The 115343-nt window shown below is 51.9% G+C and carries 96 protein-coding genes, 4 tRNA genes, 7 pseudogenes and 1 riboswitch (1 of these 108 running past the window's edge); of the genes and pseudogenes, 56 read left to right on the top strand and 51 right to left on the bottom strand.

Annotated features, from left to right (window positions below; genetic code table 11):
* Both HAV38_RS20405 and HAV38_RS20400 read left to right on the top strand, forming a co-directional pair.
* Nucleotides 1-1200 carry the 3' portion of a sensor histidine kinase gene (locus tag HAV38_RS20405; protein ID WP_168057234.1) on the top strand. It extends 888 nt beyond the left edge of the window, so 1200 of the gene's 2088 nt are visible here — the last part of the coding sequence; its start codon lies off the left edge, out of view; the stop codon is at nt 1198-1200.
* A gap of 243 nt (nt 1201-1443) precedes the next feature.
* Entirely contained in the window at nt 1444-1629 is a 186-nt protein-coding gene (locus HAV38_RS20400; RefSeq protein ID WP_168057233.1) for a CsbD family protein, read from the top strand.
* Between the two features lie 232 nt (nt 1630-1861).
* Here the strand turns inward: HAV38_RS20400 and HAV38_RS20395 are convergent, their stop codons facing one another.
* On the bottom strand, nt 1862-2293 hold the full coding sequence (locus HAV38_RS20395) for a universal stress protein (protein ID WP_168057232.1): 432 nt from the start codon (nt 2291-2293) through the stop codon (nt 1862-1864).
* A 505-nt stretch (nt 2294-2798) separates the two neighbouring features.
* On the opposite strand from HAV38_RS20395, the gene HAV38_RS20390 reads away from it, so the two are divergent.
* Entirely contained in the window at nt 2799-4154 is a 1356-nt protein-coding gene (locus HAV38_RS20390; protein ID WP_375791692.1) for an NAD(P)/FAD-dependent oxidoreductase, read from the top strand.
* Between the two features lie 251 nt (nt 4155-4405).
* Here the strand turns inward: HAV38_RS20390 and HAV38_RS20385 are convergent, their stop codons facing one another.
* Nucleotides 4406-4621: a glycine zipper 2TM domain-containing protein gene (locus tag HAV38_RS20385; protein WP_168057231.1), complete on the bottom strand. Its 216-nt coding sequence runs from the start codon at nt 4619-4621 to the stop codon at nt 4406-4408.
* 425 nt (nt 4622-5046) lie between these two features.
* Between HAV38_RS20385 and HAV38_RS20380 the strand changes: the two genes are divergently transcribed.
* The 4 genes from HAV38_RS20380 (at nt 5047) to HAV38_RS20365 (ending at nt 8680) form a co-directional block, all read left to right on the top strand.
* On the top strand, nt 5047-5478 hold the full coding sequence (locus HAV38_RS20380; protein WP_168057230.1) for a hypothetical protein: 432 nt from the start codon (nt 5047-5049) through the stop codon (nt 5476-5478).
* A 366-nt stretch (nt 5479-5844) separates the two neighbouring features.
* Nucleotides 5845-6129, top strand: a complete 285-nt coding sequence (locus tag HAV38_RS20375) for a hypothetical protein (protein WP_168057229.1) — start codon at nt 5845-5847, stop codon at nt 6127-6129.
* A 556-nt stretch (nt 6130-6685) separates the two neighbouring features.
* The gene (locus HAV38_RS20370) at nt 6686-7351 is read left to right on the top strand and encodes a c-type cytochrome (RefSeq protein ID WP_168057322.1); all 666 of its coding nucleotides are present in this window, start codon (nt 6686-6688) and stop codon (nt 7349-7351) included.
* A gap of 12 nt (nt 7352-7363) precedes the next feature.
* Entirely contained in the window at nt 7364-8680 is a 1317-nt protein-coding gene (locus tag HAV38_RS20365; RefSeq protein WP_168057228.1) for a c-type cytochrome, read from the top strand.
* Nucleotides 8681-8775: 95 nt separating this feature from the next.
* Here HAV38_RS20365 and HAV38_RS20360 read toward each other — a convergent pair whose 3' ends face one another.
* Both HAV38_RS20360 and HAV38_RS20355 read right to left on the bottom strand, forming a co-directional pair.
* Nucleotides 8776-9330: a YbhB/YbcL family Raf kinase inhibitor-like protein gene (locus tag HAV38_RS20360; protein WP_168057227.1), complete on the bottom strand. Its 555-nt coding sequence runs from the start codon at nt 9328-9330 to the stop codon at nt 8776-8778.
* Nucleotides 9331-9378: 48 nt separating this feature from the next.
* Entirely contained in the window at nt 9379-10359 is a 981-nt protein-coding gene (locus HAV38_RS20355) for an NAD(P)H-quinone oxidoreductase (protein ID WP_168057226.1), read from the bottom strand.
* Nucleotides 10360-10708: 349 nt separating this feature from the next.
* On the opposite strand from HAV38_RS20355, the gene HAV38_RS20350 reads away from it, so the two are divergent.
* The 5 genes from HAV38_RS20350 to HAV38_RS20330 all read left to right on the top strand — a co-directional run bounded on the left by HAV38_RS20350 (nt 10709) and on the right by HAV38_RS20330 (nt 14163).
* Nucleotides 10709-11260 carry a cytochrome b gene (locus HAV38_RS20350; RefSeq protein ID WP_168057225.1) on the top strand — a complete coding sequence of 184 codons (552 nt, stop codon included), beginning with the start codon at nt 10709-10711 and terminating at the stop codon, nt 11258-11260.
* 79 nt (nt 11261-11339) lie between these two features.
* A complete protein-coding gene (locus HAV38_RS20345; RefSeq protein ID WP_168057224.1) occupies nt 11340-11906 on the top strand; it encodes a YceI family protein in 567 nt (188 codons plus the stop codon).
* 131 nt (nt 11907-12037) lie between these two features.
* Nucleotides 12038-12616: a YceI family protein gene (locus HAV38_RS20340; protein ID WP_168057223.1), complete on the top strand. Its 579-nt coding sequence runs from the start codon at nt 12038-12040 to the stop codon at nt 12614-12616.
* Nucleotides 12617-12997: 381 nt separating this feature from the next.
* On the top strand, nt 12998-13639 hold the full coding sequence (locus tag HAV38_RS20335; RefSeq protein ID WP_168057222.1) for a chromate transporter: 642 nt from the start codon (nt 12998-13000) through the stop codon (nt 13637-13639).
* Nucleotides 13636-14163, top strand: a complete 528-nt coding sequence (locus HAV38_RS20330) for a chromate transporter (protein ID WP_168057221.1) — start codon at nt 13636-13638, stop codon at nt 14161-14163. Before HAV38_RS20335 ends, HAV38_RS20330 begins: the two co-directional genes overlap by 4 nt.
* A gap of 233 nt (nt 14164-14396) precedes the next feature.
* Here HAV38_RS20330 and HAV38_RS20325 read toward each other — a convergent pair.
* The 9 genes from HAV38_RS20325 to ybgC form a co-directional block, all read right to left on the bottom strand.
* Nucleotides 14397-14472: transfer RNA gene (locus tag HAV38_RS20325), tRNA-Lys, on the bottom strand.
* Nucleotides 14473-14580: 108 nt separating this feature from the next.
* Nucleotides 14581-14656: transfer RNA gene (locus HAV38_RS20320), tRNA-Lys, on the bottom strand.
* Between the two features lie 95 nt (nt 14657-14751).
* Nucleotides 14752-15498, bottom strand: a complete 747-nt coding sequence (ybgF, locus tag HAV38_RS20315; RefSeq protein WP_168057220.1) for a tol-pal system protein YbgF — start codon at nt 15496-15498, stop codon at nt 14752-14754.
* 14 nt (nt 15499-15512) lie between these two features.
* Nucleotides 15513-16034: a peptidoglycan-associated lipoprotein Pal gene (gene pal / locus HAV38_RS20310; RefSeq protein ID WP_168057219.1), complete on the bottom strand. Its 522-nt coding sequence runs from the start codon at nt 16032-16034 to the stop codon at nt 15513-15515.
* A 98-nt stretch (nt 16035-16132) separates the two neighbouring features.
* Entirely contained in the window at nt 16133-17455 is a 1323-nt protein-coding gene (gene tolB, locus HAV38_RS20305) for a Tol-Pal system beta propeller repeat protein TolB (RefSeq protein ID WP_168057218.1), read from the bottom strand.
* 3 nt (nt 17456-17458) lie between these two features.
* Nucleotides 17459-18508 carry a cell envelope integrity protein TolA gene (gene tolA, locus HAV38_RS20300; RefSeq protein ID WP_168057217.1) on the bottom strand — a complete coding sequence of 350 codons (1050 nt, stop codon included), beginning with the start codon at nt 18506-18508 and terminating at the stop codon, nt 17459-17461.
* 28 nt (nt 18509-18536) lie between these two features.
* A complete protein-coding gene (locus HAV38_RS20295; RefSeq protein WP_168057216.1) occupies nt 18537-18971 on the bottom strand; it encodes a biopolymer transporter ExbD in 435 nt (144 codons plus the stop codon).
* Nucleotides 18971-19672, bottom strand: coding sequence for a protein TolQ (gene tolQ / locus HAV38_RS20290; protein WP_168057215.1), 702 nt, complete (start codon nt 19670-19672; stop codon nt 18971-18973). The genes HAV38_RS20295 and tolQ overlap by 1 nt, the downstream gene beginning before the upstream one ends.
* A gap of 252 nt (nt 19673-19924) precedes the next feature.
* Entirely contained in the window at nt 19925-20398 is a 474-nt protein-coding gene (gene ybgC / locus HAV38_RS20285; RefSeq protein WP_168057214.1) for a tol-pal system-associated acyl-CoA thioesterase, read from the bottom strand.
* Between the two features lie 454 nt (nt 20399-20852).
* Nucleotides 20853-20966, top strand: a riboswitch (ZMP/ZTP riboswitch).
* Nucleotides 20967-21062: 96 nt separating this feature from the next.
* Here ybgC and glyA point away from each other — a divergent pair.
* The 6 genes from glyA to HAV38_RS20255 all read left to right on the top strand — a co-directional run bounded on the left by glyA (nt 21063) and on the right by HAV38_RS20255 (nt 26623).
* Nucleotides 21063-22307, top strand: a complete 1245-nt coding sequence (gene glyA / locus HAV38_RS20280; protein WP_168057213.1) for a serine hydroxymethyltransferase — start codon at nt 21063-21065, stop codon at nt 22305-22307.
* 260 nt (nt 22308-22567) lie between these two features.
* On the top strand, nt 22568-23032 hold the full coding sequence (gene nrdR, locus HAV38_RS20275) for a transcriptional regulator NrdR (protein WP_168057212.1): 465 nt from the start codon (nt 22568-22570) through the stop codon (nt 23030-23032).
* A 238-nt stretch (nt 23033-23270) separates the two neighbouring features.
* Nucleotides 23271-23813, top strand: coding sequence for a GspH/FimT family pseudopilin (locus HAV38_RS20270; RefSeq protein ID WP_168057211.1), 543 nt, complete (start codon nt 23271-23273; stop codon nt 23811-23813).
* Nucleotides 23810-24778, top strand: a complete 969-nt coding sequence (locus tag HAV38_RS20265; protein WP_168057210.1) for a PilW family protein — start codon at nt 23810-23812, stop codon at nt 24776-24778. The genes HAV38_RS20270 and HAV38_RS20265 overlap by 4 nt, the downstream gene beginning before the upstream one ends.
* Nucleotides 24779-24901: 123 nt before the next feature.
* On the top strand, nt 24902-25987 hold the full coding sequence (ribD, locus tag HAV38_RS20260; protein ID WP_168057209.1) for a bifunctional diaminohydroxyphosphoribosylaminopyrimidine deaminase/5-amino-6-(5-phosphoribosylamino)uracil reductase RibD: 1086 nt from the start codon (nt 24902-24904) through the stop codon (nt 25985-25987).
* Nucleotides 25988-26005: 18 nt separating this feature from the next.
* Complete coding sequence (locus HAV38_RS20255) at nt 26006-26623, top strand: riboflavin synthase (protein ID WP_168057208.1); 618 nt, start codon at nt 26006-26008, stop codon at nt 26621-26623.
* A gap of 44 nt (nt 26624-26667) precedes the next feature.
* On the opposite strand, the gene ltaE is transcribed toward HAV38_RS20255, so the two are convergent.
* Nucleotides 26668-27699: a low-specificity L-threonine aldolase gene (ltaE, locus tag HAV38_RS20250; RefSeq protein ID WP_168057207.1), complete on the bottom strand. Its 1032-nt coding sequence runs from the start codon at nt 27697-27699 to the stop codon at nt 26668-26670.
* Nucleotides 27700-28086: 387 nt separating this feature from the next.
* On the opposite strand from ltaE, the gene HAV38_RS20245 reads away from it, so the two are divergent.
* Both HAV38_RS20245 and HAV38_RS20240 read left to right on the top strand, forming a co-directional pair.
* Entirely contained in the window at nt 28087-28431 is a 345-nt protein-coding gene (locus HAV38_RS20245; RefSeq protein WP_168057206.1) for a hypothetical protein, read from the top strand.
* Between the two features lie 137 nt (nt 28432-28568).
* A complete protein-coding gene (locus tag HAV38_RS20240) occupies nt 28569-28784 on the top strand; it encodes a hypothetical protein (RefSeq protein ID WP_168057205.1) in 216 nt (71 codons plus the stop codon).
* Between the two features lie 453 nt (nt 28785-29237).
* Here the strand turns inward: HAV38_RS20240 and HAV38_RS20235 are convergent, their stop codons facing one another.
* Both HAV38_RS20235 and HAV38_RS20230 read right to left on the bottom strand, forming a co-directional pair.
* The gene (locus HAV38_RS20235) at nt 29238-29921 is read right to left on the bottom strand and encodes a Pr6Pr family membrane protein (protein WP_168057204.1); all 684 of its coding nucleotides are present in this window, start codon (nt 29919-29921) and stop codon (nt 29238-29240) included.
* A gap of 362 nt (nt 29922-30283) precedes the next feature.
* Nucleotides 30284-31474 carry an acetyl-CoA C-acyltransferase family protein gene (locus HAV38_RS20230; protein ID WP_168057203.1) on the bottom strand — a complete coding sequence of 397 codons (1191 nt, stop codon included), beginning with the start codon at nt 31472-31474 and terminating at the stop codon, nt 30284-30286.
* A 376-nt stretch (nt 31475-31850) separates the two neighbouring features.
* On the opposite strand from HAV38_RS20230, the gene HAV38_RS20225 reads away from it, so the two are divergent.
* Both HAV38_RS20225 and HAV38_RS20220 read left to right on the top strand, forming a co-directional pair.
* Nucleotides 31851-32294: a nucleoside deaminase gene (locus HAV38_RS20225; protein WP_245182488.1), complete on the top strand. Its 444-nt coding sequence runs from the start codon at nt 31851-31853 to the stop codon at nt 32292-32294.
* Between the two features lie 592 nt (nt 32295-32886).
* Nucleotides 32887-33975 carry an NAD(P)H-dependent flavin oxidoreductase gene (locus tag HAV38_RS20220; protein WP_168057202.1) on the top strand — a complete coding sequence of 363 codons (1089 nt, stop codon included), beginning with the start codon at nt 32887-32889 and terminating at the stop codon, nt 33973-33975.
* 166 nt (nt 33976-34141) lie between these two features.
* Here the strand turns inward: HAV38_RS20220 and galE are convergent, their stop codons facing one another.
* The 5 genes from galE to acs form a co-directional block, all read right to left on the bottom strand.
* Nucleotides 34142-35173: a UDP-glucose 4-epimerase GalE gene (gene galE / locus HAV38_RS20215; RefSeq protein WP_168057201.1), complete on the bottom strand. Its 1032-nt coding sequence runs from the start codon at nt 35171-35173 to the stop codon at nt 34142-34144.
* 726 nt (nt 35174-35899) lie between these two features.
* Entirely contained in the window at nt 35900-36490 is a 591-nt protein-coding gene (locus HAV38_RS20210) for a phasin family protein (protein WP_245182486.1), read from the bottom strand.
* A 551-nt stretch (nt 36491-37041) separates the two neighbouring features.
* The gene (locus HAV38_RS20205; protein WP_168057200.1) at nt 37042-37257 is read right to left on the bottom strand and encodes a phage integrase central domain-containing protein; all 216 of its coding nucleotides are present in this window, start codon (nt 37255-37257) and stop codon (nt 37042-37044) included.
* Nucleotides 37258-37608: 351 nt separating this feature from the next.
* Nucleotides 37609-37699, bottom strand: a tRNA-Ser gene (locus tag HAV38_RS20200).
* Nucleotides 37700-38032: 333 nt separating this feature from the next.
* A complete protein-coding gene (gene acs / locus HAV38_RS20195) occupies nt 38033-40015 on the bottom strand; it encodes an acetate--CoA ligase (protein WP_168057199.1) in 1983 nt (660 codons plus the stop codon).
* 484 nt (nt 40016-40499) lie between these two features.
* On the opposite strand from acs, the gene HAV38_RS20190 reads away from it, so the two are divergent.
* The 11 genes from HAV38_RS20190 to HAV38_RS20135 all read left to right on the top strand — a co-directional run bounded on the left by HAV38_RS20190 (nt 40500) and on the right by HAV38_RS20135 (nt 51728).
* On the top strand, nt 40500-41123 hold the full coding sequence (locus HAV38_RS20190; RefSeq protein WP_168057198.1) for a YqhA family protein: 624 nt from the start codon (nt 40500-40502) through the stop codon (nt 41121-41123).
* Nucleotides 41124-41334: 211 nt separating this feature from the next.
* A complete protein-coding gene (locus HAV38_RS20185) occupies nt 41335-42900 on the top strand; it encodes a fumarate hydratase (protein WP_168057197.1) in 1566 nt (521 codons plus the stop codon).
* 274 nt (nt 42901-43174) lie between these two features.
* The gene (murI, locus tag HAV38_RS20180; RefSeq protein ID WP_245182485.1) at nt 43175-44017 is read left to right on the top strand and encodes a glutamate racemase; all 843 of its coding nucleotides are present in this window, start codon (nt 43175-43177) and stop codon (nt 44015-44017) included.
* Between the two features lie 126 nt (nt 44018-44143).
* Nucleotides 44144-44219 (top strand) — tRNA-His (locus tag HAV38_RS20175).
* 1267 nt (nt 44220-45486) lie between these two features.
* On the top strand, nt 45487-45891 hold the full coding sequence (locus HAV38_RS20165) for a hypothetical protein (protein ID WP_168057196.1): 405 nt from the start codon (nt 45487-45489) through the stop codon (nt 45889-45891).
* 581 nt (nt 45892-46472) lie between these two features.
* A complete protein-coding gene (locus HAV38_RS20160; RefSeq protein ID WP_168057195.1) occupies nt 46473-46670 on the top strand; it encodes a hypothetical protein in 198 nt (65 codons plus the stop codon).
* A gap of 17 nt (nt 46671-46687) precedes the next feature.
* Nucleotides 46688-47089, top strand: a complete 402-nt coding sequence (locus HAV38_RS20155; RefSeq protein WP_168057194.1) for a hypothetical protein — start codon at nt 46688-46690, stop codon at nt 47087-47089.
* Nucleotides 47090-47203: 114 nt separating this feature from the next.
* Nucleotides 47204-47308 carry a type II toxin-antitoxin system HicB family antitoxin gene (locus HAV38_RS22370; protein ID WP_168057193.1) on the top strand — a complete coding sequence of 35 codons (105 nt, stop codon included), beginning with the start codon at nt 47204-47206 and terminating at the stop codon, nt 47306-47308.
* Between the two features lie 527 nt (nt 47309-47835).
* Entirely contained in the window at nt 47836-49053 is a 1218-nt protein-coding gene (locus HAV38_RS20145; RefSeq protein ID WP_245182484.1) for a polysaccharide biosynthesis/export family protein, read from the top strand.
* Complete coding sequence (locus HAV38_RS20140) at nt 49050-49487, top strand: low molecular weight protein-tyrosine-phosphatase (RefSeq protein ID WP_168057192.1); 438 nt, start codon at nt 49050-49052, stop codon at nt 49485-49487. The genes HAV38_RS20145 and HAV38_RS20140 overlap by 4 nt, the downstream gene beginning before the upstream one ends.
* A gap of 21 nt (nt 49488-49508) precedes the next feature.
* Complete coding sequence (locus HAV38_RS20135; protein ID WP_168057191.1) at nt 49509-51728, top strand: polysaccharide biosynthesis tyrosine autokinase; 2220 nt, start codon at nt 49509-49511, stop codon at nt 51726-51728.
* Nucleotides 51729-52150: 422 nt separating this feature from the next.
* On the opposite strand, the pseudogene HAV38_RS22365 reads toward HAV38_RS20135, so the two are convergent.
* Nucleotides 52151-52768 (bottom strand): annotated as a pseudogene (locus tag HAV38_RS22365) (transposase); the annotation flags it as partial.
* A gap of 175 nt (nt 52769-52943) precedes the next feature.
* On the opposite strand from HAV38_RS22365, the gene HAV38_RS20125 reads away from it, so the two are divergent.
* From HAV38_RS20125 to HAV38_RS20095, 3 genes and pseudogenes are all read left to right on the top strand, one after another.
* Nucleotides 52944-53336, top strand: a complete 393-nt coding sequence (locus HAV38_RS20125; protein WP_168057190.1) for an IS66 family insertion sequence element accessory protein TnpB — start codon at nt 52944-52946, stop codon at nt 53334-53336.
* 143 nt (nt 53337-53479) lie between these two features.
* Nucleotides 53480-54420: pseudogene (tnpC, locus tag HAV38_RS22395) on the top strand (IS66 family transposase); the annotation flags it as partial.
* 622 nt (nt 54421-55042) lie between these two features.
* Nucleotides 55043-55378 (top strand): hypothetical protein, encoded by a 336-nt coding sequence (locus HAV38_RS20095; RefSeq protein WP_168057185.1) that lies wholly within the window; start codon nt 55043-55045, stop codon nt 55376-55378.
* Nucleotides 55379-55644: 266 nt separating this feature from the next.
* Here HAV38_RS20095 and HAV38_RS20090 read toward each other — a convergent pair whose 3' ends face one another.
* From HAV38_RS20090 to HAV38_RS20055, 8 genes are all read right to left on the bottom strand, one after another.
* A complete protein-coding gene (locus tag HAV38_RS20090; RefSeq protein ID WP_168057184.1) occupies nt 55645-56619 on the bottom strand; it encodes a quinone oxidoreductase family protein in 975 nt (324 codons plus the stop codon).
* Between the two features lie 127 nt (nt 56620-56746).
* Complete coding sequence (locus tag HAV38_RS20085; RefSeq protein WP_168057183.1) at nt 56747-57784, bottom strand: phosphotransferase; 1038 nt, start codon at nt 57782-57784, stop codon at nt 56747-56749.
* A complete protein-coding gene (locus HAV38_RS20080; RefSeq protein WP_168057316.1) occupies nt 57781-58554 on the bottom strand; it encodes an SDR family NAD(P)-dependent oxidoreductase in 774 nt (257 codons plus the stop codon). The genes HAV38_RS20085 and HAV38_RS20080 overlap by 4 nt, the downstream gene beginning before the upstream one ends.
* An 8-nt stretch (nt 58555-58562) precedes the next feature.
* Entirely contained in the window at nt 58563-59753 is a 1191-nt protein-coding gene (locus HAV38_RS20075) for an acyl-CoA dehydrogenase family protein (protein WP_168057182.1), read from the bottom strand.
* 276 nt (nt 59754-60029) lie between these two features.
* Nucleotides 60030-61115 carry an enolase C-terminal domain-like protein gene (locus tag HAV38_RS20070; RefSeq protein WP_168057181.1) on the bottom strand — a complete coding sequence of 362 codons (1086 nt, stop codon included), beginning with the start codon at nt 61113-61115 and terminating at the stop codon, nt 60030-60032.
* A gap of 185 nt (nt 61116-61300) precedes the next feature.
* Nucleotides 61301-62746 carry an aldehyde dehydrogenase gene (gene aldA / locus HAV38_RS20065; RefSeq protein WP_168057180.1) on the bottom strand — a complete coding sequence of 482 codons (1446 nt, stop codon included), beginning with the start codon at nt 62744-62746 and terminating at the stop codon, nt 61301-61303.
* 95 nt (nt 62747-62841) lie between these two features.
* Nucleotides 62842-64590: a PQQ-dependent dehydrogenase, methanol/ethanol family gene (locus tag HAV38_RS20060; protein ID WP_245182483.1), complete on the bottom strand. Its 1749-nt coding sequence runs from the start codon at nt 64588-64590 to the stop codon at nt 62842-62844.
* A gap of 96 nt (nt 64591-64686) precedes the next feature.
* On the bottom strand, nt 64687-65295 hold the full coding sequence (locus HAV38_RS20055; protein ID WP_209216834.1) for a QcrA and Rieske domain-containing protein: 609 nt from the start codon (nt 65293-65295) through the stop codon (nt 64687-64689).
* 475 nt (nt 65296-65770) lie between these two features.
* On the opposite strand from HAV38_RS20055, the gene HAV38_RS20050 reads away from it, so the two are divergent.
* The gene (locus HAV38_RS20050; RefSeq protein WP_168057179.1) at nt 65771-66640 is read left to right on the top strand and encodes a transporter; all 870 of its coding nucleotides are present in this window, start codon (nt 65771-65773) and stop codon (nt 66638-66640) included.
* 92 nt (nt 66641-66732) lie between these two features.
* Here the strand turns inward: HAV38_RS20050 and HAV38_RS20045 are convergent, their stop codons facing one another.
* A complete protein-coding gene (locus HAV38_RS20045; RefSeq protein ID WP_168057178.1) occupies nt 66733-68682 on the bottom strand; it encodes a sigma 54-interacting transcriptional regulator in 1950 nt (649 codons plus the stop codon).
* A gap of 17 nt (nt 68683-68699) precedes the next feature.
* Nucleotides 68700-70310 carry a class I adenylate-forming enzyme family protein gene (locus HAV38_RS20040; RefSeq protein WP_168057177.1) on the bottom strand — a complete coding sequence of 537 codons (1611 nt, stop codon included), beginning with the start codon at nt 70308-70310 and terminating at the stop codon, nt 68700-68702.
* Nucleotides 70311-70881: 571 nt separating this feature from the next.
* Between HAV38_RS20040 and HAV38_RS20035 the strand changes: the two genes are divergently transcribed.
* Nucleotides 70882-72624 carry a thiamine pyrophosphate-binding protein gene (locus HAV38_RS20035; RefSeq protein WP_168057176.1) on the top strand — a complete coding sequence of 581 codons (1743 nt, stop codon included), beginning with the start codon at nt 70882-70884 and terminating at the stop codon, nt 72622-72624.
* A gap of 573 nt (nt 72625-73197) precedes the next feature.
* Entirely contained in the window at nt 73198-73905 is a 708-nt protein-coding gene (locus HAV38_RS20030) for a GntR family transcriptional regulator (RefSeq protein WP_168057175.1), read from the top strand.
* A 59-nt stretch (nt 73906-73964) separates the two neighbouring features.
* On the opposite strand, the gene HAV38_RS20025 is transcribed toward HAV38_RS20030, so the two are convergent.
* The 16 genes and pseudogenes from HAV38_RS20025 to gspG form a co-directional block, all read right to left on the bottom strand.
* A complete protein-coding gene (locus tag HAV38_RS20025) occupies nt 73965-74741 on the bottom strand; it encodes a hypothetical protein (protein WP_168057174.1) in 777 nt (258 codons plus the stop codon).
* A 112-nt stretch (nt 74742-74853) separates the two neighbouring features.
* Nucleotides 74854-76200 carry a DUF3422 family protein gene (locus HAV38_RS20020; protein WP_168057173.1) on the bottom strand — a complete coding sequence of 449 codons (1347 nt, stop codon included), beginning with the start codon at nt 76198-76200 and terminating at the stop codon, nt 74854-74856.
* A 667-nt stretch (nt 76201-76867) separates the two neighbouring features.
* Nucleotides 76868-77014, bottom strand: a pseudogene (locus HAV38_RS21720) (IS6 family transposase); the annotation flags it as partial.
* A gap of 57 nt (nt 77015-77071) precedes the next feature.
* On the bottom strand, nt 77072-77728 hold the full coding sequence (locus HAV38_RS20015; RefSeq protein ID WP_168057172.1) for a response regulator: 657 nt from the start codon (nt 77726-77728) through the stop codon (nt 77072-77074).
* Nucleotides 77729-77732: 4 nt separating this feature from the next.
* A complete protein-coding gene (locus HAV38_RS20010) occupies nt 77733-78266 on the bottom strand; it encodes a type II secretion system GspH family protein (RefSeq protein ID WP_209216833.1) in 534 nt (177 codons plus the stop codon).
* Nucleotides 78256-78690: a type II secretion system protein gene (locus HAV38_RS20005; protein ID WP_168057170.1), complete on the bottom strand. Its 435-nt coding sequence runs from the start codon at nt 78688-78690 to the stop codon at nt 78256-78258. Before HAV38_RS20005 ends, HAV38_RS20010 begins: the two co-directional genes overlap by 11 nt.
* Nucleotides 78691-78692: 2 nt before the next feature.
* On the bottom strand, nt 78693-79043 hold the full coding sequence (locus tag HAV38_RS20000; protein ID WP_311734906.1) for a hypothetical protein: 351 nt from the start codon (nt 79041-79043) through the stop codon (nt 78693-78695).
* Between the two features lie 51 nt (nt 79044-79094).
* Nucleotides 79095-79343 (bottom strand): annotated as a pseudogene (locus tag HAV38_RS22190) (type II secretion system protein); the annotation flags it as partial.
* Between the two features lie 110 nt (nt 79344-79453).
* Nucleotides 79454-82045, bottom strand: a complete 2592-nt coding sequence (locus tag HAV38_RS19995) for a cohesin domain-containing protein (protein WP_168057168.1) — start codon at nt 82043-82045, stop codon at nt 79454-79456.
* The gene (locus HAV38_RS19990; protein WP_168057167.1) at nt 82045-82572 is read right to left on the bottom strand and encodes an immunoglobulin domain-containing protein; all 528 of its coding nucleotides are present in this window, start codon (nt 82570-82572) and stop codon (nt 82045-82047) included. Before HAV38_RS19990 ends, HAV38_RS19995 begins: the two co-directional genes overlap by 1 nt.
* Before the next feature lies 1 nt (nt 82573).
* Complete coding sequence (locus tag HAV38_RS19985) at nt 82574-83128, bottom strand: hypothetical protein (RefSeq protein ID WP_168057166.1); 555 nt, start codon at nt 83126-83128, stop codon at nt 82574-82576.
* A complete protein-coding gene (locus HAV38_RS19980; protein ID WP_168057165.1) occupies nt 83125-83664 on the bottom strand; it encodes a hypothetical protein in 540 nt (179 codons plus the stop codon). Before HAV38_RS19980 ends, HAV38_RS19985 begins: the two co-directional genes overlap by 4 nt.
* A gap of 11 nt (nt 83665-83675) precedes the next feature.
* Nucleotides 83676-84458, bottom strand: coding sequence for a hypothetical protein (locus HAV38_RS19975; protein ID WP_168057164.1), 783 nt, complete (start codon nt 84456-84458; stop codon nt 83676-83678).
* On the bottom strand, nt 84439-86139 hold the full coding sequence (locus HAV38_RS19970; RefSeq protein ID WP_168057163.1) for a GspE/PulE family protein: 1701 nt from the start codon (nt 86137-86139) through the stop codon (nt 84439-84441). Before HAV38_RS19970 ends, HAV38_RS19975 begins: the two co-directional genes overlap by 20 nt.
* 16 nt (nt 86140-86155) lie before the next feature.
* Nucleotides 86156-87376 carry a type II secretion system F family protein gene (locus HAV38_RS19965; protein ID WP_168057162.1) on the bottom strand — a complete coding sequence of 407 codons (1221 nt, stop codon included), beginning with the start codon at nt 87374-87376 and terminating at the stop codon, nt 86156-86158.
* A gap of 44 nt (nt 87377-87420) precedes the next feature.
* Nucleotides 87421-87885, bottom strand: coding sequence for a type II secretion system major pseudopilin GspG (gspG, locus tag HAV38_RS19960; RefSeq protein WP_168057161.1), 465 nt, complete (start codon nt 87883-87885; stop codon nt 87421-87423).
* A 358-nt stretch (nt 87886-88243) separates the two neighbouring features.
* Here gspG and HAV38_RS19955 point away from each other — a divergent pair, with 358 nt between their 5' ends.
* From HAV38_RS19955 to HAV38_RS19895, 13 genes and pseudogenes are all read left to right on the top strand, one after another.
* Nucleotides 88244-88858 (top strand): lytic transglycosylase domain-containing protein, encoded by a 615-nt coding sequence (locus HAV38_RS19955; RefSeq protein ID WP_245182482.1) that lies wholly within the window; start codon nt 88244-88246, stop codon nt 88856-88858.
* Nucleotides 88859-88956: 98 nt separating this feature from the next.
* Complete coding sequence (locus HAV38_RS19950) at nt 88957-89571, top strand: SCO family protein (protein WP_168057160.1); 615 nt, start codon at nt 88957-88959, stop codon at nt 89569-89571.
* Nucleotides 89572-89582: 11 nt separating this feature from the next.
* Nucleotides 89583-91259 (top strand): c-type cytochrome, encoded by a 1677-nt coding sequence (locus HAV38_RS19945; protein ID WP_245182481.1) that lies wholly within the window; start codon nt 89583-89585, stop codon nt 91257-91259.
* Between the two features lie 485 nt (nt 91260-91744).
* Complete coding sequence (locus HAV38_RS19940) at nt 91745-93307, top strand: multicopper oxidase domain-containing protein (RefSeq protein ID WP_168057159.1); 1563 nt, start codon at nt 91745-91747, stop codon at nt 93305-93307.
* 56 nt (nt 93308-93363) lie between these two features.
* On the top strand, nt 93364-94959 hold the full coding sequence (locus HAV38_RS19935) for a multicopper oxidase domain-containing protein (protein ID WP_168057311.1): 1596 nt from the start codon (nt 93364-93366) through the stop codon (nt 94957-94959).
* 77 nt (nt 94960-95036) lie between these two features.
* A complete protein-coding gene (locus HAV38_RS19930) occupies nt 95037-103517 on the top strand; it encodes a hypothetical protein (RefSeq protein WP_168057158.1) in 8481 nt (2826 codons plus the stop codon).
* A gap of 28 nt (nt 103518-103545) precedes the next feature.
* Nucleotides 103546-104118, top strand: a complete 573-nt coding sequence (locus HAV38_RS19925) for a hypothetical protein (RefSeq protein WP_168057157.1) — start codon at nt 103546-103548, stop codon at nt 104116-104118.
* Nucleotides 104119-104170: 52 nt separating this feature from the next.
* The gene (locus HAV38_RS19920) at nt 104171-105040 is read left to right on the top strand and encodes a LolA-like protein (protein ID WP_168057156.1); all 870 of its coding nucleotides are present in this window, start codon (nt 104171-104173) and stop codon (nt 105038-105040) included.
* A 105-nt stretch (nt 105041-105145) separates the two neighbouring features.
* On the top strand, nt 105146-106108 hold the full coding sequence (locus tag HAV38_RS19915) for a LolA-like protein (protein WP_168057155.1): 963 nt from the start codon (nt 105146-105148) through the stop codon (nt 106106-106108).
* Nucleotides 106109-106160: 52 nt separating this feature from the next.
* The gene (locus tag HAV38_RS19910; RefSeq protein WP_168057154.1) at nt 106161-106373 is read left to right on the top strand and encodes a hypothetical protein; all 213 of its coding nucleotides are present in this window, start codon (nt 106161-106163) and stop codon (nt 106371-106373) included.
* A gap of 13 nt (nt 106374-106386) precedes the next feature.
* Entirely contained in the window at nt 106387-106644 is a 258-nt protein-coding gene (locus HAV38_RS19905) for a hypothetical protein (protein WP_168057153.1), read from the top strand.
* Nucleotides 106598-107728: a sensor histidine kinase gene (locus HAV38_RS19900; protein ID WP_168057152.1), complete on the top strand. Its 1131-nt coding sequence runs from the start codon at nt 106598-106600 to the stop codon at nt 107726-107728. The genes HAV38_RS19905 and HAV38_RS19900 overlap by 47 nt, the downstream gene beginning before the upstream one ends.
* Nucleotides 107729-107833: 105 nt before the next feature.
* Nucleotides 107834-108818 (top strand): annotated as a pseudogene (locus HAV38_RS19895) (IS110 family RNA-guided transposase); the annotation flags it as partial.
* A 655-nt stretch (nt 108819-109473) separates the two neighbouring features.
* On the opposite strand, the gene senA reads toward HAV38_RS19895, so the two are convergent.
* Nucleotides 109474-110667, bottom strand: coding sequence for a selenoneine synthase SenA (senA, locus tag HAV38_RS19885; RefSeq protein ID WP_245182480.1), 1194 nt, complete (start codon nt 110665-110667; stop codon nt 109474-109476).
* A gap of 1 nt (nt 110668) precedes the next feature.
* Between senA and senB the strand changes: the two genes are divergently transcribed.
* Together senB and HAV38_RS22390 are read left to right on the top strand one after the other, a co-directional pair.
* A complete protein-coding gene (senB, locus tag HAV38_RS19880; RefSeq protein WP_168057151.1) occupies nt 110669-111676 on the top strand; it encodes a selenoneine biosynthesis selenosugar synthase SenB in 1008 nt (335 codons plus the stop codon).
* An 824-nt stretch (nt 111677-112500) separates the two neighbouring features.
* On the top strand, nt 112501-112830 hold the full coding sequence (locus HAV38_RS22390) for a four-helix bundle copper-binding protein (protein WP_483413864.1): 330 nt from the start codon (nt 112501-112503) through the stop codon (nt 112828-112830).
* On the opposite strand, the pseudogene HAV38_RS21715 reads toward HAV38_RS22390, so the two are convergent.
* A pseudogene (locus HAV38_RS21715) lies at nt 112823-112975 on the bottom strand (IS6 family transposase); the annotation flags it as partial. The gene HAV38_RS22390 and the pseudogene HAV38_RS21715 overlap by 8 nt on opposite strands.
* On the opposite strand from HAV38_RS21715, the gene HAV38_RS21705 reads away from it, so the two are divergent.
* Entirely contained in the window at nt 112910-114061 is a 1152-nt protein-coding gene (locus HAV38_RS21705; protein WP_342448189.1) for an FAD-dependent oxidoreductase, read from the top strand. The pseudogene HAV38_RS21715 and the gene HAV38_RS21705 sit on opposite strands and share 66 nt — an antisense overlap.
* 870 nt (nt 114062-114931) lie before the next feature.
* Nucleotides 114932-115105 (top strand): annotated as a pseudogene (locus HAV38_RS21990) (transposase domain-containing protein); the annotation flags it as partial.
* A 57-nt stretch (nt 115106-115162) separates the two neighbouring features.
* Here HAV38_RS21990 and HAV38_RS19870 read toward each other — a convergent pair.
* Nucleotides 115163-115343, bottom strand: a 181-nt coding sequence (locus tag HAV38_RS19870) for a hypothetical protein (RefSeq protein WP_168055520.1), incomplete at its 5' end; no start/stop codon positions are given.

Below are 115343 nucleotides of genomic sequence, written 5' to 3'. Positions count from 1 at the left end.
TTGATAGGTGGCGGTTTGTTTTTGTTTATATTCTGGCGTACTGCCGGTAACGTTGATCGTGAATATAGCGCACGTCTCAACAGTGCAGCTGAACTAGCGGAAGCAAGCGCCTTACTGATCGCTGTGAGCGACAATACCAACGACCCAATTTTTGTTAAAAACAGGACCGGCAATTTGATATTTGCCAATCCGGCCTGCTTAAGGCAATTCGGCTTGAGCTGGAGCGAAGCAAAGCTGCGCCGCAGCCGCGATCTGTTCTTGCGGCGTGAGGATGCAGATCGAATCGACCACGATGACGTTGAGATCATGCAAGCTGGCGTCTCTCACACCAAAGAACAAACGATATTATTCAAGACCGGCGTGGTGACTTTTCAGGTTACAAAAGCACCATGGTCGGACTCACAGGGCAAGATAATGGGCGTCGTCGGAATCGCCACCGATATTACCGAACGTAAGCAGGCTGAGGACTCGCTTAGACGTCGGGAGTCGGAATTAGAGCGCACCATTTTTCAACGGACCGCGATGCTACGCGATCTGACGAACCACATTGAAGATGTTCGCGAAGAAGAAAAGCGCGCGATCGCGCGCGAACTGCACGATAACATGGGTGCCGCACTTACTGCATTAAGCATGCATTTGGAGGGTGTTTATAAAGTTCTGCCGGATAGTGCCATGTGGGAAGAGCGCCAGCGTCGCATTCAAGATTTAATGCAATCTCTGGTAGCGACAACGCGCAGAATCCAAACCGAATTACGCCCAAATATGCTGGATCTGTTCGGACTGAAGGCGGCTATTACGGAGCAAGTCGAGGATTTTGGGCAACGTACAGACATAGTTTGCCGTGTGAGTTTGCCGGATGAAACCGTATCGATCAATCATAAAATCGAGATTGCCGTGTATCGCATGCTGCAAGAAATTCTCAATAACGTGGCCAAGCATGCACAGGCAAGCAAGGTTACCGTGGTGCTGGATGTTGATGAAGATCGCCTCGCGCTCACAGTGTCGGACGACGGAATAGGGATGTCACAAGAGCGTGTAGAAAATATGCATACCTACGGACTGCGGGGTCTGAAGGAACGCGCCAGCTTTCTGGGCGGACAGGTGATCTTCCAATCCGGTCACGTCAACGGAATCGGAAAGGGTACGATAGTCGAAATCCAGGTGCCGCTTAACGCGCGCGTTAATTCGTCAACCTTATGAAATGGCAGAAACGATTAAGAGACGTATCTACCGGTCCTCATAATTTCCTACATGATTTTAAGCGTATGTCTGATGGCATACAGCGCGCCCATTTACTATCCTTTGCGTACATTCAGGGGTTTGGATTTCGCGGCGGAAATTCTGCCGAGATCCTTTGTTTGTATCGGGCCAGGTTATATTCAGCTAAATGCATATTAGCGGCGCTGAATTCCCCTAGTGTAATTCATCACTTAGGAGTTGAAAATGAACAAAGATCAAGTTAAGGGCACTATCAAAGGAGCCGCAGGCAAAGTCCAGGAGACGGCCGGCAAAGTTACCGGAAGCTCTACTCAGGAAGCTAAGGGCGTGGAGAAGCAAATCTCCGGCAAAGTACAGAAAGGCGTCGGCGACGTAAAAGAATCTGTGAAAAGTACGCAAAAAGGGCGTTAATTGCCTATGCTTGCTTTGGTAGGTAAGACATAGTAACCGCTCGCATCAAGTCCTTACATTAATTGTGAGTGACCGATGCGAGCGATTTTTTTTACATTTTATTTGCAAAAAATGGCGAACACCCAAGTGAGAACAATTAACAATACTCAAACCGCAACGATTAGTCTGCCGTGAGGAAGTATGTCAAAAAAATTTCCGTCCCGTCTTGCGCGGTAGGACGTTAGCATCAGGTTTAACCGTCGGACGCTACTAATATACTGCACGGCACTTTCTCCACCAGCAGGCTGTCAGTCGAACCGCGCCACCATCGCAGCGCCAATGGCTTCTTGCGAGAATGGGCAATAATAACAAGATCAATACCCAGTTGTGTTACCAGATCGCTAATGACGTTTATCGGTTCACCACTCTCGAAATGTGTAATGACCTTCAGGCCGACATCGCTCAGCATTTTATGCCCGTTGGTCAATTCTTTTTCTAATAGCGCTTTTTCTGACGTAATAGCAGATTCTGCGACAAATTCTCCCGCCATCAAATAGGTGGCGAGGTTGATCACACCCAGTAGATGTACCTCGACCTCCGCGCCCGGGGCCAGGCGAATACAAGCGTTTAACGCGCAGCGACTTTCTGGTGTGCCGTTGTAGGCGACAAGAATTTTTCGGTACATTTTGCCCTCCGGTGGTGGTCGTTCCTTTATCATAGCCCAGACTGATAGCAGTAACCAGCCATCTATCCATAAGAGAACTATAGAGTCTGGGGGTCCTTCTGTGACCCGCCTCCGAAAGTTAAAGTAAAACTATGTGCACCGTGGAGTCATTTAAATGCGGACCATTGTCTGGGTTTTCTACAAAAATGTGGGATTTGAGATTCAGTTTATACCGATTCTGTTGCTTCTTTTCATTAATGACGTTAATAATAGGTTATGAACTGGTATCAGACCATGCGCGCCCTTTAGTCTTGCCCGTTTTAGCACGTTCCAGCACCATTACCATGTAACGCTAGGCCTTACGCAAAATTGTCCCAACAACGGGTTTCCACTGCTTCCCAAGCAAACAGCAGGTAAGTGTCGAGCTGGATTGGCGATAAGGAAAGTACGCCACTCGGGGGCGGTTTTGCGTAAGTCCTAAATTCGATGAACTGAAGAAGTAACGTATTAACTGAAGGAATATTTGATGTCGAATGAAATTGATAGTTTGGCGCTAGCGCAGGTTGCTAAAATGGCGGTAGCAAGTTCTCAGGAAGTCGTCATCGTCGGCGGTGGCGCGGGGGGGCTTGAGTTGGCCTGTAAATTAGGGCGCAAATTGGGGCACGGTCATGTCACATTGATCGACCGCACGTTATTTCATATCTGGAAGCCATCGCTGCATGAGGTCGCCGCAGGAACCCGCGACATTCATCAGGAAGGTTTGTCTTATCAGATGCTGGCCCATGATAATAACTTTCGCTTTATTTACGGTGCGATGACCGCTCTGGATGCGCCAAGCAGCACGATTACGGTGGATGCAATTAATGACGAGGCTGGATCAGAGATTGTCCCACCGCGTCAAATTGCGTTTGGCAGACTAGTGATTGCGGTCGGCAGCGTTTCGAATTACTTTGGTTTGACTGGCGCAGAAGAAAATACGATTTCGCTTAATTCAACGGCGGATGCGGAGTACTTCCGCAGACGTCTGCTTAAATTATTAGCGTTGGCTGATCTGAAAAAAGAACATACGCCTGACGCCGGGATTGACATCGTGATTGTGGGCGGCGGCGCTACCGGCGTCGAACTAGCGGCAGAGTTGCGCGAAGCTAGCGCCGTGTATACCGACTACGATTTTCCACGCTTGCATCCGGATAAGGACGTGCGCATTACTATTCTCGAAGGCGCCCCCCGGTTGTTGGCGCCGCTGCCAGAGCGGGTTGCCAACGCCGCCACCAAATTACTCCGGGAGCGCGACGTGCGCGTGGTCACCAATTGCCGCGTCGCCAGTATTGCCGACAAATTTGTCACGGACTCAAACGGTAATAATTATCCGTCAGATTTATGCGTCTGGTCAGCGGGAATCAAGGCACCGGATTTACTAAAAACTTTGGGATTGCCCGTAACTAATTCCGGTCAGTTGAAGGTTGACGGCGCATTGCGCGTCGAGGGGTGCCAACATATTTTTGCTTTGGGGGATTGCGCCGCGTCGGTCAGTGCCGACGGCCGCTTAGTGCCACCGCGCGCGCAGGCCGCCCACCAGCAAGCGGATTATTTGGTCGCATTGTTTATGCGTGAATCAAAGGGTCAGGTCGCCAGCAGCGCAACGTACGTTTATACCGATCATGGGTCGCTGGTCTCGTTCGGGAGAAGCACTTCAGTCGGAACATTGATGGGATCGCTGTCCAAATTGGGCTGGTTTGTTGATGGCTTTTTTGCGCGCATGATGTACACCAGCCTGCATCTGATGCATCTAAATGCGTTGCTTGGTCCTATTCGTACCGGGGTGACCGCTGCAGCGAGTAGCTTGATGAAACATGCTAAACCGTCTGTGAAGTTACACTAATCCAGATTGTATTAAAAATGAGGGATCTCTCGTAACAACTCCGTAGCGCCAGAGGGCGGTACGGAGTTGTTGATAATTTAATGAAGGCAATCGCCACTAGATAACTTATAGGGGCCAGGCAGGTTCACCGGCCCACCTATTTGCAGGACTTTTGCGTAAATTATAGGGCGCTTTATGTTCCTAGTATGTTGCTTTTATATCGCGCGTATGTTTCCTGTATGTTGCCTGTATGTCGCATTCATGTCGCCCCTTTACTTTCCGACCTGATTTCCGATAACGCCTCCCACCGCCGCACCGCCAACAGTGCCAAGCGCACTGCCGCCCGTAAGAGCAGCACCGGCAACGCCGCCCACACCCGCGCCCACGGCTGTATCCACACCCCGGTGTGTCATGCTGCCGCAACCACCTAGGGAAGTTACTAATGCTAAAGTAAGGGCACCGACTAAAATATTGTGTACGTTTCTCATAATGCATCCTTTAAGGGGTGAAATCTTACCGGAAACCGTCTCCCGATCGCGGTAGAGCCGAGCCGGTAAGAAGGATTACCAGCCATCCTATATTTGGCTTTTAAAGATGCCGCTGGAATAGGCCGACCGCTTATTTCTTTGTAGGACTTTTCCGGCAAGGCCTATCACTAGAAATTCTGTTGCCCTGTCCCACGTTAGGGGGTCACGCGTCAGCGATGTGAGTAAATGTACTCAATCGTAACTCTCGTGGTGTGAGTGTAATAGTCTGTGTCGGGTCAATAGATGTATCAATAACGCTGTTATAGTCATTTCATCGGATCGCTGTTTGGTTATTTCAATCTCTTCGGCGAGTGTTTTTGAAGCGTCAGCAATGCAGGCTTGTAAGCCAGTAGTGCGCTTAACTTCGATACTGAAAGGACTACCTCATGTTAACCAAAAAAGTGATTTTTTCTGCGCTGTTTATCGCTGCCGCAACTACAACCTCTGTTTCGGCGCTGGCGTACGATCAGGGTGTAAATCTAGTTGTAGGTGGTGTGGCCGGGGCCGCTATTGGTGGCGCATTGGGTGGCCGAAATGGCGCAATTATAGGTAGCGTGTTGGGTGCGGCAGTGGGCGCTTCGGCACGCGGCGGGGACGATCGCGGGTATGACCGCGGTTACGATGATCGGGGCGAATATTATCGTCAGCAAAGCGGATATTACGACAGACCGGTTCCTGTGTATGTGCGCCCTGAGCCGGTCTATTATCAACCAGCGCCTCAGGTATATTACCCACAGGCAAGGGGCTATTCACGGCCTGTTTATTATCAAAACGGCGGTTACGGGCCTCGGTATGAGGACGAGGATGATGACCGCTGATTCTTTGATGTCATCTGATGCAATATTGTATTAAGTACCGCCTCAATTACCGTTTAGAGCAACTACCGCATGTAGTGTTGCTTTAAGGACGTAAAGACAATGCCGAAAAGGGATCGCCCTCTTCGGCGTTGTTGCGTTCAGAAGAGTGTTTTTCCGTCGTGCGCCATTAATCTTGTACGTTCCTTTACTGTTTTGTATTTACCTTTAACGGCCAATCCTTGCCATTATTTATATTCAGAGGATACTTAAAGTCATGCACGGCTCATGTTTTAGGAGATGTGGCGCGCGTAGCAAGGGCGTTGTATATATCGATATTTACAACGCACATGGCGGTCAGCCAAAGCCGCTTAAATCTCATTGGAGGAAATGATGCCCGATATCAAGCCAGCTTCTCATCCAGTCGCTACGCCGGCGAAGAAGGAAACTTCCCACACTTCCCAAACTTCCCTTGCCTCGCCATCTTCCCGCCGATCGGTATTCGGCCACGCACTGGATGGCAGTCAACAACTCGATATTCTTGAGGAGCAGGTGTTTGCAAATGCGACAATGCCCGCTAAAGATCAGCCTTTGGTAACGGCTACCGAGCACGACAAAAAGCCACCGGAAGGATCGCCGGGAGCGCAGGGAGCTTCAGCTATCGGTGAAGATTAAATTGGTGCGGTTTAATCTCGCAACGGGCCAGCTGTGCATTTTCCAGTGAGGGATGAACAGCTACGCGCGTTCGTTTTGCCAGGATCTGCAATTGCGGCAGTGCCGCAATTGCGCGGCCAGCAGGTTATTTTGTCTGTTTTACGCCCCCAACGCGCTGCGCATTTGGGAATAACCGCCGTAGCATGCCCAATACATCGCACCGCTTTTTTAACGAATATTGATATACTTCCGCATTAGTTATGTTTGCGACGTTATTTTTTTATTGCCATTTGTTGGCATGCGGTAATGCCGCCATCCGGCAAAAGTGGGCGCTAACCCGCCCACGAGTTAACCTTGATGTCGGTAACAAGGCAGGCATTGGCAACGACGCAGATGACAACAGTTCGGGATACGTTGCGCAGCCACGTCTGCAGCGCCGCTCCATTTATAGTATGCAATCGTTGGAGAGGGGCAAACTATGTCATTTTTTTTGGTCCCACGATTACTTCGTGTCGGGCATGTAGTCCCATGTATCAACAAAAACGTGGTTTTACTTGGCATTGGCATCAGCATCGCAATGAGCGCGCACGTGGCTGCCGCAAATGTCGATAATTTGCCGGTACCGGACACTATCGGACAGCGCCTAATCGCCTGTACCGCTTGCCACGGCAAGCAAGGACGGGCAGCCAGCGATGGATACTATCCGCGTATCGCAGGCAAACCCGCAGGTTATTTATATAACCAGCTTATTAATTTCCGAAGCGGACGGCGTCAGTATCCAATGATGACTTATATGGTCGATCATATGACGGATGCTTATCTGCACGAAATTGCAGAGTATTTCTCCGATCAACATCCACCATATCCCGCCGCTCAGCGATTTACCTTGTCGACCATAGATTTTAAGCGCGGGCAAACGCTGGTTCAAAACGGTGACGTGTCCAAAAAAATCCCTGCCTGTATCGCTTGCCACGGCAACGCCATGACCGGTGTGTTGCCAGCGGTCCCAGGACTATTGGGTCTGCCGAGTGATTATCTGGTGGCGCAGATTGGCGCCTGGCAGACTGGCGTGCGTCATGCTGCGGCACCGGATTGTATGTCGCAGATTGCTAAGCGACTGAGCGCCGAAGATATTGGCGCGGTAGCCGGATGGCTGGCAGCGCAGCCCGTACCGGCAGGTGCAGCCGCCGTCCCGCCTTTGCTCACCAAACTTCCGCTTGCCTGTGGCAGCGTCCCGAATTAAGCGGAGAACAGAATGACACGGTTTAAACGGCGTTTGTTATGGGCATTTGCTTGTCTGGTCGCGCTGGGCGCGCTGGTCCTCGGAGGGTTATTTATCCTGAATCTGGACGATGCCGACCCACGTGCTAACCAGACAGCGCCGCCGCTAGTGGGGCACCAATTGACCGATCAGATAGCGCGCGGGGCTTACCTGACGCGCGCGGGTGACTGCATGGCATGCCATACGGTACGCGGCGGGCCGGAATATGCCGGTGGTCGTGCCATCGTGACCCCGTTTGGTACCATCTATGCGCCCAATTTAACGCCCGATCATGCAACCGGTATCGGCAGTTGGAGCGCGAATGATTTTTGGCGAGCGCTCCACAACGGCAAGTCTAAGGATGGGAGTTTGCTGTATCCTGCTTTTCCTTATACCAACTACACAAAAGTGTCTCGTGCAGACGCGGATGCAATGTTTGCTTACCTGCAAAGTATCCCCGCGGTAAAGCAATCCAACTCCGCACCGCAGTTACGTTTTCCGTATAACAATCGCGTCCTGTTATACGGTTGGCGTGCCCTGTATTTCCGACCCGGTGTGTATCAACCTGAGAGTACTCAATCAGTAGAATGGAATCGCGGTGCCTATCTGGTACAGGGTCTCGGGCATTGTAGCGCTTGCCATTCGGCACGTAATGCATTGGGCGGACTGGACCTTAAAGGTGAATTGGGCGGGGGCTTTATCCCGGTAGTGAACTGGTACGCGCCATCCCTGACCTCGGACGTTGAAGTCGGTCTGGGCGATTGGGAGATATCGCATATCGTTGCACTGTTAAAAACCGGCGTCTCGCCACGGAGTGCGGTGTTCGGCCCGATGGCAGAAGTGGTCGCTGCCAGTTTGCAGTACTTGCATGACGACGATGTCACCGCAATGGCGGTTTATCTCAAAACTTTACCCCGTCCGGATGCGCGACCGGCGGCGGAGAAAGAGTATGCAAGACCGAACGAGATTGATCAGGTCCTGACACTCGGGGCCAAAGTCTACAAAGACAATTGCGTCGCGTGCCACATGACCTCTGGCAAAGGCGCACTACCGGCCTATCCACCCTTAAGCGGCAATCGTGCAATCACGATGCCGTCCGCAGTGAACGCGATACGGGTAGTGATGTACGGCGGCTTCGCGCCGACCACGGCGGGCAATCCGCGCCCCTATGGCATGCCGCCATTTGCGCAAGATCTCACAGATAGTGAAGTCGCTGCGGTGGTGTCGTACATTCGGAATTCATGGGGCAACAGTGCCACGCTGGTCTCCCCCTCCGACGTAAACCGTTATCGCAGCGTACCGATGGAGTAACGCAATAAGCGCATGGTAATAAACAAAAAGCTACTTAAAGCCGCTTTTTGTTTACTGCGGGAAGAGGTTAATCAGTGCAAATTATTGCGTAAGCATTAGTGCCCATATCGGCCCACGACACTTTGCCCATTAAACGTGTGGCCTTTTAACGCCGCCAGCAGTTCGTCACGGCTCAGCCCTTTAGGCAGACTCATCGGTGCGAGGTCGGAAGCGATGACTGTCATCACGTAATGATGTGGAATATCTCCGACTGGAGGGCAAGCTCCACGGTAGGCAGCTTGACCACCGATATTTTTTCCAACGGTGATCTCGGCACTGTCGACTTGTCCTGCACCTTCTTTCAATTGACCGCTGTCGCTCGCAATATTGTAGGCAACCCAATGCGATACCCCGAGTCCTTTATTGCCATCTGGATCGAATAACAATATAGCGACAGATTTGGTGCCAGCCGGTATATTTGACCAGGAAACTTGAGGCGACATACCTTTTCCCCCGCAACCCGGGCCCTCGCCAGCGTACAAGGCGGGCATAACGCCGCCGTCAGAAAAAGAAGTGGAAGTCACGCGCATGGCCTCTGCATGGGCCAGGCCCACTGCCAACGACAGAATTGCACCCAAACCTGCCGCAGTAAAAATTGCTGAAGATTTCATGTGAGCCCTTAGTGGTTGTTTATATGGTTCTGCAAGATCATTATCAACCTAATCCATCGTCAACATAATCTTCCCAATATGACTACTCCCCTCCATCAACACATGCGCGTCAGCAGCCTGTTCAAAAGGAAAAGTCTGAAAAATAACCGGCTTGATTTTGCCCGCTTCCAGCAACGGCCAAATCCGCGCCTGAAGGGCCGCAGCGATTGCGCCCTTAAACGCAATCGGCCGCGGGCGTAATGTCGAACCGGTTAGCGTCAGCCGACGCATCATGATTTTACGGAAATCCAGCTTAGCGCTATGCCCACCCAAGGTCGCAATAAAAACCAGTCGGCCATCATCCGCCAGACAATCGATCTCCCGCGGCACATAATCCCCCGCCACCATATCCAGAATGACATCCACGCCCTTGCCGTCGGTTAGTGACTTGATGACCGCGACAAAATCTTCAGTGCGGTAGTTAATCGCGCGGACCGCTCCCAATACCTCACAAGCACGACATTTTTCGTCCGAACCGGCGGTGGCAAAGACCTTATGCCCTAGCGCAGTTGCTATCTGTATTGCCGCGGCCCCGATGCCTGAACTGCCACCCTGAACCAGTAAGGTTTCGTTTCCTGTCAGTTTTGCTCGTTCAAAAACATTGCTCCATACCGTAAAAAAAGTCTCAGGCAGAGAGGCGGCCTCTAACGTTGTCCAGCCTTTAGGGATCGGCAAACACTGAACGCTCGGCGTGGTGCAATATTCTGCATAGCCACCGCCGGGCACTAGTGCACAAACCAGATCCCCTCTTTTGAACGGCGTATCACTGAAGTCTCCATCGACAACTTCGCCCGCAATCTCCAGGCCAGGCAGGTCGGACGCACCGGGCGGCGGGGCATAATTGCCAGCACGCTGAAACACGTCGGGGCGGTTAATACCTGCAGCGTGCACCTTGATCAGTAACTCGCCCGCTTTAAACACCGGCATTGGACGTTCGCGGACCTGTAATACTTCTGGTGCTCCGGGCGTTGTGATTTCAATTACGCGCATGGAAACTACTCCCTTGTAAGTTGGGTGGGATTGGTAGGGGCGGGTGTAACGGGATATGGCTATTAATGATGATGTTGATAGTCCAATACCGCTATTGTATGACGTGCGGTGCTTTGGTGCATCTGCAGCAAAGCTTTGACGGGCAGTCACCCCGCGCTTATTACAGTCACGTGGTACGATAATTTGTGTGTAACTTCCTCCGTAAGCCCTCGGAGAGCGCCTGTTCTGCTACCTTCCAGTTATTTCATTCAAGAAATTTGAATAAATCGTTTTCCGGCGATGCGGAACTCTGCGACTTACGGTACAGTCAAGGCCTTGCCCCGTCAGCAACCTGCATATTAATGAATACATGAAAAATATAAATAGCCCGACTAGCTACACCACTACTGCTATTAGCATGCACTGGCTGGTGGGATTATTAATTTTTGCAGCATTTGGAATTGGCTGGTATATGACCGGTATTCATGGTCTTACGCCGCAAAAGCTCAAGCTGTTTTCCTGGCATAAATGGTTAGGCGTCACAATCTTTGGTCTAGCGGTAATTCGCGTTGCCTGGCGACTCCTGCATCCCGCTCCCGCTTTGCCACCCGGGATGCCACGCTGGCAGCAGCAGGCCGCGCATGTAGTGCATCAGGTGCTTTATGTTCTGATTATCGTGATACCGGTAACAGGTTATCTTTATAGCGCTGCGGCGGGTGTTCCGGTGGTGTATCTTGGGTTGTTCAAGATGCCGATGCTCATTGAAAAAAATGATCAGTTAAAAACAATTCTTGCACCGACCCACGTGTGGCTGAATTACCTCATGGCGACTATCGTTGTAGCGCACATTCTCGCGGCACTGAAGCATCAGCTCATTGACCGCGACGGCACCTTGGGCCGCATGCTGCCATTCCTGAAATAATGCCAGTGCGCGTTAAATTTATATGCGGTATATGAGCAGGCATTGGTATTTCCGGCGAGAAAATTAAGGAGTAGTATAAGTGAAAAATTTGCGTACAAAATCGGTGATCGTATTAGCTTTGATTTGCAGTGGGGGCTGGATCGCGAACACAGCATGGGCGCAACTGGACGTGGCAAAAAGCGCGGTGAGCATCGTTGCCAAACAGCTGGGCGTGCCGATGAATGCCAAGTTTAAAAAATTTGATGCAACGGTCAATTTTAACCCCGCACAGTTAGCGCAATCATCTGCCAAAGTTGATATCGACATGGCTAGTTTTGATATCGGCGACGAAGAGTACAACAAGGAAGTGCGCGGCAAGGATTGGTTTAATACGGCTAAGTATCCAAAAGCGACCTTCGTCTCAAGCAGTATCAAAGGTACCGCGGGCAAATACGACGTCGCGGGCAAGCTCACCATCAAAGGCCATACGCAGGACGTGGTGGTCGCTGCGACTTATAAGCAGGACGGCAGCGTTAACGTATTTGACGGCGTGCTGCCGATCAAACGCAACGCGTTCAGCATAGGGGAGGGCGACTGGAAAGACACGTCGGTCGTTGCCGATGAAGTACAGATTAAATTTCGTATCGTCACAGCTGTAAAAAAATAAATCGTCAACGATAAAACGTCAAATCCGCAAGGAGCTTCCATGCGCAGTTTGATGGGTGAAGTATTTTTTGCGTTACCCGGCCGAGTGATAGCAAAGCCATTTAAGTCATTAAATAAATGAAAAGGAAAACGATGAAATTACGCACTTTGGTTGCTGCCTTGTTGGTGTTGTCTGCGGGTGCTGCACTGGCCGTTCCGGTAACTTATACCTTGGATCCATCGCACACTTTTCCAAGTTTTGAAGCGGATCACATGGGTGGCATGTCAACATGGCGCGGCAAGTTTACCAAGAATAGTGGATCTGTCGTGATTGATCGTTCGGCTAAATCAGGGACAATTGAAGTTAAAATTGATCCTGCTTCCATCGATTTCGGTCTCAACAAACTGAATGAGCATGCCAAAGGTCCGGACATGTTTGATGTTGCTAAATTTCCGGAGGCTACCTATACAGGAAAGTTTTCCAAGTTTAAGGGCGATGTGCCGACAGAAGTGGCCGGAGATTTGACGCTGCACGGCGTGACCAAAAAAGTCAATCTTAAGATCGATAAATTTCTTTGCAAAATCAACCCGATGTTGAAGCGCGAAATCTGCGGAGCGGACGTCGAAGGTGAATTTAACCGCGACGATTTCGGTATCGATTTTGGCAAAACAATGGGTTTTAAGCAGCAAGTGAAGCTGCAAATTCAGGTTGAAGGCGTGAGACAGGATTAATTCTGTCAACGAAGAGTACCATTGGAAAACCGCTGCCGGTTACCGCAGCGGTTTTTTTATGTCCGCTCCCAGGAGCCCCACGTGCTATCCGACCTTGCTCCACGGCTAAATTGAAGATGAGTCTAACGCCAAAGTAGCGATAACGGCGCGGACGTTGTTCGATCAGTCTCGACCTATTTGTCGGCGCATGTGTATCTGTTGACATAAAATATCGTTAAGCAGTGATACAAAGGTAAATTTCAGACGCTATCATTTGTGCGAACCTGCGTCAGATTGCAGGAGGGATGCAGCTGCAACAGATTCCTCGCCGGCTTGACTCGCTCCGCGAACGTGTCACGCCCCCACTGACCGATTCAATAGTTTTTGAGTAAGGAGAAATATATGTTCAGCAGTAAAGGCGACATAGTCGGCCGCAACCCGCCACCGACCTCGAAACAAACCTTGCAGCAAGCGCCGCCTTTAAGTCGACAACAGCATCAGCCCGTCACCCAAGAGCCACCAACGGTGCCAGCACTGTTCCGTGGATTTCTCGGATTAGGATTGATTGGGTTTGGTGGCGTTCTGCCGTTAGCGCGGCGTATGCTGGTCGATCAGCGGGGCTGGCTGACCGGCGCAGAATTCACCGATTTGCTCGGTCTTTGTCAGTTTCTGCCGGGCGGTAACATTATTAACCTCTCGGTCGCGGTTGGACTCCAGTTTCGCGGTATTCGCGGCGCTATTGCGTCGCTTCTGGGATTGATCGCTGCGCCCACTGCCATCGTGATCGGGCTAGGGATTATTTATGCGCGGTTTCAGAATGATGCACATATCGCGCACATGTTTGCTGGCCTCGCAGCTGCTGCTGCGGGACTGCTTGTTTCGACGGCGCTCAAGATGGCCGCACCACTGCGGCGCAAGCCGCTTGCAATAATGCTCGCCAGTGCGTTTTTCTTGGGGATTGCAGTGTTGCGCCTGCCGTTATTACCGACGATGCTGGTGTTAGTTCCTGTCAGTGTTTTGGTAACGTGGCGGTGGGCAGCATGAGCGCTATTCTTCTCTCTCTTGCAGCTATTTTTTCACAGCTGTCGTTGCTCGCGTTTGGCGGTGGCAATACCATCCTGCCAGAAATGCAGCGCCAGGTAGTCGATCTGCATCATTGGATGACCGCCCGCGAATTCAGTGCCATGTTTGCGTTAGCGCAGGCCGCCCCCGGACCAAACATGATGGTTGTCACACTAGTTGGCTGGCATGTCGCAGGATGGCAAGGCGTGCTGGTTACCTCCATCGCCAAATTTGGACCGTCGTCGATATTGACCGGTATCGCCTTGCATTACTGGACGCGATTTAAAGATGCGCGCTGGCGTTCCGTGGTGCAGGCGGGCCTGGTGCCCGTGACCGTAGGTTTGGTGGCAGCCAGCGCTGCGCTGATCACGCAGGCATCTGTTCATACCTGGATACTGGGAGCGATAACATTTTTGTGCGCGCTTGGAACGATGAGGAGCCGCGTACATCCGTTGTGGTTTCTGGCCGCTGGTGCGTTGATTGGACTCAGTGGGGTTGGCCAGTAGTGGTAAAACGTAGCGCGATGCGATGCGATGCCATGCTGTGTTCCCTATATCTTTCGGACGAAAGATCGGAAAAGTAAACTTTGAAATAAGATAAATGGTTTTGTATTTTGGGGATGGTGTCGGCATCATGCAAAGACCAGAGCATGGGCGTTGATGCGGAATACTTCGTCAAAAAAATAGCCCTACAAAACACAAAAGGGTTCTGGATAAATTATCCAGAACCCTTCATATATTGGTAGGCCGTGCGGGATTCGAACCTGCGACCAACGGATTAAAAGTCCGCTGCTCTACCAGCTGAGCTAACGACCCAAAATAGTGCTACTGCTAAAAACGGTACTGCATCATTTTCAATATTTCTTTCAAAATTCTGAAAATAACAAAGGGTTTTAGATTTTGTCTAAAACCCTTTTTTATTCGTGGTAGGCCGTGCGGGATTCGAACCTGCGACCAACGGATTAAAAGTCCGCTGCTCTACCAGCTGAGCTAACGACCCGAAAGATCGCTATTATAGAGAAGGTGTAGCCACTATGTCAAACGACTCTTGGCTTTTATTTCTCATATGCGAAAAATTACTGCAAATAGCCTCATTTACTTCTGGTTTCCCAGCCGTTCTTTAGCCGTGACCGCGGCAGGCGTATTAGGATACTGTGCAATGACTTGCTCCAGCGCTTTGCGGGCTGCGACCTTATCCTTGGACTCGGTGTAGCTACTCGACATATTTAACAGCGCGTCAGCGGCTTTTGGATTGTCAGGATATTTTCTGACCACCACTTGCTGTGCTGCGATAGCGTTTTTGTAGTCGCGTTGCGCAAAGTACGAGTTACCCAACCAGTATTGTGCTGAAGGTGCAAAGCCCGATGTCGGATAGCGTCTGAGATAGTCGGTGAACGCAACAGTAGCGCCTTTGTAGTCGCCGCCCTTGAAGCTGGCCAGCGCTGCGTCATACGATTTCTGCTCGTTCGGATCTATGCTGACTTCCTGTCCGTCAACGTTAACCTTTTGCGGTTCCAGCTTACGCAAACGATTGTCCAGATCGACGTAAAAATCTTTCTGACGTTGTTGCGTATTGGCGACCTCATTGGTCAGCACTTCGATCTGGCCCCGCAGCTTAGCGATCTCTTGATTCAATTGCTCGCTCTGATCGGCCAGACTGAGTGAACTGCTTTTATCCGCCTTGCTATCAAGACGGGCATTGACCGCATCGACCTTGTTGCGTATATCAAGGATTGCGCGCCGGGCTTCATCGTCGTCAAACATGCCGGCATGCGCCAGGGGTGCAAAGGAACCTGCGACCAGCAAGGCCGCAGTCAGCGTTGATTTAGAAAAAATCCGCATGATCTTCAATAGATTTATTGATAAATGATATCTGCGCGACGATTTTCAGCAAATGACGCTTCATCGTTGCCCAGTGCTTTAGGTTTTTCTTTGCCCAATGAAACGGCTTCTACCTGTGCATCGGAAACACCTAGCAATGCCAGCGCTTTACGGACTGCTTCAGCACGCTTTTGGCCTAGTGCCAGATTGTATTCACGACCACCGCGATCATCGGTATTGCCCTGGATGATGATCTTGCGGCCTTTGTGAGCGATCAGGTATTTAGCATGCGCTTCTACTACTGAGCGGAACTCTTCCTTGACTGAATAGCTGTCATAGTCAAAATACACACTACGCTTAGACAGGATACCTTGTGGATCGTTCAATGGATCGCTGGAGCCGGTATCAACCGGGTTGACCGAGCGTGAATCGGCGTCGCCTTTCATGCTGCCACGATCTTCAATCTTAGCTTTGTCGTCCAGCTTGACAGGAGATGAGCAGGCAGCCAGCAAAACTGCGCTGGAAATGAGAAGGGCAAAAGTACTGAGTTGGCGCATTGTGATTCTCCAGAGAGGTGAGTTGTCTTAACTTAATGTAAATATTTTATAGCGATGAATCTATTACTTGCGTGTTTTTCACTTCACTTCACTTCACTTCACTTCATAAAAGGGCCCCAGGTTGGCTCCCGAATATCGCCCGCCTTTACCGTCAACCGTTGTTTTACCCTGCCGTCAACCGAAACCACCGCGAGGGACCCGTGGCGACCACCTGCCTCTGTCGCGTACATGATGTACTGTCCATTTGGCGAGAAGCTTGGAGATTCGTCCTTGGCGGTGTCCGACAGACGTTGCTCTTGATTGTTAGTCAGGTCCATCGCGTACAACTGGAATCCACCGTTCCGTCGAGCAATATACGCCAATGTTTTACCATCTGGCGAAATTCGAGGGCTGATATTGTAAGTGCCGCTAAAGGTCACGCGTTGCGCTTCGCCGCCGTTAGCACTCATTTTATAAATTTGCGGGCCGCCGCTGCGGTCGCTGGTGAAGTAAATGCTTTGTCCATCGGGCGAGAACTGCGGTTCGGTGTCGATACCGTTGGTGTTCGTCAGGCGGCGCAAGCCACTACCATCGGCGTTGACAACATAGACCTGAGTGAGCGAGTCGCGCGCCAGAGCAATGGCGATCTTGCTGCCGTCTGGCGACCATGACGGTGCCGAGTTACTGCCCTTGTAATTGGCCACAACAGTACGTTGTTTAGTGACCAGATTTTGGACATAGACCACTGGTTTTTTTTGTTCAAACGAAACGTAGGCTACCTTGGTGCCGTCCGGTGACCAAGACGGTGAAATAATTGGCTCGTTGGAACGCAGGGCAACCTGTGTTCCCTCACCATCGGCGTCGGCAATCTCCAGGCGATATTCGTTACCTGACTTAGTGACATACGCAATACGCGTCGCAAATGCACCGCGGTAACCGATCAGTTTTTGATAAATATCATCGGCGATTTTATGTGCAGAAACGCGGGTATATTGCGGTGCCGAAGCAAGCGCCAGGCCAGACAGTTGCGCTGATTTAGCGGTGTCATACAATTTGTAGCGCACATCGTAACGGCCATCTGCCAGCTTAGCAACGCTGCCCACGACTAGCGCGTCGGCACCCCGGGACTTCCAGTCGCTGTAATTGATTTGCGATGCTTCCGAAAGAACGTCACCGGTATCAATGATTTTGAACATGCCGCTACGCGCCAGGTCCGCTTTAATGATTGCCGTAATTTGTTGCGGCGCCAGATTCTCATTACTGAAACCAGCAATCGCGATCGGTATCTGACTCGCACCGACGCCGGCCGTTTCAATGCGTAACTGGGCGTGTACCAGCGGTGCCGATACCAGCGTACCGAGCGTAATACTGATCACGGCAACTGATCGTATCAATGATCGCGTCAACTTTTGTGGCAGCGCGTTTAACAGGTTCTTTTTCATAAGTTATTGATCTTTCGGTTTATGGATTCCGATGAAGCTGGATGGTACAGAACCCGAGTTATCTTTTGGATAAGGTGCTGATCTTTCAATGGCTAGCTTGACTGCGTCATCAAAACCAGGGATGCCAGATGGCTTTCTAAGGCGAATACTGGCTACCGAGCCATCCGGTAATAATTGCACTTCGTATTCTACCGATGGATTTCCCGTCATGCCATCGGGCACGGGGAAGCGGATATTATTTTTGATCTTGGCACCCACCTTTTGGGCATAGCCAGGATCGCCACCGCGTGGTCCCTGTGATTTTGCAGCAGTGCCGGTGCTGGTGGACGCACCCGTGCCAGCGGCCTGTCCCAGCAAGCGTTTCATATCATCATCATGGCGTTTGTTTTCCGCAGCATCGTCCGCTTTGCGTTGCTTATCGCTTTCCGCTTTCTTCGCAGCGTCTTGCTTCTGCTTGAGTTTTGCAAGGGCATCCGCTGCTTGTTTCTTGTCTGCTTCGTCTTTTTTCCTGGCGTCTGCGGCCTTTTGTTTATCTAATTTCTCCGCCTGCTTTTCTGCTAACTTATCGGCTAATTTCTCCGCCTGCTTTTCCGCTAACTTCTTGGCATCTTTTTTCTCTTGCTCAACTTGCTTGCGCTCTTTATCTTCACGGGCTTGCTCGGCCTGCGCGGCCTGATCGCGCGCCTTTTGTTCCTGCGCTTTACGTTTGCGCTCTTTTTCCAGAGCGATTTCTGGATCCGGCAACACCGGCTGCACCACTTTCGGCGGTGGCGGTGGCGGCGGTTCCTGTATCACCGGTTTTGGGACCGGTTGCGGTATTGGCTTCTCTACGGGTGCGGGTGGTTCGGGCGGCGCTACCGGCGGCGGTCGTGGTGCGGCCTCACGCGCCTCCGGACTCCAGACCTCTGCTTCCACTGCAACCGGTACCTGGCTTTGCCAATGCACACCGATCCATAAAAAAGCGATCAGTGCGGCATGGACGGCCGCGGCCAGACCGATGGCGCGCCATCGACCCGGTTCTTTTGGTATGACGTAAGAGGTTCTATCTGTCATGAGCAGATTGTCAGTGTGCGGCACTTGGTCACTTGGTCGCCAATCCTACACGGTTAATACCCATTAACTTCGCTTGAGATATCACCTGAATGACTTCATCGTACTTGATGTCTTTTTCGGCTGAAATCATCATTGGCATGTCAGGATTATCATCGTGTAGCGCTTGCAATGTGGCTTTCAGTCGACTTTTACCCACTGTTTCAGCTGTGCTGCCGCCAGTTTTTTTGCCATTAATGCGCAAACTGGAGTCGCCATTTGCCTTCAGTGCGACCTCGATATATTCAGTGGGCGGCGCCACGGACTTGGCCGCAGTAGGCAAATTGATCACGTTAGGATTGACCATAGGCGCAGAGACCATAAAGATGACGAGTAAAACCATCATCACGTCGATATAGGGGACGACGTTGATTTCTGCTTTAAATTTGCGTGGTCGGCCTCCACGCATTGACGAGAAGCCGGTCATTAGCGTGCCTGCCGTTGCAAGATGTTGGAAAATTCTTCGATGAAGCTTTCAAAGCGAATCGCCAGACGGTCAACGTCATGCGCAAAGCGGTTGTATGCCACCACCGCCGGTATCGCCGCAAACAGACCAATCGCGGTGGCAATCAGTGCCTCTGCAATACCGGGCGCGACTGCGGCCAGCGTGGCCTGTTGTACGTTTGCCAGGCCACGGAACGCGTTCATGATGCCCCATACGGTGCCGAACAAGCCCACATAAGGGGAGACAGAGCCGACCGACGCCAGGAACGCCAGGTGCGACTCCAGTGCATCCATTTCGCGCTGATAGGCTGCCCGCATCGCGCGCCGTGAGCCGTCTAGTAACGCCGCCGAATCGGTGTTGGCTTTATGACCCGCGGAGGCCTTTATTTTGCTGAATTCGTCCATGCCAGCTGCAAAAATACGTTCCATCGCACCCGTTGCGCCAGCGCCGCGGCGGCGGTTGGAGGTGGTTCCCTGATATAACTCGGTCAAATTGCCACCAGACCAGAACGCCCGTTCGAACTCTTCCGTTTGCGCACGCGCGCTTCTGATGGCGAACATTTTACGAAAAATATACGTCCAGCTCATCACAGACACCGCCAGCAATAGCAGCATGACGAGTTGTACGAGTATGGAGGCGTTGGTGATAAGGGTAAGAAACGATAAATCTTGAGTGACAGTCATGGAGGCAGTCTGGCTAAGGGGTCTGGGACAGCAATTTTAACTAACGCAATTAATTAACGTAAAAAAACCGCGTCGTAAAACGGATCTGAATGTTTAGGGGCGTTAGCAGCGGATTGCGGCGTAACGTGTTGATCTGTATTTATTTTGGGCACCAGAGTGCGAAAGCGGTAATTGTAATCGTATCGCACGTTTTTCAGTTTTGCATCGATATTCTGTGGTGGTGATAGCGGCATTGTAATTTTTAGATTGCGATCAAAGGGCAGCATTTGCCGTATTAACAATAGAAATGTGTTCAGGCTGAATGCGGTCCATCACCTTTTGCGGAATCGCTTGCGGGCGAAACGACTGCGCGTTGACACAAACCACTTTAATTCGGCCGGTTGCCAGAAGCTTAGGCACGCCGCCGTCAAGTCGCCACGCCTGTTGAATAAATTCAACGGCAACGCGGCCAACGTTTTCGACCCTGACGGTTAAATTAAGTTCATCGTCGAGTCGTGATGGTGCGTGATAATCAAGCGCGGTGCTTTTGACCACGAACATGACCTGGTTGGTTTTTACCAGCAAACTCTGCTCAATCCCCGCCGCACGCAACCATTCAGTACGCGCACGCTCAAAAAATTTCAGATAGTTTGCATAAAACACAACGCCACCGGCGTCAGTGTCCTCGTAATATACTCGGATGGACCAGATGAAATCGTTTTCTGCTGCGGGTATTACTGGGCTCATGGGTCTTGGAATGCTTGAATTAGTGCAGTTATTAAATCGTAATATAAGATCACAATAATCGCTGGCAGATTAACCTTAATGGTAGCGCAATGTGTTGGCTCGGTGTTTCTTCACGCCATTTCGATATTTACCTGGGTAATAATTGTACCGATACACGAACTACATTGTTATTAAATGTCTTCCTCTTTGGGGCATATCGGGGGTTAATTTAATATCGCTACACAGCCTGGGAATAATGTCCGCTAAGGCGTTAATTTACATTAATAATTTGCAATATTTTTGTTGCAGTGCAAAAGGCTAAGAAATTGTAGCCGAAACCAATGGTTTTAAAAACTAGAATCGACCATTAACTATTGATGTCCGAGGGATATGATGTCCAAGGTATATTTAGCCCGTGTTGGCTACTTGGCAATCTTGATCTATCTAAGACCTTCACTTACAATACGGCTACCATTTCGTCTCACGTAACTGGCGAAAAACCGGACCGATGCAATCAGATCGTCGTTCGGGAAGGTGGGCAACCACTGGGAAGCGTGAGATTTTACCGCCGTGCGCCTGGGCAGCCCGAATGGAACGTACGTCTGAGGCTGCCGCATTTCCCCTTTTTTTGGCCCTCATTCGATGCAGAACCTGCAAAGGTTAACCTCTATCGATTGGAATTATCATGTTTTTAAAAAGTCACACTATCGCCAACGTTGATCCTGAGTTGTGGGGCGCGATTACCAACGAGAACACTCGACAACAACAACATATTGAATTAATTGCTTCCGAGAATTATTGTTCTCCTGCCGTGATGGAAGCACAAGGCACACAACTGACCAATAAATACGCGGAAGGTTATCCGGGTAAGCGTTACTACGGCGGTTGTGAGTTCGTTGACGTCGTGGAGCAATTGGCGATTGATCGTGTAAAGGCATTGTTCGGTGCCGAGGCGGCCAACGTGCAGCCAAACTCGGGTTCGCAAGCCAACCAGGGCGTGTTCTTTGCGGTCCTGAAGCCAGGCGATACCATCATGGGTATGTCGCTGGCAGAAGGCGGCCATTTGACGCATGGTATGGCGTTGAACATGTCGGGCAAGTGGTTCAATGTGGTTTCATACGGTCTTAACGACAAAGAGGAGATCGACTACGAGGAATTGGAACGCCTGGCACATGAAACCAAGCCGAAGCTGATTATCGCCGGTGCATCGGCTTATGCTTTACGCATCGATTTTGAGCGTATTTCCAAGGTAGCCAAAGCTGTCGGTGCATATTTTATGGTGGACATGGCGCATTACGCCGGGTTGATCGCTGCGGGCGAATATCCAAATCCCGTACCGTATGCTGACTTTGTGACCTCAACCACGCACAAATCGTTGCGCGGTCCACGTGGCGGCATCATTTTGATGAAGGCCGAGCACGAGAAAAAAATCAATTCAGCGATTTTTCCAGGAATTCAGGGCGGCCCTTTGATGCACGTGATTGCAGGTAAAGCCGTCGCCTTCAAAGAAGCACTGGCACCGGCTTTCCGCGAATATCAACAACAGGTGGTAAAGAACGCCGATGTACTGGCTAAAACTCTCATTGAGCGCGGTCTGCGTATTGTGTCGGGCCGTACGGAGTCACACGTGATGCTGGTCGACTTGCGCGCTAAAAATATTACGGGCAAAGAAGCGGAAGCGATTCTCGGTTCAGCCCACATGACGTGCAATAAAAACGCGATTCCTAACGACCCGGAAAAACCATTTGTCACGTCGGGCATTCGTCTGGGCAGCCCGGCACTCACAACACGCGGTTTCAAGCAAGCCGAAACTATTACGATTGCCCATCTGATCGCTGACGTATTGGATAACCCGTACGACGCAGCAACCATTGAGCGCGTAAAAGTCGAAGTCAAGAAATTAACGGACGCTTTCCCGGTTTATGGCTAATTGTCGATAGCTTTGCGCTTTTGCTTCATTCGTTTGTCATCATCAAGCAATGAGCAATGAGCAATGAGCAATGAGCAATGAGCAACGAGCAGTGCGTAGCAGGGAGCAGGCACTATGCTGATCCTGAATCAAAGCACCAACTTTGGGCCCGTTCTGGCTGTATAGCCAGCGCGGGCCCGTATGACATGGCGTTAGCGAGTTAATATAATTAGCCTGTTAGCCAATAGAGCGTCGATCAACCGTTATAGATTGCTGCCATCATGAAATGTCCATTCTGCCATCACGAAGATACTCAGGTTCTGGACACGCGCGTCTCGGAAGAGGGCGATGCCATTCGCCGCCGGCGCCGCTGCAATAAATGCGATAAACGCTTTACCACGCACGAACGGATTGAGCTGGTGATGCCCGTCATCGTCAAGAAAAATGGCAGCCGTACAGAGTTTGACGGCGGTAAATTACGCGCCAGTTTGATGCTGGCACTGCGCAAGCGTCCTGTCTCTGCCGAGTCGCTAGATGAAGCGTTACAAAAAATAAAAGAACAATTACTGTCCAGCGGTGAGCGTGAAGTGATTTCCGGACATGTCGGGGAATTAGTTATGCAAGAGTTGAAACGACTGGATAAAATCGCATACATTCGCTTTGCATCGGTGTACAAGAGCTTTGAAGATGTCGCCGAATTTCAGCATATGATCGAAGAGTTCTCAGATCCCGCACGGAAAAAGTAGTAACGCTTATGACACAATGACGTTGTCGATAGCGGATTTAACAAGATGCCGCATTACTTGCTGAACACGGCGCTAAGAACAAAACTGGCGTTCATAACGCCGGTGAGGGTCTATTCTGAGACTTATACTTAAATTGCTCCGGGTTGTACTGCAAAAATAAGGTTTCCTGGAATAAACACGTTAGTATTCGCGCCTCTGTCACCCGATGCAAAGCTGGCTTTCATGCCACGCTCTTTCTATGTCCCCCAAACCCGGCATGTCAACGGCAAGATGCCGTTGTGGTTTTACGCTGATCGAATTAATGATGACGATGTGCGTCTCGATCCTGCTACTCGCAATTGGCGCCCCAGTGCTGCGTGACTTCATCATTGAAACCCGCATGAGCGTCACCGTCAATCGATTCATTGCCGCTGCCACGTTGGCGCGCACGGAAGCGATCAAGCGCGGTCGTGCAGTAGTGCTTTGCCGCAGTGTGAATGTGACATTTGGTACCGGTCTGTGCGACAGCAGCGCCGTTGGTGGCCGTCCAGGTAATGATTGGGCGAGCGGGTGGGTGGTGATCGTTCCCGATGAGAATCGGGTCTTGTTGCGCCAGGCGATAGCCAGCGCTGACCTCACCATACTGGCAGCGACCAAGGCAATTAAATACGATGGCCTGGGCCGACCGGGGGGTAGTTTTACCAAACTGGTATTTCGTCACGCAGGAAAATTTGAGCGCGTTATCTGTTTCAGTCGGAGTGGCCGCATGAATGTTCTGCTAGGTACCTCGGAATGCGCATGATACTTTTACCCGAAACAACAAAGAAATCCGGCACCGCGAACCTGCGCCGCTTTTCGCCTCAGTATGGTGTGACGATGATCGAACTGGCGGTCACGATGGTCATCGGTCTGGGCCTGATCGCAGCGGTAATGAGCTTGTATTTTGGCAGCAGAAGCAGTTATCGTTTGAATGAGGAGCATCTTCGATTGCAGCAGGATGGACGTTATGCGATGCAGTTGATGGAGACTAATTTGCGGCAAGCCGGATTTGGACACATGACCTCGGCCAGCGCCGATGCTGCCGAGGTGGATAAAACAGATTTCGTCAGTCCCGAGGGCAAGCCCGGGCAAGGTTTACGTGGTTGCGACGATGGATTTGTGAAGCCGTTGTCACACGATTTTGCCTGTAAACCCAGTGGTGGCATGGCGGGATTTGACGTCGCTTATCGGGTCGCGGATGTGTTCGATTTTGATAGCGGCGCAGGTGCCGATTGTAATGGGTCACAAGCTGGGTTTGTCACGTTACCCAAAAGTCATCCCTCGTACGTAGATGGAAAACCGGTATCAATAGCCCACAACAGGTTTTTTGTTGCCACCCCGACCGGACGAAATACGACCTCCTTATATTGCCACGGTAACAGCGGCAACGGGCGCGGTATCGCCCAGCCGATACTCAATAATGTTGAGGATATGCGACTAGAATTTGGGGTGGCGGGGCCGGATGATTTTTCAGTTCAGCGGTTTTTGACGGCAACACAAGTGGATGCATTATCGTCAAACCAGCAGCAAAACTGGAAAACGGTAGTGCGGGTAAAATTATGCATGCAACTGCGCGCAAGTCACCACGCCACGCAGACGCCGCAGCATTATGTTGATTGCGGTGGTGTAAAGCAAATCGCCACCGACGGAAAATTAAGAGCGGTTATGACGCGTATTGTTACACTACGCAATAATGTCGGCGCTGCAGGGGCTGAATCTTTGTCGTAGCCCGAGAGCGCGACGTAGGCGTATAGCGATGCGGCCCGTTTAGTTTTTGCGATGGTGCGGATTTAGGGGGCTATTTGCGTTATCGATTTTTATTTATTGTTTGTCACTTTTCAGGGTTACATCATGACGCATGCTGACGTATTTATGGCCCACGCATTGCGACTGGCGGAACACGGTTTACTTACCAGTGCGCCCAACCCGGCCATCGGTTGTGTCATCGTTAAAGACGGTTTGATTATCGGCGAAGGATTTACGCAGCCGCCAGGCGGTAATCACGCTGAAATTGAGGCGATTAACGACGCCCGCGTAAAAGGCCATGACGTGCGCGGCGCGACGGCTTACGTGACGCTGGAACCGTGCAGCCACTTTGGGCGCACGCCGCCTTGTGCCGATGCATTGGTAAAGGCCGGTCTGGTAAAGGTGATCGCAGCAATGGAAGATCCCAACCCGCAGGTTGGCGGGCAAGGCTTTGCGCGCCTTCGCGCAGCAGGGATAGCTGTAGAGACCGGCGTGCTGGCGGAGCAGGCGAGGGAGCTTAACATCGGATTTTTTAGCCGCATGCAAAGCGGCAAGCCTTGGGTCAGGCTCAAAGTCGCGGCCAGTCTTGACGGTAAAACAGCGCTTTATAACGGGCAGAGTCAGTGGATTACCTCGTCCGCGGCACGTGATGACGGTCACCTTTGGCGTGCCCGTGCAGGTGTCATTTTGACCGGCATCGGCACGGTTAAACAAGACGACCCGCAACTCACGGTGCGCGCGCTGGAGGTAACGCGCCAGCCGTTGCGCGTGATCATTGATAGCAAGCTGGGAATAGATATCAACGCACGGATATTGCGTGGCGAACCGACCTTGATTTTTTCCGCTATCGGCAATCCTGAAAAAGAAGCGCTCCTTCACGAGCGGGGGGCCGAAGTTGTGGTGCTTCCCAACGCCCACGGAAAGGTGGACTTACCACAAGTTATATTAGCCCTCGGTAGCCGTCAGATAAATGAAATTCATGTAGAAGCCGGTGCCAAGCTTAACGCCTCATTGATACGCGAGCTCTGTGTGGACGAGTTGCTGGTGTATCTGGCGCCAAATATCATCGGCGATGCAAGGGGCATGTTCGATTTGCCGCCGCTGGATAATCTACAGGAAAAGTTTTCACTGAAATTCCATCAGATCAAGCAAATTGGCGAGGATTTGCGTATCCTTGCACGGTTCAACTAACTTTCATATTCCAACACTATGTTTACAGGTATCGTCGCCGCAGTCGGCAAAATTACTGCGATAGAACCACAAGGTGCTGGCCCGAATGATGGCGTAAGGCTGGTCATAGATGCCGCTGAGTTGCAGATGGCCGATGTCGGCTTGGGCGATTCAATTTCGTTAAATGGTGCATGCATGACCGTGACTAGCAAGTCCGCCCATGGTTTCACCGTTGATGTTTCACGCGAAAGTCTTAACTGCACCGTCGGGCTGGACGCTATCGGAGAAGTCAATCTGGAAAAAGCGTTGACGCTTACCGAGCGTTTGGGTGGACATCTGGTGTCTGGACACGTTGATGGACTTGGCCTGGTGACCAAATTTGAGCCAGTCGGTGAATCCTGGGAGCTAGTGATTCAGGCATCGCGCGACCTCGCGAAATACTTCGCGTATAAAGGTTCGATCGTCGTCAATGGTGTGTCGCTGACTGTGAATCGGATTGAAGACACAACAGACGCGTGCCTGTTCTCAATCAACCTGATCCCACACACCATACAGGTCACGACCTTGCGCCATCTGGCGGTCGGTAAACAGGTCAATTTGGAGGTTGACTTGATCGCGCGCTATGTTGAGCGGATGTTGTCTGAGTCGGCCAAATAGAATCCCCGGATAATAGTTCGGCTTATATTAGATATGCGTGAATATTACCCTTTAGAAAAAAAATCCCGCACAACCTCAAGCGCCGCCTCCACCGCATCTCTGGACACGTCCAGATGTATCACCCATCGCTGCTGGGTTGCAGTATAGGCGGATGTGATTCCGATGCCGTGTGCTGCCAAATAAGCGGAAAATGGTACCGCGATAGCCGGGGCCACGTCCACGAACACCATGTTGGTATCCGGTGCTGAAACTGATAATTCCGTAAATTCCGCCAATCCAGCCGCGAGGATGGCGGCGTTGGCGTGATCTTCCGATAAACGGGCCACGTTGTGCTCCAGCGCGTATAGTCCTGCCGCCGCGATGATGCCCGCCTGGCGCATGCCGCCGCCCAGCATCTTGCGTAAGCGTCGCGCCTTGGCAATAAATGGCGTGCTGCCGATCAGTACCGATCCGATCGGAGCCCCAAGTCCTTTGGAGAGGCAAACTGAAACGGAGTCGAACGGCTGCGCCAGCGATGCCGCAGAAACGCCAAGCATGGCCGCAGCATTAAACACGCGAGCACCGTCAAGATGGCAGGCTAGCCCATAACGCCGCGCCAGATTGGTGGCTGCGGCGACATAGACGGAGGGCAGCACCTTGCCGCCGGTAGTGTTTTCCAGTGCGAGCAGACGCGTGCGTGCAAAATGCGAATCGTCGGGTTTGATAGCGGCTTCAATATCTGCCAGTAGCAGGGTGCCGTCTGCTTGATTGTTCAGTGGCTGCGGCTGGATGCTACCCAATACCGCAGCGCCGCCAGCTTCCCAGCGATAGCAGTGCGCTTTTTGACCCACTATATATTCATCGCCGCGCTCGCAGTGCGACATGAGCGCGATCAGATTGGCTTGCGTACCGGAGGGTAGAAATAGCGCGGCTTGCTTGTCGAACAAATTGGCGGCAGTTATCTCTAATCGATTGACCGTTGGGTCATCGCCAAATACATCGTCTCCGACCTCCGCCGTAGCCATCGCGTTGCGCATGGGCGGGCTTGGCCGCGTGATGGTATCACTACGAAAATCATGGCGAATTGCGACGGTCATCGGGGTTTCCTTTAAAAAAGCAATCATCTTGACACCGCGCGCATTTCAGCACAATGTTTAACCACCAAAGATAGAGCAGTCCAACGTTGCGATCAGGCACGCAACTAAAATGCGGTCTCCAATTGTTGATGCGCTTGTACAAAAAACACTTCCATCCAAAACGCCAAAAGTGGTGGACGGGTATTGGTTGAGGTGCCAAATTTATGACATTGCGGAAACCTAAATTGGACTTGGTACCCCATTCTTCGTGTGCAATGCAATATCTATAATGTGACGTCTTCGGGAGGATACATATAGTTACACGCTTTACGACTTCACCATAGAAGTACGCGCATTTTTTAGGTTAAATGATGTCATATGTACTCAGTTAATTCATCAGGAACCATCATGAGAAAAACCGTAGCGATTGCAGCAGTTGGCTTGCTGATGGGGGTGCTCTGGGCGGCAACGCCCGCCTTTGCGCATACCCAAGTGGACTGGTCACTTAACATTGGGGTGCCGGGACCTGCTTATTATCCGCCGCCGGTGTATTACGCGCCGCCACCGCCAGTGTATTATGCACCGCCGCCGGTATACTACGCACCGCGCCCCGTCTACGTGCGGCCGCCGCCAGTCTATCTAGAAGAGTATCCGCAGCCTTATTACCGTCAACCCGGCTACTACCGCCGGGGGGATGACTGGCGCGGACGTGAGTGGCAGGAGCATCATTGGCATCGTGGATACGATCGTTAAAGGGCGTACGCACGTTTAAGGACATTTGCCCGGGAACGCCCGAATAGTTGCCTCATCGACAGCTGTGGGTGATTTTGCATTGCGGGGGCGAGTCGCGTTATGATTCGTGGTGAATCCTAATGCGACCAGAAAAGAACATGGCAAAACTTGACGATATTGTAAAAAAACAGAAGGACGGCGCGAAATTTGTTATTTCCGCCGCGATGCTCGGTATAGAGCCGGAGGAGTTCGACATCGTCGCAAAGCTGTGGGCTGAAGAGTGTAGCCATGGCTTTGTAGTCACCGGTGTTCCGCATAGAAAATGCATCGATGGAGAGTTCTTCATTGACAGGATTACTGTCACAAAAGTATGACCAGCGATAGCAGCAACCCGCACAACGCTATCTGAAGATGGTCTTTACTGCCAGAAGTGCTCGATACAGTGAGCCGGTGTTCGGTTTGAGCCGACAGATAAGGCCCGGCGTCAACCAAGTCAGCTTCTAAATCCACGAAGATGGCAGCATTATTTTTTCTAATAAGTAATGACGAACAAATACCAGATGTTACTGGTAATCTGGTTTTGACTTTGTTAATCTTTTAGGGCCTTTTAGGCGACTGAATGCCCCGCACCGATTGGTGAAGCCAAGTTATTCTGAGAGTTCTACGCGCGCCCCTGGATAACCCTGCGCTGCACCGTTCCCAACTAAAATGCTAAAACGCTGTCCTGACAAGCGGAACACCTCTAGAGGCGGAGTACGCAGCCAGGCAAGCGAGCGCTTACTGTCCTGCGTCATCAATTAACGTTAGTGATAGGGGGACTCGCTAGCTTAGGTCAACTGAAGATGCGCACTTTTACGGCGGTCAACAGCGATAAATAACAGCGACATCGCGAGGAATCCGATTAATATCCCCACGCCGTTCAGGAGCACGGCGGGATAGCCTAATTTAGCCACATCGATAAAAGGATAGGCATAGCGGCCAGAAGAGGCACCGCGGATCAAGGCGTAGCCCAGATACACGATCGGATATATCGCCCAGATCAGAGAGTCGCGCCATCGGAGCATCGCCTTCGGTACGAGCAAATACCAATAAAGGATAAACGCTACCGGCATGACGACGTGGAGCAGTTCGTCAGCTAAACGTGCCCATCCGGTGTAATGTGATAGCTGTCGCAATTCCAGGTTATAAACGATGCATACCAGCGCGATGCTGGGTGCGATACCACTTAGCACGAAAGGCCGTGCAAAAAATCCGCCGCCGTAGTTGCGTGCACCCGGTATGGCCTGCCCGCTATCGCCCATGCTGCGCAGTGCAGCCGAGGTGAAGCCCAACGCAACCAGCAGGTTGGTCAGTATCGTAAAATAGGCCGATAGCGAAATAATCGCGTCTTGTAGTGGACGCCCTTGCGCCAACATCCGTTCATTGGTTACAAAAAGCTCAACCCCGAGACCGTACCAGGCGATTACAGCTCCGATTGCCGCGACGCCAATGTTCCATGTTTTACGCTCCATCCAGATGTCCTCAGGTTATTTTCAAAGCCGCTTAGTATAAGAGAAATATTGCGTATAAGAACCATAACATGCCTTGAACAGATAGTTGGCGGCGTGAACTTTCTCTCTTTCAACGAAAAGCGCCTCGTGACCGGCATCCGATTTGGCCGACCAGTTTGGTGGAAGATTTTTTTCAGAGATTAAAACGTTATTTCAACGTTGTCGCAACCCGGATTCTAGCGACGGTAGTAACCGCAATAAGGGTAATAACGGTATTAATGGCAGCAAAAGCAGCGATCAAGTACAAAAAACGGTCGGCATGTGAATACATGCCGACCGTCATTCAAACCCTCGATACCTCAATTCGCCCAACGTTTGCTACATCAAAGGCGTTCGATGATCGCTGCAATACCTTGACCGCCACCGATACACATCGTAATCAGACCATAACGTTTGTTGGTGCGGATTAATTCATACAGACATTTAATCGTAATAATTGCCCCACTCGCGCCAAGCGGATGACCGAGGGCAATAGCGCCGCCATTGACGTTAGTAATTGACGGATCGAGGCCTAAACCTTTGCACACGCCCAACGACTGCGCGGCGAAAGCTTCGTTCGATTCGATCACGTGCATGTCATTAAGGCTGAGGCCCGCACGTTTCAATGCCAGCTGAACGGCCGGGATCGGACCTGTTCCCATAATCGATGGGTCAACCCCAGCCACGGCATAAGATACCAAACGCGCTAAAGGCGTCAGACCTGCACGCGCCGCAGCGCTGGCTTCCATCAATACAACAGCGCCAGCACCGTCGTTAATGCCGGATGCATTGCCGGCGGTGACCGTGCCGCCATCTTTTTTAAACGCCGGTTTGAGCCTGGACAAAGACTCCATGGTCGTGTCCGCTTTTGGATACTCGTCCGTGTCAAACAATACAACGCCCTTGCGGGTTTTTAGTTCTACCGGCACGATTTGAGACACAAAGTGACCGGCAGCGATCGCCGCAGTGGCGCGCTTTTGGCTCTCGACAGCAAAAGCGTCCTGCTCTTCGCGTGAAATACTGTATTTCTCTGCCACGTTTTCAGCAGTGATACCCATATGGCCGCCGCCGAATGGATCGGATAAAGCACCGACCATCATGTCAACCATTTTGATATCGCCCATCCGTGCGCCAAAGCGCGCAGCCTGGGTCGAATACATCGCCCGGCTCATGCTCTCGACACCGCCGCCGACTGCAATATCGGTCTCATCCAACTGGATAGCATTGGCCGCTGAAACGATAGCCTGTAAGCCCGAACCGCATAGACGGTTAAGCGTCAGTGCTGTGGATTCTTTACTCATACCGGCATTGATACCAACTACCCGCGATACGTACATGTCACGGGTCTCGGTATGAATCACATGACCAAAAACGATTTGGCCTGCCTGTGCCGGATCAACCTTGGCCCGTGCAAATGCTTCTTTAACCGCGATAGCACCCAGTTCGCACGGTGCCAGATCCTTCAATGAACCGCCAAAGGTTCCGATTGCCGTCCGCGCTGCGCCAACAATGACGACTTCTCTAGTATTAGCCATAATGATTTAAGTCTCCAAATTTGATGATTGATGTTTATTACCATACCCAAAGCTACAGGCATCGGTGAATTCACTGGATCGTGCTATTGATTTTTGTATGTATTGATTTTACCTCATGTAAGACATAGGCCACATGGGTAGAGATTGTTGACAAATAATAAGGCTAATATTGTTCCGCTAGTCACAGCAACGTTCTTCGGGTCTGCATAAAGGGAGCGAAGCTGAATGGGTAAGGGCTGGATGGTAATAATAGGTAAATAAAAGGAAGAAAAAACGTTGAGACCAGATCGACGCCCTAATCGACGCCGGTGGTAACCTTGCTTTATACGGTTTGGTTAAAATCGTGATATCAGCGCTATTACTCAAGGAGAATAAGTTGACAGATAAATTTATGCAAGCAGCCATTGAGGAGGCCCGACGGGGTCTGGCAGAGGGTGGAATTCCTATTGGTTCAGTCTTGGTAATCGATGGCAGGATTGTCGCGCGCGGCCATAATCGGCGCGTCCAAAACGGCAGCGCCATTTTGCACGCCGAGATGGACTGCCTGGAAAACGCTGGCAGACTCAAGGCCAGCGACTATCAGCGCGCCGTCATGTATTCCACGCTATCTTGCTGCGATATGTGCAGTGGCGCGGCGCTTCTGTATAAAATTCCGAAAATTGTCATTGGAGAAAATCAGACTTTTCAGGGGCCCGAAGACTATATGCGCTCGCGCGGCGTGAAGCTGGAAATTCAGGAAAACGCGGAATGCATTGAACTCATGCGCGCATTTATTGCTGCGCAACCTGCATTATGGGATGAGGATATCGGAGAGGATTAACGCTGTTTGATGATTGCTAAGTTGTTAAACCCCTTAGTCCCTCGCCTTTTTTGTTTCCTGACGACAGGTTGTGCCGATAGGCCATACCCGGATGAGGGCCCGCTGCCTCGCCTTCTCTGCCGCTTCAAATGTTCCGTACAGGGAGTGATTTTACCCGTTTGATACGTCCTGTTGCCTGGTACCCAACCCTTATATCTACCACGGTAATGCGGGGGGATACCGCATAGCCTGGCGCCGGTGGTGTTGTCCGCTGTTATTTGTTTGGAATAGTCGCGCTGGAGTCGACTAAGAAATGCGACAAACTCCTTCCCTTGGGCGTGAACAGTCGTCTCTTGCATTAGGTGCTGACAATTCATCATACGCGTGGGTTGTTGGGGCGTTTTCTGTCCTTGGATCGACATTAGTGCGAGCCGACGGTACAAATCATTACCTAAATGGGATGAGCCTGGGGCAATGCTTATACCAGTACTTACGCTAATGCTTACACCTATGCTTAAGGATTACCCTGCAGGCGCTGGACGTTTGACTTTCTCATAGCGATTATTTTATATTAGCCGTTGTGATCAAGTGATCGATTTTGAATGGAGCAGGTATGTCAAAAGCACTATCAACCAATTTAATGCGTACGCTGCGGATTTCTCAACCCATTATTTTGGGCCCGATGCTTGGTGCCGGAACGCTGGAGATGCTGGTTGGCGTGACCAAGGCGGGGGGACTGGGATCGCTGGCAGTGTCGTCGTTGACGCCAGGTGGCATCAGTGCGGCAGTTGCCGCGATCCGTTCGCACACTTCCGGACCATTTAATGTGAATCTGTTTGTACTCGATACGCCGCATCCCACCGATCAGGAACTGCAAGGCGCATTTGCGCTACTTGATCCGTTTCGTGCAGAATTGGGCCTTTCTCCTGCTGAACCCCTGGAAAAATATTGCGAAGATTTCCGTGAGCAACTGGAGATGCTCATCGCGCTGAAGGTTCCGGTGGCCAGTTTCACATTCGGCCTGCTCGACGCTAGCGCGATTGAGCGGTTACATGATGCAGGAACCCTCGTCATCGGCACCGCGACTAACGTTGCGGAAGCGCGCGCCTGGGAAGCTAACGGCGCAGACATCATATGCGCGCAGGGGGCCGAGGCGGGCGGTCACCGCGGTACATTTATTGGCAATTTCGATAGCAGTATGATCGGGACCATGGCCTTGGTGCCACAAATCGTCGATAACGTAAAAGTCCCGGTGGTTGCCGCTGGCGGAATCATGGATGGGCGAGGTATTGCCGCAGCGCTTATGCTGGGTGCACAGGCCGTGCAGATGGGAACGGCGTTTCTTTCCTGTGCAGAATGCCTGATACATCCAGCCTGGAAAACCAAACTACGTGAGGCGTCTGATATCTCGACCAGAATAACCAGATCTTTTAGTGGTCGGGCCGCACGCGGTATCGTCAATGAATACATGCAGCGCATGGCACCGTATGAGAATCAAGTCCTTGCTTATCCGGTCCAAAATGCGTTAACCGGGGCGATCAGGCAAGCAGCGGGCAAGGCTAATCGCCCGGAATTTTTGTCCCTGTGGGCCAGTCAGGCTACTGCATTAGGCCAGCGGCGTAAATCGGAAATCAGCGTTGCTGAGCTGATGGAGCAACTGTTATCGGAATTTACTGGGGTGCTGGAAAGCGTTGGGAGGTGAATGTGCGCGTGCATGTTGAAGATGCCCTCATCTTCAGCGTTACATTGGTCTGGCCCAAGTGCGAGTAGGGCTGACGTTGAAGCAACCAACACGTCAGCTCGCAGATACTAGTTAGCAAACTTTTTCCTTCATGCTACAAAAAATCAAAGTGGCCGCTAGGTTAATGCTACAGGTTATTTTTAAACCCACTTGGATTCATCCTCTGCCAGCGCCAATGGTCCGTGCACATATCGGCCAGATTTTTCTGCGCCTCCCAATTCAGCACTTTTTTTGCCTCAGACGGGTCTGCGTAGCACTCTGCAATATCGCCCGGGCGTCGCGATGTTATGTCATGCGGCACGCTGCGACTGCTAGCTGCTTCAAACGCGCGGACCATCTCCAATACGCTATAACCCAAACCCGTACCGAGGTTGACCGTAAAACTTTTTCCTGCGGTGAACAATTTATTTAGCGCGGCAACATGTCCCTGGGCCAGATCGACGACGTGAATGTAGTCGCGCACGCCAGTTCCGTCCGGTGTCGGGTAGTCATTGCCAAAGACTGCCAGCCGCTCGCGCCGACCGACGGCTACCTGCGCGATAAAGGGCATCAGGTTGTTTGGAATGCCGTTTGGATCTTCGCCTATCAAGCCGCTAGGATGCGCTCCGACAGGATTAAAGTATCGCAATATGCCAAATGCCCACGATGGATCCGATACCGTCATGTCGCCGAGTATTTGCTCGACAATCAGCTTCGATCGTCCGTAGGGGTTGGTGGCGCTCAACGCTGCGGACTCGTGAATCGGCACGGATTGCGGATCGCCATATACCGTGGCGGATGAGCTAAAAACAAAGTTTTTTATTTTGGCTTTTGCCAGAGCGTGCAGTAACGTAACGGTGCCCGATACGTTGTTGTCAAAATAGAGTAATGGCTTTACAACCGATTCGCCCACTGCCTTCAAACCCGCAAAATGGATGACCGCATCAATCGCATGCTCTCGCAATAGCGCGTCGAGCGCTGCCGGGTCGCGTACATCGGCTTCATAAAAGGACATCGTGCGATCAGCAATTTTCTCGACGCGTGTTATCGCTTCGCGGGTGCTGTTGCTGAAATTATCAATTCCCACTACGTCAAACCCAGATAAAAGAAGCTCAACACAAGTATGTGAGCCGATATATCCAGCAGCACCAGTTACTAAAATAGTTTTGTTTTTGGTCATGGATGGCGTTTCGAATTGGTCTAACCTAAAAATATGCTGATGTCGGAATAATCTACCGTTTTATACGCTGATCAAGTCCGCGAAATCGCACGAGCGCCCCTAACGGTAAATGTTGAATATTCGCAATTTATTAATTATTAACTCCCTAACCGGTGCGCTGACAGAGGCTACCGGAGTATTGATATGCACGGTGTGAAGCCTTGCAAATATACTTAAATGGTGAAGATTAAACAACGAAATGTCATTAACTGACAAAATTAACAGGGGAGAGTGGCCAGTCTGCGCTATTTCAAAACACGCGCGGTGTCTCGCCATGAAACCTTTTGAATAAGTATCGAAGTTTATCTCAAATGACTTATCGTTTTTGAGACGTCGGTGAGCGATTAATTTTCTCAAAAATGAGAATGTTATAGCCCTGACTTTTGTCTTTGATCAAGTCGTAGAGATCGTCTTTTTTTATTTTGGCAAAAGCTGCTTTACCGGAACTCAGCGCCGAGTTAATGGGACATCCTGGCTTTCTCGAAGCAAGTCGCGCGTAACGCATGTTCGAGTGCCTTCGTGGAAGCCAAGGGGCTCATGACGCTCGTGCCTGGAGGAGGCGGGTGGCAATCCAGAATTTGCAATTGCCACCGTCACTTTCGTCCCAGCGCCAATACGACGGTGGATCATTAATCAAAAATCAAAAACAATCCGCTGTGCTGGCGAAAGTACCCGCTGACAGCATCATCAGGCATGTTTGCCTGGTTGTGGCTGTGTTTGTGGCTTCGTCAAAGGCTGTTGTGTCGACTGATGACCATCGTTGCTTTGATGTGCATCATTGTTCTGTTGCGTGCCGGCGCTCTGGCGTGAAGTATCGTTAGCCTGGTTGATCGGCTGCGACATTTTTTCAACAGCAGCCTTTTGGCGCTGCGTTACTTTTTCGGTTTCTTCCTGAGTACGGCGTGCGATTTCATCCGCAAGGGCTGCAGCAGTACGGCTGGTTTCTGATACATGCTGCTCGGCAGTTTTGGAGAGCTCAACCCGCACCCCAGCACCGATGTTCGTCAAATGTTGCTGATAAGCCCGCACTTTTTCCGCGGCAGGTTGTGCTTGTGATGCCGCAATGGACAAAGCGTCCGTGGAAGATTTTGCCTCAATCAACTGATGCATGTTGTCGATAGATTCTTGCATCAATGTCTCGGCAACCTGAACGTTGAGCTGACTAACTTGTTGAAGGCCGTCGAACATCTTCTTCGACAAATCCGTCAAGAATGAAAATTGCGCTTCGAGGTGCGATTTCATTGCTGGGGGTACTTCTTCTTTTGTGATTCCAAACATGGTGAATCCTTTCTAAATAAGCAATTGATTAAACGTAGGGAAGCAAGAAGATATAAAGCGCTTTGAAATGAACAGCCGGCAACTGCAGCATTACCGCCTTCAATTGCGCGGTCTGCAGGCTGAGTGCGTTTTACCTTGCGCCAGTGAGACAGATGTTTTTTCGTCAAGTTCCGAGAATTATATATTTTTTTGCATCGCATCAAAATTTGATAACCGTGCGGAAATACTGACAAAAAAGACCTTGGCATGTGGGAATTAGATTGATGGAAGGGAAGCACCTAGCGCTGGTCGAAACTGAAAAATATAGGCCGTGCCCTGAGCAGGGGCTCCTAAATTTGAGACAAGCTACCGAAGCTTACCGAGAACCCCGAAACGGGGGCTCGATGGTTTGTTCAATTCCGGACAGCGGGTCCTTCGGTGCCAGTCACTTACCCACTCTTCGTTTTCTAAGTTAATTTTAGACCAAGGTGTTTTGATTAGTTCACTGGTTCGGACAAAGATTTAATCGGAACATTACCCTTGTCCCAATGAACATGTGACCCTCGATCTTTTCAAAACACGAATAAACTCCGGTAGCTCCTCCGGCGTAATCGCGGCATGGTGCCGTTCATTGTTTGCTTAAGAGCGCCCCTGAGGCTGTGTAATGAATCGTTATCGGCCACGCCTATCGCAATCGCATAGCGAAAAGTCTTGTCGTATACTTGTCCTTGTCGCTCCGCCATCTCCAAGGCACCGCGTTTTTCGATCTGCCGCAATGCATCCAGCATGACCGGGGCTTTGATGACAGCGATGGGCTACTTACGAATTAAGGGGAAATCGTCCACTTCCAACCGATGCAGGATATTGGTGGCTGTTCGTTCTTACATGCCGCCACCGTCCGCCAAGGGGTATGACTTATCCTCTGGCTTGGCGGTTCTGACGTAATATCAGTGAGGGGTTGGCGAATTTAGGCATCTTGCATCCACGGCAGCTTTTAGAGTGCATCCATTGCTCAAGTATGGATGCAAAAACGTGGATGTCAATGGACAACATTCGAGCGTAGGCGGCAAAAAACCCGCGTCTGCGCTATGGCGGAGGCGGGTTTTTGGACTACGTTGGACATCTTAATACACTGTTCTTGGCGGAGAAAGGGGGATTCGAACCCCCGGTAGGCTATGAACCTACACACGCTTTCCAGGCGTGCGACTTAAACCACTCATCCATCTCTCCTGCTGAATACTATTCATTTTACTAGCGCATGTTGCCAGGAGCTAGTTTCACGAAGCCGCAGATTATAACAATAAATAGTCCGGTATGGCTAATTTCCGTTGGAAGAATGCACTTTTTCGCTTTTTGGCCGTGGGTCACATCATCAGGCTCACAGGAGAACCTGATGTTGTGCTTTTCTCTCACGGGATTTATGTCCGACAGCAACTAAATCAATCAGGGCGAAAACGCACTTCCGCTCTGACAATCCACGCTCTCCCAATACAACGTAAAGCTATACCGTCGGCGAAATACGCCGCAACCATTTATTACGTTACTACGAACCAACGCTGTTCCTTATTGCGCCTCTTTAAGTTGATCCAAAATCCCCGGATTTTCCAGTGTCGAGATATCCTGCGTAATTTCTTCACCCTTCGCAAGAATTCTCAACAAGCGGCGCATGATTTTACCCGAGCGGGTTTTTGGCAAGTTGTCACCGAAGCGGATTTCTTTTGGCTTGGCGATTGGTCCGATTTCTTTGGCGACCCAGTCACGTAGCTCTTTGGCGATTTGTTTGGCTTCGTCGCCTGTCGGGCGGCTGCGCTTGAGTACCACGAACGCGCAGATAGCTTCGCCAGTGGTATCGTCCGGTCTGCCGACCACTGCTGCCTCGGCGACCATCGGATTGGCGACTAAAGCTGACTCGATCTCCATGGTGCCCATGCGGTGACCGGATACGTTTAGCACGTCATCGATACGGCCTGTGATGGTGAAGTAGCCGGTATCTTTATTGCGAACTGCGCCATCGCCAGCCAGGTACAAATTGCCGCCGAACTCTGGTGGAAAGTAGGTGCTTTTAAAGCGTTCCGGGTTGTTCCAGATGGTGCGGACCATTGCGGGCCATGGTCGCTTGACCACTAAAATACCGCCTTGGCCGTTTGGCAAGTCATGGCCGGTCTCATCTACGATGGCTGCCTGAATCCCCGGCAACGGCAACGTGCATGAACCCGGTACCAGTGGCGTCGCGCCCGGTAATGGGGTAATCATGTGGCCGCCGGTTTCGGTTTGCCAGAAGGTGTCGACGATTGGGCAACGTTCTGCGCCGATATGTTTGTGATACCACATCCACGCTTCTGGATTGATCGGCTCGCCGACTGAGCCCAACAAGCGCAGCGAAGTTAAATCGTATTGCGACGGATGGATTTTTTCATCGGCGTCTGCGGCCTTGATCAGTGAGCGAATCGCTGTCGGGGCGGTGTAAAAGATAGTGGCTTTGTGGCGCTGGATCATGTCCCAGAAGCGACCGGCGTTAGGGAAAGTCGGGATGCCTTCAAAGATGATCTGAGTTGCGCCAACTGCGGTCGGTCCGTAGGCGATGTAGGTGTGCCCTGTGATCCAGCCTATGTCGGCGGTGCACCAATAGACGTCGTCGGGCTTGATGTCAAAGGTCCACTTCATCGTCAGTGCTGCCCATAGCAGGTAGCCGGCGGATGAGTGTTGGACGCCTTTTGGGGTGCCGGTCGAGCCTGATGTGTACAGGATGAATAATGGATGTTCGGCGCTGACCCATTCTGGCTCACAGTCGGCGGCTTGATTGGCGACCAGTTCATGCATCCACAGGTCAAAGCCCGGGTTGAATGTGACATTGCCACCGGTGCGCTGGTAGACGATGACATTTTTGATGCAATCGCAACCGCCTAATGCCAGCGCTTCATCGACGATGGATTTCAGTGGCAGGCGCTTGCCACCCCGGACTTGCTCGTCGGAGGTAATGACCGCAACTGCGCCGGCGTCAATAATGCGCTCTTGCAGTGATTTGGCAGAGAAGCCACCAAAAACCACCGAGTGCGTGGCGCCTATGCGTGCGCAAGCTTGCATGGCGACAACGCCTTCGACTGACATTGGCATGTAGATGACAACGCGGTCACCCTTTTTGATGCCAAGTGATTTCAGTCCATTGGCGAAGCGGCAGACTTTTTCATACAATTGCTGATAAGTAACTTTAACGACGTCGCCGCCGTCGGACTCAAATACGATCGCCACTTTGTCTGCGTTACCGTTTTGCAGGTGCACATCCAGGCAGTTGTAGGAGACGTTTAGCAGACCGTCTTCAAACCATTTGTAAAACGGTGCATCGGTCTCATCCAAGACCTTGGTAAAAGGCTTGTGCCACGTGAGTTGTTCACGCGCCAGTCGTCCCCAAAATCCGTCATAGTCGCTATTAGCCTCTGCGCACAGGGCGTTATAAGCGTCCATGCCGGAGATCGCCGCGGTCTTGGCGAACGCTGCAGGTGGAGGGAAAATGCGCGTTTCTTGCGCGAAAGTTTCGATATTGGCCATCTGGTTGTCTCCTGCTATTAGAAAATATTGATGCCAGAAAGTAGGCTTTTACACTTACTCAAGCCTTACATTCCGCTCTTTGGATAAATTTGCATAGCATGTGCCCAATGCTGTATTTTTAAGTGCGCCGAAAATGAACAAATGTGTTGAAAAATCTAACATAACCTCTGTTTAATACATTCGGATTGGTTTTTTCCATCAACTGCGGCATCGGTGATTAACCATTACTTGATCAATTAATTAATCTATAAACCAAACGACAAACTAATCTGTCGATACATTCAGACCTTCCACGGCCTATATGCGACGCTACCCCTACTTTATGCCACTTAGGCCACTTCTGCCGCTAGTTCGGCGCGATTAATACAAAAAAATTAACATCGGCGAGCGAAATTGACTGAGCACAAAACATGCCTACGAACCATTGCATGACCGCATGACGTGTAAAATAGCGCAGTCGCACTTTCCTCACCACTATAAGACCATGAGCAACGACTTGAACATCGCAGGAAAAAAATCTATTGGCACTCTTCCGAACTTGATTTTTATGAGTCGCTGGCTGCAATTGCCACTGTACCTTGGACTAATTCTGGCGCAATGCGTCTATGTTTTTCATTTTTGGGTCGAGTTGACCGACTTAATTGGCGCGATTTTTGGCAACGCGCCATCGCTTGAGCATATTCTGGATGCCGTTACCATTGATGGCGCGGTACGCCCGACCAAGCTGACAGAATCGACCATCATGCTGGTGACGTTGGGTTTGATAGACGTGGTCATGATCTCCAATCTGTTGATTATGGTCATCGTCGGCGGTTACGAAACTTTCGTTTCCCGCATGAACTTAGAGCATCATCCAGATCAACCGGAATGGCTCTCGCATGTCAATGCGTCCGTGTTAAAAGTCAAACTGGCGATGGCGATTATCGGTATTTCATCGATCCATTTGCTGAAAACTTTTATCAACGCTAATGCATATGACGCGAAAACCTTGCTTGCGCAAACCGGCATCCATTTTACGTTCTTGCTATCAGCGCTAGCTATCGCGTGGTGCGACCGCATCATGACGGCAACCCAACAAAGCCAGCGTGGACACGGTTCGCAGCATTAAGTCATGGGTGCTGGTAACGGTGATTACCAATACAACGCCCCTTGGTCGCTTACGCGGTTGATCAGGCTGATGAACCGGCGCTGTTGGGCTGTTTTATGTTGGACATGGCATTACTAAATGTAGCCTCGCCAGCACGATCTTCACCGATTTTATTGTAATTCTATTGTTACTTTTATATAGACCTTCCCAAAGAATCTTACAGAGAAACGCTATGACCACAACGACCACGACGACCACGACGACGACGATTAAGCAGGAAGATCTTATTGAGTCGGTAGCTGCCGCATTGCAATACATTAGCTACTATCATCCCGCCGATTACATCCAGCATCTGGCGCGCGCATACGAGGCCGAGCAAAGCCCGGCGGCCAAGGACGCCATCGCGCAAATCTTGACCAATTCCCGCATGTGCGCGGAAGGCAAGCGCCCGATTTGCCAGGATACCGGCATCGTCAACGTGTTTCTAAAAATCGGTATGGACGTGCGCTTTGAGGGCTTCAAGGGCACGATTACCGATGCAGTGAACGAAGGCGTGCGCCGCGGTTATCTGCATCCGGACAATGTGTTGCGCGCCTCTATCGTGGCCGACCCGCATTTTGAGCGGAAGAACACCAAAGACAACACGCCAGCCGTGGTGCATATGGAGTTGGTAAAAGGCAATACGATCGACGTTCAGATCGCCGCCAAAGGTGGTGGTTCAGAAAATAAAACCAAGTTTGTCATGCTCAATCCGTCCGACTCGTTAGTTGACTGGGTCATGAAAACCGTCCCGCTCATGGGTGCTGGCTGGTGTCCGCCCGGCATGTTGGGGATCGGCATCGGCGGTACCGCAGAACGGGCGATGCTCATGGCTAAACAAGTGCTGATGGAAGACATCGACATGTACGATTTGCTGAAGCGCGGCCCAGAAAACAAAACCGAAGAGTTGCGTATTGAGCTGTTCCAAAAGGTCAACGCGCTCGGTATCGGTGCGCAAGGTCTGGGCGGATTAACCACCGTCCTCGACGTCAAGATTATGATGCACCCAACGCACGCGGCCTCAAAACCGGTCGCGATGATCCCCAATTGCGCGGCTACTCGCCACGGACATTTTGTACTGGACGGGTCCGGTCCTGCATTCATGGAGCCACCGTCGCTGTCGGACTGGCCAGAAGTCCACTGGATGCCGGACACCGAGAAGTCGACCTCAGTCAATCTGGATACATTGACCAAAGAAGAGGTCGCCTCATGGAAGCCAGGTCAGACCTTGCTACTGAATGGCAAAATGCTGACCGGTCGTGACGCGGCACACAAGCGGATTCAGGAAATGCTGGCCAAGGGCGAGCAATTGCCGGTCGATTTTACCAATCGCGTCATCTATTACGTTGGCCCAGTCGATCCGGTACGCGATGAAGCGGTGGGACCTGCGGGACCGACTACGGCGACACGGATGGACAAGTTCACCGACATGATGCTGGAACAAACTGGTTTGATCTCAATGATTGGCAAGGCAGAACGCGGCCCTGAAACGATTGCATCGATCAAAAAGCACAAGTCAGCCTATTTGATGGCGGTCGGCGGCGCTGCGTATCTGGTATCCAAAGCGATCAAATCAGCCCGCGTGTTGGGTTTTGCCGACTTGGGGATGGAAGCGATTTACGAATTTGACGTCAAGGATATGCCGGTCACTGTCGCCGTCGATTCGAACGGTATTTCGGTCCATAACACCGGGCCGAAAGAATGGCAGGCCAAGATACAGTCAGCATCGCTGGCGAACATTGCTGTGACTACTATCTAAAGACCGCTCTTTATATCTGTTCTCAAACTCTGCTCCCAAAACTGGCTCCCAAAAATCTGGTGTCTGCATGTAGCGCCAGATAGAATGTGCGGTTACCTCTGGTGGCCGCTATTTGCTGTCCGCCCATACCGGCGCGGTATGATTCATGCTCGTAGCGGGGGCAGGAAAAACCGTTTGCTATGGTCGACTGCAATATTCTTAGCGCATTATGCGCATTGCCTTGTTTTACTGTGAATGCTGTATTCACATTATTTCTATTAATAGTGCCAACAATATGGTGACCGACAAAATGCCGATGGGGAAAGATAGGCCTATCGGCATTTTTGATTCCGGTGTAGGCGGCCTATCCGTGTTACGTCATATCCGGGCCGCCATGCCAGCCGAGGATTTGCTATATTTTGCCGACTCTGCCCACGCGCCTTACGGCGACAAAACTGAGCAAGCGATTCTCGAACGCACACTGGCAATCGCCCAATTTCTGATAGAACACAACGCAAAAGCGCTAGTCGTCGCCTGTAATACAGCGACCGCCGCCGCGATTAAAGCGGTTCGCAGCGCCTATCCAAGCTTAGCCGTAGTCGGCATCGAACCCGGCCTCAAACCCGCCGCTTTGCAAACCCGTACAAAAATGATCGGCGTGTTAGCCACCAGAGGCACGCTCGCCAGCGCAAGTTTTAGTACGCTGTCGCAAAAAATTGCGGCATCAACCGGCGTGCAGTTCACATTACAGCCGTGCGTCGGTCTCGCCGATCAGATCGAAAAAGGTGCGCTAAACAGCGCGGTAACGGAAGCGCTGATACATCGCTATCTCGCACCGTTGATGGAGCAGGACATCGACACGCTAGTACTGGGCTGCACCCATTACCCGTTTGTCCGACCGCTGATAGAAAGTATCGTCCACCGCTTAACCTCCCGACAAATAACCATCATCGATACCGGCGATGCCGTGACCAAACAGTTGGTCCGGATACTCGCAGAACATGCGCTGCAGCAAACCGCGATACGGTCAGGATCGTTAACGGCATTTACCACCGGTCAACCAACTGTGCTGAAGAGTACATTTTTTAGCCTGCTTGGGTTACAACCGACGGTCCTGCAAGCGCTTGGCGCACCATGAATAAAAAATAACCCTATTAATCGCAATATTTCGTGTTTTTTGAATTGCCAGTGCGTATTTTAGTTTGTATAATAGCGAGCTGTTCTGGCCCACAAGCCTGAAGAGAAATGTAAAAGTAAGACAGTGGTGGCTGTAGCTCAGTTGGTAGAGTCCAGGATTGTGATTCCTGTTGTCGTGGGTTCGAGCCCCATCAGCCACCCCACAAAATACGTATGAAATCAAAGAGTTACACGCTTCGGCTTGTAGCTCTTTTTTTCGTTCTGAGGGAATATGGCCTCCGTGTAGGGCTTGTGTATTGTAATTATAGCAACTATTTTCCGGGCTAACGTTTCCAGCGTAATGAATCGCGGCTCATCATAATTAAACCGGTTATCTTCAAACGTGACTGTTTGCCCACTCTCGATTATTTGTTGCGAATCATCGAAGTGACAGTCGTGTTTTTTAAAATAACGTTTTTTTCAAGCGGGCATAGCAATATAGCAATAGGCTTATTGTATGTATATTTATGAGTATATAAAAAGATTATTAAGCGACCGCGCGCAAACCCGCCTGAACTGTCACAAAGTCGATTTCGGTGTGCTCCAGTCGTGGGTTCGAGCCCACCAGCTACCCCAATAGACATTAGGCTTTGGCCGATAGTACCTGCTAATATTTAATCGATAAAATGCCAAATTTTGGAAGATAGATTAAGGGATTCCGTGAAAGCGGCGTCCTTTTTTATGTCGCTAATATGGCTACCTGCTATTGGCTTAATGAATCCCCGCGGCGCGCTTGATAGCCGCAAACGTTCTCCCTGTTCACCTGCTATCGCCCGTGTTACGTAAATACGCCACCAGCAAACGAGGTCTCCCAAAGAACATGCATTAACTCAACGCGTTACACGCTTAAGCCTGTAGCGCTTTTTTTCGTTTTTAGCTTATACCGTCGGCATGTAACCGCCGTGTAACCCGATGTGAAAATGGTTTTTTCAGCTATTCGTGTGCCCGCTCTCCCTGTTTTAGATAAAGTTTGCGCTTCCTTAAAATCTCCGCTATGGTTTGCTCGTCCCTGAAAAAAAAGGGGAACGGGTTTTGCAGCCTGACAACACAAAAGCGCACAAACGGCGCAATGCCGTTTTTATGTGTGTCTGTCTTCGTCTGCCCTCAATGGGCGGCGGTGGCAGGGAAGCCTTCGGGCTTGCTGGTTTTCTTTTGTGTACCAGTCTGCAAACCTTGTCATTTGCCGCCCCCCCGTTTTGCAGCGGGGAGCGGTTTAACCGCACACAGAGAAAACACAATGCCTAACGTTTCGCTTTCCCCGCCCCGTTTACAAATAATCCAACATCTCACGATTCAATCTAATGCCGTGACAGCAGTGATGTCCATAGTTGATACGCGTACTTTCGATCGTCAGAAGAATGCCCGGGTTGATTGCCATCAACTTGCAACGGATGCTTCCATCGACTTGCCTATAGTAATCGGCGGTGTAGCATGACCAAGCGACGGTGCAGCTTAACTCAAGGCCCGGTTATACCAAAAACTAATCCCCATTTCCGCGGCGTTGACCGCGCACCGTATGAGATTGGCTATCTGCTCAAAAGTATCGATGACGCTGTTTCACCCTACGCGCCAATCACCGACGATCAGGCACAGAAAGCCGAAGCCATCGCCAAGCACGTAGACAACGTGCACGGGGTTATTTTTCGTGGACTGGAAGCGATTGGCGAAGTCCTCTCCATTGCCGCCTGTAATGCAGAATCAATGGTGAACGGCAGCACCGTTTCCGCCATAGGAGAAATTATCCGACACCTGAGCGTCGAGGCCCAAATGATGCGTGACATGGGCAGCTTGATGACAGATACGGTAGCGGCCTACCAAAAAAGGCGCGCGGATTGACTAAGGCCACCCCGACGCATTAGTTAAATCCACCGCCGAGCCTCTAGCAGAGATGTAATTCGCGAATGAACAGCATAGACGTGTTTAATTGACTCAAGGCAGCGGTCTGGACACATGTTTTTTACTCGCGGCATTCATCACTAATACCACCCAGCATTAACACAAAGCGTTACACCCTTAGGCTTGTAGCGCTTTTTTCGTTTTGAGCTTATACCGTCGGCCTGTAACTGCCGTGTAAGGCAATGTGGAAAATGGTTTTTTTTACGGTTATTCGTTAGCCCGCTCTGTCCTGTTTCAGGATTTAAATAAAGTTTGCCCTTCCTCAAAATCTCCGCTATCGTTTGTTTGTCCCTGAGAAAGAGGGGAATGGGTTTGGAAGCCTGATTACACAAAAGCGCACAAACGGCGTAACGCCGTTTTTTACGTGCGTCTGCCTTCGTGCGCCCTCAATGGGCGGCGGTGGCGGGGAAGCCTTCGGGCTTGCTGGTTTTCTTTTGTGTACCAGTCTTCCAACTCCACCATTTGCCGCCCTCCCTACTTGGAAGTAGGCGAGCGGTTTAACCACACACAGAGAAAACACAATGCCTAACGTTTCGCTTTCCCCGCCCCGTTTACAAATAATCCAACATCTCCCGATTCCATCCAATGCCGTGACAGCAGTGGTGTCCATGGTTGATGCGCGTACTGTCGATCGTCAGAAGAATGTCCGGGTTGTTTGCCATCAACTTGCAACGGATGTTTCCATCGACCTGTTTATATTAATCGGCGGTGCAGCATGACCAAGCGGCGGTGCAGCTTGACCAAACCCACGCCTCTACAGCATGGGCCAGTTATACCAAAAGCTAATCCCCATTTTCGCAGCGTAGAACGCGCACCGTATGAGATGGGCTTTCTACTCAAAGCTATTGCTGACGATGTTTCATCCTTTGCGCTAATCACCGAGGATCAGGCACTGGAAGCAGAAGCCATCGCCAGGCACGCAGACAACGCGCAGGAGGTTATATCCCGCGGACTGGAAGCGATTGGCGAGGTCCTGTCTATTGCGGCGTGCAATGCAGAATCAACGGTGAACGGCAGCACCGTTTCCGCGATAGGAGAAATTATCCGACACCTGACGGTCGAAGCCCAGCTAATGCGCGACATGGGCGGTTTGATGACAGACACGGTAGCGGCCCACCAAAAAAGGAGGAGGCAATGACTGCGGCTATCACTCGGCAGACGCATTAGTCGACGCCACCGCCGCACCCCTCCGACTATGCGGAGAGCTTTTAGATGCTGGTGAATACCGACCGCTCTAATCAATACGCGGCCTGTGCGCCTGAAATTCTCATTGCCAGAAAGTCTCCTGCATGACATCGACGTTTTTGCGCAGTCCTATCATTTGGAACGCTCGGGCTTCTTGGCCAAGCCGCGGTAAAGGTGATCGCGCAATTGATAGATATTCAAGTGTCGAGGTGATCACCACAAGCCGCCCTCTGGCAGCTTATATATTTGACGGTATCCAGTGCATCTTCGGCCCTATATAAAAAGACGGTCCTTCTAGCCTAAAGCAAGCGTGATTACGGGCGTGGGAGTAATTTAGAAGTGGCAAATGTTTTATTGTAGCGGCACGCACAAAAGCTCAAGATAAGCTGTTGTTTCTAAACGCCATTAGCGAGTCAAAATGCTATTTATTTTCTGGGACGAAAGAATACGCTGCATAACAACTGTTAAAATCATGCCTAGGAGAATATTTTAGATTGCTTTAAGTTTAAGCACATGGCGCAAAAACTATTTGCTCAGGGTGCTGGGAGCTTTTTGAGCGATATTGCGGTACTTGCGATAAATATGTTATCACAGCAATAATTTTCAACTAAAAACCTTTCATAAAAACAATATAAAAAGATATATAAGACACAACGTATCAATTTCGACGAGAGCGGTGTTCTATTTTGAACATCATTTATGTTGTATATGCAATGGACTGCCTCTGGGTCTTTAGGTTCTACCGCTTCCTCTATCAAGGTAAATTACTTCATGCATTGTTTGTCTACAACCCGCCTGAAACGGTGGGCAATACTTGGATTGATTCCTTTATTTACCGCATGTGCGCTTGCTCCCGGTATGCGTATGGAAAAAAAATACATATCTGAAGACGCGCCGGCCGACTCAGGCGTGAGGCCGATCCTAAAGGTCATCACCCCGCAATTGTTGCAGGCGGATAAAGCGATGCGCGAGCAACAGGCTGGCCAGGATATAAGTGCGTTGATGGCAAAACCGACGCCGTATCTTATCGGCAGCGGAGATATTCTGACCATCGTAGTGTGGGAGCACCCTGAGCTATCAACACCTGCCATGACAGGCGCCGGCGCAACCATTAGTACCTCCAGTAGCGATGCCACTTCAACAGGTTCTGCTACGCCGGGGTTCGTAATTGATCAGGATGGACTAGTCCAGTTTCCTTACGTAGGACGGCTTAAGGTTGGTGGCCTCACTGAGGCGGACGCCCGGGCTTTGCTGACCAGTCGTCTCGCGAAGTACATTAAAAAGCCCGACCTCACACTGCGTGTGCAGGCTTACCGCAGCAAACGCATCTATATAGACGGCGAAGTTAAAACTCCAGGTATCCAAGTCATCAACGACCTCCCAATGACATTAGTGGAGGCGGTGAGTCGCGCAGGCGGGTTCCTACCGACTGGCGATCAAAGTCAGATTAACGTTAGTCGTGCTGGAATTACTTACCGGGTGAATTTGCCACAATTGATTCAAAAGGGCGTGAATCCGTCCGATATTCTTTTGATGGATGGTGATCTGGTGCGTGTTGTCTCGGTACTAGAAAGCAAAATATTCGTCTTGGGCGAAGTGACGAAACCTGTCACGCTGACCTTGCGCAATGGCAAGATGACACTCAATGAGGCACTAGGTGATGCAGGCGGCCTTAACCAGCTAAGTGCAGAAGGCCGACAGGTTTATGTAGTGCGCAACGCTACTGACATGAATCCGATTGTCTATAACCTCGACGCTCGCTCGCCGGTAGCGCTCGCTCTCGCTGAAAACTTCGAGCTAAAACCTAAGGACGTTGTGTATGTAGATGCGTCTTCACTTGCTAACTGGGCGCGGGTAATCAGTTTGATCGTGCCTAGCGCGCAATCGTTAACAGGCGCGGTACAGGCTACAAAATGATTGGTAACATTCTCGTCCTCTGCGTTGGCAATATCTGTCGTAGCCCTATGGCAGAGGGCTTACTAAAGCGCGCTTTGCCCGAACAGACGGTACGTTCAGCTGGCATAGGCGCAATGATCGGTTATCCAGCCGATCCATTTGCCATTCAGCTTATGCAAGGGCAGGACATCGACATAAGTGCGCACCGTGGACAGAGCTTGATGAGCTGGATGGTTAGTGAAGCAGATATTATTTTGGTCATGGATCTGGACCAAAAGCGTTTTATCGAACAGAAACACCCTACTTCTAAAGGCAAGGTGTTTCGACTAGGTGAGTTTGATAAATACGACATACCAGACCCTTATCAACGCGACCTCGCGGTATTCCGCCAGACTTATAGCCTAATTTCCAAAGGCGTTGACGCGCTGACCGAGCGCCTCGCATACATTAACTAACAGAATCCGTTCAAATAATCGATGAATCAACCTATTCAGCAGTTAGTCCCTTTAAACATGCCAGACGCCGATGAAGTCGACCTGGCGAGTTATCTCGACATTTTTTTTGATTATCGCTGGCTGATCCTGAGCATAACATTGGTGGTTACGCTGTTAGGTGCTGCTTATGCTTTTATAGCAAAGCCGATCTACGAAGCGAATATGTTGATCCAGGTGGAAGATAGCCCCAGTTCATCAAAGAATATTTTGGGCGATATGGCTTCGATGTTTGACGTAAAAACAGCGGCGACATCGGAAATGGAAATCCTTCGTACGCGCATGGTAGTGTCCCGTGCGGTCGATAACCTAAAGTTAAATATTACTGTACGTCCCAAATACTTGCCTCTGGTCGGAGAATGGTTGTCCAAACGCAATAAGCAACTTTCGCAACCCGGTTTATTCGGCCTTGGAGGCTACGCGTGGGGTTCCGAAAAAATTGACGTTTCCACGTTTGATATACCTGCCTCTTTAGAGGGGCATGAATTTGTGCTTACTGCAGGGCGCAATGGCCAATTTGGTTTGACTGAAAATAAGCAGGACATTTCGCTTACAGGCACCGTAGGATCTTTGCTAAAAGCTGCAACAGATAATGGCAATATTGAGTTAAAAGTAGATCTTCTTTCTGCCAGACCTGGCGCACAATTCGTATTGAGTAGTTCTTCTCGGTTGGCCACGATCGAGAAGCTTCAAAATGCAATGATGATTAGTGAAAAAGGCAAGCAGTCAGGGATTATTAGCGTTAGCCTAAAAGGCACTGACCCCAAGTTGACTAGCAGTATTCTCAATGAGATAGGCCGTGAATATGTGCGGCAGAACGTGGAGCGCAAATCCGCAGAAGCTGAAAAATCTCTTACCTTTCTGGATAAGCAACTTCCTGATCTCAAGCGTCAACTGGAGCAGTCAGAGATAAAGTTTAACCAGTTTCGCAATTCGAGCGGTACGATCGATTTGGATGAAGAAAGTAAGATGCTATTGCAGCAATCTGTGACTGCGCAGACCAAAATGATTGAGCTGAAGCAAAAACGAGAAGAGTTGCTGATCCGTTTCACTCGTGACCATCCGGCTGTGGTCGGGATCGATAGTCAGATGAAAGAGATTAACGGCGAAATGCAAGCTATTACCGTTAAGATCAAAAAACTACCTCTGGTGCAACAAGATGTACTTCGCCTAACCCGCGACGTTAAGGTCAATACCGATCTTTACACTGCCCTGTTGAACAGCGCCCAACAATTGCAATTGGTCAAGGCCGGTAAAGTAGGTAACGTCCGCTTGGTTGACGCAGCGATGGTGCCTGAACAACCGATCAAGCCTAACCGGCCTAGCGTGATCGGCGTGGCAGTTCTAATTGGGCTTTTTTTTGGCGTGATAAGTGCTTTTATCAGAAAATCTTTATTTGGCGGGTTGACGGATGCCCATGAAATTGAGCATATTTTAGGGTTGACCGTCTATGCGAACATCCCTCACAGCACGCGGCAAGAGGCATTGCATCAGCAGGTGCGCGGTAAGTCACCCCAGGTGTCAGTATTAGCACAAATTGATCCAACCGATATAGCGATTGAAAGCTTGCGTAGCTTGCGTACGTCGTTACAATTTTCGATGTTGGACGCCAAGAATAATATCGTATTGATTACAGGCCCCACGCCAGACCTGGGCAAATCATTTGTGTCGGTAAACTTTGCGGCAGTCATGGCTGCTGCCGGCAAAAAGGTTTTACTGATTGATGCTGATTTGCGCAAAGGTTACCTTCACCAATACTTTGGAATAGGTCGAGAAAGAGGACTGTCAGAACTTATAGTAGGTACTTGTAATTTGGAGCAGGTTTTGCATACGGAAGTAGTGAAGAACGTCGACTTTATTTCTACTGGTGTATTGCCGCCCAACCCTTCGGAATTGTTATTGCATGAAACGGTAGCGCGGCTACTGAATTCGTTGTCGGTTAGCTATGACTATGTGCTGATAGATACTGCGCCGGTATTAGCAGTGTCCGATACACTGATACTTGGTCCCTATGTTGGCGCGATCTTCATAGTTACGCGTGCCGGTAAAAGCACAATCGGCGATGTTAAAGAGACTATCAAACGCTGCAGCCAGAATGGCATACCTGTAAAAGGTGTTATTTTCAATGACATAAAGCGCCGACCAGGAGGTTACGGTTATGGCTATAAATATGGTAAATATCGTTACACCCAATATAAATACTGACATAAGACTGAAGCGAATAGCTGTCCGGTCCCGTTTGATTGTAAGCTCGTTTTTAAAATAGATCCGCTTTCTCCTATTACCTCTTCTTAAGAACCTGAGTCGAGGTTTTTCCATAAATTGCCCGTTGCCGGATATGGTGGTTGTAGAGTTTCGGATAGCCGTACAAAGCAAAGTGGCTTCGGGCTCGGCGTCGTTGGCGAGATAAGTTTGATGGTTCATCTGATATGGCCTTTGAAGCGTTCAACCATACCGTTCTCTTATGGGTGACGCGGCGGCGATAGCCGATGCTTGATGGCGAACGGGTTGCAGGCGACGTCGAAAGCGCGCTTGAGCCGGGAAAGGAAATCGACGCTGCTTTCTTTGCTCTGCTCATTGCAGATACGGAGTAAGCGATCAATGCACGACGTCCCTTGCGGCTTAATTTATGCAGGCGCTTGGCCGATTGGCTGCAGATTCCACGGCAGCAGCGCTTCGTAGTCATCGGCAGTATTGGCGTAAGCCAGCACCGTGAACATCTCGGTAAGATACTGGTAAGCGTCGATATTTTCCGCCTTGGACGTTTCAATCAACGAGTACAGATTGGCACTGGCTTTTGCGCCACCAACAGTATCGGCAAATAACCAGTTTTTTCTTCCGATCACAAATGGTCTAAATGTATTTTCACAACTATTGTTATCCATGGCCAGGTGCCGTTCTCGACATAGCGCGTGAGTTTGGACATGCGCCCAGCAAGCCAAATGGACGAGGTGATTGACGGCCGATATCGCGTTATACGGTGCATAACCGTCGGTCATGAACGCAGCGCCTGCGGGTACGCCGGCCCAGAGATCGGCCCCATGTTGGGTACTGCGTCACGGCGCGTAGCCGAACAACCTTACCGGTGGGCCAACGCCGCCATTCATCTGAGTCCACATATAACTCCTGGTTTGTGCTGCGCGCCCGGGCTCCTTGAGCACCTGCGCCACCGTTTCATCGCCAAACACGACCTTACTGTCGAGCAAATGATCGCGCAGTAAATTAATCAGCGGTTGCACGGCAGTAAGCGTCTTCCTAAGGGCCTATTGACGAATTCCGGCGACGGAATTCAATCGGCAAGAATTAGCGGGTTATCGCCATCGTAGATGTAAAGTTCGTAAGCGTGACTCCTGCGCCCTCTGGACTTAGGTAGCGCTATACGCCAGAGTGGTTCACACTACTTTAATGACGGGAGCTACTTTGAATACTGAATTGAAGCCCGGCAACCGGAAGGGACGACCGAACTATCCGGTCGATTTTAAGCGGCGGCTTGCCGCAGCGTCATGTGAAACCGGAGTGTCGGTTTTCAAAATGGCGATGGCAAATGGTGTCAATGCCAATATGGCGTTTAAACGGCGACGAGAATTTCGCGCCGGCCTGTGTGACGATGTACTTCAAACAATGTCACCATTACTTCCCGTTGTGCTCGTTGAAGCGTCTTCGATGATCTCCCCAACCTTGGTTAGTGCAGAGACGGTACCGGCTAGCGCGTCCGATCCGATCGAAATCGTTTTCGCCGACGCGGTCGTTCGTGTACGGGCGGGCGCTGATGTGGCGTTGCTCAGGACGATCTTCCAGAGTCTGCGCGCATGATCGGCTGACGGCCGCAAACGAGCAGTGGCAAGGTCCATTTGCCACAAGCCCAGCTGTCGATGCTGCTCGAAGGCATCGACTGGAAACAGCCGAACCGTACTTGGACCCCAATCTCAGTGTTGTAAACAGCCACGGTTGCGCGCATGCCTGATGCCGGCCCTTTCGCCGATGATATTGCCGCCCTCAAGGCGTTGCTGCAACAACGTGACAGCGAAGTGCAGCAGCTATGCGTAGCGGTTTCGACACTGGCGCAGGCACTCAATGTGCGCACGCGGGAAATCGCGCAACTCACGCTATAAATTGCCCAGCTCAAGCGCATGCACTTCGGTCGCAAATCCGAAAAGATCGACCGCAAAATTGGGCAACTCGAAACCCGCCTCGAAGATCTGGTTGCCGAGGACGGTGCGAGCTAACAGGAACAGCCTGCCGTCATTTTGCCAGGGCGCGCCACAACGGCGCGCCAGCCGCTACCGGAACATCTGCCACGCGACGAACGTCTCTATGAACCCGCCGAGATGCTCTGCGTGCAATGCGGTGGTGGTTTCAAGTACCTCGGCGACGACGTCTCGGAACAACTGGAAATCATCGGTGCCGCTGTCAAGGTGTTACGCCACGTGCGGCGCAAGCGCGCCTGCGCCTGCTGCGACCGGGTTATCCAGGGCGTCGCGCCGAGCCAGCCGATTGAACGCGGCATCGCCGGGCCGGGATTGCTGGCCCAGAATATTGTGGTAAAATTCGCCGATCACCAGCCGTTGTACCGACAGGCAGAGATTTATGCGCGACAGGGTGTCGCGCCGGACCGTTCAGCGGTGGCCCGCTGGATCGGTGCCTGCGGCGCGCTGGTGCGCCGCTGGTGGAAGCACTGCAGCGCTACGTGATGGCACCGGGCAAGGTGCATACTGACGACACGACCATGCCGGTGCTGGTACCGGGCAATGGCCAAACGAAGACTGCGCGGACCTGGGTGTATGTACGCGACGACCGCTGTTCCGGTTCGACGGAGGCACCGGCGACCTGGTTCACTTACTCGTCGAATCGCCAGGGCATTCACCCGCAGACCCATCTGGCGAAATTCCGTGGTGTGTAGCAGGCGGACGCTTTTATGTGACAGTACAGAATAGGACATTACAAGTAAGGGCAGGATAGACGCTATTGAATTGGCACCCGGCGAAGCACTATCACCGGACACGGAGTGGTCAATCGCAGTCGACGGTGGATTCGTGCGAGGACGAGAAAAGGTACGGCCGGCCTCGTTCGAGATGCTGACGGGACGTCTTGCTGCTTCAGGGGTGAAGCCTCGCGTTTTCGCTTGCGTGCGTAGCGAAGTTCCGTCGATTGCAGACAGATTTGCCACATTGCTTCAGACATGTGCAGGAACCATGTCTCCATAGGTTTGTGTGATTACGGATGGTGGCAGTGGCGTCCAGAGCATACATCGTCAGCTGCCGTTTCCTGTAACGCCCATCCTGGACTGGTTCCATCTCTCTATGCGCATCCGATATCTGGAACCAATCTCGCAAGGTATACAGGCATGGTCCGAGACAGAAACGCATACAAAGAATCTACTGCATCAAGAGATAACAAAACTACGATGGTGCTTTGGCATGCCAGCTTTGAGAAAGCGGAGGATAAAATCCGACAGGCGCTTGTGCTGTGTCGCATCATCGTCGCAGAAACGCCTGCCTTTAAAGAGAGCTTGCGTCATCTTGACTATCGATTGCGAGTGGATATACATCGAAGGCAACAAGACTTCACTTGTTGCCTATGCAAAGCGACAGAAAGAAAATAAGCCAATTTCAACGGCGATGGCAGAATCTGCGGTCAACCAAATCATCAATGCCCGAATGTGCAAGCGCCAACAGATGAGGTGGACAACCCGCGGTGCGCATTTGCTGGCACAAGTACGGTGTGCTGTGATCAATGACGATCTTCCAACGAAACTTGCAGCTTATTACAAGAAAATGAGTGAACTACCGGAGCACATAAGCCGCTTTCTTGAACTTTTACGACGGGGGGCTAAGCAAGAACCCCAGCCTTTTTAACAGTCCCACAAAAGAAGGGCTACTCCTGTAAATTCAGTGACTTACGGATTTTGGTTTGTTTCCAGATTTACTTTGATTGCCGTCCGCGATGATTTTGGAATGCCACACATTGCTACTAGTCGCCGTTTTAGGCGACGATTTTTTTGCCAATGGTTTTGGAACGGCTGGTTTATATAACCTTTGTAAGGCCGCAGCCGACTCGACGCTCAGCGCGGATCGTCGGTGTCACTTTTGAATCGCTGATGAGATTTCTGGACTGTCGCTTTTTACGGAACTAACAATAGCGGCCTTGAAGCACCTTTCGCTTCCAGTAGTCGATGACAGTCGGCGGCATTAAAAAGGGGAAACTCAATCGCAGGATTGACCTTCAGCCAACCCTCAGTTAAAGCACCAATGACGTTTTGAGCCATTTGCGCTCGCACATGATTCTCCCGTGTATAGTGAAAAACGATGGGCCGTGAAAGCGAATTCGATTTGGCAGCTAACTGCGATACCTCGAAAGGCGGAACGGCGCCGGATGCCTGGCCGAAATTGACTAAATGTCCGCAAAATGCCAGAGAACTCAAGGAGCCAGCGAATGTCTCTTTCCCCACGCCATCGTAGGCCACATCAACGCCACGTCCATCCGTGTAGGCGCGCACGCTATTGGCGACGTCCTCTGCAAGGTATCGAATGACATGGCAGCAACCTGCGGCTTGCGCAAGCCGAACTTGCTCTTCAGAGCCAGCAGTACCAATGACAACGGCACCTTTTTTAGTTGCCCACTGACATAGCATCTGACCTACGCCACCGGCCGCAGCCTGAACCAGGATCGTCATTCCTGCGCGAACCTGATGGACCCTATTTAACAGCATCTCGACCGTCAGTCCGCGTAGTAGAGCAGAGGCGGCAACGGTATCGGTGAGCGTATCTGGCAATGAAATCAATAAATTTGCATCAATCAGGCGTTCCGACGCATATACACCGTAAGCGCCCGTGATGTAGGCAACCCGATCGCCAATATTGACGTTGTTGACGCCCTTTCCTAGTTCCATCACAACGCCTGCCGCCTCTATACCCGGCGTACCGGGCAGGGTCAAGGTCTTATACAAACCTGACCTGACGTACACATCATGAAAATTTACCCCAATCTTAGTGTGCAGCAGCTTGGCTTCGCCGGGGCCGGGATGTCCAACATCGACGTCTTGTAGCGTGAGAACTTCCGGTCCTCCGTACTGCTTAATGACGATTTGTTGTGCCATAAGAGCTCCTATCGGTAAGTGTTTGAGACGAATGGCGATTCATGTTTCATTGATTTTCGTATATACAATTGTTTCGTATATACATTGGCGCTGATGATTGACGGTTCGAAGTCAGTACAACATAACGTTAACGCCTGGATGCCTCATAGCGCTGTGCAGATTCCCAACCGAGTTCGGCCAACGGCGCTGCCTTGCGCCCGGTTTCTACCGCGTCATGCGCCGCAGCGTTGCCATCCGCAGCGCGCTGTGCAATGCCGTGCAGAATCGCTGCCATGCGGAACAGATTGTAGGCAAGGTAGAAGTCCCAATGCTCTGCCGGGTCGCGCCCGGTCGCCTCGGTGTACATCGCCACGTATTCTTCTTCCTTCGGGATGCCCAGTGCTGCCAGATCAAGCCCTGCAATGCCGCGCCACAAGGTGGGCGAAATGCGCCAGGACATGCATTGGTAAGACAAATCTGCCAGCGGATGCCCCAAAGTTGACAGCTCCCAGTCGAGCACGCCAATGACGCGAGATTCGGTCGGATGAAACACTAGATTGTCGAGCCGATAGTCGCCATGTACCAACGTGGTTTCGTCGCCTTGCGGAATATTATCGGGCAACCAATCCATCAGCTTTTGCATCGCGTCGTTGACTGGCAGGGTAGATTCGCGGCATTGACGCGACCAGCGGGTAATCTGCCGCGCAAAATAGTTGCCGGGCTTGCCGTAGCTTGCAAGGCCGACGGCCTCTTGGTCCACGCTGTGCAGCGCAGCGATCACGCGGCTCATTTCACGATAAATAGTACCTCGCTCAGCAGGCGCCATACCCGGCAGGGATTGGTCCACCAGTACCCGGCCGTCGAGAAATTCCATCAGATAAAACGGGGTTCCGACGATGCTCTCGTCCTCACAATAGAGATACATATGCGGCACCGGCACATCAGTGCCTCGCAGCGCTTTCATTACGCGGTATTCGCGGTCGATGGCATGGGCTGATGCAATCAGTTGTCCCGGCGGTTTTTTGCGCAGCACATAGTGACGCGCGCCGGTGCTGAGCCGAAATGTCGGATTTGACTGGCCGCCGGTCAGCGGCGATGCATTGAGCGGTCCGTCACCGCTTAGTCCTTGCGCTTGCAGATAATGCGCTAACGCTTCCATTGGCAGGGAAACCGAACGTATGTTCATAGAGAATTTACCAGATGCGCGCCGTCTACGGCAAGGGTGGAACCCGACATCCCTGAACCGGCGTCGGAGACGAGTAGTAGCAGCGGGCCGTCCAGATCGGTCAGCTCGTTGAAACGGCGGGTCGGAATGCGCGAGCGCAGTTTGTCGCCCGCGGCGCTGCTGAGAAATTCACGGTTCAAGTCCGTCACCACGTAACCGGGCAGCAACGCGTTGACCCGGATGTTATGCCGCGCCAACTCCAGCGCCATCACCTTGGTGGTCTGCACTACGCCGGCCTTGGAGATGGCATAGGGTGCCACACCGCTGGCCACCCGCTCGCCCAGGATGGAGGCGATGTTGACGATGCTACCGCCACGGCCTGTAGCCACCATGCGTCGCGCGGCCTCGGTAGCGACCAGCCAGCAGCCCTTGAGATTGGTCTCAATCACACTGTCGAAGTCTTCTTCGGTTTGTTCCAGCAACGGACGCGTCACGGTAATACCAGCGTTGTTCACGACCACATCGGGCACGCCCCAGCTGGTCAGTTCATGGAAGCAATTGCGCACACTGGTACTGTCGGTGACGTCTAGCGCAAGTGCGCGTGCTTGGCCACCAGCAGCGGTGATGCTCTCAACTAAACACTGCAACTTGTCGGCACGACGCGCCGCCACTGCTACGCGTGCACCCGCGCTGGCGAGCAGATGGGCAAAATGGTTGCCCAAGCCGCTGGAGGCCCCTGTTATCAGGACTATGCGCCCATCAAGGCGAAATCGGTCTATGGCTTTATGCATGTTTTGTATCATGTCTGGTCTCCGGCGGCGGCCGCCTTGTCAGCCTGATGTACCAGCTTGCGCGCCATGCTCCAGCGGTGCACTTCGCTCGGACCATCGTAGATGCGGAAAGCCCGCATGTCAGTGAAGATGCGCATGACAGCAGTTTCGGCCGTCACACCCTGTCCACCCAGCATCTGCACGCAGCGATCTACCACGCGCCACTCAGCCTCCGAGCAAACCACCTTGGCGCGACTCGATTCGAAGTTGCATTTTTCGCCCTGATCCAGCATCCAGGCAGTGTGCCAGATGTGCAGGCGTGCAGTGTGCAGATCCATGTCATTGTCTGCCAGCATGAAGCCCACACCTTCGTGTTCTGCCAGAGGCTTGCCGAAGGCCTGGCGACGACGGATGTATTCGAGGGCAATGTCGTGCGCACGGCGGGCTTGTCCTAGCCAGCGCATGCAGTGTGTCAGGCGTGCGGGTGCCAGGCGCACCTGTGCGTACCGAAAGCCTTTGCCTACTTCGCCCAATACATCGCTTGCGGGAATGCGCAGATCGGTGAAGCGCAGTACCCCATGACCGCCGGTGAAGCAGGCGTCCATCGCATCCATATTGCGTTCAAGGGTGATGCCGGGGCGGTCCATGTCGGTCAGAAACATCGTGGCCGAGCCATCTTCCATGCGCGCCATGATGATGGCGTAGTCCGCACCGTCGGCACCGGTAATGAACCATTTCAGGCCGTTGATGACGTAGTCATCGCCATCGCGTACGGCATGGGTCATCAGCATCGACGGATCGGCCCCTGCTCCCGGTGAAGGCTCAGTCATGGCAAAGCACGAGCGCGTCTTGCCGGCGACCTGTGGGCGTAGCCAGCGTTCTTTTTGTGCGTGGGTGCCAACTTCTTCCATGAGGTGAATATTGCCTTCGTCGGGCGCATGGATGTTGAGCGCCGTGGGTCCTAGCCATGAGTAGCCGGCTTCTTCAAAAATGGCGGCTTTTGCGACATGACTCAGGCCCAGGCCGCCCATCTCTAGCGAAGCATGGGGCGTGAGCAGGCCCGCTGCGCGGCCGCGCTCAATCAGTTCGCGGCGTAGCGCCTCGTTGGGGCCATGGCTGGACTGGCGGGCGTCTTTCTCTAAGGGAATGACCTGCTCGGCGATAAAGCGCCGTGTGCGATCACGCAGTGCGCAGATTTCCGGTGGAAGGGTGAAATTCATGACTACTCTCCGTTGTTGCGGGTAATAAGGACTGGGAAAAGAGGATTTATTGGACCAATGAGATTGCTTACTTTACATGTTTTTACAAATGTAGTTTTTAGTGCATTAAAGTAGTGGCGTTTCCTTCGCTTAAAAAAGAGAAAGTTCTCCTTTAGGCATGAGGACAAAGGAAATTAAAGCGCACTCACTGTCACAAAGACGATCTTTTTTTTGATTGGATGAATCTCAAATAGCGAAAATATCTTTTCTTTAGCTATGTCATTGGACCAATCTTTGTCACTGAACCATATAGCGCGATACCGCTTGTTCATCCCAACTGATCCCCAGGCCTGGACCCTTCGCGGTGATTGTTCCATTGACCACTTCATGACGCTCCTCAACGATGCCACCGGCAAAGTCGAGGTACTCAAGCCAGTGGAATGTGGGTGTTACTGCCAACACATGAGAACTTGCTTCGATGAAAAGGTGGCTGGACACAGGCAAGGAAGCCGCATCAGCGAGTGCCGCCGCAGCCATCCACCCAGTTACTCCACCAATTTTCATGATGTCGGGCATAGCGAAGTCGCACGCGCCTGCGCTGATAGCACGTTGCATGTCTCTGGGGAACCACCAGTTCTCGCCGGTCTGAATGCGGGCACCGCTTGATGCCCGGACCCGTGCATGACCTTGTAAATCTTGCGCTGAAACTGGCTCTTCAACCCAATGAAGGTCGAACTCCAGCAAGCGCTCAATCCGTCGGCACGCTTCGGCTGGCCCGAGGCTCTGATTGTAATCAAGCATTAGCGCGACGTCCGGTCCGATCATCTCGCGTACGGCGCGTACTGTGTCTATATCTTTCTTGAGGTCGGCATCGCCGATTTTGATCTTGATTCCCTCAAATCCACGTTCTAACGATTGCAAGATATCGCGTTCGTCGGCGCGAACGTCTACTACACCGTAGCTATCGTACGCACGAAGCGCCCTCGGCGATCCGCCTAAGAGTCGCACTACCGGCATGCCAGCCGCCTTCCCCAATATGTCCCAAAAAGCCATGTCCAGCCCTGAAATCACCATTCCCAGCAAGCCCTGCGTTCCAAGCAGCCGAAAGCGCAGGTCGAGTTCGCGCATGCGATCTACCGGTACGACTGCCTTGCCTTTAAGATCGCGTGCCAGCTCCTCAACAATTTTCACCAGGGGAATTAACGATGTCGGGGTATAGCCGAACAGGTATGACCGACCCGTGATCCCCTCTTCTGTAGTGACATCAAGCAAGACGAGTGGTGCGGCAGGAATAGTGCCGACGGCGGTACGGATCGGGCGACTGATGGGCGCTATAACAGCGCGCGCTGTTATGTCTCTTATGGTCAATGGTGCTGTGTTCATTTTATTCTCCGCTGGATGCAGGCGCTGCCAGGCAACTAAGGTTCCAGAGTGTTTTGGTCCGGCGTGAAATCCTCGCATCGCCGCGGAGTCCGTCGCCTGCAAATTTTCGTTTTAATGCACTTGTCTAAAAATACTTAGCCATAGGCGCCGGTGTAACAGGCTTTTGCACCGGCGCACGCGCCCTGTTAAAGCTGGCCGTGATTCATATAAACTACCTGCGTCTCCAAGTGCTCATACAATCCATGCTTGCCATCTGCACCACCGATGCCCGATTTGCGGCGACCGGCATGGAAGCCTTGCATCGCTTCAAAGTGTTCACGGTTTACATAAGTTTCACCAAACTCAAGCGCATGGCATGCCTGCATTGCATGATTAAGATTGCGGGTGAAGATTGAGGAGGTCAAGCCATATTGGCTATCATTTGCAAGTTGAATAGCTTCTTCAAGGCTATCAATTTTTTGTATCGGGATGACTGGTCCGAACACTTCCTTATGCATGATCTCCATTTTGTGAGAGCAATTCATCAGGACTGTGGGTTCGTAGTGAAATCCATCATCCCGACCGGCAATTCTACCGCCGGTGACCAGTTCAGCACCTTCGGCTAAAGCACGCTGGACCATCGCATCGACCCTATGCAATGCTTGTTTATTGATCAGCGGCCCCATGTGCAGGTCCGATTGTGAGAGAGGGTCCCCGAAGCGCGTACTTTTCATATGCGTCGCGATTTTGGCGGTTAGCTCGTCGGCTACGGAACTGGCGACGTAGATGCGCTCCGCGCAGTTGCAGAGTTGTCCCGTATTGGTAATGCGGGAATCCCAGATCGCCTTTGCGGCGAGGTTGAGGTCGGCGTCCTCCAGCACTATCACAGGTGCCTTGCCGCCTAGCTCCAAATTGACCCGGGTCATATTTTTGGCTGCACTGCCCATGATGCGCATACCAACGTCAACGCTGCCGGTGAAGCTCACCATATTGATATCCGCATGGCCGGTCAGCGTTGCACCTACCGAAGCACCGCGCCCGTTGACCAGATTAAACACACCTTTTGGAAGATCGGTCTCATCCACCAGTTTCGCGAATTCATACGCATTAATAGGCGATTCTTCGCTAGGCTTGATCACGATGGTGTTACCGGTGATCAATGCCGGTGCCATCTTGCGCGCGATCAGGAAGAAGGGGAAATTCCACGGCAAGATTCCCGCCACCACGCCGAGCGGTTTGCGTAACATGAAGATAGTTTCACCGACCCGGTCACTGGTGATGACTTCCCCTTCGATACGGCGGCCCCATTCGGCCATATAGTCGATGTAATCGGCAGTGAAGGAGACCTCGACGCGCGCAAGTTCAAGGGTCTTGCCCTGCTCGCGGGTGATGATTTCTGCCAGACGATCAACATGCTGACGAATCTTTGCCGAGATCGCGCGCAAGTGGCCTGCCCGCTCAATCGCTGGCAGCTTTGCCCAGCTGCGCTGCGCCACGCGCGCTGCCGACACGGCCGCATCCACGGCATCCGACGTGCTATCTGAAACGGTCCCGATAAATCCTTGGGTAGCGGGGTTATAGATTTCAATCTGACCACTGCTGCCAGCGTCAATAAAATGCCCATCGATATAGTTCTGATAGTGATGCGACATAGCTTCTCCATTTATTGTTGGTCGGGCATGCCGCAGGCAACCGCCCGGACATGCCTTCTTGGGACAACCTTTTAAGAATGCAATACGGTCAGCTACTATTCCAATCGGAACACGTTGACTACGCCACCCTGTGGTACCAATGTTTTAGTTGGCATCACCGCATCGAAGGCGCCTTGCATACGCGCTGCATCAATGCCCCAGCCAGACTGGACGGCAATATACTGCACGCCATCGACCTCAAAACTGGTAGGAACGCCGATCACGCCGGAACTCATCGCCTGTTCCCACAACAGTTTGCCATTACGCGCGTCGAAGGCCCTGAACTTGCGATCATTGGTACCGCCGCCAAATACCAGATTGCCTCCGGTGGTGAGTAACGGACCCCAGTTCATTTGCGGATAAGTGTGGGTCCAGACTTTTTTGCCGGTTTTCATATCCCATGCCTGCACTTCTCCAATATTCTTTTTGGCTGCTTCATCCAGACGAACGTGCGTCAGGATGTTGTCGAGGGATACGCCGATAAACAACTGGCCAGGCTTATACTTACCTGCCGATATGCCAGTGATTTCCGCACAGAGGTTGTTATTTGCCGGAACATATAACAGGCCCGTGTTCGGGTTGTACGCTTCAGGTGTCCAATCTTTGCCGCCCCACAGCGACGGACAGAAGTTGACCGTTTTTCCAGTGGCGGGCACGCGGGTAGGATTGTAAGATGGTCGACCGGTCTTCTTATCGATGCCGGTAAAGACATTTTGCAGTACAAATGGCCACGCATCGACAAAATCGATCTTGTCCTTGTCACGCTCCAGCCACCAAAGGTAACCATCCCGACCAGCATGCACCAGTGATTTGACTTTCTTTCCGTTGCGTTCGATATCAATCAGCAGCGGTGCGGAAACTTCATCCCAGTCCCAGCCATCGCCATAATGGTACTGATGATGCCCTTTGAGTTCACCGGTATTAACATCAATCCCCATCACGGAAGACGAAAACAGATTGTCCCCTGGTCGAGTATCGGGCATCCATGAGGCCGCATTACCGATACCCCAATAAGACACTTTAGTATTGGAATCATAGCTGCCCGTCACCCATACCGAACCACCGCCCGTTTTCCAGGAATCATCTTTTGGCCAGGTCTCTGAACCAGTCTCACCTGGTGCTGGAATCGTATGGCGCTTCCATACTTCCTTGCCGGTGTCGGCATCATAAGCGGCAATAAAGCCGCGAATGCCGTACTCACCGCCGGACACGCCAATCATGATTTTACCTTCAGCTGCGAGCGGAGCCAGTGTTGAGTAATAGCCGGCCTTCCAATCTGCCGACGCCGTTTTCCACAGCTCTTTACCAGTGACGGCATCGAGCGCGACGACAAACGCGTCGGTGGTGGCGATAAACACTTTGTCGCCGTACAGTGCAACGCCGCGATTGGTCGGATGCAGCTGCTGAAGCTCTTCCGGGATTTGCTTTTTGTAGCGCCAAATTTCCTTGCCCGATTTAGCCTCGAATGCAATCACCTGATTGTTCGGTGTCGTGACGTACATGTAGCCATTGTTGACGATAGGCGGAGACTGGTGGCCGTCCAGCATGCCGGTCGCGTAGCTCCATGCCAGTTTCAGATTTTTGACGTTGTCGGTGTTAATTTTTTTGAGCGGACTATATCCCCACGATTCGTAGTTGGCACGGTACATCAACCAGTTTTGCGGCTCCGGTTTGGAGAGTCGCTGGTCGGTCACCGGGGTGTAGGGTTTGAGATCGGTGCCCGCGGGCGTCTCTGCGGCTATCACGGCAACCGGCAGAAAAGCTGCCATCGCCAATAGGCTTGTAATGCGATTTTTTTTCATCATTGTCTTCTCCATCTTGTTTTGTGACATCAGTCGATTTCGCGACTGTGCGCCTTTTTAGCAGCGACGCTTCGCGCCTCGCCACTCCCTGTCTGGCTGTTAGCCAGACTTTTTAACACCTGGTACTGAACTGAATCCTTGCGCAATGACAATTTCGCCCCCTTCTGCCGTAAGCAGAAGGTGGGGAAGATTGCGCGGAGCCGGACCGGAAATGACTGCGCCCGAATTGAGCGTGTCAAATTTAGAGAAATGGCAAAAGCACATGAGCGCATTCTCTTTTAAAAGAAACTCCGTCACTTCGCATCCCTGATGCGTGCAAACAGCAGAAAAAGCCAGAACGCCATCCACGGCGCCTTTCGCCGCTTCTTCGCTTAGAGCAGCCGTATCGACCCGTACCAAAGCGATCTTATTGAGGCGTGAACCGTCCTGTGGAATCTTGTCCTTCGGATCATAAGAAAACGCATACACCGGCGCACCGCTGCGAGGAATATCGGTCAGGCGTAGTGGCGTGACGGGCCCTGGCGCATCAACGCGCGCAAGACGATGTCCCGGCTGCGGTCGTGTGGAGTTATCGTCGGCAAGTGCAATTGGAATGTAGCTGCCGCCGAGGCAGGTGATTGCCAGCGTGCTGGCGGCGCGCAAGATATTGCGGCGCACTGGACTTTCAATTGTTTGCTCGCCCGATGGGCTTTTTAATGTATCACTCATGCAACCTCCTCACTATGTGTGTACAGGGTTAAGAGCAGGATGCATGCCAGTCTTTATCGAAGAACTTTTCGATCCTCCTGTTTGCTTATTCGGCTGCGAGTAGGTGGGTTGTGTCCACTAATGGGCCGGCATTCTGGCCGACAGGCTGTAGCGCTGAACTGTCGCAGTGTTCTATCGACGCGACATAACGCAACGGTGTCCGAGGCTTGTCAGCAATGTTATGGCCACGCAGGGGAGATATTGCAGGCACGGATTTTCGATCTGTTCGCGTGCATGCGTTACGTGGTATTCGACCTTGTGATCATGCAATTAGAACCCTCAAGCTCTCAAATAAAGAGGTGCACCAATTTTATTCGTCACACGCCTCTTTGCGACTTAGCATTTTTTCGGGCATGTATTGTGCATAGCAAATACCAAGGAGAGGGATAAGTCCTGAACCGGGGAGGACAAAAATTTTAATAACAGGAGACAGAAAATGATCGAAAAAAATATGACGGTAAAGACCAACGTTAGTCACCGCCTGATGACCGCGTCCATACTGTTAGCATGCCTATCGGCATCGACGGCTTACGCTGAAACGGGCCGCGGCTTTATCGGCCCGCTTGAATATCAGTTGCCGGGCAACTTGAGTGCCCCGATAAACATTTTGGTCGAATACGGCTACATCGACAGCACGCACAGGCAATGGAATTCTTCCGGCAGCAAGGTAGGCGCGCCAGACGTCAGGGTCAACGTCAGCCTGACCAAATACGTCCATGCGTGGACGCTGGAAAGCAACCCGAATATCGGCGTCGGCTGGGAAGTGATTGCGCCGCTGGTCAGCGTCCAGAATAATTCGGCGCACACTACAGCGAGCGGAATGGCCGACCCGATAGCTGGCGGATTCGCCTGGTACAAGCCAACTAAAGACACCACTATCGGCACTGACTTTCTATTCCAGGCACCATTAGGCAACAGTAGTGTAGGCGGTGGAGATCGTTGGAGAATCATTCAGTCCGTGTTCGGCGCTGTACAATTTGGCGGACTCAACTATACTGCGGACCTGGTTTGGGACTGGCCTGGAAAAAACAATAGCACCGATATAAAGGCGCCCACTACATTGTCCACGCATCATCGCGTCGGCTATTCGGTGACATCGCTACTGATGCCATATATCGGCGTCGATTACGAACGTCAGATGGCGAAAAATGGACAGCCGATGAATTACGAAGCGGTCGCAGACGTCGGAATGATGTTTACGTTCTCGCCAAATTATTCGCTTGCAGTACATTATGGCCGCGGATTAAAAGGCGAAAATCGCTCGGTAACTGACGCCGTCAACGCACGCTTTGTATACGTCTGGTAACACAACTTATCTGAACTTATTTGTATAGCAAGGCTGCCGGCGCGGGTTACCGGTAGTCAGATTCAACACGCCACTTAAACTAATTCACCAGTTTAGGCGGTGCTATTCGATTTCATGCGCCGGTAGAGCGTAGAGCGACTTATCCCTAACAATTTTGCTGCGGCCGAAAAATTTCCGGCACAAATATTAACCGCCTGTTTTGATTCCCGTACCGTTCGCAAGGCGGGGTCGCTCCGCAGATGCTCTGCTGGTCGTTCCTCACCGATTTCTGTTACGCTGGGTCCAAAGATTAAATTAACAATATCGCTTTCCTGTTGCAGGAACAGCGGCTCGTCTTTGTGGGCAAAGTAGATTGCCGCGCGCTCTAGTATATTTTCCAGTTCCCGCACATTGCCTGGCCAATGGTACTTAAAAAAGTGGGGCAGTAGCGTTGGAATAACCTGATGGGGAGCGTCGCCCAGTTTTAACCGTTTGGCGATCTTTTCCATGATGATATGACAAAGATGTGGCAAATCCTCAAGGCGTTCAGTCAATGGGGGCAGTGTCAGTTGCAGCACGTTGAGCCGGTAAAACAGATCGCGGCGGAAGGTTCCGTTCGAGATCTGTTTAATGAGATTCTGATGCGTGGCGGCAATCACCCGAACATCAACCAAAGTAGTATGCGTTCCACCCAGACGCATCACTTCCCGTTCTTGCAAAACCCGCAGCAGCCTTGTTTGCAATGGCAGCGGCATATCACCAATTTCATCGAGAAAGATGGTTCCAGTGTGCGCCAGTTCAAATAGACCGGGCTTGCCCCCTCGCCGCGAGCCACTGAACGCGCCATCTTCATAGCCGAACAGTTCGCTTTCCAACAAAGTTTCGGGGAGGGCAGCACAATTGACTGCGACAAACGGTCCGTGTGCACGCGCACTATCATTATGAATTCCTTGTGCGAACAATTCCTTGCCCGTGCCGCTTTCTCCTTGCAACAAAATTGTCGAGTCGGTACGCGCATAGACCGCTGCAAGCTTGACCAAATATTGGGTTTTTTTTGCAGCGGCGGCAATTTCGGACAAACAATGCGTCGCCCGGAAATCCTGTCCTCGCGCGCCGGATCGGATGCGGCGGTCAGCGCGTTGCACCGCATTCGTATCTTGGCAAATGATGACGGTGCCATCGTTTTCCGTTTCATCGGAAAGCGGATAGGCATTCACTAGTAAAGTGCGTTGCTTTACCGTGACCAAAAAGCCGCCGATGGGGGAAGATTTAAGGTATTGGTGAATATCAAGTTCGGGCGCAACATCGTTAAAATGACGGTCGATAATATCTGACGCTGATGCATTAAAAAAACCTGCGAATACTTCATTTGCCGCTTGAATTTTGCCGGTCGCATCAAGCGCTACCACACCGTCGGTAAGATGCCGGAGGATGGCGTTGATGTGACGCCGACGCGAAGATTCTGCCCGTTGGGACCGAATTAACAGCAACGCTTCGTCGATCGCCAGCCGGATGGAGCGCGCTGATAATAGCAGTACGCCTATTAATCCTGCGGCAGTGGCGACTTCGGTAACCATGGAAGACCCAATGACGACCTCGCAACCGGACGTACGCAGATTGCTTACCTGCTCTTTAACCTGGTCGAGAGTGCTATATTGATAGCTCTTGAATGCGACTTTCCACAGGTCGCCTGTGTGTGCTAATTCCACGTTTGTTTTCTGATAGCTTAGTACGGCAATTTTCGTAGAATGATTAATTGCCTCATACATCGCAAGCATCAGATCGTTGCCAGTACTTTTCATCAGCACTACTGGCGTCGCTAGGTTTTTTTGTAAAAATGCACCCGTCGCGCCAGCACAGACAAATATCTCGACTTCGCCGGATCGTTCGGCTTCCTTGGCATATGCGAGGCTATCGCGAAATGGTAAATCCATGACGCGAACATCTGCCACGTCAGAAAAAGAAGGAACGATGCTTTGCACTTCGCGTGCGAGCAGACTGGGGTAGGAGTGCAAATCCAGGTGGCTGATAATCACAGTGATGCGCGCCAGACTATTTTTCATGATGCGCTCTCATCGGGTCACGGGTGAACCAAAGCGGTGACCAATGTATCAGCTTCGTCGCTCGTATTGCCGATCGCTGCTGATAGAAGTTGGTCGCGCAACAGACGGTGCTGAATTTTTCCGGTCGCTGTGCGTGGCATTTGTTCTTCGGTGACAAATACGACCGTGCGTGGGCGCTTGAAGCCGGCAAGGCGATCTCTGCACCAACCCAGAATTTCAGCTTCCGTCGCGGTCTGTCCGGGATAAAGGACCACGATGGCTTGGACAAATTCCCCCCATTTGATATCGGGCATGCCGATGACAGCGACTTCTTTGACGGCAGTATGCGAAGCGATGACATATTCCACCTCCGAGGGATAGATATTTTCACCTCCGCTGATAATCATGTTGCTCTTTCGATCTACCAGATAAATATATCCATCGCTATCGCGTCGCGCCATGTCACCGACAGAGCACCACTTTCCGGCGAACGCTTCGGTGGTTTTTTCCGGATTGTCCCAATACCCGTCGAACACATACGGAGTACGCGAATGCAACTCGCCAACTTCACCGTCAGGGACTTCGTTGCCGTCTGCGCCGAGCATTTTGATAGCGCCCGAGCAGGCCCATTCCCTGCCGACGGATCCGAGCTTGTCGAGCTGTTCTTCTGGACGCAAAAGCGTGACCCAGCCTAGCTCGGTCGATCCGTACAATTCGTGCAGCTTGCCATTTTCGAAGTAATCCATGATGGCCAGCTTGAGTTCCTTGCGCGCTGGCGCGGATGAAATCATTAACTTGGCGACCGCACTGACATCGTACTTTTCTCGCACCGCTGCGGGAAGCTCAAGAATCATCACATAGTGGGTAGGGACCAGTGAGGTGAAGGTAATGCGCTCATTTGCCAGCGTTGCGATCAGCGCTTCAGGATCAAAGCTTTTACGGTTATCAATGACTACCGTCGCACCCAGATAGACAAAGGCTACGCAAAAGTAGATTGAGTTTGCGTGACACATCGGCATCACTAACAAACCGCGGTCATTTCTCGTGAAGCCCATTTCCAGCGCGGTTGCGATAGCGATCTGGGCATTCCCGGCATGGTTACGGATGGCACCCTTGGGCCGGCCCGTTGTCCCCGAGGTGTACAACAGGGCAAAAGTATCGGAACCCTCCACCACAATCGGTGGAGTGCTGCTATCAGAAGCATCAATCAATGCTTCGTACTCTTGGTATCCGGCGGGCGCGGCCGAACCAAAATAAATATAACGATGCGACGCAATGGGTACTTCATGCCGAATGGCGTCGACCTTTTCGGACAACGTGTCCTGAACGATACATGCCGAGGCACCGCAGTTTTTGATAATGTAAGCGATCTCAGGAGCCGATAGTCGGAAATTGATCGGTACTGCTACCAGCCCGGCCTGCGACAGGCCCACATACATTTCCATCCACTCGATGCAGTTGTAAGCTAGCAGCGCCACACGATCGCCTTTTTTTAATCCTAAATCGAGCAGTCCATTGCCTAATCTGGAGGCCCGCTCCTGCCATTGGCGGAACGTGAGCGATCTGGTCGTATCCATCACGCCGATCTTTTGGGGGCTAAGTCGCGCATGGGTGGCAACCGCATCTGCAAGGGTCAAAATATGGTCCATCGGGTCTCCTGAAATATAACTTTTGTACATTAGATTTCTTTAATGAAATTTAATGACTAAGACTTTAGAATTAACATTCTGCAAAGACTACTCTGAATTCAGAATACAAGTAATGAAATTTTCTTCAAGAATTTTATGGGTGGTTTTAACTTGACAATAAGGCTGTTGCACCCTCACTATTCATGAACTCTGAATTCAGAGTTCACAAAAAATTCCAGTAAGAAAGCTAATTTCCTGAGTTTAATAAGTATTAGGTTGTCGCAATAAAAATCAGATGAAGAGGACGAGTGTGCTGTATCCGGATGCCGTCCTGTTTATCCTTAACAAACTCGGTCTCGTCTCTTTCACGTCTCTTGGTGTCGCTTAGTGCCGCTTATTACTGCTTAGTACTGCTTAGTGAGAAGCGCTGTCGACCGGCATATGTCATCAAATGCGGCGTTCTTGTCGAATATTTGCGCTCCTTTGGTTCCTGTCGCGTCGCCGCCATTGCCGGACTCGTTGTCGTCGCCGCATTGTTCAGCATTTCAACCGGCTTTCTTGAATAAAGAAGCCATCACCTGGAGAAACAAATATGGGATATTGCAAAATTTCTGACAATTCATCCGCCGCGGTAATTGCCCGCTTCTTGCGTGCGCGTGGAGTTGATCGGGTATTCGCACTGTGCGGCGGCCACATCATGCCGATCTGGATGCGACTCGACGTAGAAGGTATCCGGATTATTGACGTGCGTGACGAGCGGGCTGCGGTATATATGGCGCATGCCCATGCCGAACTGACGGGGCAACTCGGGGTTGCTCTTGTCACTGCCGGACCTGGCGTAACCAATGCCATGACAGGCATTGCCAATGCCCATGTGGCCCGCGCTTCTGTGCTGGTGTTGTCCGGCGTCACGCCCAGCCAACAGGAGAATCGAGGGGCGCTGCAGGATATATCGCATACCGAACTGGTCCGCTCAATTACACGCTATGCGCGTACAGTGCGCCAGCCTGAACTGATCTTGCAGGAGCTTGATGAAGCCGTGTCCCGCGCGTTTGGAGATGGCGGAGAACCAGGGCCGGTGTATCTTGACTTCCCCGTCGATACGCTACGTGCCGAGGTACCTTTGGCGCTACAGATGCCGGAACACTTTAAGCCCAAGCCTAAGCGCAAGCTGCTTCCCGATCCTGCAGCTGTCAAGGAGGCGGTAGAATTACTCTGGTCTGCTCGCCGTCCGCTGTTCATCTCAGGCAGAGGAGCCAGAGATAGCTCGCCCCAATTGATCCGCCTTCTCGATCGCCTCAATGCGATCTACCTTGATACAGGTGAATCCAGGGGAGTTGTTCCTGACAGCCATCCTTCGGTGGTCGGAGCGATGCGTGGATCAGTCATGGGTGAAGCCGACGTGGTTGTGACCGTTGGACGCAGACTCGACTTTCAGCTAGGTTACGGCTCACCTGCTGTTTTCAAAAAGGCGCAGTTCTTGCGGATCGCGGATTGCGCGGCAGAACTGCGCGACAACCGGCGCGGTGCGGTGGAGATTTTTGCTTCGTCAGAGCTGGCTTTGGAAGCCATCCTTGAAGCGGCGGGGGACCGGACACCGCAAACGGACACCGCCTGGACCCAGGCAGTGAGGAAAGACCATCTCGCCCGCGCTGAGAAATTGGTCAAAACGATGCGAAATGCACCGCCGGGCGAAGATGGCATGATGCATCCGAACAGACTATTGGCTGCATTACGCGAAGCCCTGCCGAGCAATGCAGTGGTGGTAGCAGACGGTGGTGATTTCCTTAGTTTTACGCGGGTGGGCTTGCCTGCTTCCACCTATCTTGATCCCGGCTCCCTAGGATGCATCGGCGTTGGGACACCATTTGGCGTCGCAGCGAGCCTGGCTTTTCCTGACCGTACGGTCGTGGTGGCCACAGGTGACGGCGCGTTTGGCTTTAATGCAATGGAAATGGATACAGCGGTCCGTCATAAGGCCCCCGTTTTAATTGTCGTCGCCAATAACGGTTCATGGGCGATTGAAGTGCGTGATCAGGCAGAAACGCATGGGAACGTAGTAGGAACGCGGCTTCAGTTCTCCGACTATGCAGGCATAGCAAGAAGTTTTGGTATGCACGCTGAGCGTGTTACCGATGCTGACGCGCTTCCCGCAGCAATCGCCCGCGCGCTCGCCAACCGTCCCGCATTGCTCGATGTGGTGGTGACGCCCTCCGCCATATCGTCGGACGCACGGTCAGGCCTCGCCTGGGTACCCGATCTGCAGCCACTTGCAGCGTGGGACAATGCCGAGCGTGAGTGGCGCGCGGTAACGAGCACTGACAACACAATTTAAATGAGTGATGTTTAAGATTTAGAACGTTTGTCCTTGAGTCGGGCGCGCAACTTCCTACACGAGGTTGTGCGACATGACTGTCATAATATTTATGGCTAAATGCTTATGGATCTTGGCGGCACTTTTCAGAGAGGGTGGAGGGGCGGCTAAACCGTTTACCGGACGGTCTGCTTTCGTTTACGCCATATGTTACCTGGAAAGCGCAGATCGCGGCGGTTGCGGCTAAGGATTTTTTAATAGACATCGCAAGTTATTGTATAGTCTTGCCACGCACAAAGAGCTCCGAGGTGTTAGGGCTACGATCCGGCTGCGCTGAAAACCCATCTAAAGATGATTAGCCCCGAAAGCTAAACCAGCTGCGCTAATCTCCTGTATGAAATTTTCCACTTGCGGTCGTGATATTGCCAATAAATTGATCGTGCAAAAGGTGTGCAAAGATGGCAACTGTTTCGGCCTGCGAGCGGAAACGCCGCCGACTGTCTGCGCCATAAAGATCGGGGTTAGGTCGTCAAATGGTTGAGATCTGATCGGCAAGCGCATGATGAAAGCTAAATTTAAGATTGGAATAGCTAAATGAAAGAGCTAACAGCTGCTCCCACTGTGGTGGAGCGAGTCTACCAAGCAATTATTTCGGAGATATCGGAAGGTAAACTGTCACCCGGTTCGCGCATTATTCAAGAGGAAATCGCCCAAGGACTCGGCGTTTCAAGACAACCGGTACAACAGGCGTTGCTGCTGTTGCGCAATCAAGGCGTACTGCAGAATGCCCCCGGTCGGGGACTTATGGTTGCGCCCATGGATTTGGATTATGTCCAGCATATGTACAATATTCGTGCGGTTGTGGAGGGATTGGCTTGCTCGCTCGCAGCCACCAAGAATTCGGTGTTAGCTGCCAAACTGGGACCCGCCCTGATTAAGAATGGATTTAAGGCCGTAAAAAGCGGTTCTGTTACAGATATGATTACGACAGACATGAAATTCCATGAGTTCATTTATCGTCTATCGGAGAATCCTCTCATTGGGCCTGCCATGGATACACATTGGGTACAAACTCATCGGGTAATGGGCGAGGTCTTGATGCGCGACGAAACCCCGCGCAACATTTGGGATCAGCATGAGGAAATTCTTAACGCCATTATAAAAGGAGACGCTACGGGTGCCGAGCGTATGGCACGAAAACACATCACTATGGCTGCAAAATTTATGATAAATCGTATGCGTGGCATCACAAAAAATGTAGAAAACGCCGCCCCTGTTACGGAAATTCGAGCTAAAAAATAGTGTGATAACTTTCTGTTTCGATGGAGAGAGCGGACGAAATCGGGGGCTGAACTCTTGATTTACGCAGCCCTAGGGAAGTCTTCCCAAAGATTTTTTTGTGTGAACTTTGGGTGCTTTACATAGAGCGGTTTCTTAAAAATATCGGCAAACTCACCGTTGAGATCTGCTACTCGAATATGCAACAGAGCATTCGCGCCAGCAAGAGTCCAGCGCATTTGTCGTTTTTTTTTGAAGCGATCTCCGATCACAAAGTTAACCGCTGACTCTGCCAGGCTCGTCGAGATCGGAAAACCTGCCCGATAGCGAGCACCATAGTTGATTAACCGGCTCTGATCTGAGCCCGGATAGCCAAGCATGCCTTTCACTTGCTCCTGAAGCTTGCCGGACGTTATTTTAGCAACCTCGCGCAGCCGTTCGATCGCACCTTGTGCGCGACCATGCCACAGCCGCCATTTTGCAGGCTCAACTTCCTTCATCAGGGTAGCGGCGTCGTCTGGCTGCGCATGGCGCATGCCGCGAATCCGCTGGAGGATGTGCTCGAACCGCATTGCAATATGAAACCAATCGAAGATGCGCTGGACTGGCCGCCAGGGTAAATAAGTCGGGTAGGCAACATCTTCACCCCCATCGCTAATGATGGCCACTGGTGCATCAATCGGAACGTCGTGCCGATGTAAAAAATGGTGAAATCGGTCCAGGGCTGACCACATCTCGTCATTCACGTACGCCATTGATGCTGATGGACCGTCTGGATGACGAAGCTGCGCGGCAATGATCACAAACGAGCGTCTGCCATGATACTTTGCCGGGACCGAGCGAATGTAGTCAGCATCCACTTGCAACGCATATCGCGGCTGCTCAAGCGGTGGATCCGGTAATCGCAGCGGCATACTATTGAAAAAATTCTCGGCATCGTAGCGCGCCGTTTTATCAGTCTGGCGGCCAACTTCACAATGTGTGAATATTTTTATGAAGACTTCGTAAGCCCAACCACACGCCGATTGCGATTATCGGAACCAGAATACCTGTCATGATATCCGGATTGATTGGCCAGCCTGCGCCTTTCGCTGCTTTTCCTGCATAATTGAATAAGCCAGCCAAGTAATACGAGATGGCCACCACAGATAAGCCTTCGACTGCCTGCTGGAGGCGCAATTGCTGGGCAGCCCGTTTATTCATGGATTGCAGAATTTTGCGGTTTTGCTGTTCCTGAACAATGCCGACCCGTGTACGCAATAAGTCATTGGTGTGTGCAATGCGTTCGGCCAATGCTTCTTGTCTGCGGGCAGTGGAGGTACAGGTATTCATGGCGGGTGCCAAGCGGCGATCCATGAATTCACCCACCGTAGGTACGCCTTCGATTCGGATTTCGCGTAGTTCTTCAATGCGTGACTGCACTATACGGAAGTATGCTTGCGACGCAGAGAAGCGATAACTGTTCTCCAGTGAAAGTTTTTCAATACGGGCGGCCAAGCCTGTGATTTGGCGTAACAAAGCCTGTTCATCGTCCACTTCCATCAGGGATGAACTAGATAATGCATCAGTATCTACCATGGTTGCAGTCAGCATGGCCAACTCCGCTTCGATCACATTCAAGATGGGTGCCGATTTCTGCGCATGTGGCAAACCAAGCAATGCCATCATGCGGTAGGTTTCGATTTCCAACACGCGCTGGATCAAATGTCCGGCCTGCTGCTCACGCAGACCCACGTCGCGCACGACAAAGCGACTGAAACCGTCTGACTGAATCTGGAAGTCCGTCCATATTTCCCCTCCTTGCAATACCTGGCTGCCCACTACCAGCATGTTACCTTCAAACAGTTGCCGCAAGTCTTTAGCCGCCACGTCTGTAGCGACATCGCTTCGATCCAGCACAACATGTGCGGCCACGATGATTTTTCCGCGCAGGCCAAGCAGCCATTCATGGGGAAGATGGGATAAGGGGACTCGGGAAAATGCATCCGTTAGCAATAACGTGGTTTCGTGTTTTTCGGCAAACGTATAGGTGGAAAATTCTGTATGGCATTCCCATTTCAGGCGAAATCGGCCGAAGTCATAGAAAAAATATTTTGTTTCCGCACTGGGACGGGCCACGCCAAAATGTACGCAGAGCGCAGACAACATCTCATAATGAGTGCTTGCACTACCTTCGCTAACGTCGCTGCCCTGATGCGAATAGATAGCCAGATGCGTCAGCCTTTCAGGGGCATCAAGGCGCAGGAATGGGCGCGAATGCACTTCAGCCGCCAAGTGGATGCGCAAAGGATGATTCAGACTAGAGTAAGTAATAGACATTAAAAATTAACCGTATCAATCTGTATTAAAAAGTACGATTACCCTATAAAAATCGTCCGATATGACAAGCATAGGGCATCGTCCGGAAGGGCGATTTCCCCTGCGGACACGACTGCGCAATGTTAACGGCATCGATCAAGTGTAGAGTTTGCAGGAGCCGCTGGAAAGTATCAGCAAGAGCTGCAGTGGTCAACAAATTTCGGATACAACAATCGTTTTTAATGCCATTTTCCGCTGATACGCAGTCAATGAGTGCAGTTAAAACCGGAGGCAACTAGGCCACCGCCGTCGTCAATACTAAGTCTACCCGTTCCCTACTTAAAAATCGGGTTGGAGATGACTTGATGAAAAAAATCGAATTGATCCGGAAACTTTCAGAACTTGACCGCCGAGGCGTGTATGTTATGGCCCGACGCGACATCGAGAAGCTCTTCCCCGAAGAGGGCGAGAAAGCCATGGAGAAGTCACTGCAGCGTAGGGTCGCCGACGGCCTGTTACAACGGGGCCAAAGGGCTATACCTACCCATCCGCAACCAGCAAAAATCGCTGGGTCGCCGAACAGATCGCCAAGGCATCAAGGATTGCGTCGAAAAGCGCATCGGGAAGCGTGGGTTTTGTCGCATTGTTGAGCGTGAGAGGGATTTTCCTGTGCAAAACATGGCCCCGATTACAGTGGACGGATTTGTCCCGCCAGCGAATAAAACTGGTCGGCGAACGACATGGCAGTGGCGCCATCGACCGCGAACTGACCCTTGCGGATTATGTGCATGAATTCGATACCGGCCAGTACATGACTGGCAGACCGGATAGACTTAAGTTAAGCATCGGCCAGCCTTGGCGAATGCGATAAAACCATTTCTACAACCTTCGATTAATTTTTATTTTCAATTAATCCCATATTCAGAGCAAACAGTATAAGTTCTGTTGCATTCTTCAGCCCAAGTTTGTGCATCAAATTAGCCCGATGCTTTTCAACCGTTTTAGAGCTGATATTAAGAAACTCAGCCGCCAAGCGATTCGTACGACCTTCCGCGATTAACTTGATAATGCTGCGTTCACGGGAGGTCAGCGTACTCCACGGGGCATTGGCTGCTGGCTCTGCGTCGCCGCGTAAGATAATATCTATCATCTGCACAGACAAGTCTGGGCAGATGAATTTTTTTCCAGTAATAACGGCATCCATCGCACTGATAAATTCTTCATACGAAGAATCTTTGAGTGCGTAGCCATCCGCCCCCGCTCGTAACGCCTCGCGTACATATTCGTCGGTTTTATACCCTGTTAGCGCAAGGATACGGATATTAGGCATGCGTCGTTTTATTTGTGCAGTCGCTTCAATCCCATTGATGCCAGGCATGGACAGATCCATTAAAATCAGATCGGGTTGCAATAGAACAGCGTTCTGTATTGCCTCCTTGCCGTCCCGCGCGGTACCAACAACCTCATAGTTGGGCAGGCGCATGATCATGGATCGTAGGCCTTCTCGTAACAAATTATGGTTTTCAACGATTAAGACGCGATGGCTCATGGTTTTACTCCCTGATTTTTTCTTGTTTTAGTGCTACTTTCGGTGTGATAGATACTGCTTTTCTGCCTCGTGGCGGGGTGAATAAAAACGTCCACTGATCGTATGTTTCTATTCCTTCGAACGCTGTGTAGGGTGGAAAAAACCCGCTTCGTTTAATAGCCTTTTTCTGCGACTTGCTCGCCACACCATGGATCTGCTCGCCGATATGGATTAATTCAAACGGCTCCCCGGTCATCGGATCGAGGTAGAGGCGGCGTAAATGCCGCACAGGTGAGGGAAACCGCTGATCTTCAATCAGCTCATCCAAGCGCATTGGCAACGCCTTGCCATTGCCAGGCGTTACGTAATAATACCGTTCAATCGCTAGCCTATATTGATTACCTATAAAAAGCAGGTCTTCTTCGTTTTCACGCTGGCGCTCCAGAGACCACCAGCTAACAGCCCCCATCAAAGCAATTCCCATTAATGCCAGCGTTAATAGCAGCGCAAGTAATACAATACCGCGACTGGGTGCGGTGGTTAGATATTTATTTTGCATCACTTACCTCTGCGACGCTATGCACGTCATAAACTCCGGTTATTGCTCCGCTATTCCCGGTTGCATCTGTGCCCGACGCAGGGTTCAGTTCCTTACTGGATCCTGTCTCGATAGGCGCCACAATCGTCCAATTGCTCTTTTCGGTCAGTGGATCAATCGGGACGCTGCGCAGGTAGCGGCTTTGCACCAACGTATCGAGCGTTTCAGGATAGTGGCCCTGATCACCATAAAATTTATCGATCGCATCACGTATTGAGGCTAGGTTCTGCTGCTGAACCTTGATTTTTCCGTTTTCCAGTGCCATGAAATATCGTGGCACGGCGAGCGTAAGCAGCAGGCCGATGAGTGCCATGACGATGACCATCTCGATGAGGGTAAAGGCCTTATTGCGGGAGCGGGCAGGGGTGGAAGGTGCACGTTTCATGATCACCAATCCTTATAGTAAATGCCATTAAGGCCCCTGCGAGGGGACAAAGAGGCAACATCAAAGATATCTTCGCCTGGTTGCGGGGCCTCAGGCGGACTCCCATAACTGCGTAGCATCCAGTTTTGGTCGGCTGGCAGCGTTGCATCTAAAAAAAATGGATCACGCGGCACGCTGCGCAGAAAGATTAACCGCCCATGTTTGATATCTGAAGGATTTTCCACGCCATTTACTAAAATTTCCAACGTTGGTGGATAGCCAGATTCACCCGCAGCTTTAAGAATCTGGCCATTGTCCGACGCTCGCTTGTAGGCATCAAGTGCGCCGCGAATTTGATGTAGGGCAAGTTTCAATTCGGTTTCCTTCACACGCACGGACGAAATTTCATATAGTGGTAGGGAGACCAGTGCCACTACCCCCACCAACGCGAGCGTAACGACCAACTCAATTAACGTAAACCCGCGCGCAGATACTCTGCAAATTGAGATGATTGAACGCGCCCCCTTGCCTGCTTGCCTCGTTGGCGGCTGAAGGTAGCTTAGAGCGTATACCGAATCTAGCGCACATATTGCGCTGGCCAGCCATCTCCACGGCTGGGCTCTCTGCCGCCAAACCGAAGCGCGCTTTATCTGCTGGTGATTTGAAGTATTCATCAATAGCGCCTTAAAGATATCTATCCTAGAGCATCGCTTATTAGTATTCCCACCCTTTAACTTCTACTATAAAGTCAACGCAGGTAAAGTCTTTTTTCCACAAACCGCTGTTATGGATTGACGGCTAATGTAAGTGGCTGAGGGCGCGCTATAGTGAGTAAGGTATGCCCATCATTGACATCGACTTTTGCCACCAACACCTGGGTCCGCTTGCGGGGCAATTTCGCGACAAATCCAAGATTAAGTAAATCTCCCGACCCCATGAACGATGCTGCTTGATCAGCTGTCAGCAGCATACTGGCGCGGCCCGCAGTCTGATTGATGGAAGGGGCAACGCTACCAGCGTGGGAGCGAATGCTAAATTCCCCCAGCGTTACCTCAACCAATGTCAGTACCACTGCATCGTACTGAATTGAAAGCGGAATGGCATGAATATTGTCGAAATTCTCGCCGCTCAGGGTCACGTTGAAACGTTCTCCGGCTTTGACATTGTCAGGCGAGCTCAAGGTAATTTTTGGGCTAGCGCCAGTTGCCGCCGGAACGATAGCGGCAACGCTGAGCGGTATGCCTATGCTGGTTGAAGCGGTGTCAGGATTGTTGCCGCCATTGATGTTCACCATGCTGGTTTTAGCTGCCACCTCAGTGCCGCCGGGCAGGGCGGGCTGGACGATTGCACTCTGCGGAGGAAGGGTAGACGTCGGGATAATCGTCGGTGGCAAAATAGCGGGTTCTTTTGGCACCGATGGGACGGGTGCCGCAACTACAATTCCTGATCCCGCTGGCATACCGGTGCTGACCGCCTCAATCGGCTTGGCGGGCAATGGGAGCGGTAGCGGCACGGGTTCGATCCGGATAGCGGTATTTGCTGCGGGACTAGTGGGACTTGCGCTGACACTTGAAATAGGGTCTAAACGTAACGGATTTTCGCGAATGGCACCCTCCGTCCCGGACCAGACGTCGGCCATTGTATCTTCAGCAATCCCTTTAGCCCGTAAAATACGCGGCGTGATCGACAGTACGATTTCAGTTTTGGTACGGTTGCCATTATTGTTTGAGAACAAGCGGCCAAGTATCGGAAGCTGACCAATCCCGGGTACTTTGGCTGCGGTATTACGATCCGAATCGCTGATCAGCCCACCTAATATCTGGGTCTCTCCATCATGCAGTCGTAGACTGGTAGACACCATCCGGGTACCAATTTGATATGCCAACGAGCCGCCAGGACCTGAAATTTCCTTGACGATATTGCTGACTTCAAGATTTAATTTGATCCCGACGTCTCCTTCAGCGTAGACATGCGGTTCAGCCTCAAGCTTTATACCGACATCAATGTACTGAACGGAGCCGGTGATCACTGGCGTACCGGTTGACACCGGCGTTACCGTATTAGTAATGATAGGGACTTTATCGCCGATGAGTATTTTCGCTTTTTGGTGCTCGCGCACACGAATGCGGGGACTCGCCAGGAGATTGGCGTCGGTGTCCTGAAGTTTGAGATTCAATCCAGCTTGGAGCGGGGTCGTTAGTAACCTGTTAGCGGAAAGATGTTTCAATGCACCTAATGTCAACGCGCCACCATTTGCATCGGTTGGCGTCGACACATTGAAGTTGTCAGGCCATACGATGCCAAGGTTGGATAGTCGATCACGCGAAATTTCAAGCACTTCGACTTCAAGCATTACCTCTGCATCTGGAAGATCATGGGCTGCAATCACACGCGCCGCGACCGACAATGCTTCTGGAGTATCGCGTAGTACCAGCGTGTTCGTATGCTCGTCGACCTGTACTTCCTTGATCTTCAGCACGCTCTTCAGCATCCCCTGAATATATTTTGCATCGCCGTTGGAAATCTGAAATGTACGTACTTTCAGCTCCTGATATTCTTTTTGCTTTATCGCTATCGCCGGATAGATAAACATTGTGTTAGCGTTAAGAATTCTTTTTTCAAGCTGGTTTTGCAGCAAAATTAAGTCGACCGTATCTTCGATAGAGCCGTCGCGGACAAATATAGTGGTTTTCAAGTCAGCTCTGACATCGCGGTCGAAGATAACATTTAGACCAGTAGTGCGCGAGAGTGCCTCAAACACCATCCGCAAATTGGCATCCCGAAATTGCAGTGTGACCGGTTTTTTTAAAATTGACTGGCTCACGATCACTGCCTCTTTTGCGCGGTGCTGGACATCCAGCTGGTCATCTATCCTGCGCATTGCCTCAATGGCATGTTTATTCGCCGGATCGCTCAACAGAACTACCTTGATGCGATCCTTCGCAGCGTCGAGCTTCCCGGCAGTGGCTAATTTATCGGCATCAGCAAGAATATCGTTATGGCGGACGTCCTGTTCCACATCGACTATGCCGCGCCGTGAACGCTCATTCGTTTGGTCGAGATTCAGCGCCTTCAAAAAAGCATAATGCGCGCCGGCGAAATCACCGGCTAAACGCAAAGCCTCCCCACGCTGGTTCAAATTTTGGGTCTCTTCATTCCGGCGATCCATATAATCAAGGCGATACCGCAAATTATCCGGCTCCAACAGACTTGCTTTGCGCAGGCTTGCCAGTCCTTGTTCATATTGGCCTTCTCGGATCTGCCGTTGTCCGTCCTTGTTAAACTGTTGCGCCGCGCATCCTGCAAGTGCTGCTGTGATCAGCAACGGTAATAGCGCGCGGGTCATACGTAGGCTGTTGGTTTTGAGTTGGATCACTAGAGTTCTCCTTGGATTCGAATGACTTGTTTCTGATTCAACGGCAGATAGGTCAGTGCGATTTCCCTGGAACTGACTGTGTCAACGTGGTAGTTGCCATCAAGGGTGTCGCCAGCGGAGACGATCAGAAGCGCTTCGCCCTTGGCGAGGAAGGCGGTCGGTTTGGTGCGATCCTCCAACATCCCTACAAAACTGTAAGGCATTGGCGGCGCTTGCGGTGGTGGCGCTGGAGCAGCCTTTGGTGGTGCCGGTGCCGGCGGCAGCGGAGGAGTCCAGTCGGTAGCCGCGAATAAATTATTTTTTGAGACCTGATCCAGTTCGGCACGCTTAGGCAGCGCAAGCGATGAGGTCGATAAAGATGATGATCCTGCATGCGGATACGATGCAACCTTGGCATGCGTCCGACTGAGTGGTTCCACGATCGTGTCCTCACCCGGCCCACTGCTAAAATAGTTTGCCAAATACGCCGTCAGCATGCCCATAACCAGCAACACCACTAGGCGGGGGCGGGGAATGTTGAATCGCATATCATGCTCCCCGATAAAAAAGTGTGAAGTGGATGCGGGCGTCAAGCATGTCGTTATTTGCCGCAGGGCGTTCCATGTGCAGCTCCGCAAGTGAGGCATTAGGTACCGCATTGAGTACTCCCGCTACAAAACTGCGGAGGGTGCTGTAGTTGGCTTTGACCGGAAATACAACCTCGTACTTGATAAATTCGGTACTTGCTTCACTCGAGATTTGATAATCTCCTTTATTAATGTCAAGTTTTGCTTTGTTTGCTTCTTCCAAAACACGCCGCAAATCGCCCGCGTTCTGATTGATAGTGGGAAACCAGTCATTAAATTGTGTGAGCTGATCAATTGATTTTGGTGCCACTTTCTTGATCCTACGGTCACGATTCAAGGCCGTCTGTTGTACTGCGGTTTGCAATTGGAGCTGGCGTGTATATTGTTGGAAACGCGGCGTGACCACTAGCACTACCAGTAAAGTAAAAATGATTAAGGCAAGTCCGATCAGCCCCTTCATTCCCAATCGACGGGTTAAAGCATAATTGGCAGCAATCAAAGCCGATGAGATGTTCATTTCTCGCTCCAACTGGCTTGTATCTGAAAGCGTACTGGCGATCCCGGTATTTGACGTTGGACCTGATGGGAGCTCAAAATTACCTGATGCAATGAAGGTTGGCGCTGCAGATAGACCAGATAATCCAACATCGTCGAAACGTTACGCGCTTCCGCAGAAAGCCGCAGCTGGTGACGTGAGGCGATCGGTTCGATCGAAAGTAGAGCGACCTGTTCCATCGGCGCTGACTCTAGTATCTGGAGTAAATCATCCCATGGCATTCGCAATTCATTGACCACTAACGCGGCATTGCGAAAGCGCTGAAGTTGGGTCGCTGAAACCTTCGTATGGGTCTCTTCACTTTGTTGGAAAGCGCTCTTGCGCATCGTTAATGCATCGCTTTCCATCAATTGATTTTGGCGGTTCATATAGGCCGAACTAAACTGCAGCACCCCGTATCCGCTGGCTAAAACACCTACAGATAACAAGGCTATTCCGAAAGGATGGGTAGCGCGCTGAGCCCCGAAGTTCAAATGAAGTCGATAAAATGAGGACACAATATTGGCTCCTACGACAGCGTCGTTGTGAGTAGTAACGGTTGCCAGCGACCGCTTGCATCGGTGGGGATTTCTTCGATATCGGCGTCGAATAAAATTGGTAACAGATGCGGATCGGGGACTCCTACCCGACTGCAAAAAGCATCGCAGCTATGGCGCAACTCCTCCCACACCCGCTGCGACAAACGTTCATTCGCGAAGGCCTGCCATTTTCCTTCTCGTATTAATCCTAGCGTCAATGAATGATGGCGCAGTTTAGCCACCATCGCATTGGGTTGGGTCAGCAGCCCGGTACGACAATTTAAAAATTCTGCGAATGCGGGTTCTAACCTATTTAATCTATATCCGGCTTGTTGTATTACATGCTTGATAGCGTCAAGTATCGGGATGGGAATGCCGCACATTACCACGCTCAGACCGCCTTTTTGAATCGAGCAGCGGAGCATCAGATCAGACGCATCCAGTCCAAGGGTATCGGCCAAGCTCAAACCAGCTAGCCGCTGTAATTCGTGTGATGAGATGACCCGGGCATCGATTTCCAGCACATCGTAATACACCAGAGTGTCGGCAATCACAACATTGATCGTGCGAAATGGTCGTTTAACTTTGGTCTTCAGATCGGCTAACGCATCTTTTATAGCCGCGCTGAGATGCTCGTAGCGTGCCAAGCTATCGGGCATATCAGTTACGCTTCCGAGGACTTCCACGATGAGGTTATCAAGAGTGCCAATTTTCGCCGTAACTAGATCGGTATCGATCACCAGCGTAGCCGGTTTATTCCACAGGTGTAACACGATTGATCTCCTCTAGAGTAGTCAAACCTTGGGTGGCTAAATCGACAGCGGCTTCACGCAGCGTTCTGAGTCCCGCTTGCCTGGCAGCGAGCTTGATTTTGGATAACGCTGCGCGTTCTCCCATCAGGTCGCGTAAGATATCGTCCAGCGCCAAAGTTTCGGCGATGGCACGTCGTCCTTTAAAGCCTGTGCCACGGCAATGTCCGCATCCCAGCCCGCGCTTGAAGTCAACGCATGCGAACGCAATATCCTTCAGTCCGGAACGCGCAATCAATTCTGCAGATGGAGTGTCCGGAACCGAGCACATCGGACAGTTAATACGCACCAAGCGCTGGGCAAGAATGCCGTTCAGTGCCGACACGAAGCTGTATGAGTCGACCCCCATATTGGCAAATCGTCCAATCACATCAAATACATTGTTGGCATGGACGGTCGTAAATACCTGATGCCCGGTGAGCGCAGCCTGCACCGCAATCTGGGCTGTTTCCGGATCACGAATCTCGCCCACCATAATCTTGTCGGGATCGTGGCGCAGAATCGAGCGTAGTCCCCGGGCAAAGGTAAGCCCTTTTTTCTCGTTGACGGGGATCTGCAATACTCCGGCTAACTGATACTCGACCGGATCCTCGATGGTAACGATCTTGTCCAGGCCGGTATTGATTTCAGAGATAGCGGCATACACTGTTGTGGTCTTACCGCTACCGGTAGGGCCGGTGACTAACAGCAGGCCATACGGCAAAGCAGACAGCCGTCTGACAAATGCCCTAGCCGGTTCAGAAAACCCAAGTGTTTCCAAGCTCAATGCCTTGCGTTCGCCTGCTAGATGGTATCTATCCAATATACGCAATACCGCATCCTCGCCGAATAAATTCGGCATAATCGATACCCTGAGATCGATTTCCCGGCCTTCTACCAGTACCTTGAAACGACCATCTTGCGGAATCCGCCGCTCCGCAATGTCTAGTTCGGAAATGACCTTGACGCGCGACAGTACTTGCTCTGAGGTGTCGCTGCCATCCACATGCTTGATCAGCGTCAGCACGCCATCAAGACGGTATTTGATGTTCATGCCATGCGCCTGGGTTTCCAGATGAATGTCACTTGCACCTGCACGCAACGCATCGTAAATCGTTGAGTTGACCAAACGGACGATGCGACTTTCGGTGCTACTGATACCTTCGATCGAGATGGTGATGGCGTTACTGTCATTGGTGGTGGTCGTAGCGTCGGATATCCCAATCGAATCCATGGCGCGTACCGATTTCTCCATTGAAATAAGATAAGAACGCACATCCGCAATGGTGGCGATACCCCAGTGCGGGGATTGCTGGCTGTGGTTGCGTAGCTTCGCATAGATCCAGGAGCGGGTACGTACGTCCAATGGATCGGCCATCACCAGAATCAATTTCTGATTGATGTCGTAGAACGCCAGGCAAAGCCGCTTGTTGGCCTCGACAAAGGAAATTAGCTCGAAGTCTGGCTTCATCAGACGCATAGTATCGAGCGTGTTCGGTTGCATCCGAAAGTACGTCGCAGCTGCTTGCAGGTAAGCGTCTGAATCGGTGCCAAAACTTGCTTCGATGCGCTCAATAGTATTTAACGCAGTGTTTGATTGTTGCTGGACCTCGCTGATGAAATTGGCATCCAGGACACGCGTGAGTGAGAGAAATTCGTTTTGCATAATGATCCTATAAGGTTCACTGTAAACTCGATGCGATGTCGAAAATCGGTAAATACATCAGCACGACTATGGCACCGATGATGAGACCGATAAGTAGCATCAATACTGGTTCAAACAAGCGCGTAGCAACCTCAATCGACCGTGCCAGGGTGTTTTCCTGGAACGACGCAATTCGGGCCAAAATTTCTGCCAGCTGTCCGGTACGCTGCGCTACCGTTAGCATGCGTAATGCAACCGGGTCTGCTAGCCCCACGCCTTGCAGTGCCGGCCCGATGGCGCAGCCCTCGCGCATCGCAACGACGGCACGCAAAAGTTGCTTGTTATCGCCGGGGCTAAGCAGTGAACTGCACATCTCAAATGCCCGGACAGCGGAGATTCCTCCTTCGATCAACATGCTACTAGTGCGGTAAAACTGCGCATGTCGAAACATCCGAATCAATATACCTACGAGGGGCAGTTTTTCTAAAATCGGTAAATTCCAGTGGGCACGTGATGCACGCCGGAACGCCGATATTAGTGACAGCAACACGCAAATAAGCGCGCCGCCCATGATTTGGGGATGTAAATTAATTGTTTTTCCGACGTTAATCAGCATCATGGAAGCGAACGGTATTTCTCCCCGCGAACTCTCAATCAATGTCGAGAATTTAGGAACCACGACACCCAATAAAAATAACACCACCACTCCACCAACTCCAAGCAGCATCAATGGATATACTGCGGCACCGAACGCTTTTGAGCGAATTTCCCGCAAAGTTTCAAAATTACTTGAGTAGCGGCCCAGTGCGGCTGCCATATCGCCGGTTTGCTCGCTGGCAGCGATGCTCGCAATCAGGAGTTGCGGAAAAACGTCCGGCCTATCACGCATCGCAGCGGAAAAATTTCGTCCTTCTTTCAATGCGCGTACCAGGCGCCCAAGTACGCGGCTGGTTTCAGAGGACCGTTCCTTTTCCGCCAAGGTTTCGATCCCGTCAATGATGCCCAAGCCGGCGTTAAGAAGGGCGCCAAGCTCGTGGGCGAATAGCGCTATATCCAAACGCACGGTATTGGATTTGGACGTGTTTCCTGTCCAAAAAAAACCAGAGGGACGCGGCTGGCAGGAGAGTACGCGCAATCCCTCGTCTTGGGCGCGTTGCGTGGCGAGATCTGCATCAGCCGCAGAAATCCGAAGGATGCGGATGGCACCGGCTTCCGCTACTCCCACAACATCAAACTCAAGGGTACGTGCGTCGCCCATTAGAATCTCCTTATATTCATTGCGCTGCTGGTGAAGTTGGGCCTCTATTGGGGCATCCAGGAGCCCGCATCAGTGTTTTCACCTGTCCCGCCTATCTGTCCGTCGGCGCCTAAAGAACTGATGTCGTAGTCATCGTGATCGCCCGGAGATTTATAGATAAATTCGCGGCCCCACGGATCAGGCGGCACGGCCTTGACCAGATACGGGCCTTGCCATTTTTCTTCATCGTTAGGTTTTGTGAACAGTGATTTTAAGCCCTGTTCAGTGGTGGGGAAATGCCCTGCATCCAAGCGATACTGATCGAGCGCTTTTCCAAAAGAATGGATTTGAGCACGGGCTATTTTGGTATTCGATTTGCCGAGTTGCTCAAAATAGCGGGGGGTAACGATACCCGCCAGTAAGCCGATGATAAGGATCACCACCAGCAGTTCAAGCAGAGTAAATCCAGCGTGCCAGCTAATATGTACAGGCGCCAGCGACTTTGCGCCATGGGTGGCGTTACGGGTCATTATCCTTCTCCCTGAACCGAAGATCCCACCCTGTGAAGACCATCCGTCACGCCCGGCTATAGAAGTTTTCTGGGCGGAAACAGACAACTGGCTTGAGCAAAGTGGGTCTAAGTTGTTTTATGTTTATTGCAACTTATATTGTTGTTTATAATACCTTTTGTCAACTAAGAAGTGCGGGTATATTCGCTAAAAGTAGTACTTTCCCTCCCTCCCGGGGGTAACGGTTGCAGGAAATATTTTTGGTGCTAGTAAAACCCCGCCTGAAAAATTTTGGGGAGTTATACCCATGGAAAGAAAGGGATGATGGGTAGATCAATTGGCAGCGCAATAGCCTATACATGTATGTGAGGCTAAAAAAATGACGATCTTGATCCTACGGCTTTTAATCTTTATGTTTTGCGCAGGCGCGCTATTTTTTTCATGCCCATCGATTGCGCAAGTCTATTCGGGTGTAAATGCCGAGGGTACATTAGTCCTGTCAAACTTTAGCTCTGGCGACACGCCAACGATCGTCGTTGCCGGCCCAGCGGTGGCTGAGGTCACGTCGCAAAAATCTCATCCACGGAGAGGAATTATTTTTTCTATTCCGTTGGCACTCAAAGCGCTAGTAGAAGATTCGGCAAAGGTTTATGGGCTGGACCCCCTTTTACTGCATGCAGTGATCAAAGCCGAATCCGGCTATAACGCGCAAGCCATATCGCGCAAAGGCGCACGCGGCTTGATGCAATTGATGCCCGACACCGGTCTTCGCTTCGGTGTCAAAAATCTGCTTGATCCGCGCGAAAACTTGAAAGCGGGCGCGCAGTACCTGCGCTGGTTATTAACACTCTTCGATGGCAATATCGAACTGGCCCTCGCAGGATACAACGCAGGAGAGAATGCCGTGATCCGCGCTGGTTATCGTGTACCTCCCTATAACGAGACCCGCAATTATGTACCGAAGGTATTGAAATACTATCGCGGAGAGCCATAATGAAGTCGCTCCTCATAGCCAGCACGGAAGCCCTTGCTGAAGAATAGGGCAACCCACCGCATCACCATATGTTTGTACGTCTATTTGGAGAAATCAACATGCGCCTTCCCAAAATAATCTTTGGCCCGCTATTTTTTTCAGCTGTACTGGCGTCGACCAGTGCGTTTTCCGAAGATATGGAGGTGCATGCACATCGTCATCATCGCAACATGTCAACCGAGTCGTCTCAGGTGGTTGTTGAATATAGTTTGCCGCGGGTAAATCTGGTGCAGCAGGATGGTAAAACGGTCTCGCTGACTAACGCGTTAGATGACGGGCGGCCAGTTATTTTGAACTTTATTTACACTACCTGTACAACGGTTTGTCCTCTGACAAGTCAAACGTTTTCACAATTGCAAACGGCTTTGGGTAGTGATAAGTATAAGGTTCATCTTGTCTCCATATCGATAGATCCTGAAGAAGATACGCCGGCGCGATTACAACAGTATGCAAAAAAATTCGGCGCCGATTCGGAATGGAATCACTACACCGGCAGCGTTGAAGCCAGTATCGCCACCCAACGCGCGTTTGATGTCTATCGGGGCGATAAGATGAACCATAATCCAGTGACCTTATTGCGCAGTGCCCCGGGAAAACCCTGGCTGCGCATCGATGGCCTTTCTTCTGCGGCCGATCTACTCAACGCCTACCGCAATCTGGTCGCTGTCAAGTAAAGGGGCGCATTGTGGCAGGCAACCTGGAGATTGCGCAGCGATTGTCGGTGAGGCGAAGGCTGGCGGGATTTATTCTGCTCATGATGGTAATGTTGCTCGTGCTGACTGTATCGAATACTTTGGCAGATCCCTTAACCGGTAACGACGCAGCACTGCAGCTGTACCGCAAGGGTATGCTGCCTTTTGGCCTGATGGTGCGTGCGGAATGGGGTGCTAACGGATCGGTAAAGGGTGCCGAAGCAGCTTGCGTCAATTGTCATCGCCGCAGCGGATTTGGTACGACGGAAGGAAAATTCGTCATCCCACCTATTGCCGGCCGCTATTTGTTCAGGCCACATGGTAACCAGCCGGAGGATATCGACTTTCGCTATGGGGCAGGTTTTATTCCGAAGCACCAGCCATACACCGATGCGACCCTCGCCAATGCGATCCGGAATGGCATAGGCCGCGATGGGAAGCCGCTCAATGCGCTGATGCCGCGCTTCGTATTCGACGACGTAACTATGGCCGCCCTAATTGACTATTTAAAAGTCCTTTCAAGCGACGGAGTGCTGGGTGTCACCGACGATACGCTGCACTTTGCAACCATCATCACACCCGATGCCGACCCGGTAAAGCGGCAGGGAATGCTGGATGTGCTGGAACGCTTTTTCCGCGATAAAAATGAATTTATTCGCGGTGGCTTTCAGCGCATGAAAAGCGACAAGGGCATCATGTATCGGGTCTCCCGTAAATGGCAGCTACATGTGTGGGAACTCACCGGCGGACCGGATGTTTGGGAGCAGCAATTGCACGCACGCATGATTGCGGAACCGGTCTTTGCAATTGTCTCCGGGCTGGGTGGGACAACTTGGGCTCCGATTCACCGATTTTGTGAGCGCGAGGCGATTCCCTGTCTATTACCCAATGTCGAAATTCCGGTCAATACCGAGAACGATTTCTATACGATTTATTTTTCCAGAGGGGTGCTGCTGGAAGCGGAATTGTTGGCATATCGTCTGCGTCATAAATACGTCACACCGGGGCGGCGGCGCTTGGTTCAGGTCTTCCGGGAGGGAGACATCGGACCGCAAGCGTCCGCTGCACTCGCAGACGCGTTGAAAATTGCAGGATGGCAGTCGACGTCCCGCGTCCTTAAGCTGTCGGATAATGCGGCGGAGCTAGCCAAAGCGGTCGATAGTGTGGCGGCTAGCGATGTGTTGGTGTTATGGCTGCGTCCGCCCGATCTCGCGTTGTTGCCCTCCAGCCCAAAGCCGGGGGAATCATTATTTTTATCAGGCGTCATGGCGCAATTGGAAAACGCGCCGCTGCCGCCTGCATGGCGTGAGAACGCACTGATGACCTATCCGTTCGATTTACCGGAGGTGCGTAAAGTCAGGATGAACTTTCCGTTAGGATGGTTCAAAATACGCAATATTCCTGTCGTGAGCGAACGGGTGCAGGCCGACACTTATCTGGCATGTCAAATTTTGTCAGAAAGCCTGGGGGATATGCTTGATAGTTTTGTGCGCGACTATTTAATCGAGCAAGTTGAGGCGATGTTAAGCAGACGCCTGGTTAATGGTTATTATCCTCGCCTAGGACTGGCACCCGGCCAGCGCTTTGCCTCGAAGGGTGGCTATATTGTGCGCTTTGCACAGCAGGGGTCCATGCAACCGATTGTCGATGGCGATTGGATTGTGCCGTGATGTCTGCAGATTTTATTTTGGCTTCCCTCCCACGGGAATGAACGCCGCGACGTGCATCTGCAAAATAATTGAATACACCCGCTGCTTGTTTTGGCACTGCCGTTAGTGCAAAGATTTTAGGTCTATTGTTCCCGTCAACCCACTCGTTTTGGGTCACACAATGGATACCCTACCGCCAGTTTGGGGAGAAACCCCCATATTTTTTCTCTGTGAAGAAACGTACTATTATGCCAAGGGAAATGGAAAATAAAAATAGATTGCGCTGATTCGGAACAAGCGATTTAGCCTCACCAAAGCAAATAGTTTTTTGGCCAGAAGACCGAGCTGAACCGACGCTGAGTGCGGGGAAGTCCCCGATGACGCATCTCACCTCCTCTCCGCGACCAAGGCAGACAAAAAGTTGAGCAAACAGCTCTGCCATCATGTTTGACAACAAACGGTATTGATGAAGTTCACATTCTGTCGACGAAGTGAAGGAGGTCGTGATGTCGATTACGAAGTTGAGTTACAGCGGGTTGACCGCTTTACTGCTCGTTCTAGCTAGCACCCATGTCGGAGCACAGAACTTTCGTGTGCAATGTCCGAATGGTACGGCGCTGCATAAATCGCTCGACGGAAAGGTCGACTCGATGATTGTCGGTGACCTCAGTCGGCCCACAGCCGCAAATGCCAACCCCCAGATCAAGTGCCAGCATATTTCTGGTGGAGACGGATTTGCCACGATGGCAGATGGACAGCAAATATACTTATTTGGCTTCGGTGCGTTGTCTGGGTTGGCCGATTTGAATAATGGTTTGCCCGGGACCGAAGTCGCTAAGGTGTTCAATGGTGCATTTGTCGGTCCGGTATTTCCAGGGGATGGAACCACGCCGAACAATGCCGCCATTACGGAACCGGCACTTATGATGAATAACGGTGTGTTGTCGGCGCAAGCGCCCGGACCGATGATGGCGATTGACGAAGATGATGAGTTCTTTCTGACGCTGTCGAACGTCGGGATGATCATGCGGCCTGATCTTTTCGAGCAGCACACGGTCCACTTCCATGGTTATCCTAACGCGTCGTCTTTTTTCGACGGCGTGCCGGATGCATCGGTCGCCATTAACATCGCGGGTAGTTTTACCTACTATTACACGGCGCCCGACGCCGGCACCTATTTCTGGCATTGCCATATTACGCCGCCGGAGCATTTGCAGATGGGAATGGTGGGCCAACTGTTTGTCCGCCCTCGCCAGAATCGGCTAGCACCCGGGGAAAATCTTTACATCGCCCTACATGACTATCTTTACCCCACCGTACCTATTTCCAAGCGAGTCGCAGCGCACTATCCGAATGTGAGTTTTCCCCCCGAAGACTGCAAGAAAGATATTCTATGTTCCACTCCGCTTCCTGGCAGGGATAACGGTGTAGTGCAGATCGCGGGTGCCAAATATGCGTATAACGATGGCGATGGTTCGACCCGCTATGATGTCGAATATCCGATCCAGATGATGGGATTCGATCCTAACTTCCACTTTATTGGTATGACGTTTAATCCTGAGCCATTCGCTGATATGAAGGATAAATATTTCCTGCTGAGCGGCCGCGGATACCCCGATACCATAGGGGTACCCGGATATGCGGGTCTGCCGGCGGCATCGACCAATCCTCTACCCGGCGGTGCCATGACTACCGCTGCCAGCGACGGGGTAGCGCGCGAATCGCAGGTTCAGCCTACGCTGATCACAATTAATAAAACCGGCGGCCAGACCAGAGCGCTGCTGCGGGTATCGAATTTGAGCGTGACTGAATATCACACCTTGGCGACCGTAGGCGTGCCGATGCTGGTGATCGGTTTCCATGCCCGGCTACTGCGCGATACCGCTGGTGAAAATTTGTACTACACCACCAACTCGGTGACCATCGGAGGAGGAGAGTCAGCCGATGTGATCCTTGATGTCAGTATGGTTCCTGTTGGTACCTATTTTCTGTACACGACCCAACTTGACCATTTGTCGAATGATGCTGAAAATTTCGGCGGCATGATGACTGAAATTCACGTTCTATAGGAGGGGCTGTGGAGAACCTACTACACAGAGGTATCGGGGAGTTCGCTAAGGCGGTCATGACGCTAAATATAGCAGTGATCGCAGTGTGCGGATGCTGGAGCGCTCCCGCGCAAGCGGCCGTGCCCGGCATTACGGGCGGCGCTACTACGCCGGTATTCTCGCTAGTGGCAAGCGCTGCCTATTCATCGCAGCCGGACGGCGCGTTAGTGTATTCCTGGGGATATGGTTGCGGCAGAACGGGTTCTGCGCCTGGCGTGGTTGTGCCAGCGTCCCCCGCCGGTTTCGCGCCGGCAGCGATGACCAGTACCAGCCATTGTGCTCTCGTGCAATTGCCAGGACCGACGTTAATCGTTACCGAAGGCGATATGGTCACTCTTGAACTCGTCAATGCGTTACCGGCAGCTGCGGGAAATACCTCGATCGTATTTCCCGGGTTTCAGGTGTGTTTCGGTCCCATCAGCGGTGGGGTTTGCCATCCCTCCGCCACCAACGGTACGCCGGGCATCCTCACCCGCGAGGCGGCACGCGGGCAGACAGTGCGCTATTCATTTGAAGCGACCAAGCCTGGCACCTATGGCTACCACAGCGGCACACAGGCAGAGCTGCAAATTGAAATGGGTTTATACGGCGCGATCATTGTGTTACCAAAAACTGCCCCCACACGCTGCAATAAGTCCGCCCTCGGTAGTCAAACCGATTTCAGGCTTGCCAGCTCTGCCTACGGGCACCCGCAAACATGCTACGACCGCGAGTATTTGTTTCAGCTGTCAGAGATGGACTCCACCATCCACTCAGCGGCCCTGGATCAGGTACAGGCTTGTGATAGTGCATTGCTTGGCGGTGCCAAGGTCTGTGCGCCCATCATCGTCAAAACCGAACCGTATCATCCGAATTATTTCCTGATCAACGGGCGTTCTATGCCGGATGATATGGACGGGTCCTTCTCTCCGGCTTACCCGGCGCAGCCTTATAACGGCAATCCTCATCTGCATCCGGGTGAAACGATGCTGGTACGGGAGATCGGTCAAGGGCGAATCCAACATCCGCTACACATCCACGGCAATCATGCGCGGGTGTTGGCAAGGGATGGCAATCTATTGCTTTCAACTGTTGATCAAACCAGTCTCGCCGGGCCACTGATTTTTACTTTTCCTTCAGTGTCCGGGCAATCGGTGGACGCGCTATTTACCTGGACCGGCAAGGGCTTGAACTGGGACGTCTACGGCCACAAATTTGCAGGCGGTCCCGGTGCGAGGGATCCCGCTCCATGTTATCCGGATACGGCGGGTTTTTATACCAATGCCAGCAATCCGCCTGCTATCCCCGGGGTGACACCAAACTACGGCGAGTGGTGCGCCGACCATAACAAGCCGATGCCGGTTACGCCGCCAGACCCGCAAGTTGTCACCAACGGCTTCTGGTACGGCGGAACGCCTTACCTTGGGCTGCAGGCTTTAGACAGTGGCGGGGTACAGCCGATCACGCGACCATTGCCACCCACCGCAACGTCGCAAAACCCTAGCGCAGGCTACGCCTTCATGTGGCATTCGCACGATGAGCGAGAGATTACGACAAACGATGTGTTTCCGGGAGGGATGATGATGATGATGATCATTGACCCTCCGGGGGCAGCAATCGACGAGAGGTTGTAAGTTGTTTTGAGCGATTGGGATCGACTGAGATCGATGATTGTCGATGGATAGTCGCCTTGCGACAGGTGAGGATAAAAATGAAAATGACAATTATATTGAGGCGATTACCGCTTAAATTCGCCATTGTCGCAACTGCGATGGCCCTGACGGTAACCTCAGCAATCGCCCAGACCGGTGCACTCACGACAGTGCATCTAAGCGCGCAGCGCATGAGTAAAACGCTGCCTGACGGCACCATCGTTCCGATGTGGGGCTACTGTTCAGATGACCGTGCGCAAAGTTCGGCGTTAAGCGGTGGTGTGCTACTTAACGTTAACCCATGCAGCACTCCGGTGCCTGGAACCACCAAGTCGGTAGTCAATATGGCCTGGGCACCCGGTCCGACGATTGTCGTACCGATCGGGAATCAACTCAATATAAGTTTAAAAAACAATTTGGCGGCGGGCATTTCCACTTCGCTCGTGATCCTTGGTCAGATTGGCGGCAGCGCGGGAAGCCCTACGCGGGACTTCACGCCGGTTGATCATCCACCGCAAACTGCAACCACCTGGCCAGCTAAAGCGGCGGCTGGTTTCACTCCACCGCAACAGGGCATGCGTGCCCGCGCCTTTAGTCAGGAGGCCGCCTTCAACGGCACAATCGCCTACACATGGAATACGAATATTGCGCCAGCAGCCAGGAATCCTCAGTACCTCAAGCCAGGCACCTATTTATATGAAACCGGAAGTCATCCGTCTTTGCAGGCACCGATGGGGTTGTATGGCGTGCTGATTGTAACGCGCAGGCCAACGTATGAAATCGAGGGAGCAGGGAGTGCCGAGGCATCGCAAACGCTGGAGTCGCCCGGCCATGCTTTTCCTGGCGCGTATGCTAATTACGCTGGCACACCATCGCCACTTGCCAGATTAGTCGGCGTGCCTTACGACATGGATGCAACCTTGCTATTTTCTGAGATTGATGTGACCCAGAATACAGCGGTGGATGCAGCAGCGGTAGCCGGAACCAGCGAATCAATCCGCTGGAATGATGCGCGTTGTACCCAATCGCAAAAGCCCGTCGCAACCGGCGTTGCGCAGGTGCCGTGTTATCCGGCGGCAGTCAACTATGCACCGACTTATTTTATGGTGAATGGCAAACCCTACAATCAAACCAGCCCCGCAGACTCGTCGGCGGTATTGCCAGATTTGGCCGGCAGCGACGCCGTCACGGGCAACATCATGTTGCGGATGGTGAATGCAGGTTTGCGCACGCATACCCCCGCCGTCGTCGGACTACCGTTTACGCTAATTGGCGAGGATGGCAACGTGGCACCGGGTAATACCAAGGTGCAGAATGAAGTCAATATGCCAGCGGGTAAAACGATTGATGCATTATTGCTTCCCAAGGCCAGCGCAGCGACCGGTACGCAAAGAAGATACACCGATGCGGTGTATCCATTTTTTGATCGGGGACTTGGCCTGACATCAGGCAACGAAACCAAGGGAGGGATGCAGGGATACCTGGTTGTTGCGCCAGCGAGAACCGCCACGCTGACCGGCTCCGCGTTGGTACGTGCCCTCAATACCAATATCGGTACCAGTGCCAAACCAGCGGTGACCGCTACGGCCAACCCCGACTATTACACGCTCTCACCGAACGCGACCGTCTTGAACGACAACGTGCTGACCAATGACATCGGGGTAGTCCGCGCCGTCATTCAGGGGCAGGCGCTGACTAATGGCGCCACCACGTCCACTACAGTGTTGGCGCACGGCAACGTGACGCTTAACACTAATGGCAAATTCAGCTATACGGTGACCACTGCTCCCACCCGCACGAGTACGGCTACGATTGATAGCTTTACCTATTGCGGCAATGATTCGGCCACCGTGTGCGCGTTGGTATCGATAACCTTCGAGGCCACCGGTGCTGCACCGACTGCCGTGGTACGGACTTATAACAACACTGCGACGACCGCCTATCCAAGCAATGTCGCATCGCTGTTGAAAGTGCCGCGCGGTGCTGGCTTGCTGCAAGGTGCAGCTGACCCCAACGGCTATCCGCTGACTGCAAAGTTTGCGGGGGTTGCGCCGAGCTGGGTAGCGCTGGGTAGCGACGGCTCCTTTACTGCGACACCTTGTGCGGCTGCCCCCGCCACCTGTACGTTCCAATTCGTATCAGTGAATAGTCAGGGTACCGCCAGTCCCTCCCAAACCGCGACAGTAGTATTTCCGGCGGGAAGTGGCTTGCCGATAACGCTGGTCGATGCCCAGAACGGGAAGGTATTGCTTAACGATTACAGCTGGATAATTGAAGAGGATCAGACCTGGCACAATGCGAATGTCGGTGTGACCCCGCCGATCATCAACGGTAAACCGACGCCGAGTTTGGCCACCAGTTTTTTCCGCAGCTACATGCCGGTCGTGGCTTCCGGCTGTACCGGAATATTAAGTTGCATGGATGCACAGAGCGTCGGCGGCACAGCCGTAGTGCCGAAACCGCGTTCGCTGCCGTCCGATGTCGCGCTTGATCCGAACAAGTGGTATTACATTTCCATTTTGCCGGGTGATGCGGCTAATCCTTTTGTAAGTGCCTTTGCGGGTGATCCTCTACTCACTCCGGATTGCTTAAACCCTGGCGCTGCCGGTGCCAATGACGCTAAATGTGGACATACGATCAGTGGCGGTCAGATTGCACCGTTAGCTGGAGCCGCATATCCTGCCACCATTATTAAAGTGGAGCCCAATCCTGTGCGCCCAGCACAGCTGTCGGTGTATATTTTTGAAGACAGCAGCCCGACCAATGGTGATCCCGATGCGACCGAAAACGGTCTGGGAGGATTTGAAATCCGTATCTGGGATACCGCAGGTCGCTCCGGCGATGCGATCGGTCAAATAACGTACGACGCCTTCAACATGCCATTGACGAATGCGTTGCTGGGATCACCCGGTTGCCCCAATGTTTATAGCCCCACCACTTCTGGCACAAGTTCTACCAGTCTTAATTACGCGGGTAAGGACTTGACCGGCGTAATTCTGACATGCCCTAATGACCCTATCGATCCTGCTAACCCTAGCGCGGATTACGTTTTGCAAGGACAGGCATTGGTTAAAAATCTGATGCCTGGCCGCTTTGACGTAATGGCGCACCCCGGTGCGGTGCGGCGCGGTGCAGGAGAAGTCTGGCATCAGATATCGACTCTGGAAGGCACCCCGGCGCAGGATGCTTTTGTCAAATCGGGTGAGCCTGCCTACTTTCAGGAGTTTGGCCCTCCGGGCTTCCATACCTTTATTGGTTTTCTCAATCCTGCCCATATCGCCCAGCAAAATATTATTGCGACGCATGTTCCTGCAAGCGGGATTCCACCGGCACCAGGTGCCGATAACGAAGGACCTCCAGTCACCGGGCCGGTTGCGCTTGCCACGACGACGGTATCAGGACGCATTACTAGCCTTCATATGTCGCGTCCGGTCAAGGAAACCCTCTGGGATTCCGGCGTGCGTGGACCGCTGGCTGCTACGTCTTGTATGGTAGGTCTCAACCAGCAGGGTGAGCTGGGTCTGAATATTGGCTTCGCTGCTTGTGACGATGACGGTAATTTCACGCTCACCAATATTCCTGTGGGCTCTTACATGCTGGTGATCTGGGATCATTGGCTGGATCAGATCATCGCCTTCAAGTCCGTCCAGGTATTGGCCAACAACACGCCGGATAAAAATGGTAATCGGGTACCGTCGGGTGCGGTGACATTGGGTAACATCCCGGTATTTAGTTGGTTCACGCGGGTGGTGACGAGTACCTATATTGATCAAAACGGCAATGGCACGCGCGATGCCGGCGAGCCCGGTATCGCGCAGGTACCCGTCACAATCCGGTTCCGTGATGGTTCCGTCTCCAACGTATTACCGACCGATTCCGATGGCAATGCGGTGTTTTACGAGCTTTTCCCTCTATTTAACTGGTACGTGGTCGAATCAGACCGTACGCGCTTTGCCGGTACCGGTGTCAACGTTACGGTTGACGCTGGCGGCTTGCCCGATTGCGTTACCTATCAACCGGTTACGGGACAGGGCACCATTGGCGCAGCCAACCAGAATAGTGCCATGCCGTGTTCAAAAACCGGCGGTATTCTGAATTCTTCCTATGTCTGGAATGACCCGATTACGGGTGAGAGTTTTGGTGCGGTTCCACCGGGATTGAGTAACGGCACCAACCGTAAGGACAGTAGTAGCGTGCTGTATGAAGGTTTGCAAGGTTTCATCAATCAGAGTCAGATTTTGGATTGGGGCAAGCGTCCTTTCAATGTTGGCGAAAACGGTGGGATTCAAGGCATGGTTGTGTATGCCTCGACCCGTGGCTTTGATGATCCGGGCCTTGAGGTGCAGTTTAAATGGGAGCCGGGCGTCCCCCGCGTCATCGTTAATTTGTATAAGAAGTTGCTGAATGCCGACGGCACGACAGCGCTCAGGCTGGTGAACTCCACCAAGACCACCAGCTGGGACGATTACGCCAACGGTACCAAGGCCGATGGAACACCGAATATGGTGTGTCCAGGGCAAGACGGCAAAGATCCGTTCCTGACCTACACCCTTGGCGCATCTAACCAGTTCAAGTGCTACGACGGCTTCCACTTATGGAACCAGGTTCAACCTGCCGTCTACGATGGCGCCTATGCATTCACTACCGATGCTGCGGGCTTGCCTCTGGCGCCGGGGAGATATGTGGTCGAAATTATTCCTCCGGCCGGATACGAGATTGTCAAGGAAGAAGACAAGAACATCTTGATCGGTGACGCGTGGGTAGCGCCGGTAGCCCAGCAGTTCAGTGCGTTGACCAACATTTTCATCATGCCCGATCAAGCCCAGGTGGGTGCATATTACAATCCAAAGAACCCGAATAATGCCACTACCAGCCTTGGGTTCCAGGGTGCTAAAGTCCAGTTTCCAACCTGCGTTGGTACCTTGCGTACGGTGCCTGATTTCATGAGCCTGTTCCCCGGCTCCGGTCAAGTAGCACCGTTCGCGGGGGCGGTCAAACCGCTCTGCGATCGCAAGGAAGTACAGCTTGCCGACCAGGCGACCGGCAAAGCAAGTTTCTTCATTTACAGTAATACACCGGTTGCTGCACATTTCACTGGCTTGATCCTTGATGATGCTGCGACTGAAATAAATGCCACCTCGCCCGATTTCGGTGAGAAATTCGCCATCGCCTATGCGCCAGTGTCGATCCGGGATATGCATGGCGTCGAAATTTCGCGGGTGTATTCCGACCAATGGGGTACCTACAACGGTATGGCACCATCGACCTGGCAAGTCAACGTACCGAACCCCGCTGGATATTCTCCGAATATGCTGATCGCTTGTATGAATGATTCCGGTCCAATCGTCGATATGCGCCCCGGTTCTTCAACCTTGGGACAATTGATTTCGGACCCATTGTTCAATCCCTCATTCAGCCATTTTTGCTATACCAACCCTTACATGCCGGGTGCAACTGTCTATCTTGATACGCCTGTGTTGCCAGTGGCTGCGTTTGCCGATGGTTACAATCCGGCCGATTGCAATTATCCCGACAGCACGCCCTCCATTAAACGCGTTGACGGCGACAACGTAGGACCGTGGGTGGCTGCGGCTGACGGTACGCATATTGTGAAGATCACCGCGCTGAGCGACGTGGATGTGCCAAATCCGGCATATCAGGGACCTAGTGCGACTAGCGCGCCATTCAACCAGCGCACGATCAAACGGCACTATGGGTTCGGTCCGATTGCGGGCACGATTAGTATCAATGGTGTGGCCCTGACCAATGTGTCATGGTCCGACGCCAACATTACTGCAACGGTCCCAAGCGGTATGGCGACCGGTGAGTTGCTGATCACCAATGCAGCGGGATTGTCTAGTGTGGATTCGGTCACGCTGACTGTCGGGGGTGCGGTTCCCGTAGTGGTGAAACCCGCCTTTTTTAATCCGAGCCCAGCCACGGCCTCGGATGCTGGCTTTCCGCATCCGATTCAAGACGCGATCGATAGCGCGCGGCCTGGCGATCTGATCATTGTGGATGCGGGAACCTATCCTGAACTGTTGATTATGTGGAAACCGGTGCAATTGCAAGGCGTAGGTGCTGCCTCGGTGGTGATCAATGCTGCGAAATATCCGACGCAAAAGCTGGAAGACTGGAGACCGAGAATTAATAAGCTGTTCGGAGTGGATGTCACGACCGGTAATCTGAGCGATAAACCGCAAATCGATCCGCTTCCGACCCAAACTCCCATCACCGGTGGCGTCGTGCTGCTCGAACCAACCATACTGGCGACAGAAGAAGGGCCTGGAATAGCCGTCCTGGCCAAAAATCTACCGCAAAGCGATTGCGCCAGTACGACTTCAGGAAACAATGGACCGAGCAATTATTTTGCTGTGATCGCGAAAAATCAGGGCGTGCCTAGCAAGGTCACCATACAGCCGACCGGCTGGAATATGGGCGATTCGAACTTCCTCTGTGCTAAATCGCGGATAGATGGCCTAAGCATCACTGGCAGCGATGCGGGCGGCGGCATCTACGCCAACGGTTGGACCCATGGACTTGAAATTTCGAATAACCGCATCTATGGCAATTCGAGCTCTATGCATGGGGGTTTACGGATCGGCTCTCCATTTGAGGAAGAAACTCCTCCTGTAAATGGTTATGGCTATGACGTCGGCGTGAATATCCATCACAACGCCATCACCAACAACGGCACTGTCGAAGCGACACCGGGTGCAGGCGGTGCCAACTCGACAGGAACCGGAGCAGGGGTGTCTATCTGTACCGGTACCGATAATTATGCGGTAAATTACAACTTCATTTGTGGTAACTATAGTAACGGCGGCGGCGGCGGCATCGGTGCCATCGGCGTCAACATGAACGGCGTGATTGCCCATAATAAAATATTGTTTAATCAGAGTGCCCAACAGACGATGACCGTGCATGGCGGCGGGATCGATATTGAAGGCGATCTGACTACCAACACCACATTTTCCAACGGTACCGGCAATATCACCATTGATTCGAACCTAATCGTCGGTAATTTTGCGCAGTCCGGTCATGGCGGTGGGATTCGGTTGCAACAGGTGAACGGCAACGACGTTATCAGCAACCCAACCAATCCCGAAAAATGGTACAGGGCAACGATCACTAACAATATCATCACGAATAACGTGGCGGGCTGGTCGGGTGGCGGCATCTCGCTGGTGGACACGCTGAAGGCGGTGATTCATGAAAATACTATCGCTAACAACGATAGTGCTGCCATCGTCGGCGCTTTGTTCGGCATCAATGGCCGTGGTCCTACCACATCGTATGCGAGCCCGGCTGGTATCAGCACTGAAATGACTTCGTCGGCGCTGCTTGCAGTGTTGCCGACCACTGCTTCGGCGGGGGTGCCGGTCGCGGCGACCAAGGCGCGCAATACTTATTCCAACCCGGATATATTCAATGACATCATTTGGCATAACAGGTCGTTCTATGTCGACGCAACCCGTGGTGCGGGTGCATCCAACGTTTGCTCGAGCAACAATACCAATGATCGGACCTGCAACGTGCTGCCACCGTCGGTAAATGCCAGCGACTGCACCGGAACGCCAGCGTATTGGGATATTGGCACGGTCGGCGATGTTTCGGCGGCAGCATCCAGATTTACCGTAACGGATATGTACAACTCGGTTCTTTCGCCAGCAGGTTCTATCTATGGCAGCAATCCTAGTCACGGTATCAGCGTGAGCGACCCTGGGCTGACCAAGAGTTACTGTAACGGCCCGCGTGCCAATCCCGGTATGAAGTTCGAGCCGGGTCAGCCATTCCTGCCTCCTTTCAGCATGGTTGCCGGTGTCACGATGGATGAGGCCGGAAACTTTGTCGACCTGAAATATGGTCCGCTGTCCCTGACTGATCCGCTTCAACCAGGTGCAGTACCTTACGGTAACTACAGCATTACCACCGGCGGGGCCGCGTATAACAACGGCATAGGCGCTGATCCAGGCAGTCAGATCCGGGCGACCAGCTTCGATTATCTGGGTGTTCCTCGGCCAGCAGCTGGTCGCTTACCGGGGTTTGACATCGGCGCGACGCAGGTCAATAACGGGATTGTCGGCGGGGCAAATACATTGCTGGGCACAGCGTCACTAATCGCAAGCACAAATGCATTGGTGGCAAACGCTAACCCATTGACTACACTGGCAGCGGCAGTCAGCGGGACGCCCCCACCGGTTGCGCTGTTGAGTGCATTAACACCAGCATCGATACCCTCTGCGCTCAACTGCGGTGCGCCTGGACAGGCGGTCTGCGGGACCGGTACGGTACAACTGTCGAATAGCGGGAAGTCATTGCTGACGATAGCCGGTATCACATCTAGTAATCCGGTGCAGTTCGCTATAGCGAGTAACTGTGGCCCCACATTGGCTAGCGGCGCTACCTGCGGGATCACAGTGACTTATCATCCGCTGGCGTTGGGGGGAGCGGTCAGCGCATCATTATTGGTGCGCGACAATAGCGGCGGTGGGGCTGGTAGCACGCAGGTCGTTGCTATAAGCGGCATAACGCGATAAGTGGGTAATAAGCAGGCAAGGGGACGGTATGAATCGGCAAAAAAAAACAGCGCGGGACAGGGACGTTTCAAGCTGGTCGGGCGTTACCGGTAGGGAGCGTGGAGTCAGTGTCGCGCCCCCAATAATGGACGGCTGGCACAATGGCGTTTGTAGCGTTGCCCGTGCCATCATCATGCTAGCCTTCCTTGGGTTTTGTAGCGGCGCGTATGCTGATAACCAGGAAGATCCGCGCGATGCCGCGCACGCCTGGCGCATCAACCACAATCCGCAACTGGAGCGGATGTGGGGTATTAACGTAATAGGCGTGCGGCTGGTTTCTTCTAACTGGATGCTGCAATTTAAATACCAAGTTACAGACCCTGAAAAGGCGAGGTTGCTACTCGACCATCAAGCCAAGCCGTATTTGACCGACAAACCGAGCGGGGCGATGCTAGCCGTTCCCGCCATGGAAAATGTCGGGGAACTGCGACAAGTGTCGTCGTTGGTGGCTGGGCGGGACTATTTCATTATTTTCGGAAACGCCAGCAAAGTGGTGCGGCGCGGTAACCGGGTAAATATTGAGGTTGGAGCGTTCCATGCGGACGACCTGATGGTTGAATAATTGGTCGAATAGCTGGGGCGGAATATTATTGAATGAAAAGGAGAAGCACATCATGAACAGCCACTATCGTCTTTCCATTCCCTCAACATTATGCGTGTGTCTAGCCGTGGTAATTTTCCTGTCTCCGGCCGCGCGGGCAGAAACCCCACCGTTGGGTGCAGCACAAGTCGTCGATAAGAATGTCGTGGCGCGGGGTGGGGCAACCGCTTGGGCTGCAATTCGTTCGATGTCCTTTGTAGGTAAGATAGATGCTGGACGGACCCATCCCACTCCTCCCGGCACGGTCGATAGCTACTCATCGGGTCCGTCGAATCTGCGCCCCGGTCAGCGGCGCATGATGATCGCTGAAACGCCCGTAAAATCAGAGGAGGTGATTGCTTTGCCGTTTCGGCTGGATTTGAAGCGGCCGCGCAAAAGTCGGCTGGAGCTTGACTTCGCCGGCGATACCGCGATTCAGGTCTATGACGGTAGCGCAGGATGGAAGGTTCGGCCTTTCATGGGGCGCACGACGGTCGAATCGTTTAGTCCCGCGGAAATAAAAATTGCCGCTTCCCAACAGGAGCTTGACGGTCTGCTGATTAATGCAGCCGCCAAGGGCAGTCAAATCCGCATGGAAGGTATGGATAGCGTAAATGGCGTGCGCGCTTATAGACTCAGGGTGGCGTTACGCGATGGAGACGTGCGTCTGGTATGGGTGGATGCTGCGACGTTCCTGGATATCAAGGTCGATGGTGTCAGGGATGTCGGCGGTCGTTCGCGGGCGATGACGACGCTGCTGAGCGATTACCGCCGCATCGACGGCGTGATGATTCCCTTCAAGATGGAAACCCACGGTGTCGGGCTGAAGGATGCTGAAAGAATAATCGTGGATAAAGTACTGATCAACGCGGATCTTCCAGATACGCGGTTCGCAAAACCGTAAAACTGGTTCACCAGAAAAATGTAAGAATATACAATTTAGCGTATTTTGTCGTTCTAAGTACAGGCGTTCAAAACGTCGAATGGCCGCAAAGGCAGAGGAGAAGATATGAAAAACCCAGCGCGCTTAATGGCAATATGCTCCAACGAGAAGGGGATACGCGACCGCGAGGCCGTCCGGATCTTCCGTTTATCCGTCTTACACACCTTGCTGCTGCCGACCATGCGTATTATTTGGATAGCGATGCTGACAATCGCCTTCAAAGCCCACGCGATCGCGCCGATTCAGCAAGGATCTGCTGCCGAAAATCCGCAAGTACAGACACTCACTGCCGCCCAAATCATCGCCCGCAATGGCGTCGCGCGCGGGGGCATTGACGCATGGCATGCGGTCACCGGTTTAAGTGAGGTCGGCCGGATGGAGGAGGTCCAGCTTAGCACTATGAATGGTACCCACAAACCGCGTTCGGGCGCTCAATTAACCGTTGGTAAAGGAGCGCGCGACCGGACTGTTCCATTCACCTTGCATATGCAGCGGCCGCATAAGATGTATCTGGAAATTCAATACCATGGGTCGACAGCGATTCAGGTCTTCGATGGGATGCAAGGGTGGATGGTGATGCCTACATCTAGCGGGGCTATAGCGCTGAAATACGCGCCACAAACTGCGCGCGCGGCGGCGACGCAACAGGATCTGGATGGTCCACTCATGGATAGCGCGGCAAAAGGGACCAAAGTGCTTCTGGATGGCATCGAATTAGTGGATGGACGCAATAACTATCGCCTCGCATTGACATTGCGCGACGGTCAGGTGCGCCATCTCTGGATCGATGCCGACACCTTTCTCGATACCAAAATTGACGGTATCAGGATGATAGGAGGAACAGCTTGGCCGGTAGAGACCTATTTTTCCGGCTACAAGAAAGTGCACGGGCTTCAGATCCCCCACGTGCTGGACACCGCGATCGGCGGTACCCGTACCACTGAACGCATAGTGATTGACCATGTTATGCTCAATCCTGTATTGAGCGATGCCCTCTTTTCCGCGCCTGCTATGACGTCTGGTCCTTAACCTAACGTGTCAGCTTTAGACGTAGGCAGGAGCATGGAAAAGGAGATTGATTGTGGCGATTGTACACTGCAAAGTGGAACCGTCATTGTTCCCCCTGGTGTTGCTTATCATGCTTGTTCTGAGCGCATACAGCGCAGATAGCGGAAGCGAGGCCGGCACCGGCCAGGACGGTCGGGCAAGCCCTGTCGAAAAATACGGTGACGACCAAAGCGATGTCACCACTGCTTACTCCGCCAAGGCAACCAAAGGGAACGACATATACTAACGCATTGCCTGCGATGCCAAACGCTGAACAGCGGTATGCTGCCGCCGCAGAAATAAATGGCCGGGGTGGACCGGGCTTGCAGGATGGCGGTAACTACTATGATGCGCAATGTATGATGGAAGTCAAGCTAGGTAACCGCGTCAGTATGTTGATACTCGGAAACCTTATTATTCCCAATGAATACAGTTCACGAAGTGGGTTCTCAGGCTCGCAAGGAGACAATAATGTTAAAGCTGCAGCAAGTGATGATGACCATGCGCGGGATGTCTAGCGAGCTGGAGTTGTCGAAGTCACAGTTTGGTGAGTTGACCGAGCTGATCGGGATAGCCTCGATAATCGTCGATAGCCAAAGCAGGATACTGAGCATCAACGAGATAGCGGCGGCAATGCTGGGATTTAAGGTGGAAGAATTGCAGGATACCTTGTTAGCGCAATTAGTAGAAAATGGTCAGGGGGGCCTTGATCAAATACTGACCTTTCCGCTGAAGTCTGGCAAGCTCGAATCGTTTGAGATCCTTTTCATAGGTCGTAGCGGTCGCAAAAGTACACTCACTATCGTGCCTCAGTCGATTGAACATTCTGATGGCATCACGCGTTCTATGTTGCTGCTGCTCACAGAAAAAACGAATCGCAACGCTTTACTGCAAACCTTGGATCGATCAGCGCCCAAACTTCAACAATTTTCGAATCGTTTAATTGCAGCGCACGAACTCGAGCTGAAACGCGTCTCATCTGAATTACATGACGGCATTGGACAAGTGTTGGCAATGATAAAGTTTATGATAGAAGATGCCGCGCGACAGGTGAAAAGCGGAAAGTCGGACGAGGGCGAGAAAATTCTTGATGAGACGGTGGTACGGCTGCGGGAAGCAATGAATGAAGTCAGGCGTATCTCGATTGAATTGCGTCCAAGTAGCCTGGACGATTTGGGGCTGATTCCGACGATTCAATGGCATTGCCGCATTTACAGAAAAGCATACCAGAATATGCGCCTAAATCTTGATCTAGATGTGATTGAAGCGGAAGTCCCGGAAGTGCTGAAATTGGACATTTTTCGCATCATACAGGAGGCATTAAACAATGTCGCCAAGCATGCACAGGCATCCCAAGTCACTGTCTCTCTTCACGTAGAGCACGCCAATATGCGTTTGATCATCCGTGACAACGGTCAGGGGTTCGATGCCAATCCACGCGATTTTTCCTCTGCGACTCGATGGGGCTTGGGGTTAAAAAGTATGCGTGAGCGGGTAGAGTCGTCTGCTGGCAATTTTTGGATTCAATCGGGTCTGAATAGCGGTACCAGGTTAGAAGCGCGCTGGTCGTTACAGGCGATCGTGTCCGAGGTATTGGTATAGCCAGCAATAATGTTTGGGGTTCTGATGGAATGGACGCCCTCTTTTAAACGGCATCAACGTGCCAAAATTGGAGCGGTACCCCCCCGAACGAAAGGAGCGTCCAAAATGAAGATTACTACTATTGGAATCGATTTAGAAAAGAATCTGTTTTGAGTTCATGGCGTCGACGATCATGGAAATGCGGTGCTTCGAAAGAAACTAGATCGCGTAAAAATGGTGGAGTTCTTTGCTCAACTGCAACCGTGTTTGATTGGAATGGAAACGTGTGGCAGCGCCCATTACTGGGGCAGGAAACTGACGACGATGGGGCATACTGTGAGACTGATGGCTCCTTAATTCGTGAAGGCCTATGTCAAGACCAATAAAAAGACATGGCCGATGCAGAAGCAATTTGCGAGGCCGTTTCTCGGCCTAATATGCGCTTCGTTCCAATAAAAACCGACGAACAACAAGCTGTTCTGTCATTGCACCGAGTGCGTCAGTCTTTTATCAAAGTGAGAACAGCTCAAGCAAACCAAATTCGCGAATTACTGTCCGAGTTCGGCATCATTATTGCGCAAGCAATTGCGAACATCGCCAGGCGCCTCCCTGAAATCATGGAAAAATCAGATTTGCCGGCAAGCTTTCGAGATCTGCTACAACGTTTGTATGATCACTTGAAAGACATGGATAAACAGGTCGATGAAATGGATGACAAAATTCAACAATGGCACCGTTCTGCAGAAATGAGCAGAAAACTTGCATAAATACCAGGAATAGGTCTCATCCCTGCCACGGCATTAGAGCATCAATTGGAGATGGTAAGAATTTCGTGAGCGGGCGCCAACTAGCTGCGTGGTTAGAACTGGTTCCCCGACAGCATTCCAGTGGGGGCAAATCCGTGCTTTTAGGCATCAGCAAACGCGGTGACACTTATTTACGCACGCTTTTGATTCATGGAGCACGAGCGGTGATTCGATTTGCCGACAATAAACCATCTGCTACCTGGCTCAATAACTTATTCAGTCGACGAAATAAAAATGTCGCTGCGGTCGCTCTGGCAAATAAAAATGCGAGGGTAGTATGGGCGTTATTGGTACATGAAGAACAAAGGTTCCGACCTGATTCCGGTGTAATGCAGTATCGCTTGCTGCGCTTCGGTCTTGACTGCGACTGCGCGCACGCTGGGTTGCTGCACTGCAAGTCAGATTGCGGCGCATCAGCAACGTCATTTTTGTTACCGCTGACAAAGGCCTTGACGGCCTTACCCGGCATCATTTCATTCCCTCGATCACCGCAGGCCGCTCGCAAAATGTTTCACCTAACGGATCCGACTCCAACCGCAGCCATTGCTGAAATCCATGGTGATTCAAACATTGCAGGCGTTAGCCGAGCTTCAGACCGTACGCTTCGATCAGACGCGCGTCGTATGAGCGTTTTGATAGTATCGGGGACGAGTATCGTGTGAAACCATCCATAATTTCAACAGCTTAAAATAGGTTTTAAGAAATTTAAGCTGCGTGTAGATGAATTTTGCAGAAAATGCTGCCTGTAGAAAAATTTACTGTTTTTATTGTGAGGGTAAATTTGTCTACAAAAAGTTATCGCTACCTATGAAAGAGGTCAGAAAACTGTAGTTGAATTTGCCGATGTCTACGGGACACGGGTGAAAATTTTCCTTCACGTTTGCAACGCAAGGCACCTACAATATTTTTGCGCCATCCACCCTCATATGGTTGGCATAGTGGTCGTTAGATAGCTGATCCTCAGGCCGTCGCGCAAGTACGGAAACCAGAAAAAATGTCATTGCGATGCGGCAGAAAGAAGTTTCGGTAGCGGGGATGATGCATACGGTCGCTGGTGGCAAAGGAGCCGCCGCGCACGGCGCGGTGCGTGTGAAACCACGGTGCCGAATATTCCTGATAGGGGTCCGGCGTAAAGCCCGGATAGGGCTCGAAGGGATCGGCCGTCCATTCCCATACCGCGCCTCCCCAACGGATCAAATCGTGGCTGGCGGCATACTCCCACTCGGCTTCGGTCGGTAAGCGCCGCCCGCTCCACCTGCAAAAGGCTTTCGCTTCGTAAAGATTTACATGGCAGACCGCGGCATCAAGTGGCAGCAGCACCCACTGACCGAACCAGCGTTGCTCCCAGCCATCGTGCGGCGATTTTCGCCAGCGCAACGGTTTTGTGAGGCCGGTACGCTTCAACCATGCCATGCCCTCCGCCGACCACCAACGTGCGTCGCGGTAACCACCCGCCGCGACAAATTCGGCGAATGCGCCGTTGCTCACGCATTGAGGGTCAATATGAAAGGGAGCGATCTGGATTTCGTGAGCCCATTTTTCATTGTCGAACGCGAATCCGTCGCCAACGGATGACCCCATCGCGAACGTCTCGCCGCCGATCACGACGTCGCCGGCATCGCGTTCAATGGATGGCATCAGCAACGGCGCAGGCAGCGGATAGTCCATGGTTTGGCGCATGCAAGCCAGCGCCTCGCCGTGCATGTCTTCATGGAACAACGCGAGGCGAAAAAAGTAGAGCGCTTGATCGGTGTCCTGCACGGTGGCAAGTCTGGCGCGCACACCTTGCTGCACGGTGTCCACGTAGTCGCGTATCTCCGCCAGTGGGGGAAGGTCGAGATGCCAACGGTCTTGATGGGCGACGCGCATCGAATCGAACCAGCGGTCCGCGTCCGCCAGCAGCGAGGGGCGGCTAGCAACGAACTCGCCACGCTGATTGGCATACGCGTCGCGCAGTACCCACCGTTCGGTGAACCATGCAACATGGCCATACTCCCACAACGGCGGATTGATCCCCGGATCGTAAGGAACCTGCCATTGGGACGGCGTCAGATCCGCGAGGGTCGCCCAGATTCTGCAATGGGCGTCAACGAATGCGTCATCCAGCGCGAATTGGTTTATCCTTCTCGCTACGATCCCTTCCTTCTCTATCATTATGCGTACTCCCAAGGCCAGAGTGACCATTATCAGCCCAGCGCTCCAGAAAGCCAACAATGGCAATTGGCAGACCGCCTATCGCTGGTCCCGTTTCCTGCAACCCGCCTATGAAATTACATTGGGAACCGATTGGCCGCCCGCCGACGACCAGGACCAGCCGCCCGCGTGCCTGATTGCGCTGCACGCGCGGCGCTCGGGAAGTGCGATCGCCAAATTTGCGGAGCGCTACCCGGATCGCCCATTGGTGGTGGTGTTGACCGGCACCGATTTGTACCGCGATATCCGCAGCGATGGGGGCGCCCAGCGCTCCCTCGATCTGGCCAGCCACTTGGTCGTGCTGCAGGACGAGGGCCTGGCCGAGCTTGCCTCGTCGCATCGCGCCAAGTGCCGCGTTATCTACCAATCCGCACCCGCGTCGACCCCGGAGACGCCGAACCGACGCACCTTCGACGTCGTGCTCGTGGGCCATATGCGGGCGGAAAAGGACCCGCTGACGCCGATGCGAGCGCTAGAACTGCTGCCGGATTATTCGCTTGTGCGCCTGATTCACATCGGCGATGCGCTGGAGAGCGTGTATCTACACGCTGCACAGACTTTGCAGGCGCACACTTGGCCCACTGTCACGCGTTACGTCTGGCTGGGGGGCTTGCCGCATGGCGATACGCGACAGCACATCAAACGGGCAAAGGCGTTAGTCATCTCGAGCGTCATGGAGGGCGGTGCCAATGTGATCATTGAGGCAGTCACCGCCGGGGTGCCAGTGTTGGCCAGCCGGATACCGGGCAACATCGGCATGCTGGGCCTCGCCTACGACGGCTATTTTCCGCCGGGGGACTGTCAGCAATTGGCCCGCCTACTTGACCGGGCGAGCCGGGAACCCGATTTTCTGTCGCACCTACAGCAGCAATGCGCGCGTCGCGCGCCGCTGTTTGCGCCGGAGCACGAACAGTCAGAAGTCTTAAAATTAGTGAGGGATGCCTTGAGGCAACACCAGGTCCCACGTTGAACGCAATGGCCAGCACAAAAATCAAACTTATCTTCTTAGCCGACGGCGGTTACCAGACTGCGCCCGTCGTGCTCTCCGATATCCTGAGGAACGCCGGGACCTTTCCAGTCTTGAATGGGATGAGAGGCGACACCAGCGTTATACTCCCGCAGCCCCTTTTGCAACTCAAGCGCACTCGGAACGCGTAGACCTCGGCAAATTTCACGACAACGTCACGGTAAATTTGTCTACGCGCGCGCAACCTAGAAAATTCTCATTAGTTATTCTTTAAATTCGCAGGCTTAAAAAGTCTGTCAGGTGTTATTTAGACCCAATTTGGGGAAGTCTATCGGGTAAATTCGCCTACAAATTAATTATTAAATCTACATTGATTTAGGGAAAATAATTTTTCAAGCAACTTATAATTCGTTAATTAAGCATTCACGTAACAGCAACAGGTTCCTTTTCAAATTTAGCTACTGCCACTTGCTTAGTAAATCCAACAGCGACGTTAACGTACTAAACAATACATTTCCGCCGATCAGGACCCAGGGTATCGGACGCTTGTTTCCGATGATAAATATTTTAGCATCGGGTTGCCGTACCGAATAGCAAAGCGTTTCTCACCAACAAAAACTAAGATCCAAGTCGCCGCCAGAAAATTTGAATAAAAGGAAAGAATCTGTCACACACCAATTGCTCAGATGCATGTTGATCAAAGCACTACTACCGTCGTCTGAGCTGTGGGGAGTATTGAACTTATCGTTCTTACACGCCATCGAATAAGTCCAGCAACAGATAATTTTTTCACCGTTCAATTTTTAAACTTTTGAAGGAGTAGGGAAATGGAAAGCCAGACACAACAAGCGGGTAGCGAGATTAGTTCACTGCTTGACTGCTTCAATTCCTGTACGCAATGCGCCAATGAATGCATTAACCATCAAGACAGCAGTATGGTGACGTGCATCAAGCTGTGCGAACTTTGCGCAGACACGTGCGTTCTTTGCGTCAAGAGCATGTCGAGCGGATTAGCACAGAGCCAAGGAATTTTTACTGCGTGCGCGAACGTGTGTGACGCCTGTGCAAGCGAATGCGAAAAGGGCCAAACCGCTACCATGCGGCAATGCGCAGAGGCTTGTAGGAAATGCTCAGCAACGTGCAAGCAGATGGCTTAGTGACGCGTTTGATGGCGCGATGATCTTTTTCGTCGATGTTGTTGAGATACTTTATCTGACGCACGATGATGGCTTTTTTATGCTGGGTGTTGACCGCATCAATGGCCGCTTTATTCGCACCGCTCTTGTCCATCGTAACTTTTTCAAGCGCACGTTCACGGAGCCCGTGCCAGCGATGAAAGAAACATTCTTCGCAAAAAAAAATATCGATACCTATCATGGTCGCGCCCACTTCTACGGGTCGCACTTGGTCGAGGTGGGCGGCGAAGTGCTTACAGGGCGATTCATCCTGATAGGCGTCGGCGCGGTGCCGATGCGTCTTGGCATTCTCGGCGAGGAACATCTCGTCACGAGCACTGACTTCGCTCAATCAACTGCCAAAGAAAATCGTTTTTCTTGGTGGCGGCTTCATCGCCGCCGACTTTGCTCACATTGTGGCTCGAGCAGGTGCACAAGTAACTGTGATCCAGAAGGCGAAGCGCATGCTGATGCCGTTCGATCCCGACCTTGTCAGCTGGCTCATGGAAAATTTTACCAAACCGGGATCGACGTGCGGATCCGGACGCGTGTGACAGCCATAGAAAAAAGTAACGACGGTCTAGCCATCCGCGCATCCCTGAACGATAGGGAAGAGATGTTCAATGCCGATCTGATGGTATATGTGGCGGGCCGCGTTCCCGATCTCGAACCGCTCGATCTGGCCGTCGCAGGGGTGGTGATCGAGAAGGGTCATCTCACGCTAAAGGAGTTTCTGCAGGGCGTGTCCAACCCTGCGATTTATGCGGTAGGTGACGCGGCATCGAGCGGTCCGCCGCTAACGCCAGTGGTGAGCCATGATGCGAAAGTCGTTGCCGCGAACATGCTAAACGGCAATTATCAGAAGCTGGACTACCTCGGCGTGCCTAGCGTTGCCTTTACGATTCCGCCTATTGCATCGGTCGGTCTTAGCGAAAAACAGGCGCACGAAAATGGGCTCAAGTTTCGGATGCGCAGCGAGAATGCAGCGGACTGGTACACAGCGCGGCGCGTCGCGGAATCGGCTTACGGGTTCAAGGTCCTTGTTGAAGAAGGTACCGACCGCATTCTGGGCGCACACCTGATCGGGCCGCACGTCGAAGAGGTGATTAATATCTTCGCGTTGTCCATCCGAAAGGGGCTAACGGCTGAGGATCTGAAGACGACGATGTTCGCGTATCCAACCGGGGCCTCCGACATCGCCTCCATGATCTGACGCGAACGCTTTTGCGCACAATGGCTCCAATTTCTGACGACTATTCTAGGTGTCAAACAGCGTTTGATATCTTCCATCAATCAGCGTGCATATTTGGCAGTCCTATCTTTGAAAGGCCTTAGCCAGCAAGGACTGGAAAATATTACGAACTTGCTGACTCTAACAAAAAGTGGAAAATTGATCTCGCTGTTTGACACATCTGGACTATCGATTGCGAGAGCTTTGAGTATACATCGAAGGCAATAAGACTCTCTTGTAACCTATGCTAAGCAACAACAAAACAAACATACCGATTTCAATAGCGCTGGCAGAATCTGCAGTCAATCAAATTATCAATGGCTGAATGTGCAAGCGCCAAAAAATGAGGCGGAAACCCCGCGGGTACATTTGCTTGCACAAGTACAGTGTGCTGTGATCAATGACCGTATTCCCGCGGAGCTTGCCGTTTATTACAAGAAAATGAGCGAACTGCCGGAGCACATAAACCGATTCCTTGAACTTCATGTCATGGTGATGAGCAAGAACCCCAGCCCTTTTAACAGTCCTATGAACAGTCCTATGAATTATTCATAAAAAATCCTTGTCGTTGAGGCCAAAAATTTTTCGATTACTTCATGTATACAAACGCGTCGAGCAGGCGCTCACTGCGTGAGCGTTTGGCAATGTCGGAAGGGAGTATCGTATGAAATCGTCCATGATTTCAATAGCTTAGAATAAGCTTTATGAAATCCAAATTGGGTGTAGACGAATTTTTCTGTGGACGGCGGGTGCAGACAAATTTACCGTTTTTTTGTTAGGATAAATTTGTCTACAAAACGCTACTACTACCTATGTGAGGGGGGGCAAAAAACTGTAGATGAATTTACTGAGGTCTACGTCGTGCACAGCTTGTTGGTCACGTGCCGACTGCACGACATCAATACGTAGGACTATTTCGTCGACGTGCTGCAGCGTGTCGGCCAGCATTCGGCATCAATCGTGGATCAACTAACACCGCGCATTTGGAAGCCGATGTTTGCTGCCAACCTATTGCAGTCTGACTTGCACAAGCTTGCCGGAGGCCGCACGCCTTTTAATGGAGGATCGCTTCCCAATGAAAGGCTATCGGGTCTCGTCGGATGCCGCTGCGTCCACATTGCGCTTGCTGCCGCCCAGACTCACATTTGCGAATGGCTCGACCATCCTGCCATCAAGTTCGGCCATGCGGTTCAACAGCCACTGTTCGGGTTCGCCGAAACTCAGCCGGCGCAGCATCACCGGCGACGATTTGAACTGCGGCTGG

It is taken from the genome of Glaciimonas immobilis, from assembly GCF_011947285.1.
GTDB classification, from domain to species: domain Bacteria; phylum Pseudomonadota; class Gammaproteobacteria; order Burkholderiales; family Burkholderiaceae_D; genus Glaciimonas; species Glaciimonas immobilis.
This window is presented reverse-complemented; position numbering and strand designations above follow the sequence as displayed.

What these genes read in the sequence shown, in the direction of transcription:
- HAV38_RS20165 (WP_168057196.1), top strand. Translation starts at nt 45,487, where the DNA reads ATGACCAAGCGACGGTGCAGCTTAACTCAAGGCCCGGTTATACCAAAA.
- HAV38_RS19970 (WP_168057163.1), bottom strand. Translation starts at nt 86,139, where the DNA reads ATGCAAAACGAATTTCTCTCACTCACGCGTGTCCTGGATGCCAATTTC.
- HAV38_RS20265 (WP_168057210.1), top strand. Translation starts at nt 23,810, where the DNA reads ATGATACTTTTACCCGAAACAACAAAGAAATCCGGCACCGCGAACCTG.
- HAV38_RS19990 (WP_168057167.1), bottom strand. Translation starts at nt 82,572, where the DNA reads ATGCGATTCAACATTCCCCGCCCCCGCCTAGTGGTGTTGCTGGTTATG.
- HAV38_RS20210 (WP_245182486.1), bottom strand. Translation starts at nt 36,490, where the DNA reads ATGTTTGGAATCACAAAAGAAGAAGTACCCCCAGCAATGAAATCGCAC.
- HAV38_RS20055 (WP_209216834.1), bottom strand. Translation starts at nt 65,295, where the DNA reads ATGAGTGATACATTAAAAAGCCCATCGGGCGAGCAAACAATTGAAAGT.
- senB (WP_168057151.1), top strand. Translation starts at nt 110,669, where the DNA reads ATGCGTACTCCCAAGGCCAGAGTGACCATTATCAGCCCAGCGCTCCAG.
- HAV38_RS19900 (WP_168057152.1), top strand. Translation starts at nt 106,598, where the DNA reads ATGTTAAAGCTGCAGCAAGTGATGATGACCATGCGCGGGATGTCTAGC.
- HAV38_RS20190 (WP_168057198.1), top strand. Translation starts at nt 40,500, where the DNA reads ATGAGCAACGACTTGAACATCGCAGGAAAAAAATCTATTGGCACTCTT.
- HAV38_RS19935 (WP_168057311.1), top strand. Translation starts at nt 93,364, where the DNA reads ATGACGCTAAATATAGCAGTGATCGCAGTGTGCGGATGCTGGAGCGCT.
- HAV38_RS20015 (WP_168057172.1), bottom strand. Translation starts at nt 77,728, where the DNA reads ATGAGCCATCGCGTCTTAATCGTTGAAAACCATAATTTGTTACGAGAA.
- ltaE (WP_168057207.1), bottom strand. Translation starts at nt 27,699, where the DNA reads ATGACCGTCGCAATTCGCCATGATTTTCGTAGTGATACCATCACGCGG.
- HAV38_RS20390 (WP_375791692.1), top strand. Translation starts at nt 2,799, where the DNA reads ATGTCGAATGAAATTGATAGTTTGGCGCTAGCGCAGGTTGCTAAAATG.
- HAV38_RS20010 (WP_209216833.1), bottom strand. Translation starts at nt 78,266, where the DNA reads ATGCAAAATAAATATCTAACCACCGCACCCAGTCGCGGTATTGTATTA.
- HAV38_RS19925 (WP_168057157.1), top strand. Translation starts at nt 103,546, where the DNA reads ATGAATCGGCAAAAAAAAACAGCGCGGGACAGGGACGTTTCAAGCTGG.
- HAV38_RS20360 (WP_168057227.1), bottom strand. Translation starts at nt 9,330, where the DNA reads ATGAAATCTTCAGCAATTTTTACTGCGGCAGGTTTGGGTGCAATTCTG.
- HAV38_RS19915 (WP_168057155.1), top strand. Translation starts at nt 105,146, where the DNA reads ATGAAAAACCCAGCGCGCTTAATGGCAATATGCTCCAACGAGAAGGGG.
- HAV38_RS20400 (WP_168057233.1), top strand. Translation starts at nt 1,444, where the DNA reads ATGAACAAAGATCAAGTTAAGGGCACTATCAAAGGAGCCGCAGGCAAA.
- pal (WP_168057219.1), bottom strand. Translation starts at nt 16,034, where the DNA reads ATGCGCCAACTCAGTACTTTTGCCCTTCTCATTTCCAGCGCAGTTTTG.
- senA (WP_245182480.1), bottom strand. Translation starts at nt 110,667, where the DNA reads ATGATAGAGAAGGAAGGGATCGTAGCGAGAAGGATAAACCAATTCGCG.
- HAV38_RS20385 (WP_168057231.1), bottom strand. Translation starts at nt 4,621, where the DNA reads ATGAGAAACGTACACAATATTTTAGTCGGTGCCCTTACTTTAGCATTA.
- tolA (WP_168057217.1), bottom strand. Translation starts at nt 18,508, where the DNA reads ATGACAGATAGAACCTCTTACGTCATACCAAAAGAACCGGGTCGATGG.
- HAV38_RS20370 (WP_168057322.1), top strand. Translation starts at nt 6,686, where the DNA reads ATGAGCGCGCACGTGGCTGCCGCAAATGTCGATAATTTGCCGGTACCG.
- HAV38_RS20045 (WP_168057178.1), bottom strand. Translation starts at nt 68,682, where the DNA reads ATGAAAAATAGTCTGGCGCGCATCACTGTGATTATCAGCCACCTGGAT.
- HAV38_RS20240 (WP_168057205.1), top strand. Translation starts at nt 28,569, where the DNA reads ATGGCAAAACTTGACGATATTGTAAAAAAACAGAAGGACGGCGCGAAA.
- HAV38_RS22390 (WP_483413864.1), top strand. Translation starts at nt 112,501, where the DNA reads ATGGAAAGCCAGACACAACAAGCGGGTAGCGAGATTAGTTCACTGCTT.
- tolB (WP_168057218.1), bottom strand. Translation starts at nt 17,455, where the DNA reads ATGAAAAAGAACCTGTTAAACGCGCTGCCACAAAAGTTGACGCGATCA.
- HAV38_RS20140 (WP_168057192.1), top strand. Translation starts at nt 49,050, where the DNA reads ATGATTGGTAACATTCTCGTCCTCTGCGTTGGCAATATCTGTCGTAGC.
- HAV38_RS20380 (WP_168057230.1), top strand. Translation starts at nt 5,047, where the DNA reads ATGTTAACCAAAAAAGTGATTTTTTCTGCGCTGTTTATCGCTGCCGCA.
- HAV38_RS20040 (WP_168057177.1), bottom strand. Translation starts at nt 70,310, where the DNA reads ATGGACCATATTTTGACCCTTGCAGATGCGGTTGCCACCCATGCGCGA.
- HAV38_RS20005 (WP_168057170.1), bottom strand. Translation starts at nt 78,690, where the DNA reads ATGAAACGTGCACCTTCCACCCCTGCCCGCTCCCGCAATAAGGCCTTT.
- HAV38_RS19950 (WP_168057160.1), top strand. Translation starts at nt 88,957, where the DNA reads ATGCGCCTTCCCAAAATAATCTTTGGCCCGCTATTTTTTTCAGCTGTA.
- galE (WP_168057201.1), bottom strand. Translation starts at nt 35,173, where the DNA reads ATGACCAAAAACAAAACTATTTTAGTAACTGGTGCTGCTGGATATATC.
- HAV38_RS20035 (WP_168057176.1), top strand. Translation starts at nt 70,882, where the DNA reads ATGGGATATTGCAAAATTTCTGACAATTCATCCGCCGCGGTAATTGCC.
- ybgC (WP_168057214.1), bottom strand. Translation starts at nt 20,398, where the DNA reads ATGAGCCCAGTAATACCCGCAGCAGAAAACGATTTCATCTGGTCCATC.
- aldA (WP_168057180.1), bottom strand. Translation starts at nt 62,746, where the DNA reads ATGTCGCATCACTATCAGAACTATATCGATGGGCATTTTATTGACGCT.
- HAV38_RS19955 (WP_245182482.1), top strand. Translation starts at nt 88,244, where the DNA reads ATGACGATCTTGATCCTACGGCTTTTAATCTTTATGTTTTGCGCAGGC.
- gspG (WP_168057161.1), bottom strand. Translation starts at nt 87,885, where the DNA reads ATGACCCGTAACGCCACCCATGGCGCAAAGTCGCTGGCGCCTGTACAT.
- HAV38_RS19965 (WP_168057162.1), bottom strand. Translation starts at nt 87,376, where the DNA reads ATGGGCGACGCACGTACCCTTGAGTTTGATGTTGTGGGAGTAGCGGAA.
- ybgF (WP_168057220.1), bottom strand. Translation starts at nt 15,498, where the DNA reads ATGCGGATTTTTTCTAAATCAACGCTGACTGCGGCCTTGCTGGTCGCA.
- HAV38_RS20335 (WP_168057222.1), top strand. Translation starts at nt 12,998, where the DNA reads ATGTTCAGCAGTAAAGGCGACATAGTCGGCCGCAACCCGCCACCGACC.
- HAV38_RS21705 (WP_342448189.1), top strand. Translation starts at nt 112,910, where the DNA reads ATGCTGGGTGTTGACCGCATCAATGGCCGCTTTATTCGCACCGCTCTT.
- HAV38_RS20295 (WP_168057216.1), bottom strand. Translation starts at nt 18,971, where the DNA reads ATGACCGGCTTCTCGTCAATGCGTGGAGGCCGACCACGCAAATTTAAA.
- HAV38_RS20145 (WP_245182484.1), top strand. Translation starts at nt 47,836, where the DNA reads ATGTTGTATATGCAATGGACTGCCTCTGGGTCTTTAGGTTCTACCGCT.
- nrdR (WP_168057212.1), top strand. Translation starts at nt 22,568, where the DNA reads ATGAAATGTCCATTCTGCCATCACGAAGATACTCAGGTTCTGGACACG.
- HAV38_RS20205 (WP_168057200.1), bottom strand. Translation starts at nt 37,257, where the DNA reads ATGCTGGATGCATTGCGGCAGATCGAAAAACGCGGTGCCTTGGAGATG.
- HAV38_RS20220 (WP_168057202.1), top strand. Translation starts at nt 32,887, where the DNA reads ATGTCAAAAGCACTATCAACCAATTTAATGCGTACGCTGCGGATTTCT.
- ribD (WP_168057209.1), top strand. Translation starts at nt 24,902, where the DNA reads ATGACGCATGCTGACGTATTTATGGCCCACGCATTGCGACTGGCGGAA.
- HAV38_RS20230 (WP_168057203.1), bottom strand. Translation starts at nt 31,474, where the DNA reads ATGGCTAATACTAGAGAAGTCGTCATTGTTGGCGCAGCGCGGACGGCA.
- HAV38_RS20085 (WP_168057183.1), bottom strand. Translation starts at nt 57,784, where the DNA reads ATGAACATACGTTCGGTTTCCCTGCCAATGGAAGCGTTAGCGCATTAT.
- HAV38_RS19940 (WP_168057159.1), top strand. Translation starts at nt 91,745, where the DNA reads ATGTCGATTACGAAGTTGAGTTACAGCGGGTTGACCGCTTTACTGCTC.
- glyA (WP_168057213.1), top strand. Translation starts at nt 21,063, where the DNA reads ATGTTTTTAAAAAGTCACACTATCGCCAACGTTGATCCTGAGTTGTGG.
- HAV38_RS20160 (WP_168057195.1), top strand. Translation starts at nt 46,473, where the DNA reads ATGCCTAACGTTTCGCTTTCCCCGCCCCGTTTACAAATAATCCAACAT.
- HAV38_RS20330 (WP_168057221.1), top strand. Translation starts at nt 13,636, where the DNA reads ATGAGCGCTATTCTTCTCTCTCTTGCAGCTATTTTTTCACAGCTGTCG.
- tolQ (WP_168057215.1), bottom strand. Translation starts at nt 19,672, where the DNA reads ATGACTGTCACTCAAGATTTATCGTTTCTTACCCTTATCACCAACGCC.
- HAV38_RS20255 (WP_168057208.1), top strand. Translation starts at nt 26,006, where the DNA reads ATGTTTACAGGTATCGTCGCCGCAGTCGGCAAAATTACTGCGATAGAA.
- HAV38_RS20030 (WP_168057175.1), top strand. Translation starts at nt 73,198, where the DNA reads ATGAAAGAGCTAACAGCTGCTCCCACTGTGGTGGAGCGAGTCTACCAA.
- HAV38_RS20395 (WP_168057232.1), bottom strand. Translation starts at nt 2,293, where the DNA reads ATGTACCGAAAAATTCTTGTCGCCTACAACGGCACACCAGAAAGTCGC.
- HAV38_RS19930 (WP_168057158.1), top strand. Translation starts at nt 95,037, where the DNA reads ATGAAAATGACAATTATATTGAGGCGATTACCGCTTAAATTCGCCATT.
- HAV38_RS20020 (WP_168057173.1), bottom strand. Translation starts at nt 76,200, where the DNA reads ATGTCTATTACTTACTCTAGTCTGAATCATCCTTTGCGCATCCACTTG.
- HAV38_RS20080 (WP_168057316.1), bottom strand. Translation starts at nt 58,554, where the DNA reads ATGCATAAAGCCATAGACCGATTTCGCCTTGATGGGCGCATAGTCCTG.
- HAV38_RS19985 (WP_168057166.1), bottom strand. Translation starts at nt 83,128, where the DNA reads ATGAACATCTCATCGGCTTTGATTGCTGCCAATTATGCTTTAACCCGT.
- HAV38_RS20070 (WP_168057181.1), bottom strand. Translation starts at nt 61,115, where the DNA reads ATGAACACAGCACCATTGACCATAAGAGACATAACAGCGCGCGCTGTT.
- HAV38_RS20350 (WP_168057225.1), top strand. Translation starts at nt 10,709, where the DNA reads ATGAAAAATATAAATAGCCCGACTAGCTACACCACTACTGCTATTAGC.
- HAV38_RS20060 (WP_245182483.1), bottom strand. Translation starts at nt 64,590, where the DNA reads ATGATGAAAAAAAATCGCATTACAAGCCTATTGGCGATGGCAGCTTTT.
- acs (WP_168057199.1), bottom strand. Translation starts at nt 40,015, where the DNA reads ATGGCCAATATCGAAACTTTCGCGCAAGAAACGCGCATTTTCCCTCCA.
- HAV38_RS20185 (WP_168057197.1), top strand. Translation starts at nt 41,335, where the DNA reads ATGACCACAACGACCACGACGACCACGACGACGACGATTAAGCAGGAA.
- HAV38_RS20135 (WP_168057191.1), top strand. Translation starts at nt 49,509, where the DNA reads ATGAATCAACCTATTCAGCAGTTAGTCCCTTTAAACATGCCAGACGCC.
- HAV38_RS19920 (WP_168057156.1), top strand. Translation starts at nt 104,171, where the DNA reads ATGAACAGCCACTATCGTCTTTCCATTCCCTCAACATTATGCGTGTGT.
- HAV38_RS20375 (WP_168057229.1), top strand. Translation starts at nt 5,845, where the DNA reads ATGATGCCCGATATCAAGCCAGCTTCTCATCCAGTCGCTACGCCGGCG.
- HAV38_RS20090 (WP_168057184.1), bottom strand. Translation starts at nt 56,619, where the DNA reads ATGGCACAACAAATCGTCATTAAGCAGTACGGAGGACCGGAAGTTCTC.
- murI (WP_245182485.1), top strand. Translation starts at nt 43,175, where the DNA reads ATGGTGACCGACAAAATGCCGATGGGGAAAGATAGGCCTATCGGCATT.
- HAV38_RS20245 (WP_168057206.1), top strand. Translation starts at nt 28,087, where the DNA reads ATGAGAAAAACCGTAGCGATTGCAGCAGTTGGCTTGCTGATGGGGGTG.
- HAV38_RS20270 (WP_168057211.1), top strand. Translation starts at nt 23,271, where the DNA reads ATGTCCCCCAAACCCGGCATGTCAACGGCAAGATGCCGTTGTGGTTTT.
- HAV38_RS20340 (WP_168057223.1), top strand. Translation starts at nt 12,038, where the DNA reads ATGAAATTACGCACTTTGGTTGCTGCCTTGTTGGTGTTGTCTGCGGGT.
- HAV38_RS20050 (WP_168057179.1), top strand. Translation starts at nt 65,771, where the DNA reads ATGATCGAAAAAAATATGACGGTAAAGACCAACGTTAGTCACCGCCTG.
- HAV38_RS20365 (WP_168057228.1), top strand. Translation starts at nt 7,364, where the DNA reads ATGACACGGTTTAAACGGCGTTTGTTATGGGCATTTGCTTGTCTGGTC.
- HAV38_RS19905 (WP_168057153.1), top strand. Translation starts at nt 106,387, where the DNA reads ATGCCAAACGCTGAACAGCGGTATGCTGCCGCCGCAGAAATAAATGGC.
- HAV38_RS20235 (WP_168057204.1), bottom strand. Translation starts at nt 29,921, where the DNA reads ATGGAGCGTAAAACATGGAACATTGGCGTCGCGGCAATCGGAGCTGTA.
- HAV38_RS20075 (WP_168057182.1), bottom strand. Translation starts at nt 59,753, where the DNA reads ATGAATTTCACCCTTCCACCGGAAATCTGCGCACTGCGTGATCGCACA.
- HAV38_RS20355 (WP_168057226.1), bottom strand. Translation starts at nt 10,359, where the DNA reads ATGCGCGTAATTGAAATCACAACGCCCGGAGCACCAGAAGTATTACAG.